Annotated in this window: 116 protein-coding genes and 5 tRNA genes (2 of these 121 running past the window's edge); 57 read left to right on the top strand and 64 right to left on the bottom strand. The window is 59.9% G+C overall.

What is annotated here, in order from left to right; all coding sequences use genetic code 11:
- From rpoC to ABD837_RS05360, 14 genes are all read right to left on the bottom strand, one after another.
- On the bottom strand, nucleotides 1–1,112 hold the start of the coding sequence (gene rpoC, locus ABD837_RS05425) for a DNA-directed RNA polymerase subunit beta' (RefSeq protein ID WP_345051238.1). Its footprint begins 3,241 nt before the window's first position; only the first 1,112 of its 4,353 coding nucleotides appear in the window; the start codon lies at nucleotides 1,110–1,112; its stop codon lies beyond the left edge, outside the window.
- 418 nt (nucleotides 1,113–1,530) lie between these two features.
- Nucleotides 1,531–5,400: a DNA-directed RNA polymerase subunit beta gene (rpoB, locus tag ABD837_RS05420; RefSeq protein ID WP_345051976.1), complete on the bottom strand. Its 3,870-nt coding sequence runs from the start codon at nucleotides 5,398–5,400 to the stop codon at nucleotides 1,531–1,533.
- 272 nt (nucleotides 5,401–5,672) lie between these two features.
- The gene (gene rplL / locus ABD837_RS05415) at nucleotides 5,673–6,053 is read right to left on the bottom strand and encodes a 50S ribosomal protein L7/L12 (protein ID WP_068191708.1); all 381 of its coding nucleotides are present in this window, start codon (nucleotides 6,051–6,053) and stop codon (nucleotides 5,673–5,675) included.
- Nucleotides 6,054–6,116: 63 nt separating this feature from the next.
- On the bottom strand, nucleotides 6,117–6,665 hold the full coding sequence (rplJ, locus tag ABD837_RS05410) for a 50S ribosomal protein L10 (RefSeq protein ID WP_345051230.1): 549 nt from the start codon (nucleotides 6,663–6,665) through the stop codon (nucleotides 6,117–6,119).
- A gap of 15 nt (nucleotides 6,666–6,680) precedes the next feature.
- Nucleotides 6,681–7,379 carry a 50S ribosomal protein L1 gene (gene rplA, locus ABD837_RS05405; protein WP_331060638.1) on the bottom strand — a complete coding sequence of 233 codons (699 nt, stop codon included), beginning with the start codon at nucleotides 7,377–7,379 and terminating at the stop codon, nucleotides 6,681–6,683.
- A 19-nt stretch (nucleotides 7,380–7,398) separates the two neighbouring features.
- Complete coding sequence (rplK, locus tag ABD837_RS05400) at nucleotides 7,399–7,842, bottom strand: 50S ribosomal protein L11 (protein WP_342297540.1); 444 nt, start codon at nucleotides 7,840–7,842, stop codon at nucleotides 7,399–7,401.
- 191 nt (nucleotides 7,843–8,033) lie between these two features.
- Nucleotides 8,034–8,600, bottom strand: a complete 567-nt coding sequence (nusG, locus tag ABD837_RS05395; RefSeq protein ID WP_342297541.1) for a transcription termination/antitermination protein NusG — start codon at nucleotides 8,598–8,600, stop codon at nucleotides 8,034–8,036.
- 12 nt (nucleotides 8,601–8,612) lie between these two features.
- Complete coding sequence (gene secE, locus ABD837_RS05390) at nucleotides 8,613–8,807, bottom strand: preprotein translocase subunit SecE (RefSeq protein WP_345051224.1); 195 nt, start codon at nucleotides 8,805–8,807, stop codon at nucleotides 8,613–8,615.
- A gap of 62 nt (nucleotides 8,808–8,869) precedes the next feature.
- Nucleotides 8,870–8,940, bottom strand: a tRNA-Trp gene (locus ABD837_RS05385).
- A gap of 149 nt (nucleotides 8,941–9,089) precedes the next feature.
- On the bottom strand, nucleotides 9,090–10,280 hold the full coding sequence (gene tuf, locus ABD837_RS05380; protein WP_345051221.1) for an elongation factor Tu: 1,191 nt from the start codon (nucleotides 10,278–10,280) through the stop codon (nucleotides 9,090–9,092).
- Between the two features lie 170 nt (nucleotides 10,281–10,450).
- A tRNA-Thr gene (locus ABD837_RS05375) sits at nucleotides 10,451–10,522 on the bottom strand.
- A 15-nt stretch (nucleotides 10,523–10,537) separates the two neighbouring features.
- Nucleotides 10,538–10,610: transfer RNA gene (locus tag ABD837_RS05370), tRNA-Gly, on the bottom strand.
- Between the two features lie 23 nt (nucleotides 10,611–10,633).
- A tRNA-Tyr gene (locus ABD837_RS05365) sits at nucleotides 10,634–10,713 on the bottom strand.
- A 171-nt stretch (nucleotides 10,714–10,884) separates the two neighbouring features.
- Nucleotides 10,885–13,464 (bottom strand): M1 family aminopeptidase, encoded by a 2,580-nt coding sequence (locus ABD837_RS05360; RefSeq protein ID WP_345051218.1) that lies wholly within the window; start codon nucleotides 13,462–13,464, stop codon nucleotides 10,885–10,887.
- 96 nt (nucleotides 13,465–13,560) lie between these two features.
- Here ABD837_RS05360 and ABD837_RS05355 point away from each other — a divergent pair, with 96 nt between their 5' ends.
- The 3 genes from ABD837_RS05355 (at nucleotide 13,561) to frr (ending at nucleotide 15,593) form a co-directional block, all read left to right on the top strand.
- Nucleotides 13,561–14,064: an acyl-CoA carboxylase biotin carboxyl carrier protein subunit gene (locus tag ABD837_RS05355; RefSeq protein WP_345051215.1), complete on the top strand. Its 504-nt coding sequence runs from the start codon at nucleotides 13,561–13,563 to the stop codon at nucleotides 14,062–14,064.
- Nucleotides 14,065–14,111: 47 nt separating this feature from the next.
- Nucleotides 14,112–14,915: a UMP kinase gene (pyrH, locus tag ABD837_RS05350; protein WP_345051213.1), complete on the top strand. Its 804-nt coding sequence runs from the start codon at nucleotides 14,112–14,114 to the stop codon at nucleotides 14,913–14,915.
- 114 nt (nucleotides 14,916–15,029) lie between these two features.
- A complete protein-coding gene (gene frr, locus ABD837_RS05345; protein ID WP_345051211.1) occupies nucleotides 15,030–15,593 on the top strand; it encodes a ribosome recycling factor in 564 nt (187 codons plus the stop codon).
- An 85-nt stretch (nucleotides 15,594–15,678) separates the two neighbouring features.
- Here frr and nadD read toward each other — a convergent pair whose 3' ends face one another.
- The 6 genes from nadD to ABD837_RS05315 form a co-directional block, all read right to left on the bottom strand.
- Nucleotides 15,679–16,245, bottom strand: coding sequence for a nicotinate (nicotinamide) nucleotide adenylyltransferase (nadD, locus tag ABD837_RS05340; protein ID WP_345051208.1), 567 nt, complete (start codon nucleotides 16,243–16,245; stop codon nucleotides 15,679–15,681).
- A gap of 12 nt (nucleotides 16,246–16,257) precedes the next feature.
- On the bottom strand, nucleotides 16,258–16,842 hold the full coding sequence (gene gmk, locus ABD837_RS05335) for a guanylate kinase (protein WP_345051206.1): 585 nt from the start codon (nucleotides 16,840–16,842) through the stop codon (nucleotides 16,258–16,260).
- Between the two features lie 29 nt (nucleotides 16,843–16,871).
- Nucleotides 16,872–17,174 (bottom strand): hypothetical protein, encoded by a 303-nt coding sequence (locus tag ABD837_RS05330; RefSeq protein WP_345051203.1) that lies wholly within the window; start codon nucleotides 17,172–17,174, stop codon nucleotides 16,872–16,874.
- 73 nt (nucleotides 17,175–17,247) lie between these two features.
- Complete coding sequence (locus ABD837_RS05325) at nucleotides 17,248–17,892, bottom strand: sigma-70 family RNA polymerase sigma factor (protein WP_345051200.1); 645 nt, start codon at nucleotides 17,890–17,892, stop codon at nucleotides 17,248–17,250.
- A 276-nt stretch (nucleotides 17,893–18,168) separates the two neighbouring features.
- Nucleotides 18,169–19,191, bottom strand: coding sequence for a glycosyltransferase family 9 protein (locus tag ABD837_RS05320; RefSeq protein WP_345051197.1), 1,023 nt, complete (start codon nucleotides 19,189–19,191; stop codon nucleotides 18,169–18,171).
- Between the two features lie 23 nt (nucleotides 19,192–19,214).
- Nucleotides 19,215–19,982 (bottom strand): glycosyltransferase family 2 protein, encoded by a 768-nt coding sequence (locus tag ABD837_RS05315; RefSeq protein WP_345051195.1) that lies wholly within the window; start codon nucleotides 19,980–19,982, stop codon nucleotides 19,215–19,217.
- A 72-nt stretch (nucleotides 19,983–20,054) separates the two neighbouring features.
- On the opposite strand from ABD837_RS05315, the gene ABD837_RS05310 reads away from it, so the two are divergent.
- The 3 genes from ABD837_RS05310 to ABD837_RS05300 all read left to right on the top strand — a co-directional run bounded on the left by ABD837_RS05310 (nucleotide 20,055) and on the right by ABD837_RS05300 (nucleotide 22,219).
- Entirely contained in the window at nucleotides 20,055–21,245 is a 1,191-nt protein-coding gene (locus ABD837_RS05310; protein WP_345051193.1) for a hypothetical protein, read from the top strand.
- Between the two features lie 101 nt (nucleotides 21,246–21,346).
- Entirely contained in the window at nucleotides 21,347–21,574 is a 228-nt protein-coding gene (locus ABD837_RS05305) for a hypothetical protein (RefSeq protein ID WP_345051191.1), read from the top strand.
- A 114-nt stretch (nucleotides 21,575–21,688) separates the two neighbouring features.
- A complete protein-coding gene (locus tag ABD837_RS05300; RefSeq protein ID WP_345051188.1) occupies nucleotides 21,689–22,219 on the top strand; it encodes a GNAT family N-acetyltransferase in 531 nt (176 codons plus the stop codon).
- Here ABD837_RS05300 and ABD837_RS05295 read toward each other — a convergent pair.
- The 4 genes from ABD837_RS05295 to ABD837_RS05280 form a co-directional block, all read right to left on the bottom strand.
- On the bottom strand, nucleotides 22,162–23,406 hold the full coding sequence (locus ABD837_RS05295) for a sterol desaturase family protein (protein WP_345051186.1): 1,245 nt from the start codon (nucleotides 23,404–23,406) through the stop codon (nucleotides 22,162–22,164). The genes ABD837_RS05300 and ABD837_RS05295 overlap by 58 nt on opposite strands.
- Nucleotides 23,407–23,526: 120 nt before the next feature.
- The gene (locus ABD837_RS05290) at nucleotides 23,527–25,626 is read right to left on the bottom strand and encodes a T9SS type A sorting domain-containing protein (RefSeq protein WP_345051182.1); all 2,100 of its coding nucleotides are present in this window, start codon (nucleotides 25,624–25,626) and stop codon (nucleotides 23,527–23,529) included.
- Nucleotides 25,627–25,779: 153 nt separating this feature from the next.
- On the bottom strand, nucleotides 25,780–26,760 hold the full coding sequence (locus tag ABD837_RS05285) for a glycoside hydrolase family 43 protein (protein WP_345051179.1): 981 nt from the start codon (nucleotides 26,758–26,760) through the stop codon (nucleotides 25,780–25,782).
- A gap of 232 nt (nucleotides 26,761–26,992) precedes the next feature.
- The gene (locus tag ABD837_RS05280; protein ID WP_345051176.1) at nucleotides 26,993–27,415 is read right to left on the bottom strand and encodes a hypothetical protein; all 423 of its coding nucleotides are present in this window, start codon (nucleotides 27,413–27,415) and stop codon (nucleotides 26,993–26,995) included.
- A 199-nt stretch (nucleotides 27,416–27,614) separates the two neighbouring features.
- Between ABD837_RS05280 and ABD837_RS05275 the strand changes: the two genes are divergently transcribed.
- The 5 genes from ABD837_RS05275 to ABD837_RS05255 all read left to right on the top strand — a co-directional run bounded on the left by ABD837_RS05275 (nucleotide 27,615) and on the right by ABD837_RS05255 (nucleotide 32,524).
- Entirely contained in the window at nucleotides 27,615–28,439 is an 825-nt protein-coding gene (locus ABD837_RS05275) for a S1/P1 nuclease (protein WP_345051174.1), read from the top strand.
- A gap of 108 nt (nucleotides 28,440–28,547) precedes the next feature.
- On the top strand, nucleotides 28,548–30,221 hold the full coding sequence (locus ABD837_RS05270) for a T9SS type A sorting domain-containing protein (protein ID WP_345051171.1): 1,674 nt from the start codon (nucleotides 28,548–28,550) through the stop codon (nucleotides 30,219–30,221).
- A 527-nt stretch (nucleotides 30,222–30,748) separates the two neighbouring features.
- Nucleotides 30,749–31,288, top strand: a complete 540-nt coding sequence (locus ABD837_RS05265; RefSeq protein WP_345051169.1) for an inorganic diphosphatase — start codon at nucleotides 30,749–30,751, stop codon at nucleotides 31,286–31,288.
- Nucleotides 31,289–31,350: 62 nt separating this feature from the next.
- A complete protein-coding gene (locus ABD837_RS05260; RefSeq protein ID WP_345051166.1) occupies nucleotides 31,351–31,791 on the top strand; it encodes a DUF421 domain-containing protein in 441 nt (146 codons plus the stop codon).
- 208 nt (nucleotides 31,792–31,999) lie between these two features.
- Nucleotides 32,000–32,524 (top strand): hypothetical protein, encoded by a 525-nt coding sequence (locus ABD837_RS05255; protein ID WP_345051163.1) that lies wholly within the window; start codon nucleotides 32,000–32,002, stop codon nucleotides 32,522–32,524.
- Between the two features lie 104 nt (nucleotides 32,525–32,628).
- On the opposite strand, the gene ABD837_RS05250 is transcribed toward ABD837_RS05255, so the two are convergent.
- Nucleotides 32,629–34,119 (bottom strand): amidase, encoded by a 1,491-nt coding sequence (locus tag ABD837_RS05250; RefSeq protein ID WP_345051161.1) that lies wholly within the window; start codon nucleotides 34,117–34,119, stop codon nucleotides 32,629–32,631.
- Nucleotides 34,120–34,791: 672 nt separating this feature from the next.
- Here ABD837_RS05250 and ABD837_RS05245 point away from each other — a divergent pair.
- The gene (locus tag ABD837_RS05245; protein WP_345051158.1) at nucleotides 34,792–34,995 is read left to right on the top strand and encodes a PID-CTERM protein-sorting domain-containing protein; all 204 of its coding nucleotides are present in this window, start codon (nucleotides 34,792–34,794) and stop codon (nucleotides 34,993–34,995) included.
- Between the two features lie 9 nt (nucleotides 34,996–35,004).
- Here the strand turns inward: ABD837_RS05245 and ABD837_RS05240 are convergent, their stop codons facing one another.
- From ABD837_RS05240 to ABD837_RS05225, 4 genes are all read right to left on the bottom strand, one after another.
- The gene (locus ABD837_RS05240; protein WP_345051156.1) at nucleotides 35,005–35,751 is read right to left on the bottom strand and encodes a LytR/AlgR family response regulator transcription factor; all 747 of its coding nucleotides are present in this window, start codon (nucleotides 35,749–35,751) and stop codon (nucleotides 35,005–35,007) included.
- Between the two features lie 137 nt (nucleotides 35,752–35,888).
- A complete protein-coding gene (locus ABD837_RS05235) occupies nucleotides 35,889–37,034 on the bottom strand; it encodes a sensor histidine kinase (protein WP_345051153.1) in 1,146 nt (381 codons plus the stop codon).
- A 45-nt stretch (nucleotides 37,035–37,079) separates the two neighbouring features.
- Nucleotides 37,080–37,661: a DUF7010 family protein gene (locus tag ABD837_RS05230; RefSeq protein WP_345051973.1), complete on the bottom strand. Its 582-nt coding sequence runs from the start codon at nucleotides 37,659–37,661 to the stop codon at nucleotides 37,080–37,082.
- A 94-nt stretch (nucleotides 37,662–37,755) separates the two neighbouring features.
- Nucleotides 37,756–38,697 (bottom strand): alpha/beta fold hydrolase, encoded by a 942-nt coding sequence (locus ABD837_RS05225; RefSeq protein WP_345051151.1) that lies wholly within the window; start codon nucleotides 38,695–38,697, stop codon nucleotides 37,756–37,758.
- A 276-nt stretch (nucleotides 38,698–38,973) separates the two neighbouring features.
- Here ABD837_RS05225 and ABD837_RS05220 point away from each other — a divergent pair, with 276 nt between their 5' ends.
- The 9 genes from ABD837_RS05220 to ABD837_RS05180 all read left to right on the top strand — a co-directional run bounded on the left by ABD837_RS05220 (nucleotide 38,974) and on the right by ABD837_RS05180 (nucleotide 45,605).
- Complete coding sequence (locus ABD837_RS05220; RefSeq protein WP_345051149.1) at nucleotides 38,974–39,441, top strand: carboxypeptidase-like regulatory domain-containing protein; 468 nt, start codon at nucleotides 38,974–38,976, stop codon at nucleotides 39,439–39,441.
- Between the two features lie 82 nt (nucleotides 39,442–39,523).
- Nucleotides 39,524–39,847 (top strand): ArsR/SmtB family transcription factor, encoded by a 324-nt coding sequence (locus tag ABD837_RS05215; protein WP_345051146.1) that lies wholly within the window; start codon nucleotides 39,524–39,526, stop codon nucleotides 39,845–39,847.
- A gap of 68 nt (nucleotides 39,848–39,915) precedes the next feature.
- A complete protein-coding gene (locus ABD837_RS05210; protein WP_345051144.1) occupies nucleotides 39,916–40,734 on the top strand; it encodes a sulfite exporter TauE/SafE family protein in 819 nt (272 codons plus the stop codon).
- A 58-nt stretch (nucleotides 40,735–40,792) separates the two neighbouring features.
- On the top strand, nucleotides 40,793–42,142 hold the full coding sequence (locus ABD837_RS05205) for an MBL fold metallo-hydrolase (RefSeq protein ID WP_345051142.1): 1,350 nt from the start codon (nucleotides 40,793–40,795) through the stop codon (nucleotides 42,140–42,142).
- Between the two features lie 22 nt (nucleotides 42,143–42,164).
- A complete protein-coding gene (locus ABD837_RS05200) occupies nucleotides 42,165–42,803 on the top strand; it encodes a class I SAM-dependent methyltransferase (protein WP_345051139.1) in 639 nt (212 codons plus the stop codon).
- A 74-nt stretch (nucleotides 42,804–42,877) separates the two neighbouring features.
- Nucleotides 42,878–43,438, top strand: coding sequence for a YeeE/YedE family protein (locus ABD837_RS05195; protein WP_345051137.1), 561 nt, complete (start codon nucleotides 42,878–42,880; stop codon nucleotides 43,436–43,438).
- Between the two features lie 15 nt (nucleotides 43,439–43,453).
- Nucleotides 43,454–43,864: a DUF6691 family protein gene (locus tag ABD837_RS05190; protein WP_345051134.1), complete on the top strand. Its 411-nt coding sequence runs from the start codon at nucleotides 43,454–43,456 to the stop codon at nucleotides 43,862–43,864.
- A 59-nt stretch (nucleotides 43,865–43,923) separates the two neighbouring features.
- Complete coding sequence (locus ABD837_RS05185; protein WP_345051133.1) at nucleotides 43,924–44,976, top strand: c-type cytochrome; 1,053 nt, start codon at nucleotides 43,924–43,926, stop codon at nucleotides 44,974–44,976.
- 83 nt (nucleotides 44,977–45,059) lie between these two features.
- Nucleotides 45,060–45,605, top strand: a complete 546-nt coding sequence (locus tag ABD837_RS05180) for a DsrE family protein (protein WP_345051130.1) — start codon at nucleotides 45,060–45,062, stop codon at nucleotides 45,603–45,605.
- Here the strand turns inward: ABD837_RS05180 and ABD837_RS05175 are convergent.
- The 6 genes from ABD837_RS05175 to ABD837_RS05150 all read right to left on the bottom strand — a co-directional run bounded on the left by ABD837_RS05175 (nucleotide 45,602) and on the right by ABD837_RS05150 (nucleotide 53,177).
- On the bottom strand, nucleotides 45,602–46,018 hold the full coding sequence (locus tag ABD837_RS05175) for a response regulator (RefSeq protein ID WP_345051127.1): 417 nt from the start codon (nucleotides 46,016–46,018) through the stop codon (nucleotides 45,602–45,604). The genes ABD837_RS05180 and ABD837_RS05175 overlap by 4 nt on opposite strands.
- Nucleotides 46,019–46,086: 68 nt before the next feature.
- Entirely contained in the window at nucleotides 46,087–49,791 is a 3,705-nt protein-coding gene (locus ABD837_RS05170; RefSeq protein WP_345051125.1) for a PAS domain S-box protein, read from the bottom strand.
- Between the two features lie 546 nt (nucleotides 49,792–50,337).
- The gene (locus ABD837_RS05165) at nucleotides 50,338–50,703 is read right to left on the bottom strand and encodes a CZB domain-containing protein (RefSeq protein WP_345051123.1); all 366 of its coding nucleotides are present in this window, start codon (nucleotides 50,701–50,703) and stop codon (nucleotides 50,338–50,340) included.
- 43 nt (nucleotides 50,704–50,746) lie between these two features.
- The gene (locus ABD837_RS05160) at nucleotides 50,747–52,042 is read right to left on the bottom strand and encodes a PAS domain-containing protein (RefSeq protein ID WP_345051120.1); all 1,296 of its coding nucleotides are present in this window, start codon (nucleotides 52,040–52,042) and stop codon (nucleotides 50,747–50,749) included.
- Nucleotides 52,043–52,085: 43 nt separating this feature from the next.
- Nucleotides 52,086–52,484, bottom strand: coding sequence for a hypothetical protein (locus tag ABD837_RS05155; protein ID WP_345051119.1), 399 nt, complete (start codon nucleotides 52,482–52,484; stop codon nucleotides 52,086–52,088).
- Nucleotides 52,485–52,760: 276 nt separating this feature from the next.
- Nucleotides 52,761–53,177, bottom strand: coding sequence for a hypothetical protein (locus ABD837_RS05150; RefSeq protein WP_345051117.1), 417 nt, complete (start codon nucleotides 53,175–53,177; stop codon nucleotides 52,761–52,763).
- Nucleotides 53,178–53,528: 351 nt separating this feature from the next.
- Here ABD837_RS05150 and ABD837_RS05145 point away from each other — a divergent pair, with 351 nt between their 5' ends.
- Nucleotides 53,529–53,846, top strand: coding sequence for a type IIL restriction-modification enzyme MmeI (locus tag ABD837_RS05145; RefSeq protein WP_345051115.1), 318 nt, complete (start codon nucleotides 53,529–53,531; stop codon nucleotides 53,844–53,846).
- Here ABD837_RS05145 and ABD837_RS05140 read toward each other — a convergent pair.
- Nucleotides 53,843–55,021, bottom strand: coding sequence for a S8 family serine peptidase (locus ABD837_RS05140; protein WP_345051111.1), 1,179 nt, complete (start codon nucleotides 55,019–55,021; stop codon nucleotides 53,843–53,845). The genes ABD837_RS05145 and ABD837_RS05140 overlap by 4 nt on opposite strands.
- Nucleotides 55,022–55,387: 366 nt before the next feature.
- Between ABD837_RS05140 and ABD837_RS05135 the strand changes: the two genes are divergently transcribed.
- The 3 genes from ABD837_RS05135 to ABD837_RS05125 all read left to right on the top strand — a co-directional run bounded on the left by ABD837_RS05135 (nucleotide 55,388) and on the right by ABD837_RS05125 (nucleotide 59,711).
- Nucleotides 55,388–55,924, top strand: a complete 537-nt coding sequence (locus tag ABD837_RS05135; RefSeq protein WP_345051109.1) for a hypothetical protein — start codon at nucleotides 55,388–55,390, stop codon at nucleotides 55,922–55,924.
- Between the two features lie 272 nt (nucleotides 55,925–56,196).
- On the top strand, nucleotides 56,197–57,273 hold the full coding sequence (locus tag ABD837_RS05130) for a chemotaxis protein CheB (protein ID WP_345051108.1): 1,077 nt from the start codon (nucleotides 56,197–56,199) through the stop codon (nucleotides 57,271–57,273).
- A gap of 128 nt (nucleotides 57,274–57,401) precedes the next feature.
- Nucleotides 57,402–59,711 (top strand): PAS domain-containing protein, encoded by a 2,310-nt coding sequence (locus ABD837_RS05125; protein ID WP_345051105.1) that lies wholly within the window; start codon nucleotides 57,402–57,404, stop codon nucleotides 59,709–59,711.
- A 101-nt stretch (nucleotides 59,712–59,812) separates the two neighbouring features.
- Here ABD837_RS05125 and ABD837_RS05120 read toward each other — a convergent pair whose 3' ends face one another.
- The 3 genes from ABD837_RS05120 to ABD837_RS05110 all read right to left on the bottom strand — a co-directional run bounded on the left by ABD837_RS05120 (nucleotide 59,813) and on the right by ABD837_RS05110 (nucleotide 61,518).
- Nucleotides 59,813–60,229: a hypothetical protein gene (locus ABD837_RS05120; RefSeq protein ID WP_345051103.1), complete on the bottom strand. Its 417-nt coding sequence runs from the start codon at nucleotides 60,227–60,229 to the stop codon at nucleotides 59,813–59,815.
- A 93-nt stretch (nucleotides 60,230–60,322) separates the two neighbouring features.
- Nucleotides 60,323–60,811, bottom strand: a complete 489-nt coding sequence (locus ABD837_RS05115; RefSeq protein WP_345051100.1) for a hypothetical protein — start codon at nucleotides 60,809–60,811, stop codon at nucleotides 60,323–60,325.
- Between the two features lie 263 nt (nucleotides 60,812–61,074).
- Nucleotides 61,075–61,518, bottom strand: a complete 444-nt coding sequence (locus ABD837_RS05110; RefSeq protein ID WP_345051098.1) for a hypothetical protein — start codon at nucleotides 61,516–61,518, stop codon at nucleotides 61,075–61,077.
- A gap of 191 nt (nucleotides 61,519–61,709) precedes the next feature.
- On the opposite strand from ABD837_RS05110, the gene ABD837_RS05105 reads away from it, so the two are divergent.
- The 3 genes from ABD837_RS05105 (at nucleotide 61,710) to ABD837_RS05095 (ending at nucleotide 64,753) form a co-directional block, all read left to right on the top strand.
- Nucleotides 61,710–62,600, top strand: a complete 891-nt coding sequence (locus tag ABD837_RS05105; RefSeq protein ID WP_345051095.1) for a pyridoxamine 5'-phosphate oxidase family protein — start codon at nucleotides 61,710–61,712, stop codon at nucleotides 62,598–62,600.
- Nucleotides 62,601–63,157: 557 nt separating this feature from the next.
- A complete protein-coding gene (locus ABD837_RS05100) occupies nucleotides 63,158–64,237 on the top strand; it encodes a DUF418 domain-containing protein (RefSeq protein WP_345051093.1) in 1,080 nt (359 codons plus the stop codon).
- Nucleotides 64,238–64,396: 159 nt separating this feature from the next.
- On the top strand, nucleotides 64,397–64,753 hold the full coding sequence (locus tag ABD837_RS05095) for a hypothetical protein (RefSeq protein WP_345051091.1): 357 nt from the start codon (nucleotides 64,397–64,399) through the stop codon (nucleotides 64,751–64,753).
- 370 nt (nucleotides 64,754–65,123) lie between these two features.
- On the opposite strand, the gene ABD837_RS05090 is transcribed toward ABD837_RS05095, so the two are convergent.
- The 6 genes from ABD837_RS05090 to ABD837_RS05065 all read right to left on the bottom strand — a co-directional run bounded on the left by ABD837_RS05090 (nucleotide 65,124) and on the right by ABD837_RS05065 (nucleotide 70,089).
- Nucleotides 65,124–67,118, bottom strand: a complete 1,995-nt coding sequence (locus ABD837_RS05090; protein WP_345051088.1) for a KUP/HAK/KT family potassium transporter — start codon at nucleotides 67,116–67,118, stop codon at nucleotides 65,124–65,126.
- A gap of 143 nt (nucleotides 67,119–67,261) precedes the next feature.
- On the bottom strand, nucleotides 67,262–67,408 hold the full coding sequence (locus tag ABD837_RS05085) for a hypothetical protein (RefSeq protein ID WP_345051086.1): 147 nt from the start codon (nucleotides 67,406–67,408) through the stop codon (nucleotides 67,262–67,264).
- Between the two features lie 355 nt (nucleotides 67,409–67,763).
- Nucleotides 67,764–68,717 (bottom strand): HipA domain-containing protein, encoded by a 954-nt coding sequence (locus ABD837_RS05080; protein ID WP_345051083.1) that lies wholly within the window; start codon nucleotides 68,715–68,717, stop codon nucleotides 67,764–67,766.
- Entirely contained in the window at nucleotides 68,714–69,046 is a 333-nt protein-coding gene (locus tag ABD837_RS05075) for a HipA N-terminal domain-containing protein (protein ID WP_345051081.1), read from the bottom strand. The genes ABD837_RS05080 and ABD837_RS05075 overlap by 4 nt, the downstream gene beginning before the upstream one ends.
- Before the next feature lie 3 nt (nucleotides 69,047–69,049).
- Complete coding sequence (locus ABD837_RS05070) at nucleotides 69,050–69,268, bottom strand: helix-turn-helix transcriptional regulator (RefSeq protein WP_345051078.1); 219 nt, start codon at nucleotides 69,266–69,268, stop codon at nucleotides 69,050–69,052.
- Between the two features lie 128 nt (nucleotides 69,269–69,396).
- The gene (locus ABD837_RS05065; protein WP_345051076.1) at nucleotides 69,397–70,089 is read right to left on the bottom strand and encodes an XRE family transcriptional regulator; all 693 of its coding nucleotides are present in this window, start codon (nucleotides 70,087–70,089) and stop codon (nucleotides 69,397–69,399) included.
- Nucleotides 70,090–70,220: 131 nt separating this feature from the next.
- On the opposite strand from ABD837_RS05065, the gene ABD837_RS05060 reads away from it, so the two are divergent.
- From ABD837_RS05060 to dnaB, 6 genes are all read left to right on the top strand, one after another.
- Nucleotides 70,221–70,445, top strand: a complete 225-nt coding sequence (locus tag ABD837_RS05060) for a hypothetical protein (protein ID WP_345051074.1) — start codon at nucleotides 70,221–70,223, stop codon at nucleotides 70,443–70,445.
- A gap of 28 nt (nucleotides 70,446–70,473) precedes the next feature.
- Nucleotides 70,474–70,866, top strand: coding sequence for a hypothetical protein (locus tag ABD837_RS05055; RefSeq protein ID WP_345051071.1), 393 nt, complete (start codon nucleotides 70,474–70,476; stop codon nucleotides 70,864–70,866).
- The gene (locus tag ABD837_RS05050; RefSeq protein ID WP_345051069.1) at nucleotides 70,863–71,255 is read left to right on the top strand and encodes a hypothetical protein; all 393 of its coding nucleotides are present in this window, start codon (nucleotides 70,863–70,865) and stop codon (nucleotides 71,253–71,255) included. The genes ABD837_RS05055 and ABD837_RS05050 overlap by 4 nt, the downstream gene beginning before the upstream one ends.
- Before the next feature lie 66 nt (nucleotides 71,256–71,321).
- Nucleotides 71,322–71,927, top strand: a complete 606-nt coding sequence (locus tag ABD837_RS05045; protein ID WP_345051066.1) for a hypothetical protein — start codon at nucleotides 71,322–71,324, stop codon at nucleotides 71,925–71,927.
- Nucleotides 71,924–72,745, top strand: a complete 822-nt coding sequence (locus ABD837_RS05040) for a hypothetical protein (RefSeq protein ID WP_345051064.1) — start codon at nucleotides 71,924–71,926, stop codon at nucleotides 72,743–72,745. Before ABD837_RS05045 ends, ABD837_RS05040 begins: the two co-directional genes overlap by 4 nt.
- Before the next feature lie 15 nt (nucleotides 72,746–72,760).
- Nucleotides 72,761–74,170, top strand: coding sequence for a replicative DNA helicase (gene dnaB, locus ABD837_RS05035; RefSeq protein WP_345051061.1), 1,410 nt, complete (start codon nucleotides 72,761–72,763; stop codon nucleotides 74,168–74,170).
- Between the two features lie 130 nt (nucleotides 74,171–74,300).
- Here dnaB and ABD837_RS05030 read toward each other — a convergent pair whose 3' ends face one another.
- From ABD837_RS05030 to ABD837_RS05005, 6 genes are all read right to left on the bottom strand, one after another.
- Nucleotides 74,301–77,897 (bottom strand): hypothetical protein, encoded by a 3,597-nt coding sequence (locus ABD837_RS05030; RefSeq protein WP_345051059.1) that lies wholly within the window; start codon nucleotides 77,895–77,897, stop codon nucleotides 74,301–74,303.
- Between the two features lie 41 nt (nucleotides 77,898–77,938).
- Entirely contained in the window at nucleotides 77,939–78,202 is a 264-nt protein-coding gene (locus ABD837_RS05025) for a hypothetical protein (protein ID WP_345051056.1), read from the bottom strand.
- Nucleotides 78,203–78,370: 168 nt separating this feature from the next.
- On the bottom strand, nucleotides 78,371–79,192 hold the full coding sequence (locus ABD837_RS05020; protein WP_345051054.1) for a hypothetical protein: 822 nt from the start codon (nucleotides 79,190–79,192) through the stop codon (nucleotides 78,371–78,373).
- Entirely contained in the window at nucleotides 79,193–80,407 is a 1,215-nt protein-coding gene (locus tag ABD837_RS05015; protein WP_345051051.1) for a hypothetical protein, read from the bottom strand. It abuts the gene before it with no gap.
- A 191-nt stretch (nucleotides 80,408–80,598) separates the two neighbouring features.
- The gene (locus ABD837_RS05010; RefSeq protein ID WP_345051049.1) at nucleotides 80,599–81,021 is read right to left on the bottom strand and encodes a M15 family metallopeptidase; all 423 of its coding nucleotides are present in this window, start codon (nucleotides 81,019–81,021) and stop codon (nucleotides 80,599–80,601) included.
- Nucleotides 81,005–81,262 carry a hypothetical protein gene (locus ABD837_RS05005; protein ID WP_345051047.1) on the bottom strand — a complete coding sequence of 86 codons (258 nt, stop codon included), beginning with the start codon at nucleotides 81,260–81,262 and terminating at the stop codon, nucleotides 81,005–81,007. Before ABD837_RS05005 ends, ABD837_RS05010 begins: the two co-directional genes overlap by 17 nt.
- 1,025 nt (nucleotides 81,263–82,287) lie before the next feature.
- Here ABD837_RS05005 and ABD837_RS05000 point away from each other — a divergent pair.
- The 13 genes from ABD837_RS05000 (at nucleotide 82,288) to ABD837_RS04940 (ending at nucleotide 92,699) form a co-directional block, all read left to right on the top strand.
- Nucleotides 82,288–82,611 carry a hypothetical protein gene (locus ABD837_RS05000; RefSeq protein WP_345051044.1) on the top strand — a complete coding sequence of 108 codons (324 nt, stop codon included), beginning with the start codon at nucleotides 82,288–82,290 and terminating at the stop codon, nucleotides 82,609–82,611.
- Complete coding sequence (locus tag ABD837_RS04995; RefSeq protein WP_345051042.1) at nucleotides 82,604–82,999, top strand: hypothetical protein; 396 nt, start codon at nucleotides 82,604–82,606, stop codon at nucleotides 82,997–82,999. The genes ABD837_RS05000 and ABD837_RS04995 overlap by 8 nt, the downstream gene beginning before the upstream one ends.
- 49 nt (nucleotides 83,000–83,048) lie before the next feature.
- Nucleotides 83,049–83,243: a hypothetical protein gene (locus ABD837_RS04990; RefSeq protein ID WP_345051039.1), complete on the top strand. Its 195-nt coding sequence runs from the start codon at nucleotides 83,049–83,051 to the stop codon at nucleotides 83,241–83,243.
- A gap of 68 nt (nucleotides 83,244–83,311) precedes the next feature.
- On the top strand, nucleotides 83,312–83,626 hold the full coding sequence (locus ABD837_RS04985) for a DUF3846 domain-containing protein (RefSeq protein WP_345051037.1): 315 nt from the start codon (nucleotides 83,312–83,314) through the stop codon (nucleotides 83,624–83,626).
- Nucleotides 83,627–83,701: 75 nt separating this feature from the next.
- Nucleotides 83,702–84,433, top strand: coding sequence for a hypothetical protein (locus ABD837_RS04980; RefSeq protein WP_345051034.1), 732 nt, complete (start codon nucleotides 83,702–83,704; stop codon nucleotides 84,431–84,433).
- Between the two features lie 72 nt (nucleotides 84,434–84,505).
- Nucleotides 84,506–85,144, top strand: a complete 639-nt coding sequence (locus ABD837_RS04975) for a PD-(D/E)XK nuclease-like domain-containing protein (RefSeq protein WP_345051032.1) — start codon at nucleotides 84,506–84,508, stop codon at nucleotides 85,142–85,144.
- Nucleotides 85,145–85,300: 156 nt separating this feature from the next.
- Nucleotides 85,301–85,711, top strand: a complete 411-nt coding sequence (locus ABD837_RS04970; protein WP_345051029.1) for a very short patch repair endonuclease — start codon at nucleotides 85,301–85,303, stop codon at nucleotides 85,709–85,711.
- Between the two features lie 8 nt (nucleotides 85,712–85,719).
- Nucleotides 85,720–87,099, top strand: a complete 1,380-nt coding sequence (locus ABD837_RS04965; RefSeq protein WP_345051027.1) for a DNA cytosine methyltransferase — start codon at nucleotides 85,720–85,722, stop codon at nucleotides 87,097–87,099.
- Nucleotides 87,100–87,112: 13 nt separating this feature from the next.
- Nucleotides 87,113–88,687 (top strand): ATP-binding protein, encoded by a 1,575-nt coding sequence (locus tag ABD837_RS04960; protein ID WP_345051024.1) that lies wholly within the window; start codon nucleotides 87,113–87,115, stop codon nucleotides 88,685–88,687.
- Between the two features lie 21 nt (nucleotides 88,688–88,708).
- Entirely contained in the window at nucleotides 88,709–90,910 is a 2,202-nt protein-coding gene (locus ABD837_RS04955) for a Z1 domain-containing protein (protein ID WP_345051022.1), read from the top strand.
- Nucleotides 90,911–91,059: 149 nt separating this feature from the next.
- Nucleotides 91,060–91,788, top strand: coding sequence for an HNH endonuclease (locus ABD837_RS04950; protein WP_345051020.1), 729 nt, complete (start codon nucleotides 91,060–91,062; stop codon nucleotides 91,786–91,788).
- Nucleotides 91,789–91,797: 9 nt separating this feature from the next.
- On the top strand, nucleotides 91,798–92,199 hold the full coding sequence (locus ABD837_RS04945) for a DUF3427 domain-containing protein (protein WP_345051018.1): 402 nt from the start codon (nucleotides 91,798–91,800) through the stop codon (nucleotides 92,197–92,199).
- 71 nt (nucleotides 92,200–92,270) lie between these two features.
- Nucleotides 92,271–92,699: a DUF3037 domain-containing protein gene (locus ABD837_RS04940; protein ID WP_345051015.1), complete on the top strand. Its 429-nt coding sequence runs from the start codon at nucleotides 92,271–92,273 to the stop codon at nucleotides 92,697–92,699.
- 407 nt (nucleotides 92,700–93,106) lie between these two features.
- On the opposite strand, the gene ABD837_RS04935 is transcribed toward ABD837_RS04940, so the two are convergent.
- From ABD837_RS04935 to ABD837_RS04925, 3 genes are all read right to left on the bottom strand, one after another.
- Nucleotides 93,107–93,559, bottom strand: coding sequence for a hypothetical protein (locus tag ABD837_RS04935; RefSeq protein ID WP_345051013.1), 453 nt, complete (start codon nucleotides 93,557–93,559; stop codon nucleotides 93,107–93,109).
- Nucleotides 93,560–93,634: 75 nt separating this feature from the next.
- Nucleotides 93,635–94,381, bottom strand: coding sequence for a hypothetical protein (locus tag ABD837_RS04930; protein ID WP_345051010.1), 747 nt, complete (start codon nucleotides 94,379–94,381; stop codon nucleotides 93,635–93,637).
- Nucleotides 94,382–94,446: 65 nt separating this feature from the next.
- On the bottom strand, nucleotides 94,447–95,031 hold the full coding sequence (locus ABD837_RS04925; RefSeq protein ID WP_345051008.1) for a thermonuclease family protein: 585 nt from the start codon (nucleotides 95,029–95,031) through the stop codon (nucleotides 94,447–94,449).
- 70 nt (nucleotides 95,032–95,101) lie between these two features.
- Between ABD837_RS04925 and ABD837_RS04920 the strand changes: the two genes are divergently transcribed.
- Nucleotides 95,102–95,296, top strand: a complete 195-nt coding sequence (locus ABD837_RS04920; RefSeq protein WP_345051005.1) for a hypothetical protein — start codon at nucleotides 95,102–95,104, stop codon at nucleotides 95,294–95,296.
- Nucleotides 95,297–95,511: 215 nt separating this feature from the next.
- Here ABD837_RS04920 and ABD837_RS04915 read toward each other — a convergent pair whose 3' ends face one another.
- The 10 genes from ABD837_RS04915 to ABD837_RS04870 all read right to left on the bottom strand — a co-directional run bounded on the left by ABD837_RS04915 (nucleotide 95,512) and on the right by ABD837_RS04870 (nucleotide 102,794).
- Nucleotides 95,512–96,846, bottom strand: a complete 1,335-nt coding sequence (locus tag ABD837_RS04915) for a phage integrase SAM-like domain-containing protein (RefSeq protein ID WP_345051003.1) — start codon at nucleotides 96,844–96,846, stop codon at nucleotides 95,512–95,514.
- Between the two features lie 186 nt (nucleotides 96,847–97,032).
- A tRNA-Asn gene (locus ABD837_RS04910) sits at nucleotides 97,033–97,106 on the bottom strand.
- A 110-nt stretch (nucleotides 97,107–97,216) separates the two neighbouring features.
- Nucleotides 97,217–97,651 carry a hypothetical protein gene (locus tag ABD837_RS04905; RefSeq protein WP_345051000.1) on the bottom strand — a complete coding sequence of 145 codons (435 nt, stop codon included), beginning with the start codon at nucleotides 97,649–97,651 and terminating at the stop codon, nucleotides 97,217–97,219.
- Between the two features lie 47 nt (nucleotides 97,652–97,698).
- On the bottom strand, nucleotides 97,699–98,547 hold the full coding sequence (locus ABD837_RS04900) for a 3-hydroxyacyl-CoA dehydrogenase NAD-binding domain-containing protein (protein WP_345050998.1): 849 nt from the start codon (nucleotides 98,545–98,547) through the stop codon (nucleotides 97,699–97,701).
- Nucleotides 98,548–98,625: 78 nt separating this feature from the next.
- Complete coding sequence (gene ftsY / locus ABD837_RS04895; protein ID WP_345050995.1) at nucleotides 98,626–99,597, bottom strand: signal recognition particle-docking protein FtsY; 972 nt, start codon at nucleotides 99,595–99,597, stop codon at nucleotides 98,626–98,628.
- Nucleotides 99,598–99,788: 191 nt separating this feature from the next.
- Complete coding sequence (locus ABD837_RS04890; RefSeq protein ID WP_210514038.1) at nucleotides 99,789–99,953, bottom strand: DUF4295 domain-containing protein; 165 nt, start codon at nucleotides 99,951–99,953, stop codon at nucleotides 99,789–99,791.
- Between the two features lie 8 nt (nucleotides 99,954–99,961).
- Nucleotides 99,962–100,144 carry a 50S ribosomal protein L33 gene (gene rpmG, locus ABD837_RS04885; protein WP_168674975.1) on the bottom strand — a complete coding sequence of 61 codons (183 nt, stop codon included), beginning with the start codon at nucleotides 100,142–100,144 and terminating at the stop codon, nucleotides 99,962–99,964.
- 252 nt (nucleotides 100,145–100,396) lie between these two features.
- The gene (locus ABD837_RS04880; protein ID WP_345050991.1) at nucleotides 100,397–101,962 is read right to left on the bottom strand and encodes an aminopeptidase P family protein; all 1,566 of its coding nucleotides are present in this window, start codon (nucleotides 101,960–101,962) and stop codon (nucleotides 100,397–100,399) included.
- Nucleotides 101,963–102,286: 324 nt separating this feature from the next.
- Nucleotides 102,287–102,526, bottom strand: a complete 240-nt coding sequence (gene rpmB, locus ABD837_RS04875) for a 50S ribosomal protein L28 (protein ID WP_088462723.1) — start codon at nucleotides 102,524–102,526, stop codon at nucleotides 102,287–102,289.
- A gap of 85 nt (nucleotides 102,527–102,611) precedes the next feature.
- Entirely contained in the window at nucleotides 102,612–102,794 is a 183-nt protein-coding gene (locus tag ABD837_RS04870; protein WP_345050985.1) for a C1orf53 family protein, read from the bottom strand.
- Nucleotides 102,795–102,871: 77 nt separating this feature from the next.
- Here ABD837_RS04870 and ABD837_RS04865 point away from each other — a divergent pair, with 77 nt between their 5' ends.
- From ABD837_RS04865 to ABD837_RS04825, 9 genes are all read left to right on the top strand, one after another.
- Nucleotides 102,872–103,381, top strand: a complete 510-nt coding sequence (locus ABD837_RS04865; RefSeq protein WP_345050981.1) for a hypothetical protein — start codon at nucleotides 102,872–102,874, stop codon at nucleotides 103,379–103,381.
- Between the two features lie 28 nt (nucleotides 103,382–103,409).
- The gene (locus ABD837_RS04860; RefSeq protein ID WP_345050976.1) at nucleotides 103,410–104,183 is read left to right on the top strand and encodes a DUF6597 domain-containing transcriptional factor; all 774 of its coding nucleotides are present in this window, start codon (nucleotides 103,410–103,412) and stop codon (nucleotides 104,181–104,183) included.
- Between the two features lie 91 nt (nucleotides 104,184–104,274).
- Nucleotides 104,275–104,826, top strand: a complete 552-nt coding sequence (locus ABD837_RS04855) for a hypothetical protein (protein WP_345050972.1) — start codon at nucleotides 104,275–104,277, stop codon at nucleotides 104,824–104,826.
- 55 nt (nucleotides 104,827–104,881) lie between these two features.
- Nucleotides 104,882–106,138, top strand: coding sequence for an ornithine--oxo-acid transaminase (rocD, locus tag ABD837_RS04850; RefSeq protein ID WP_345050970.1), 1,257 nt, complete (start codon nucleotides 104,882–104,884; stop codon nucleotides 106,136–106,138).
- 90 nt (nucleotides 106,139–106,228) lie between these two features.
- Nucleotides 106,229–107,368 (top strand): NAD(P)/FAD-dependent oxidoreductase, encoded by a 1,140-nt coding sequence (locus ABD837_RS04845; RefSeq protein ID WP_345050968.1) that lies wholly within the window; start codon nucleotides 106,229–106,231, stop codon nucleotides 107,366–107,368.
- An 83-nt stretch (nucleotides 107,369–107,451) separates the two neighbouring features.
- Nucleotides 107,452–108,021, top strand: a complete 570-nt coding sequence (locus ABD837_RS04840; protein ID WP_345050966.1) for a hypothetical protein — start codon at nucleotides 107,452–107,454, stop codon at nucleotides 108,019–108,021.
- Nucleotides 108,022–108,125: 104 nt separating this feature from the next.
- Complete coding sequence (hemB, locus tag ABD837_RS04835) at nucleotides 108,126–109,112, top strand: porphobilinogen synthase (protein WP_345050963.1); 987 nt, start codon at nucleotides 108,126–108,128, stop codon at nucleotides 109,110–109,112.
- Nucleotides 109,113–109,327: 215 nt separating this feature from the next.
- Nucleotides 109,328–109,642, top strand: a complete 315-nt coding sequence (locus ABD837_RS04830) for a hypothetical protein (protein WP_345050961.1) — start codon at nucleotides 109,328–109,330, stop codon at nucleotides 109,640–109,642.
- 11 nt (nucleotides 109,643–109,653) lie between these two features.
- On the top strand, nucleotides 109,654–109,662 hold the 5' portion of the coding sequence (locus tag ABD837_RS04825) for a DUF6745 domain-containing protein (RefSeq protein ID WP_345050959.1). 954 nt of this gene lie beyond the right edge of the window; the window shows 9 of its 963 coding nt (coding positions 1–9); the start codon lies at nucleotides 109,654–109,656; the stop codon falls past the right edge of the window.

Raw genomic sequence — 109,662 nt, 5'->3', positions numbered from 1 at the left:
ACGACGATTACCGAACGACCCGAGTAGTCGACACGCTTACCGAGCAGGTTCTGACGGAAGCGGCCCTGCTTGCCTTTCAGCATATCGGACAGCGACTTCAGGGCGCGGTTGCCTTCGGCGCGCACGGCGTTCACCTTACGTGAGTTATCGAACAGGGAGTCAACAGCTTCCTGTAGCATGCGCTTCTCGTTCCGCAGAATCACCTCGGGCGCTTTGATTTCAATCAGGCGCTTGAGGCGGTTGTTACGGATGATTACGCGACGGTACAGGTCGTTCAGGTCGGAAGTGGCGAAACGGCCACCGTCGAGCGGAACGAGCGGACGCAGTTCCGGGGGAATCACCGGCACCATGCGGATAACCATCCACTCGGGTCGGTTCTCCACGCGGGTAGCGGCGTCACGGAAAGCTTCCACCACGCGCAGACGCTTCAACGCTTCCGCCTTGCGCTGCTGCGAAGTCTCGTGGGCAGCGGAGTCCCGCAGCGAGTAGCTCAACTCGTCCAGGTTGATGCGCTCCAGCAGCATGTGCAGGGCATCGGCACCCATGCGGGCGATGAACTTATTAGGGTCCTCGTTGGGCAGCATCTGGTTCTCCCGGGGGAGCTTGTCGATGATGTCCAGGTACTCATCCTCGGTGAGGAAGTCGAGCACTTGCACGCCTTCTTCTGCCAGCGAACCGGGCTGAACCACGACGTACCGCTCGTAATAAATAATCTGGTCAAGCTTCTTGGTGGGCAGGCCCAGCAGGTAGCCGATTTTGTTGGGCAGCGACTTGAAGTACCAGATGTGGGCAACGGGCACCACCAGTTCGATGTGGCCCATGCGCTCACGACGCACCTTCTTCTCAGTCACCTCCACGCCGCAACGGTCGCAGATAATGCCCTTGTAGCGGATGCGCTTGTACTTGCCGCAGTGGCACTCCCAGTCCTTCACCGGCCCGAAAATCCGCTCGCAGAACAGGCCACCCATTTCGGGCTTGTAGGTGCGGTAGTTGATGGTTTCAGGCTTCACTACTTCGCCGGTGCTGCGCTCCAGAATTGCTTCGGGCGAGGCCAGCGAAATAGTGACTTTGGAGAAGTCCTGAACTATTTTCTTGTTTTTTGCGAAAGCCATTTGATTGGTTTTAAGCTGATAGCTGTTGGCTTTGAGCTGTTTGACGCCTCATTCTTCGCCAGAAGAATGCAAGAGTTCCAAACAGTTTGACTCTTAAAAAAGTGCCTTTGCGGAACAGATAGGTATGTCGAGCAAAGGCACTTTCAAAAGGTCGAATTATTAAACTGATGACAGGCTGAATGGCGGGAAGGCCTTCGATTAAGTTGCTTAGGGAGCTTGATGCTGCACTGACCATATCTCGGAACAGCTTCCCCAGCTTCTTTCATCGAAGCGTTTTCTCACCTTTCGTTACCAGAGTCGCTCAATCAGCGCCTCCTGTTGCCTGCCGGCAGTGTTTTAGTTGTCAGTTGCTTGTTGTCAGTTGTTAGTTTCGGTAAAGAGCCTAACAACTGACAACAAGTAACTGACAACTAGAAACCTATTCCATCGTGATTTCGAGTGCCAGACCACGCAATTCGTGGAGCAGCACGTTGAACGACTCGGGGATATTCGGCTTGGGCAGAATGTCACCTTTTACAATGGCTTCGTACGCCTTGGCGCGGCCCACCACGTCATCCGATTTGATGGTCAGGATTTCCTGCAGCACGTTGGAAGCACCGAAGGCTTCCAATGCCCACACCTCCATCTCGCCGAAGCGCTGGCCACCGAATTGCGCCTTACCACCCAGCGGCTGCTGCGTGATGAGCGAGTACGGCCCGATGGAACGGGCGTGCATCTTGTCGTCAACCAAGTGGCCCAGCTTGAGCATGTAAATCACGCCCACGGTTACCGGCTGGTCGAAACGGTCGCCCGTCAGACCATCGTGCAGGTAAGCACGGCCCCAATCCGGCAGGCCGGCTTCGGTCAGCTCGTGTGCTACTTCGTCTTCGGTCGCGCCGTCGAAAATTGGGGTAGCATAGGTGCGACCCATTTTCAGACCAGCCCAACCAAGTACGGTCTCGTAAATCTGACCGATGTTCATGCGGCTTGGTACACCGAGCGGGTTCAGCACGATGTCCATTGGCGTGCCGTCGGGCAGGAAGGGCATGTCCTCATCGCGCACGATGCGGGCAACCACACCCTTGTTACCGTGGCGGCCGGCCATTTTATCACCCACCTTCAGCTTGCGCTTCTTGGCGATGTAAACTTTAGCCAACTGCACGATGCCGGCGGGCAGCTCATCCCCTACTTCCAGGGTGAAGCGCTGACGCTTGAAGCGCGCGGTGATGGTGTTACGGCGCTTGGCGTAGTTACGCACCAGCTCCAGCACCAAGCCATTCACCCGGGCATCAGCCGTCCAGCCTTCCAGAATCAGGTCCTTAAACAGGTTCACTTCTTCCGGAACGGCGTAGTTGCTTTCGTCCTTGTAAGGGTTCTTCTCGGGGAACATCCCCTCGTTGATGTTCTTACGGTTAAACTTGACACCTTTAGAAATCATCTCCTCGCCGAAGCGGTGCTTGATGCCCTGGCTCGTCTTGCCTTCCAGCAATTGCACCAGCTTGTCAATCATGATGGCTTTCACGCCGCGCAGTTCCTGCGCGTAAGTGCCCTTCAGGTCTTCCACTTCCTTCTTTGACTTGGCCCGGAGGTTTTTGTCTTTTTTAGGACGCGAGAAGAGCTTCGTACCGATAACCACACCCTGCAAGGAGGGCGGCGCTTTAAGCGAAGCATCCTTCACATCGCCGGCCTTGTCGCCGAAGATAGCACGGAGTAGCTTCTCTTCCGGAGTAGGGTCCGTCTCGCCTTTCGGCGTGATTTTACCAATCAGAATGTCGCCTTCCTTCACCTCCGCGCCGAGGCGGATGATGCCGTTGTCGTCGAGGTTGCGCACGGCTTCTTCGCTCACGTTCGGAATCTCCGAGGTTAGCTCTTCTTCGCCGCGCTTGGTCTCGCGCACTTCCAGCTCAAACTCCTCAATGTGAATTGAGGTAAAAATGTCGTCGCGAACTACCCGCTCCGAGATGACGATGGCATCCTCGAAGTTGTAGCCCTGCCACGGCATAAATGCCACCTGCATGTTGCGGCCCAGAGCGAGTTCGCCTTGGTTAGTGCCGTAGCCTTCGCAGAGCGCCTGGCCTTTGGTTACCCGCTCACCGCGCTTCACGAGCGGCGTCAGGTTGAGGCAAGTATCCTGGTTGGTACGACGGAACTTGATGAGGTCGTAAGTAATACGCTCAGCGTCGAAGCTCACCATGATGTCGTCCTCCGTGAGGTCGTACTTCACCACGATTTTGTTGGCGTCCACGTAATCAATCACGCCTTCACCTTCCGACATAATCAGGGTACGCGAGTCGCTGGCAATACGCGCTTCCAGACCCGTGCCCACAATCGGAGCCTCAGGACGGAGCAGTGGCACAGCCTGGCGCTGCATGTTCGAGCCCATCAGTGCACGGTTGGCGTCATCGTGTTCCAGGAACGGAATCAGCGAAGCAGCTACCGATACAATCTGGTTCGGGGCCACGTCCATGTAGGAGTACTCCGAAGGATTAACAACGGGGAAGTCACCTTCAAAACGGCCTTTCACCAACTCCTGAGTCAGGTTGCCACCCTCATCAAGCAGGGAGTTGGCCTGCGCGATGTGGTGGGTGTCCTCTTCCTCAGCAGTCAGGAATTTCACGTTGGGGCTCATGTCCACCTTACCGGCTTTCACGTCGCGGTAGGGAGTTTCGATGAAGCCCATGGCATTCACGCGAGCGTGCACGCACAGCGACGAAATCAGACCAATGTTTGGTCCTTCCGGCGTTTCAATCGTGCAGAGACGACCGTAGTGCGTGTAGTGAACGTCACGTACTTCGAAACCAGCGCGCTCACGCGACAGACCTCCCGGCCCAAGAGCCGATACGCGACGCTTGTGAGTCACCTCAGCCAGCGGGTTGGTCTGGTCCATGAACTGCGACAGCTGGTTCGTACCAAAGAACGAGTTGATAACGCTAGACAGCGTCCGGGCGTTAATCAAATCTACTGGCTTGAAATCCTCGTTGTCGCGCACGTTCATGCGCTCCTTGATGGTACGCGCCATACGGGCCAGACCTACGCCAAACTGGGCGTAAAGCTGCTCACCCACGGTGCGCACACGACGGTTGCTCAAGTGGTCAATGTCATCGACAATGGCCTTCGAGTTGCTCAAGCCAATCAGGTACTTCACAATCAGAACAATATCCTGGTTGGTCAGTACCCGCGACTCTTGGTCCATGCCAATCTGGAGCTTCTTGTTAATCCGGTAGCGGCCAACCTCGCCGAGGTCGTAGCGCTTATCCGAGAAAAACAGCTTCTGGATGATGTCACGAGCGGTTTCTTCGTCAGGAGCTTCCGTGTTCCGGAGCTGGCGGTAAATCTGCTCAACAGCTTCCTTCTCCGAGTTGGAGTTATCCTTCTGCAGCGTGTTGTAAATGATTGCGAAATCCGCAATGTTCACGTTTTCACGGTGCAGGATTACCGACTTAGCGCCGGCCTCCAAAATCACGTCGATGTCAGCTTCCTCAATCGTCGCATCACGCTCCAGCAACACCTCGTTGCGGTCAATCGATACTACTTCGCCGGTGTCTTCGTCCACAAAGTCTTCCGTCCAAGTGCGGAGCACCCGGGCAGCCAGCTTGCGACCAACGGCTTTCTTGAGGTTTTTCTTATCGGACTTCACTTCTTCCGACAGCCCGAACAGGTCGAGAATGTCTTTGTCGGTGCCGTAGCCGATGGCGCGAAGCAGCGTCGTCACCGGGAATTTCTTCTTCCGGTCGATGTACGCGTACATCACGTTGTTCACGTCCGTGGCGAATTCAATCCACGAACCTTTGAACGGAATAATCCGAGCCGAATACAGCTTGGTACCGTTCGTGTGCTTGCTTTGGGCGAAGAACACACCCGGCGAGCGGTGCAACTGCGATACGATAACGCGCTCAGCGCCGTTGATAACGAACGAGCCCTTCACGGTCATGTAAGGGATGTTTCCGAGGAACACCTCCTGCTCAATCGTCTCGAAGTCCTCGTTGTCCTTATCATTGCAAATCAAGCGCAGCTTGGCTTTCAGCGGAACTGAGTAAGTCAAACCACGGTCGATGCACTCGTCAACCGAATATTTCGGCGGGTCGACGTGGTAATCGATAAAGTTGAGCACGAAGTTTTCGCGCGAGTCCGAAATCGGAAAGTTCTCGGCGAACACTTTGAACAATCCTTCGTTAGAACGACGCTCAGCAGCGGTTTCCAACTGAAAGAATTCCTGGAACGAGCGCACTTGCACGTCCAAGAAGTCCGGGTACTCGATAACCTTTTTAATCTTGGCGAAATTGATTCGCTCAGCGGCCGTTTTCTTCAGGGCAGCCGTCTTTGCTTTCGGTGTAGCCAATGCGATGGGGATTAAAAGATGGACACAGAAGCGTAAAAAGGAGGCCAGGGTGGCGGCCCGTCAACAACACGGGCTAGGCCCGCACTCCTTAACAAACTGATAACAGTATAGTTAGCTGACGCAAAGAAGCGCGAACTGGTTGGCTCGCGCTTTTGACACGCTACAAACAGGAAAAGACCTGGCTAAGTTGCCAGGTCTAATCCTTATTCGAAGCGGGTCCAGAGATGATTCAGGAGCAGAAATTACTTAACTTCTACTTCAGCACCGGCTTCCTCGAGCTGCTTTTTCAGCGACTCAGCCTCATCTTTGGTTACACCTTCTTTCAAAGGCTTAGGAGCACCATCAACCAGCTCTTTGGCTTCCTTCAGGCCGAGGCCGGTCAGGTCCTTCACCAGCTTAACTACAGCCAGCTTGGCGCCGCCAGCAGCCTTCAGGATAACGTCGAACGACGTCTTCTCCTCGGGAGCCTCGTCAGCAGCAGCAGCGCCACCACCGGCCATCATTACGGGAGCAGCAGCAGCGGGCTCGATGCCGTACTCGTCCTTCAGGATGGTTGCCAATTCGTTTACTTCTTTCACCGTCAGGTTTACGAGCTGCTCAGCGAATGCTTTCAAATCTGCCATTTCTGTAGATTGTTAAAAAAAAGTGTTGTTAAAAATTTGATTGGAGGGCGAAAAAGCAGCGGACTACGCAGCCTCTTTTTCGCTGAGGGTTTTGAGGATGCCGGCCAGTTTGTTGCCACCGCTCTGAAGAGCCGAGATAACATTTTTGGCAGGCGACTGGAGCAGGCCGATGAGTTCACCGAGCAGTTCCTGCTTGCCTTTGAGGGTTGTGAGACCTTCGAGCTGGTCGGAACCGATGTAGATGCTGGCATCCACATAAGCGCCTTTCAGCACCGGCTTCGGCGTTACGTTGCGGCCGTAAGCCTGCGATTTGTAGAAGTCGCGCAGCATTTTGGCAGGAGCCGAGCCGCTCTCCGTAGAGAACAGAACGCCCGACTGGCCTTTCAGCGCGGCATCCATTTCCGACGTGTCGTGGCCGAGGGTGTCCAGTGCTTTCCGGATAAAGGTGTTTTTGTACACCTTGTATTCCAGGCCGCGGTTGAACGCCAGGCGACGGAAGTCGTTGATTTTCGCTACCGACATTACCGAAGCATCGACAATGTAGAACGAGTTGTGCGATTGCATCTTTCCGCTCAACTCATCCACGAGGGCTTGTTTTTCTTCCCGGGTCATGTTTGGTTGGTTTAATTAGCTAGCGGAATTTACTTGGCTGTCCACCGGAACGGCGGGCGACATCGTGCTCGAGAGCGTGATGCTCTTGATGTAGGTACCTTTCGAAGACGACGGCTTCAGGCGACCCAACGTCTGGATTACCTCCAGGGCGTTTTCGGCCAGCATGCTCGGCTCGAACGATACTTTACCTACCGAGCAGTGAATGATACCGGTTTTGTCGACTTTGAAGTCGATTTTACCAGCTTTCACTTCCTGCACAGCCTTGGCTACGTCGGTCGTTACGGTGCCCGACTTCGGGTTCGGCATCAGACCACGGGGACCGAGCACACGGCCCAGGCGACCTACCTTAGCCATTACGGCGGGCATGGTGATGATGACATCGATGTCAGTCCAGCCTTTCTCGATTTTCGAGATATAGTCGTCCAGACCCACGAAGTCGGCGCCGGCGGCCAGAGCTTCGGCCTCCTTGTCGGGAGTCACGAGCGCCAGAACGCGAACGGTTTTGCCGGTGCCGTGGGGCAGGGTGGCCACGCCACGAACCATCTGGTCCGCTTTGCGAGGGTCCACGCCGAGGCGAACGTCAATATCTACCGAGGCATCGAATTTGGTGTAGGTAATGTCCTTCACCACGATTGCGGCTTCCACGAGGCTGCGCATTTGCGTCAGGTCGTGTTTGGCAAGGGCTTCCTTGCGCTTTTTGCTTACTTGTGCCATCTGTTCGTTCTCCGTTTAATTATTCAGCAAAAGGAGAATCGCCCTTGATGGTAATGCCCATGCTGCGAGCCGTACCGGCTACCTGCTTCATGGCGGCTTCCACTTGGAAAGCGTTCAAGTCGGGCATTTTCGTTTCGGCAATGGTGCGTACCTGGTCCCATGTCACGGAGCCTACTTTGTTACGGTTCGGCTCTTTCGAACCGCTCGTCAACTTAGCAGCTTCCATGAGCAACACCGGAGCCGGTGCCGTCTTCACCACGAAGTCGAACGACTTGTCGGTGTACATGGTGATGAGTACAGGACAAACTTGGCCGGCTTTATCTTGGGTGCGAGCATTGAACTGCTTGCAAAACTCCATGATGTTCAAGCCTTTGCTACCAAGTGCAGGTCCTACCGGCGGCGATGGGTTCGCTGAGCCTCCCTTTATCTGCAGACGCAGATAACCTCTGATTTCTTTGGCCATTTGATTGTTTTGGCTGTGGCTCCTGCGTCGTAACTCGCGCTCGCCTCAGTTTAGTAAACTCCTGTTTGGAAGCCCCGCCGACCCGGAGCAATTAGCCGGCGTGGTGTTTATTTAGTTGTTAGTTGATTGTTGTCAGTTGTTAGTATTCAGAAGCATTTCCTGACAACTAGCAACTAACAACGGACAACTAACTATACTTCTTTTTCTACTTGGGTGTAGCTGAGTTCTACCGGCTGTGAACGGCCGAAGATTTTCACCACTACATTGAGTTTCTTACGCTCTTCAAATACCTCGTCCACATTACCGGAGAAGCCATTGAACGGGCCGTCCACCACTTTCACGAGTTCGCCTACTACGTAAGGCTTGTCGAGGGTAGCGTCGGCTTGCTGCTCGGCTTCATCCACGATGCCGAGGATGCGGTTGACTTCCGAAATGTGCAGCGGAACAGGTTTGTTGTTCGATGCGTCCTTCTTGTCTTTGTCGCCGAGAAAACCAATCACGCCAGGCGTGCTGGTGATGATGTGGTCAACTTCACCGTGGCCGAGGTCGGCGTGGATGATGATGTAGCCGGGGTAGAGATTTCGCTCGCGGACACGCTTCTTGCCGTTGCGCATCTCGAACACCTTCTCTACCGGAATCAGTACCTGCGGCACAAGCTCGGTCAGGTTATGCCGGCCGAGTTCGGTTTCGAGGTAGTTCTTGGCTTTTTTCTCCTGGCCGCTCACGGAGCGCACCACGTACCATTTCAATTCGCCCATCTTACTTGCTGATTAGCGAAACGAGTTGTAAAACGCTTTAAGCACCGACTCAAAGCTGACATCCATGACGCCCACCACCACGGCGAACACGAGCGAACCAATCAGCACCAGGCCGGCGCTTTTTTGCAGCTCGGTCGTAGAAGGCCACGTGACGTTGTAGCGCATCTCCTCGATGGTGGTGCGGAAATAATTGCTCAGTTTGTCCATTGTGATGAGAAAAACAGCGTTGCCGCTGAAATAACATGGAGCGGACCAACTGGCCCAGATTGCACGAGTGGAGAGATTCGAACTCCCGTCAAAGGTTTTGGAGACCCGTATGCTACCGCTGCACCACACTCGTTTATTAACATTCCCGCAAAGCGCATTTCGCTAAAGGGAGTGCAAAGGTAAGAGAAACAGCAGAGAAAACAAATATTCGCTTCTGTTTCAGCGTAAAAAAGCCGCCCCCGAAGTTTCGAGAGCGGCTTTTATTACTGATTAAGCCGGAGCTTAGTCGAGAACTTCGGTTACCTGACCAGCACCTACCGTACGGCCACCCTCACGGATAGCGAAACGCAGGCCTTTCTCCATTGCCACTTTGCTGATGAGCTCCACGGTGATGGTGATGTTGTCGCCGGGCATTACCATTTCAACACCTTCTGGGAGGGTGATGATACCGGTAACGTCGGTGGTACGCAGGTAGAACTGCGGACGGTAGTTGTTGAAGAACGGCGTGTGACGGCCACCTTCCTCTTTCGAGAGAACGTACACCTCAGCCTTAAACTTCTGGTGAGGAGTTACCGAACCGGGCTTGCAGATAACCATGCCGCGACGGATGGCTTCTTTTTCAATACCGCGGAGCAGCAGACCTACGTTGTCACCAGCTTCGCCACGGTCGAGGATTTTGCGGAACATTTCCACACCCGTAACCGTCGACTTCAGACCAGCAGCAGCGCCCATGCCTAGGATGTCAACTTGCTCACCCGAGTTGATGATGCCGCGCTCGATACGACCAGTAGCAACAGTGCCACGGCCCGTAATCGAGAACACGTCCTCAACAGGCATCAGGAAGGGCAGGTCGGTCAGACGAGCAGGAATCGGAATGAACGAGTCAACCGCGTCCATCAATTCTTCGATTTTAGGAACCCAGTTGGCGTCGCCGTTCAGGCCGCCGAGGGCCGAACCCTGGATAACCGGAATGTTGTCGCCGTCGAAGTCGTAGAACGAGAGGAGTTCGCGGATTTCCATTTCCACCAGCTCGAGGAGCTCGGGGTCATCCACCATATCCACCTTGTTCATGAACACCACCAGCTGAGGAACACCTACCTGACGAGCGAGCAGGATGTGCTCACGGGTCTGGGGCATTGGGCCGTCGGTAGCAGCTACCACGAGGATAGCACCGTCCATCTGGGCAGCACCCGTTACCATGTTCTTCACATAGTCGGCGTGACCGGGGCAGTCAACGTGAGCGTAGTGACGGAGAACCGTCGAGTACTCTACGTGCGAGGTGTTGATGGTGATACCACGCTCTTTCTCTTCGGGGGCGTTGTCAATCGAACCGAAATCGCGCTTTTCGGCCAGGCCTTTGTTGGCCAGCACCTGCGTGATAGCAGCAGTCAGGGTGGTCTTGCCGTGGTCGACGTGACCGATGGTGCCGATGTTTACGTGCGGCTTGGACCGGTCGAAATTTTCTTTAGCCATTGTAAAGAGTAAAAAAGAGGTGGTGAAGTGAATTTGAGGTAAAAATCGGAAGCTACACGAAGAAAGCGAGACTCAGCCCCTACTGTAATAGAAAACTGTGCGTCGCTTGCCTGAGAGAACCGAGCCAACAGCCAGAATAATTCTGACCAATGGGCTTGTGTAATAATCTGAGCCATTTATGGGATTTGAACCCATGACCTCTTCCTTACCAAGGAAGTGCTCTACCACTGAGCTAAAACGGCTTATGCTGAAAAATGAGCGGGAGACGAGGTTCGAACCCGCGACCTGCAGCTTGGAAGGCTGCCGCTCTACCAACTGAGCTACTCCCGCAGATGGCATCTTACCTAAAAATGTGGGGGTAACAGGACTCGAACCTATGAACCCGAAGGAGGTGAGTTACAGTCACCCGCAATTGCCACTATGCGATACCCCCATTTTTGGTGCTTCCCGGCCGTTTGCTGAGAGGCGTTTGCCCTTCCGTTTGGCTGCTACCGAAGTAGTAGTGTTTCGTAAGGAGTCGCAAAATTAGAGGTTTTTCGACACAAGGCAAGGGATGGAGCAAAAAAAGGTTGTTCTTTTTTTGCTCCATTATCGGAACTAGCTTCTACATAAGGTTATAAAGTGCCTTAAGTTTATCGTCCGTTTCTTTCTCGCGAATGCTCTGGAGCGTGGCTTTGATGCTGGGGGTACTAGGCAAGAGCAACGCGAGACCGTGGTAGGCACCAAGTCGCACCTCATAACGGGGGTAAGTACGGGCGTAATCCTCGAGGATTTTCAGGCCTTTGTCGCGCTCAACGGGCGGAATGTTGGCCATGAGGGCCCCGAAGGCCTGGAAGTAACCGTAGAGGTCGGCTTCGGCCACATCGGGCAGGCGACGCAGAAACCAGGGATACTGGTCGAGGCGGCCATTGAGGGCATAGAACTTGGCGATAGCCAGAACGAGGGTGCTGCTACGGGTGTTTTCGATAGAGGCAACCTGCTGCTTGGAATTGATTTCCGGTCGCTTGGCCAGAATTTCAATAGCAGCAGCTGAAACGAGGATGGAGCTGTCGGCTACGGCAGCGCCGTATATGTCGCCGTAGCTGCCGTCGGGAAAGGCCGACAGCGTTTTAAGGGCCTGCACGCGGACACGCGGGGTGGGGTCGGTGCTGGCGAGGCGCGCAATGTCTTTGCGCATGCCGGTGGGTTCGGGACCACGGTACCCCCGTAAATGCTCAAGAGCAAGGCGTCGCACATTCCAGAACTTGTCGTTGAGGGCGTTGCGCATGAGGCTGCTCACGCTCAGCTGGTCGGTCTTGTTCTGCAGCAGGTTCATTACCTCGGCTTTCTGCTGGTAGCTGCGGGCGTGGTAGAACTGGAATATCAACTCGTCCTGGGTGCGCTCCTCGTCGATTTGGGCCAGCAACTGAGTTTCGTTGTCAAACTTCACGAACACGGGCTTCTGGCTGGCGGGCAGCTGGAAAGTCTGGTCGGCTTTGGTGACGGTGATGCGGTGCTCGGTGGGCTGATTACTGCCGGTCCAGACGGCAACCGTCACGGGGAGGCGGTATACGGGCTGGAAAACCGTGTCCTGTACTTGGTGCACGCGCAGACTTACCTGGCCATTGGCATAGGTGTGGGAAATGCGCAACTCGGGATGCCCGCGGCGCATGAACCATTGGTCGAAAAACCAGTTTAGGTCCTCGCCGGTAGTTTCTTCAAAGGCCTCGCGTAGCTTGGAGATTTCGACGGCCGAGAGCTTATTTTGGGTGAGGTAGCGGTTCAGGGCAGCATAAAAGGCGTCGTCGCCCACGTATTTGCGCAACATGTGCAGTACCCGCCCGCCCTTGTCGTAGGAATGTCGGTCGAGCATGTCTTCGCGGTTGACGTAGCGGTAGCGGATGAGCGGCTCGCGTTTGTTTACCGCCTCTTCGAGGTAATTGTTGATTTTTAACTCCTGAATCAGGCTGGCTTCGTCGTCGCCGTACTTGCGCTCGGCCCACAGATACTCGGAGTAGTCGGCGAAGGACTCGTTCAGGGGCAGGTTGGACCAGCTCTCGCAGGTAACGTAATCGCCAAACCACTGGTGAAAAAGCTCGTGCACCACCACAAACTCGCTGGTCTGGTAGTTGGCATCGAGCAGTTCGCGCTTACTGGCCTGCACAAAGCTGCCGAAGGTGGAAGCGGAGGTATTCTCCATGGCCCCGCTGATGTAGTCGCGAACGGCTACCTGAGCATATTTGGGCCACGGGAATTCCACGCCCAACTTCTTGGAAAAGAAGTCGAGCATTTCCGGTGTGCGGCCGAACACGGCGCGGGCGGTACCGGCGTACTGAGGCTCGACGTAGTAATCGATGGGCTTGCCGTGCCAGGAGTCACTCACAACGGCGAAATCGCCGACGACCATGGTGGCCAGGTAAGGCGCGTGCGGCTCGCTTAGCTTCCAGGTATCGGTGCGGGTGCCGTCGGAGTTGGCGTGGGAGGATGTGAGCAGGCCGTTGGAGAGGGTTTTGAACTGACTTTCCACCGTCATGCTGATTTCCTGCGTCATCCGCTGGTTGGGCTTGTCGATGGTCGGGAACCAGCAGGAACTGGACTCGGTCTCGCCCTGCGTCCAGATTTGGCGGGGCTTGCTTTTTTCCAAACCCAGCGGGTTGATGAAGTACAGCCCCTTGTCGTTGGTAATGGCCGCTGAACCGCCCTGAGGCAGCTCATTGGGCTTGGCTACGTACACGATGCGCACCTGGTAGGGCGTGTTGCGCGGATAAGGGTGGTCGAGCGCAATAACCAGCTTGCGACGGTTGTAATTGTAGTTCAGGTTCTTATTCTTCTTCTCCCCTACCAGCTCTACTTTCTGAATATCAAAGCCCTTGGCATCTAGCACCAGCTCAGATTGAGGGTAGAAGTGTGAGTTCAGGGTGAGAATGGCCGTGCCCAGAAGGTGCTGCTTTTTGTAGTCGAAGCGCACATCGAGCTTGGTATCGACCACATCGGTGAGGATGGTGGCAGCGGGATGCAGCGGCGCGTCGGCCGGCAGCCACGAGGGCACTGTAAAGCTGGTAGCGGCTGGAACCGGGGCTGCGGCCTCCGCTGGCTTTTTATGCACGGGTGGCCGGGCCCCGCCTTTGCCAGCCGATTGCGCATCGACAAGCAAGGTATTACATAATATAAACAGGCCCGCAAGGCCTGGAATCAGATACTTCATGCCAATAAGTACAGGCTAAAAACGCCTCAATTTCCGAATTAATTTGAGATATGGCCTACCTTTAACCCCGCTTTACTCCTACCCCAACTCTTCTCAATGTTCCAAATCAGTACCGGCGCCGCCCAGCAGTGGGAAGTCGATTATCGTAGTTCAGATGCGGTGACGCTTAACAGCGAACCATTTGCCTGGGACATTGCGGACCTGGGAGGTGGGCGGTTTCACATTCTTTACGAAGGTCGCTCCTTTAACGCAGAGGTGGTAGAAGTCGATTACACTACCAAAAACATTATCCTCAAACTAAACGGTCAGCGGGTGGAGTTGCAAGCCAAGGACCGGTTCGACCTGCTACTCGAACGCCTGGGCATGGCGAACGCTGCCACTACCAAGGTGAACGAACTGAAAGCACCCATGCCGGGCCTCATCGTCGACATCCGCGTGCAACCCGGCCAGATGGTGCAGAAAGGTGACCCGCTCCTGGTGCTGGAAGCCATGAAAATGGAAAATATCCTGAAAGCCCCCGCCGATGGTACTGTGAGCGGCCTGAAAGTGGTGTTGCGCGACAACGTGCAGAAAGGCCAGGTGCTGGTGCAGTTTGCTTAGCACCGCCCGCCTTGTTCATTAATTCGATTTAATAATTCCCCTACGCCTTGAAATACAATCGCATCCTTCTCAAACTCAGCGGCGAAGCGCTGATGGGTCAGCAACAGTACGGCATCGACGCCGAGCGGCTGATGCAGTACGCCTCCGAGATTAAGTCCGTAGCCGCTACGGGCGTGCAGGTAGCCGTCGTGATTGGTGGTGGCAACATCTACCGTGGCGTAGAGGCCGAAGCATTTGGGCTCGACCGCGTGCAGGGCGACTACATGGGCATGCTGGCCACCGTTATCAACTCGATGGCCCTGCAAAGCGCCCTGGAAAAGCTAGAGGTAAGCACACGCTTGTTGTCGGGCCTCACCATTCAGCGGGTGTGTGAGCCTTACATCCGGCGGCGCGCGGTGCGGCACCTGGAAAAGGGTCGGGTGGTGATTTTCGGGGCCGGTATTGGTTCGCCTTATTTCACGACGGACTCGGCGGCTTCGCTACGGGCCATTGAAATTGAGGCGGATGTGGTGCTGAAAGGCACCCGCGTGGATGGCATCTACACGGCCGACCCCGAGAAGGACCCGACGGCCACGCGCTATGCTGAAATCACGTTTGACGAGGTGCTGAGCAAGAACCTGAACGTGATGGACATGACGGCCTTCACCCTCTGCAAGGAAAATAACCTGCCGATTATCGTGTTTGATATGAACACGCCCGGCAACCTGGAGCGCCTGTTGAACGGTGAATCAATGGGTACGCTGGTAAGCGCTGGCGGTACCGGCCCCGGCCGCGATGGCCGCAAGGCACTCCTCGCCCCCGCACAAACCCTGCTGCGCCCCTTGGTGGGTAATCAGCCCGAACAAGCGTAAAGCTGATGAGTAATTATCACGGAACAATGAGCAATTTTGCGGCGGCAAAGACGCCCCGGCTCCGTTCAGGTAATTGCTCGTTGCTAATTGTTAATTATTAATTGCTTTCAAAAGATGGACGAAGAAATTCAGTTTTACCTTGACGAACTGGCCGAGTCGATGAGCAAAGCCCTGGCGCACGTAAATGTGGAAATGAGCCGTATCCGAGCCGGCAAAGCTTCGCCTGCCATGCTCGATGGCATACGCGTGGATTACTACGGTACGCCCACTCCCATTGCCCAGATTGCCAATATTACGGCGCCTGATGCCCGCTCGCTGCTCATCAAGCCCTGGGAGAAGAATATGATTAGCGAGGTGGCCAAGGCCATCAAAAACAGCGACCTGGGCCTGAACCCGGTATCGGATGCAGAAGGCGTACGCCTGAATATTCCGGCCATGACCGAGGAGCGTCGCCGCGACCTAGTAAAGCAGGCCAAGAATGAATCGGAAGCTGGCAAAGTGCGCGTGCGTGGCATCCGCAAGGATGTGAACGAGAGCCTGCGCAAGCTGCTGAAAGAAGGTGCTTCGGAAGATGCAGTGAAAAGCGCCGAAGAGAAAGTGCAGAAAACCACCGATACCTACATTGCGGAAGTTGACAAAACCCTCAGCAAGAAGGAATCGGAGATTATGACCATCTGAGGCGGTCTTCCTGAAAATGAAGAAGCCCGGCGAATTTCGTCGGGCTTTTCTATTGCATGAGCTACGCAAACGAAGCTGCAACCACCTATTTCAGCAATTCAGCTTCAACGGCAGCAGGCACGAGGTAGCGGATGCTGTGGCCCTGGCGCAGGCTTTCGCGAATGTAGGTAGCCGAAATATCCAGTTGCGGAGCAGCCATAACTCTGACGCGGGGGAAAGAGACCAAGTCGGGCAGCAGAGTGCCCGGACGTGGATACACGTACAAGTCAATTTCGGCTAGCAGGCGGTCAGCGTCCTGCCAGCGTGGTAGACCGGGCAGGTTGTCGGCGCCCATCAACAGCACGAAATCGGCGGTGGGGTGGCGCTGCCGCAGGGCATCAAGTGTGGCGATGGTGTAGCTGGGGCGCGGCAGGCCAAACTCAATGTCTTCGGCGCGCAGGCGGGGGTTGCCGGCGATGGCCAACTGCACGAGGTGCAGGCGCTCGGCATCGGGCCGCAAGTCGGCGGCTTGCTTGAAAGGGCTGTGGGGCGACACTACCAGCCAGACTTCCGCTAAATCGGTGCGGGTGGCGAAGTGCTCGGCCAGAATGAGGTGGCCGTTGTGCACGGGGTTGAATGACCCGAACAGCAGACCAATGCGGGCGCGGCTCATACCAAACGCTTTTTAGACAATGGAGGGCTCGCCGCTGATGAAATTGCGCACGAGGCGCTCGGCGTGGTCGCAGGCCTCGTCGAGGTCGTCATTGACCACGGTAACATCAAACCGGTCTTCGAAGGCGAGTTCGAAGTTGGCTTTGTATATCCGCGATGAGATGCTGGACTTTGAATCGGTGGCCCGGGCGTTGAGACGCTGCTCGAGCACTTCGATGGAAGGCGGGCGCACAAAGATGGCCAGTGCGCGGTCCTTGTAAAACTCCTTGATGCTGAGGCCACCTTTCACGTCGACATCGAGGATGGCGTGCTTGCCGCCAGCCCAGATGCGCTCGATTTCGGATTTAAGGGTACCATAAAAGGCCCCCTCGTACACCTCTTCCCACTCAACAAATTCGTTGTGGCGAATCTTATCCTGGAAGTCCTGTACGGAGATGAAATGATAGTCTTTGCCATTGACTTCGGCGCGCCCGCGGCGGTCGCGGGTGCAGGCCGAAATGGAAAAGCTCAGCTCGGGCAACCGGTCCATGAGGCGGTGCACGATGGTGGTTTTACCGGCTCCTGAGGGAGCCGAAAACACAATGATTTTGCCTTGCATCAGGCAAAGCTAGCCAGAAGCTGCCGGAATTAGGCCATTTCGGCGCCAACACGAGCCATAATCGACTGATGCAAGCTGGCTGGAATGGGCCGACGCGACACGCGCTGGTTCAGGAAGCCGATGAATACCCGCTGCTTCTTAATATCGTCGAAGCAAGGCGAGCAGTCGGTGGCATGGTCGTAGAGGTAATCCTCGTCGGCCTCAGTCACGGCGTGGCCCTCGATGAGTTGGTCTAGTACAGTATTCACTCGTTCGCAGTCGGGGCCATTGTCCGATGGAACCGGAGCAACAGGGGCCGACATGTTGGTTTGTGTAGTAGCGGGTTGTGCCATAATTGAAAATTGCGAGGGAAAGGAGTGAATAACAACGACCTGCAGGGCAGCCTGTGCATCCTTGCTGCTGACGTTAATTATTCTCAGCCTCGGTTAGTTCCGTGTCGTCGTCTATTGCTTCATTGCCATATCCCATTGATTGGGCATACTTCTCAAGCTTATCCTTGAGAAAGTTGCGGGCCCGGTGCAGGCGCGAACGCACCGTACCAATCGGAATATCAAGCACTTTGGCCATTTCCTCATAGGTAAATCCTTCGAGGTCACAGAGGATGATGACCGTACGAAAATCGACAGGCAAAGAATTTAAGGCGCTGGCTACTTCGTCGCCGATGAGGTCGCGGGTCGACTGCTGGCGCATATCGGACGACGATGCACCAATCTCGCCTTCAGCCTCGACATCGTCGGGGTTATAATAACCTTCAATCTCGCTATAGTCGACTTTTGCGGGCTGTTTGCTTTTCTTGCGGAAGTCGTTGATGAACGAATTCTTAAGAATGCGGAATAGCCAAGCCTTGGCGTTGGTGCCAGGCTCGAAATATTCGAAAAAACGGTACGCCTTGAGGTAAGTTTCCTGCACCAAGTCGTTGGCATCATCCTCGTCGAGGGTGAGGCGATAGGCAAAGTTGTAGAGCGGGTCGAGCACAGGCATCAGCTCGGCCTGAAAGCGCCGGTCTTTTTCCTCTTTGCTCAATTTAACCCGTTCGGGAGAGTCGCTCATGCTGGGGCGGGGGTAATTGCAGGCCGAAACCTACGAAGGAATAAAGAATTAGGGCAACTTACTTAGTGAGCAACTGCAACTCGCTAGTGAAGCGTAGGTGCGTAACCTGATGTGCCGGGACTGCTGCTTGCGGCCCAATCGAGCCGAAAACAACTAGCCCAGCACATAGCCTAGTGTCCGATGTACGGATTGCAGCGCTGCCTAGGTTGCATAAAAGCCGGCAAGCAGCAAACTAACTAGATGAATACGGCTTTGTTTCACGTCGAGAAGTGGTACTTACCCGACCGAGAAGGGGTGCCAAGCCAACACCTGGGCCGCCACCGTCGGCGGCCCAATGGCCCGGATGCAGGTGCAGGCGGAGGGCTGGGTGCGGCAGTCCTGGCAATCGGGCTTGTCGAAAACCAGGTATTCGGCATGGGAGCCGAGCGGAGCCCAGCGGCCAGGGTGCATGGGCCGAATGGGCGGGTACAGGCCCAACGCGTGGCGGCCCAACGCGGCGGCCAAGTGCAGTGGGCCCGTACTGCCGGCCACAAGCCCGTCGGCAGCAGCGATGAAGGCAATGAACTGCGGCAGGCTCAGCTGGCCAGTGAGGTCGGCGGCCAGGCAAGCGGCGTGTTCGCGGAGCCAGTCGGCCAGCTCCTCCCCTTCGGCTGCCGTGCCAGTGATGAGAACGCGGTGGCCAGCTACATGCAGCAGCTGGGCCAAGTGAGCGAAATTAGCCAAGCCCCACTCGCGGGCACTGCCCCGGCTGCGTGGGTGCAGGATGACGTTGAGCTGACCGGGAAGGCGCTGGGCCAGCAGGTGCTGCCACTTTTCGGCCAGTGGCTCGGCGGCTTTGAGACGCACCAGTGGTGCTACAGTGGACAGCGGCGTTTCGAGTGCGCCACTTAGAGGCTGTAGCAGTTGCAGGTTCAGTTGGGCTTCGTGCAGGGGCGAATGGCGGCGGCTGAGGGCTACCAACCGGTTGCAGGTGAGCCAGTGTTGCCAGCGGTTGCGCGTGCCAATGCGCACGGGGATGCGGGCCTTGCGAGCGAGGCGGGCCAGCAGCTTATTCGGGAAAACGTGCACGATGGCAGCGGCCCCGAACTGGCGCAGGGCCGCCACTTGCTGCGGCTCGGGCAGTTGTTGCACCTCATCGAGGTTTAGAAAGTCATCGACCCAGGGGCAAGCGGCAACGACGGCAGCGGTGTAGCTGCGGCCGATGAGCACGACGCGACAGCCACTGTGAAGCTCTTTCAGGCGGGCGCACACTGGCAGGGTGAGGACGACGTCGCCAATGGCATCGGTGCGTGAGACCAAAAAGGTAGGGCGGGGTTCCGGGCTCATGCTTCGGCGCGTTGGGTGCGGGTTTTCAGCTTGGCGAACTTCAGGAATACGCCCCAGGCCGAAATGCCGGCGATGCAAAGGCCGGCGAAACCATCGAGGAAGCCCAGGCGGAAAATGTAGCCGTGCACGAATTTCCAGAGCGGCTTGAGCAGCAGGTGGAACAGGCCAACGCTAGTTTTGCCGCGCAGGGCCAGCTCCTGCGCCGTGATGCTGGTGAACTTGTTGAGTTGCGTGACGTGCTGCGCCACCGAGCGGTAGCTGAAGTGCAGGGCGTGGCCGGCCAGTGGGGCAGTGGTCTGGCCGGGGGTCACTTCAAACTTTTCATGCAGCAGCAGGCCCGTCCAGCGGCCTAGGCGGCGGTCGTAGAGACGCAGCTTGCGGTCAGGGTACCAGCCGCCGTGGCGTACCCAGTGCCCGCAGTAATTAGTGAGACGGGCCATGGAGTAGGCGGCATGCTGCCAGTTATGCTTGGCTTCGCGGATGGCCTGGCGCAGCTCGTCGGTAAGGACTTCGTCGGCATCGAGCTGCAGCACGTGGTCGAATTGCGCCTGGCTGGTGGCGTAGTTTTTTTGCTCGACGTATCCGGCGAAAGCGTGCTGAATGACGCGCGCACCGTGCTGGCGGCAGATTGCCACGGTGTTATCGGAGGAAAAGGAGTCGACCACGAGCACGTCGTCAGCTACATCGCCCAACGCTTCGAGGCAGCGGGCAATGTTGGCCTCTTCGTTGAAGGTGATGATGACGACGGAAAGTGGAACGGGCATGGACGGGCAAAGGTAAGCGGGCAGCAAATGCAGGCGGCTTCCATCTTTGTCCTTCTCGCACGCTGCCGTTTCATGCCTACGCCACTGCTCGAATTCCGCAAATACCGCCTGGCCAGCGGATGGCTCATTTTCATGTACGTAGTAGCACCGCTACTGATAGCGCTTTTCGCGGGCATGCCGTTGCTTTGGTGGCTGGAAAAGCCGATGCCCCTGCTCACCGCGCTCTATTGTCTGCTGCCACTGGGCTTTGCGCTCCTATTGGCATACGGATTGGCCGAAGCCATCTGGGGCAATATTACCATTAGCCAAACAGGAATTGTGGAAGTGAGCATGCTGGGCCGTCGCCAACTAGCGTGGAATGAGATTAAAGGCTACCGAATCAGCAAGAACTACCTACGTCTGCTGCCCACTGATACACGTAAGCAGCCCGTGAAAATCGGCCTGATGACAGAAGACATCGAACGCATTACCGCTTGGGTTGTCAGCTACTACCCCAATCTGACTCCGCCCGAAGCTCCCGAAAGTGAAGCGCCGACCAAGCCCTTTGCTTCACCGGCCGAGCAAACTTCCCAGGTGCGGCAGCGTACCGAAGCTCAGCAAACCGCCCGCCTGCTGAACCAGGCCAGTTGCCTGGTTACTGCTTGGCTGATTTTTTATCCCATGCCCTACACGCTGGCGGTGATGGCGGGCATCCTCCTGCCGCTCGGCGCGGCGGTGGCACAATGGCTGTACCCGGGCCAGCTGCGGCCCGACGAGCCCGACGATGCGCCATCGCCATCGTTGGGCGTGAGTTTACTGCTGCCCAGCGTCGGACTTTTTGTTCGCATCCTGCTAATTGATGAGGCAGAACTGGTAAGTGTAGCGGCTATTCAGCCATGGGCTTATCCGGTGGGCGGGGGATTTGCGCTACTGCTGGTAGCCGGCAGCTGGCGGCATCTGGTTGGCAAGAACCGCGATTCCGGGCAGCTCATTATTATCCTCACGGCGGCGCTCCTATTTGGGTTCAGCGCTCCAGTGGCTTATAATGTGGCATTCGACACTAGTTCACCCATCTACTACAAGACCCGGCTAATTCGCAAGTACATCAACAACGATGAGTTTGCTGGTTTTACGGCAGTAGTAGAGCCGTGGGGGTCATTGCGCGACTCGATGTTAGTACACGTCAGCCGCGTGCACTACCAACAGTTGCATCCCGGTGACTCCGTGCGGGTGCGCCTAATGCCGGGCGCGCTCGGCGTTGCGTGGTTCCAGGACGTGGAATAAAATCGAACCAACAGCTGGCCCCTAGCGGCTCTAACCCGTAACATTCCGCATCGCAAGCCGCCGGGCGTGCGTAACTTGCGGCACTATTTGCAACTTCACCCATGAAAAAAACGCTCCTCCCCGGCCTGCTGGCCGCTGCCCTGCTGTCGCTCACGCTGCCTTCGTGCGGCCCCTCGGTTGATTCTGAGGAGGACATCGTCACCACCAAGCTACCCGAGCTGCCCGCCGCCCCCGATACCACCAAAGGGGCCGCGCAGCCCGAGCAATACCGCGAGCTGAACGCGGTGAATGCCACCGAGGACATCAAAAAGATGCAGCCGCAGATGTAATTTCGCTCGATGAGCACATCCCAATGAGCAATGAGCAATGCCCCGACGGCGTTTTTCATTGCTCATTTTTGTTGCCATCAGGTTCAACTCCCACCTCTAACTATTCGCCAGACATTGACAACTGCTGATTATACCCTGCGCCGCGGCGTGGAGGCCGACCTGCCCCAGGTGCTGGGCCTGATTAAAGAGCTGGCTGAATACGAAAAGGCGCCGGAAGCCGTGACCAATACCCTGACCGCCATGCAGCGCGACGGCTTCGGACCGCAGCCCATTTTCGGCTTTTTTGTGCTGGAAAAGCCGGGTACCGAAATCATTGGGCTGGCGCTCTACTACACCGCATATTCAACCTGGAAGGGCCGCATGCTTTACCTCGAAGACCTGGTAGTTACCGAAGCCGCCCGACGCGGTGGCCTGGGCCGGCTGCTGTTTGATGCGGTGGTGGCTGAGGCCCGCGTGACGGGAGCTGTGCGCATGAAATGGCAGGTACTGGATTGGAACGAACCCGCCATCGGCTTCTACAAAAGGCTGGGGGCTAACATTGAGAGTGAGTGGCTCAATGGCAACCTCGACGAAGCGCAGCTGGGCCGCTACGAGATAGCGCCGGCCGCACTGGCTGCCGCCACGCCCACCGAACGCAGCCTGTAGAACCAGACCAGCGAAACTAGCACGAACAGCGTACCCGTTACTGCTGCACCGGCGAGCCAGGTCGTACCCCACAGGAAGGCCACTAATAGCCCCAGCGAGGCGAGCAGGCGGGGTACTTCGAGCGCCCAGGCCCAGGCGCGGTTTTCGAGCAGACCGCCGCCGGCAACTACTCCCGCCGCGACCCACACGGCCAACAGGTAGCGTGCGGCGGTAGGCAGGGTGGCTTGCTGAAACAGGAATAGGGCAGCCCCGCCAATCAGGACCACGTACTGGGCCAGCACGTAGCCGGGCACGCCGCGCACCGGGCTGGGCTGGTATTTCTGGTACGTGGCTTCGTCCACGGCCGGGATTTCCATCTGGCCTCCTTGCTCTGTGGGGCGCCAGCCGGGCCGACCGAAGATGACCCGGAGGCGGTTGCCCAGGCCGGGCGTGGCCATCACCTGTGCCCAGAGCGCCGGGTAGTGGCTGATATTGGCCCAGAGGGGGTTCCAGGACCGCAGCGGCGTGGTGATGCCGTAGACGGGCCGCTCGGTTTCGGGCTCGAAAGTGCCGAAGAGGCGGTCCCACACGATGAAAGCCCCGGCGTAGTTCTTGTCGATGTAGCGGGGGTTGCGGCCGTGGTGCACGCGGTGGTGCGAAGGCGTGTTAAGCACCCACTCCAGCGGCCCTAGCTGCCCGATGAACTCGGTGTGAATCCAGAACTGGTAGAGGGTGACGAAGGCTGAGATGTAGACAAAGAATACCGGCTCGAAGCCAATAACCGCCAGCGGCAGGTACACGAAAAACGTGAACACACTCTGCAACGAGCTTTGGCGCAAGGCCACGCTCAGGTTGTAGTCTTCGCTTTGGTGGTGTACCACGTGGCCGCCCCAGAACAAGTTGATTTCGTGGCTGAGGCGGTGGGCCCAGTAATAGCCGAAATCGACCAGCACAAAGAGCAGCAGCCCCACCGCCCAGCTCTGGCGGATGTGGAGCAGGGCCCAATGCTCGTATATGAAAGCGTAAGCCCCCACGCCCACAATGCGCATGAAAGCGGCCGTAACCTGCGAGGTTACCCCACAGCTAATGTTGGTGAGGGCATCGGCCAGGTGGTAGCGCTGGGTCTGGTGCCAGCGCTCGGCCAGCAACTCTACTCCTATCAGGATGAAGTAGATGGGAATGCTGAGGACAATGGGATTGAGCGACACAGGGGTGGGATTTGGGAAAGGAAAATAGAACAGCAAGATGATGCATCCTACAAACAGAATGCATAGCAATATCTGGATTTCCCAAAAATAATCAATAAGCACCCCAACCCGTGCTACGCCCTACTCCCGCATAAATTTCTGGCTGCCGGTGCCGCCTTGGCTATCCTGCCACCGCAGCAGGTAGAGCCCTGGGCGCACGCCAATTACGTCGAAGCTACGCAGGCTCAGGCCCGCCGACACGTTGAGGTTGACGGCTCGCACGAGGCGGCCCAGCTCGTCGTAGACCCGAAACGTGACTATGCCCGCTGCTACGGCCGGGTACTGAAACTGCAGAAAATCGCCCGTTACGGGGTTAGGAAAAATGCTTGCTATGGCGCCCTCAGAGCTCAACAGCACGGGGGCAGCATTATCGAGCGAGCCATCGGGCCGCACCAGGCGCAGGCGGTAGTAGTGCAGGCCAGCCGGGGGCTGCGCATCGGTGAAGCTGTATTGAGCGGCGGGCGGGCGGGCCACTACGGTGCCCACGCGCTGCCAGCCGGTGGTATCGAGGCCGGCGCTGCGCTCTACAACAAAGCTGCTCAGGAAGCATTCGTCGCGGGTAGTCCAGGTAAGGGTGGCGGCACCAGCTACGACGGATGCTGCCAGCGCCGTGAGCGGAGCCGGCAATAGGGCCGGGCCGCCGCAGCCCAGGTTGCGGAAGCTGCGCACGCGCAGTACCTGCCGGCCGCCGGCAATGTCGCTGGCGGCGCTCAAGGTGCGGGCATTCTGGCCCCGGGCTACGGCGTAGTGCATCACCGCGCCGGGCAGAATGAGGTGGCCCAGCTGATGGGCATGGCCCAGCTCGTGCACGGCCACGGTTTCAAAATCAATCTGCGGGTTGATGGCATTGCCCGGGCCGAACTGGAAATTGGCGGCATCGTCGAATTGCATGTCGAGTTCCTTCACCCAAAACACCACCGTGCCATCGGGAGCATAACAGCCGCGGTAGTAGCTGGTGGTGCGGCCCAGCACCAGGGTGGGCAGTTGAGCGCCCTGGTCGAAGGCCACCACGTTCACCCCGTCGTCGGCGATGGCGTTGCTGGGGCCGGCGGCGCCGTCCCAGTTCATGCCCGTGTTGCAGCGCCAGGAAACCAGCGCACGCTGCCAGGCCGCCGTAGGGGCCGCTCCGAAGTTGGGGCCAAGCTGGAAGCTGATGCCGCCGCTGGCGTTCTGGGCCACGTGGTTGGGGCGCTGCAGAATGGTGCCGTCGGTGCTCTCCACATTGGTGAGGGCGTAAATGACCGTGAGCGGGACGAGGCTTTCGGCCTGCAGCTGCCCATCGGTGGTGACGCGCACTTGGCCCGAACCGGCCGGGTGGCCGCCGCTGGCCGCCGAGGGCACCCGCACCTGAATGCGGGTATCGGTCCAGACCAGGTAGTCGGTATCGCGGGCTTTCACGCGGGTGCTGCCGCCATCGTCGGCATTGCGAAACTCGACGAAGCCCGTGCCCCGGCTGCTGCCAAAGCCACTGCCATTGATGGTGAGCACCGCTCCTACCCCGGCGGGCAGGCTAAGGGGGCTGAGGCCCGTGACCAACGGCGCCAGCGTGCCGGCTGGTTTGGCCGCGCTGCGCAACACGGGCAACGGTTGTAGCAGCTGCCGCGGTTGCCCCGTGAGACCGGCAAGGCGCTGGTAAAAAGCCGCGTCAAGGGCCGGGTAGGTGCGGAAAGGTTCGGCGGCCGTGCCGTCGGTGGGGTTTACTTCGATGAAGCCCTGCTGGCTGCCCACCGCCGTGAGCAGGTGGCCGGCACCAGGCAGGCCAGGCCAGGCAGCCGGTGCGAGAAACAACACGCCGCGCTGGCCGGGCACCAGCTGCAAGGTGTTGGTCAAAATTTGCTGGTCGAGCCCCAGGCGGCCACCTTCGGTAAGCAGTACGAGGCCAGTGGTATCGGCAGCCTGGCCTTTGAGTACCGAGAATACTTGCAGCCGGTGCCGGGTAAAAAGGCGGTGGTGGCCGGCGTCCCAGAAGCTTTGGGCATCGCGCACCTCGGCTTCTATCACCAGGCTGGAAAGCTGCACGCGCAGCTCAGGAGCCAAGGGCAGCATCAGGCAGCGGGCTTCGGCCACTGCCGGGGCCTGGGCATAGGCCGGAGCTGATATGCAGGCACCAGATAAGACGGTTGCTAATAGCCACGCGCGGCATTTAGGCAAAATACCAGAAAGCAATAACACTAATGCCATAAGCCAGCAGAAATAACGGGTTACCCAAGATACGGACGGCGTAGCGGTATTGGGTTTACTACTGCCAAAGGTGCCGATACCTGCATACGACTCCGGCAGCTGTAAGTGGCAGCCGCGCCGAAATACTCCGCACCTACGGCCAGCCCTATCCAGCTAAAGCCCCTCTCCCACTGGCGCAGGGCGCGGCTGCCACGACGGCGAACCTCCCGCTACCTCTGGCCATCCTGCAGCCGAGTAGGTGAGTCGGTCCACCAGCAGCACCCGGCGCGAGTAGCCCTCCGAGTCGTCGATGGCGTCGAAGGTGGGCTGGCGTGGGTCGATGGCATGGTAGGCCAGCCAGTCGTGGCCAGTAGCATCGGTCACCAGGCAATTGTGCCCCGGCGCACGCCACTGGTCGTTGGCTGCCAGCACGGGAGCAATCTGCACTTCGAAAGGGCCGGTAGCGTGGCGGGCTCGGGCCACCAGCACCGCGTAGTGGGCGTGCGCGCCGCAGCAGTTATCGCCCGAAAAAAACAGGTAGTACCAGCCCGAGTCGGCCCGGTAATGCACCCAGGCGGCCTCAATCAGGCGGTGGTAATCGGCTACGTCATCCGAGCCACTGGGCTGCACTACGGCGTGGGCTACGCTGCCGGGTGCAAAACCGAGGCGGTCTTCGGCCAGCTCTTGTACCCAGATGGGGCCAAAGCCCGAGCCCCAGTATAGCAGGCGGCGGCCGGTGGCAGGGTCGTCGAAAGCCATGGGGTCGATGCAGGTGAAGCCGGGGCCTTCGAGCAGCGGCCGGCCGCAGTCCACGAACGGGCCAGCGGGCGCCTCGGCCACCGCCACGGCCAGGCTGAGGGAATCGGCTTCATCTCGCCGGGCCGAGTAGTAGAGGTAGTAGCGTCCGGCGTGCTGGCTTACGTGCGGAGCCCATATTTTCTGGCTCTGCTGCGCCCAGCCCGGCTTTTCGGGCAAGCCCTCGCCTAAGTCTTCCCACTGCACCAAATTGCGCGAGCGGGCTACCTGCAGGTTGATGATGCGGCCGGCGCGCTTGGTCTGGGTGCCGTAGGCGTAGTACCAGCCATCGGGCGCGTGCAGGATGGTGGGGTCGGGAAAGTTGTCGTCGAAGACGGGGTTGGTGTAGGTTGAAGGCATGAGCGGAGCGGATGAAAGCACAGCGACGAGCCGAAGAACGTCATCCTCTGCTATTCGTTATTCCTTGCCCAACGTCTGCCAACTCTAGAGCCGTTTCGGAGTCAGTGGATGTAGGGGCGGGGCTTGCCCCCGCCCGGACGTTGATGCCCGTTGACCGGTTCCGTTCAACGACGGGCGGGGGCAAGCCCCGCCCCTACATCGTTTAGCCTGTACACTGGCCTCGAAAACCGCGCTAATTGCTCGACATCGCCACGGTGGGTAGCACCTGCTGGCTCAGCCACGAATAGGCCGAGGCCACATCCTGAAACGCCACTACGCGGGGCGCATCGATGGCCTGCACCAACTCTTCGGTTACCTGGCGGGCCATGGGGTCGTTGGGCATTACCCAGGCTATGCAGCGCAGGCCGGCGTCCTGCATATCGGCCAGCCACTGCTCGCCCCACTGCGTGAGCTGCACGGTGCTGCGCGTCATGCTCGAATAGTCGTTCAGCAGCTTGGCGCAGGGGCGCTGGCGCTGCACGGCCAGCAGCATGCGGCAGGTGGAGCGCGACATTTCCTGGTTGTAGTCGCCGCGCCAGTCGGCGTACAGGCAATGGTTTACGGCATCGTGGCCAATGAAAACGGCCGGGGAATCAACGAGCGGGTGCAGCTCCATGCAGAGGTGAATAGCGCCTCCGTAAAAAATCGGTGGGCAAAGGTGAAGAGGTAAAGCTACCGCTTCTGTTTGAATATTCATAATTTATGATTCTACGGCAATACCGGTTTTAGTGTAGCTTTGTGGTTTGGTGGGCATTACGCCAATTTCATCCGGGTAAAATCTGGTTTCTTCTCCCTTCTTTTATTTCAACTTTCGCATGCTTCGTTTTCTAGGTGCTCGGTCGCTGGTTTTATTCACGCTGTTGCTGCTTGCCGCACCGCACGCCGGCCGGGCCTGGGGCGTACTGGGCCACCGGGCCGTGGCCCGCATTGCCGAAAACCACCTCACGCCCGCAGCCCGGCAGCAGGTTGGCCAGCTGCTGGGTTGGGAAACCATGCCGTTGGTGAGCACCTGGGCCGACGAGCTGCGCAGCGACCCCCAGTTCCGCGAAACCGCTCCCTGGCACTACCTCAACGTGGCCAGCGGCCTTGACTTGGCGGCCTTCGTGGCGCAGCTGAACGACCCCGCCCTGGCTGCCCCGGCCGCCCCTACCAACGCCTATACTGCCTTGCTGCAAGCCCGCCGCGACCTGAAAGACCCCAAGAAAACGGCCGACGAGAAGCGCGTGGCACTCAAATTTCTCATTCACTTGGTGGGCGATGTGCACCAGCCCCTGCACGTGGGCCACGCCGAAGACAAAGGCGGCAACGGCATTGTCGTAAACTGGCGGGCCAAGGAGGATTCCAACCTGCACAGCGTGTGGGATACGGCCATTATGGACTTCCCTGGCTATACCTACACCGAGATGACGGCGGCCTACGACCACGCTTCGGCGGCCGAAATTAAGCAGTGGCAGAAAGACGACATGACAACCTGGCTGTTCGAGTCGTACCAGCTGTGCACTCCGATTTACGCTGCCGCCGCGGCCAACCCCAAGTTCGACTGGCACTTCTACCCCACCTTCGGCCCCGTGGCCCAGCAGCAGGTTTTGAAGGCCGGCATCCGCTTGGCCGGCGTGCTAAACGACATTTTCGCCAAGTAAGTCGCAGGCCCAAAATATATGCCCGTCAACGCCCCCACTGCCTTAACAGTGGGGGCGTTTTGTTGCTAAATTTGGCCGGTCACTGACTCCCCTTTCCACTTCTTACCAATGAACTATACCTTTTACGCCCGGCTTCTGTGCAGCGGCGTGGCACTGCTCGTGGCCCTGGGCGTCAGGGCCCAGGTTCCCGCTTTTGCGTGGGCCGTTGGCGCTGAAGCGCCCACAACCTACGACCAGCAGGCGCAGAACCGTGCCATAGCTACTGATGCCGCGGGCAACACCTATGTTACCGGCATCTTCCGCAAGACCATGACCCTGGGCAACATCACGCTCACGGCCGAGAACGACTACGACCTGTTCGTGGCCAGCCTGGACCCGGCGGGCCACTACCGCTGGGCGGTGCGCGCGGGTGGCAACGACTGGGACATCAGCAACGGGCTGGCGCTCGATGCAGCCGGCAACGTCTACATCACCGGGTATTTTGAAAGCAGCACCGCCCGCTTCGGAACCATTACCCTGAACCAACCCGGTGTAGGGGCCAATCTGTTTGTGGCCAAGCTCAGCCCGACCGGCGTGTGGCTGCAGGCCACGGCCCCTACCCTATCGGCTGGCCAGTCCAGCAATTCATTCCTGTACCTAATAGGCACGGCCCTAACTGTAGATGTCGGCGGCAACGTGTACGTGACCGGCGGCTTCAACGGGGGCCCGCAGTTTGGCAGCACTACGCTGAGTTGCTACGGGGGCTATAAAGGGTTTGTGGCCAAACTAACCCCGGCCGGCACCTGGGAGTGGGCCGTGGCGGGTGGGGGCTGCGGTTACGATTTTGGCCAGAGCATTGCCGTCGATGCGGCCGGCAGCGCCTATGTCACGGGCTCATTCGAGGGGTATACGGCTACATTTGGAACCACGGTACTCACACGGGCAGGCTTTTCGAAAGATTTATTCGTAGCCCGGCTCGACCCGGCCGGCCGCTGGCAGTGGGCCACGCACGCCACGGCGGCCACGGCAGCCTACGGGCGCGGCATCGTGCTCGACCCAGCCGGCAATGCCTACGTCACGGGGGCGGTAGCCGGCCAGCAGGTGCGGCTCGGCAGCCTCGCGCTGAACAGCACCGACAATAGCTACGACTTGTTTGTGGCCAAGCTGACCCCGGCCGGCGCCTGGCAATGGGCCGTGCGGGGCGGCAGCCCCCAAGCCGATGCCGGCGCCGGCCTCGTGCGCGACGCCAGCGGTGAGCTGACGGTGGCGGGCAGCTTCTCCCAAACGGCCTCCTTCGGCCAGTTGCCAGCCCTTACCGCTGTGGGTAAAGCCGATTTGGTGGTGACCCGGCTGGGTTCCGACGGCAGCTGGCATTGGGCCCTAGGGGGCGGTAGCACCGGCGATGACCATGTGGCCGGCGTGGCCCTGGGCTCGGACGGCACAGCCTGCATTGCCGGCTCGTTCGAAAGCCCCAGCCTAGTACTGGGCCCCAGCACCGTGCCCGGCGGCACCAAGTACTACGACTACTACGCCGACCGCGGCTTTGTGTCGAGCGTCGCCGATATAGCCCGCCGCTCGCCCGTGGGCGTGTTCAACCTCTGGCCCAACCCGAGTACTGGAACCGTGTGGGCTACCGGCATGGCCGAGGGCCAACCGGTAGAAGTATTCGACTGCCTGGGCCGCCGGGTAGCAGTCGATGCTCGACCAGTTTTTGAAGCCAGCGGCCTGATACTGCCCCCGCTGGCTCCGGGCGTGTACGTGGTGCGCAGCGGCAGTCAGACGCAGCGGCTGGTGCGCCAGTAGCACAACGTACCAGCCATCGCCGGGCAGGCACCAGTTTCGGAAACTCTTGCTTCGAGCCGGAGGCCAGCTCGCCGGCCACGGCGGAGCCGACGATGAGAGAGTTAGCGGTGCGAATGTTGTCGTCGAGGGCGGCACGTCTGGGTTCTGCTCGCGCAAGTGAGCCTGCAAATCGAGGCGGGCCCGCTTGTACTCGCCATGAAACTTCTGGCTGGTGCGGCGCTCCTGCTTCTGGCACCCCCGGCCTGCTTTTTTTCAGGGACCCAGCCAAGACGGCGGCCGGGGTGGCGGGGTTGTTGGCATTAGCCGTAAACAAAAAAAGGGCTAGGTAGAAGCGCCACGACATTGCCGGGCCTATGGTCGAGCATCTGCTTAGCGCAGAAGTGCTCACCGGCTGGCAAAATGCGGATAATTCCGCATTGTAGCGCAGGCCGTTGGGGCCGGCCAAGCAGCACACTAGCAACATCTGCTTCCCATTGGTCGTCCTAAACGATAAGCGCAGGCACATTCCGCGCTTCGTGCTTCCCAACATGGCCCCCTCCCTGCACCAGCTCCCGGCCCACGTTCCGCAGTCGCGCCAGCGCGTGCACGTGGTGGTCGAAACGCCCAAAGGCGGGCGCAACAAGTTCGCCTTCGACCCCGAAATTCAGGCCTTCAAGCTTATGGGCGTGCTGCCCGAAGGCCACAGCTTCCCCTTCGACTTTGGCTTTGTGCCCTCCACCCTGGCCGAAGACGGCGACCCGCTCGACGTGCTGCTCCTGCTGGCAGCGCCCGCGTTTCCGGGCTGCGTGGTGGAGGCCCGGGTACTGGGCGCGCTGGAAGTGGAGCAGGAAGAAAAAGACGGCCGCGTGGTGCGCAACGACCGGCTGCTGGCCGTGGCGGCCAACTCGCGCGAGCACAAAGGCCTCCGGGAAATCACCGACTTACCGGCCGAGATGCTGCACGAGATTGAGCATTTTTTTACATCCTACAACGCCGTAAAAGGGCAGCAAATCAAGATTCTGCGTCGCGTGGGCGCAGCCCGGGCGGTGGCGTCGCTTAAGCAAGCCGCAGCGGCTTTCCGGGCCTGAAAGACCTGCTCAACCTGCTAATTGGCTTCAACGCCGACTCGCGCACCATCACGACGCTGCAGATGATGGTGCGCGCCGCGCTGGTTCTCTTCGCCGGACTGGTATTGCTGCGCATATCCGGCAAACGCAGCTTCGGCACCAGTGCGGCGTTCGATGTGGTTGTTAAAATTATGCTCGGGGCCGTACTGAGCCGGGCAGCAACAGCGGCCTCACCGTTTTGGGGTACGCTGCTGGCTGGCTTTATACTGATGGGCCTGCACCGGCTGCTGGCCTGGGCCTCGTTCCGCAGCCACTTTGTGAGCCAACTGGTGAAGGGCGAAGGTGCTGTATTGGCCGAGCACGGCCAGGTGAATGCAGAAATGCTGCGCCGCCACAACATCACCCACCAAGACCAGCTTGAAGGCCTGCGCGAAGGAGGCAACATTGCCGCCGCCGAAGAAGCCCAGGCCGTGCGCCTGGAACGCAACAGCAGCATCAGTGTAGTAAAGAAACAGTCCGAGTAATAGGTCAGAAATTGGCAGCGAAGCTCTGTTTAGCTTTGCCAGCCACCGCGCTGCGCATAGGCGCGCGCGCCTATTTCACCGACGCTATATCATGCTGTTTTTTTCTGGGAGCCGTGCTTCAACCATTGCTTTAGTTCCGCTACCCGGCGTGGGTTGTGCGAACTGCCATGTGTCGAATACACTCACCTGCACCGTATTTTCCCGATACATGCATTTGCTCTGGATTCCGGCCTTCCCTATCGGCAAAACCAGCATCACTACCTGTCAGCACTGCAAACAGGTTCTCTACTTCCGCGAAATGCCGGCCACCTATCAGTGGCTCGTACAAGAGGCTCAACACCATGCGCGCACACCGCGCACGCAATTTTCGTTGTTGCTACTCTTCGGAGCCTATGCAACCATTAGCCTGACCATTAATTGGGTCGAGAAACGCAAGGAGGCCGACCAGCCCTCGGTGGTACAAGAGCCCTCAATAACAGAAGCCGCAGGGCAGCGCTACAAAGTGAACGTAACCGACGATGGCCGGCAATATGGCTTGATTGAAGTAACTGCCGTAACGGCTGACAGCGTCGAATACCGCATGACTAATATTCTTATCAATACCCCGACCCCAGCCAGCGTGACGCAAGCCCTGCACGACTCGGTGTCGCCAACCAATGCACACCAACGTGCCACGCTTGAGCAGTGGGAGTATTCCGCCAAACAGGGGTTCCTCAAGCCGCTACGCTACTGAAGCCGTTTATTCATTAGCGTGGCGGCCAACATTAACCCAACCTGCGGGCCGGCATTAGCCTGAGGTAGCTCATAACAACAAGTGCCAATAGCCCCTCCTGTAGCCTACAGTGCCGGCCGCTTATCGAACCACGGCCGAGCCTGCTCCAACTGCCCAGCCAGCCGGAAGAGCACGTCTTCAGCCCCTAGCCTCCCGATAAACTGTACGCCGCAGGGCAGGCCCTCGGCCGTCCAATGCAGGGGCACCGACATGGCGGGCTGGCCCGTGAGGTTGGCTACCTGGGTGTAGGGCGTTTTTTCGAGGCTCTGCTCGGCCAGCTTCTCCACAATGCCCGAGCGGCGAATGAGGCCGCCGAGGCCGAAGGTGTTCACCAGCTTCAGGAGCCGTTGCTCCAGGGGCTTAGGCTGCAGCTCGCCGATGCGCACCGGCGGCGTGGCCAGCGTGGGCGTCAGCAGCAGGTCGTAGGTGTGGTGGAAGCGGCCGAAGGCCCGGGCGTGGTCGTTCCAGGACTGGCGAGCCACGGCGAAGTAGGCCGCGGTGTAGGTGCGGCCGAGCAGGCCCAGCAGCCAGGTAGTGGGCTCTACATCGGCGGGCCGAGCGGGGCGGCCCAGGTGCTTGCTAAGGGCGGCAATGCTGGCCCCGGTTTCACCGAAATACAGCATCAGAAATGCCGAGGCCACGGCGCGGCCATCGAAGGGTAGTGGCACTTCCTCCACGTCGTGCCCCAGGCTTTCGAGCAGTTTCGCCGCGTCGCGCACGGCCGTGGCGCACTCCGGGTGCAGGGCGCTGCCCAGCGGGTGGCCCAGGCTAAAGGCAATGCGCAACCGGCCGGGCGACCGGGTTACTTCTTCCAGATAAGGCCGGGCGGGGTTCGGCAGGAAGTACGGCGCCCCCACATCGGGCCCCTGCGTGGCATCGAGCAGAGCCGCGCTGTCGCGCACCGAGCGACTGAGCACGTGCTCCACCGCGGCGCCCTGCCACTTTTCGCCCTGCTCGGGGCCGGTGGGCACACGGCCCCGGCTGGGTTTCAGCCCGAACAGGCCGCAGCAGGCCGCCGGAATCCGAATGGAGCCGCCCCCGTCGCCGGCGCCGGCCACCGGCACGATGCCCGCCGCCACGGCCGCCGCCGCCCCGCCGCTGCTGCCGCCGGGGGTATGGTCGAGGTTCCAGGGGTTGCGGGCGGGGCCGTGCAGCAGGGGTTCGGTCACGCCCATCAGGGCAAACTCGGGGGTATTGGTTTTGCCCAGGATGTTGAGGCCGGCGGCTTGCCAGCGCCGCACCAGCTCGGCGTCCTCGGTGGGCACAAAGCCCCGCAGAGCGCGGCTGCCCGAGGTGTGCGGCGCACCGGCATACTGCGCCCCAAAGTCCTTCAGCAGAAACGGTACGCCGCCGAACGGGCCCGCCGGGAGCCCGGCAGCGGCGCGCTGGCGCGCCGGCTCATACAGCGGATGTACGACGGCATTGAGCTGCGGATTCACCGCCTCGGCCCGCGCTACGGCGGCGGCGCAGAGCTCGGCGGCGGAGAGCTGGCCGGTGCGCACGAGCTGGGCCTGGGCCAGGGCATCGAGGCGGTCGTATTCGGGGAAAGAGAGCATGGGCTAAAAGTAGCGGACCGGAGCCAGCAACCCACTAGAGCCGTTTCGGAGTCAGTGGATGTAGGGGCGGGGCTTGCCCCCGCCCGGACGTTGAGGCCCCTTGACCGGTTCCGTTCAACGACGGGCGGGGGCAAGCCCCGCCCCTACCTCGTTCAGCCTCTACACTGACCACGAAACCGCTCTAACGTCGGGCCCTTGTAAGTCGCCAGCACCGGAATCGGACAGCATACAAGGGCAACCATAAAGCGTTATATTTTCATTAGCGCGGTTTCGTGGTCAGTGGATTTGTTCCCCAATAAGAAAAAACAACAAAAGAACGTCATGCTGAGCGCAGTCGAAGCATCTCTACCGCGTAAGCAATCCAATCGGTGCAACGAAGCGGTAGAGATGCTTCGACTGCGCTCAGCATGACCGCCAATTTGGTGCTTTTCAGTATTTGGGAACAAGTCTAGTGGATGTAGGGGCACCGCCCCTACATCCACTGACTCCGAAACGGCTCTAAGAAACGGGTGAATGCAACTGGTCTGGATAAGGCCAACGGCACCGGCATCCGTGGCAGCACGGACAACCGGGCCCGTAAAAATACCCGCTGGCCCGGATGGTGCGCCGGGTGCGCGAGCCCGACCTTCGTCCATCGGTTTTGCCGATGCCCGCCTTTGCCCTCCCACGCCCATGAAACCACTCTTACAACGCCTAATGCTTGCGGTTGCCCTGGCCGCACTAGCCAGCCCGGCTGCCCTGGCCCAAGCGCCTGCCGACGGCGGCCCCGTCCCCGCGGCCCCAACCGATACCCCCCTCGACGGAGGAGCTTCGCTGCTGCTGGCAGGTGGGGTGGCCTACGCACTCCGCCGCCTGCGCCGCCCGACAGCTCGCTAACCGGCGCCGCTACAGGCTCAGCAGCTCGCGAAAGCGCACCGACTGCTGCCGCGACACCTCTACCTCGGGGCCGTCGCGCAGCCGCAGCTTCAGGGTATTGCTGAACCAGGGCTCGATGCCGGCAATCCACTTCAGGTTGATGATTTGCTGGCGGTTGGCGCGGAAAAACACTTTGGGGTCGAGACGCGCCTCGAGCTGCTGCAAAGTGCGGGGAATGAGCGGCCGGTGGTTTTCGAAGTGAATGCGGGTGTAGCTGCCATTGATTTCGAAGAGCTTGATATCGGCCAGCTTCACAAACCAGCACCGCTCGCCGTCCTTCACAAACACCTGGTCCTGGGCCGTAAGGGGAGCCAACGCGGCCTCTTCTGCTGGGATGTTCGGGCCGGTTTCGACTAGCACCGGGGCACTGACGCGGGCCCGGGCTTTGGCCAACGCAGCGGCTAACCGGGTTTCCTCCACCGGTTTCAGCAGGTAGTCGAGCGCATTTACGGCGAAGGCCTGCAGGGCATATTCGTCGTAGGCGGTGGTGAAGATGACGTGCGGGGCCGCCTCCAGTGAAGCCAGCAGCTCGAAGCCGGTCTGGCCGGGCATCTGCACATCGAGCAGCAGTAAATCGGGCCGCAGGGCCTGAATCTGGGCGCGGGCCTCGTCGGCATGGCGCGCCTCCCCCACCACGGTCACGTCGGAAAAGGCCTGAAGCAGGTGGCGCAATTCAGTGCGCGCCAGGCGCGAGTCGTCGACGAGAAGCACGTTCATAATAGGTGAAGATGGGTTAGAGGGTTAGAGGGTTAGAGGGTTAGAGGGTTAGAGGGTTAGTAGATAGTAAAAAAGAACGTCATGCTGAGCCTGTCGAAGCATCTCTACCGCGCAACGCAATCCAATCGAATGGTTTGCTATTGCGGCAGAGATGCTTCGGCAAGCTCAGCATGCCCATTTTGCCCAGCCTGACGTCCTTCTCTACCCATCGCACCCAGCGGCAGGCGCAGCTCGGCCGTAACGGTGTCGGGCAGGTGCGCGTCGTTGCCCACGCGCAGGCTGGCGCTGGGCCCGAACAGCAGCTGCAGCCGCTCATGGGCATTGGGCAGGCCGATGCCGGTGTGGTCGGGCGCGGTAGGGTCGGGCTGATAGCGGCCCGGGTTGCGCACGGTAATGAGCACCTGCCCGTGCCCTTCGAGCTGGGCCGAAACGTGCACGGCTCCCCCGCCCGGCCGCGGCGTGATGCCGTGCTTGATGGCGTTTTCGACGAGCAGCTGCAGCGTCATGGGCGGCAGCTGCGTGGCCAAGGTGGCGGGGTCCACGTCGAAGGTGTAGTGCAGGCGCTCTTCCAGCTGCAGGCTTTCGAGGGTGAGGTAATGCGTCACGGTTTCGAGCTCGCGGGCCAGCGGCACCTGCTCGCGGGTGTTCAGCTGCAGCGAGTAGCGCAGCAGGTCCGAGAGGTGCGTCATCATCTCGCGGGCGCGGGCCGGGTTTTCCAGTACCAGCGCGCGGATGTTGTTGAGGCCATTGAACAGAAAATGCGGGTTAATCTGGGCCTTGAGCGTGCGCATCTCGGCATCGCGCACGGCAGCGGTCAGCTTCCACTTGTCAACTTCGGCCTGCCGCAGGTTGTCGAAGTAGTGCAGGCTGAAATACGCCGCCGACCACAGCCACATGATAAAAAACGAATTCGCGGCATAGCCCACGTATTGCAGCCACGGAAAGCCTTTGCCGTATTCTGGCGAATGCAGGGCGGCTAATAGCCCCGACACCAGCAGCCCAATCACTGCCTGACTGCCCACGGCCACCAGCAGGTTGGCCATAAACAGGCGCGGCAACAGCGACAGCAGCGGCAGGCGCGTCCAGCCGTGGCGGCGCACGTACAGCCGCAGGAGGTGGCTGCCCAGCAGCAGCACCCCGCCCACGATGGCTTCGATGGGCACAACAATGGGCGCAAACTTTCCGAAGATGGCCGCCTGGGCCCCGCCAAATACGGCGAACGTAGTCCAGCCGCCAATTTGGAGCGTCCAGTACAGGCGGGGGCGGGCCGAGAAGCGGGGCATGGCGCAGGAACAGATAAGCCGTGAAAAATCAGCTGAGTGCCCATGCTACCGGGGGGCCTCGGCCAGTCGGTAGCTCGGCACGCGCTGGCGATACAGGGCAAACAGCAGCCCCGCCAGTACCAGCAGGCATGCCAGCACAAACACCGGCACCCAGTAAGGAGCCGTCGTGGCGGTGCGCAGGCCAATGAGCAGGCTGCCCAGCGAAATTACCCCGGCCATGGCAGCATACGGCGGCGCTTTGTAGAACCAGGCATAGGGAAAGAAGTGTGCTCCCGTAATGATGCCGTAGGTCATGATGAAATACGCGGGGTGGTAGCTGAAAATAAAAATCAGAAACGGAAAGTAGAACAGCTGGGCCATGTTCAGCCACAGCCCCAAGGGCTGCAGCGGGTTGTTGGGCAGCTTCCAGACCGTGCCAAATACTTTAGACAGCCCCCAGGCCAGGGGCAGTGTGAGCGCGCCTACGAAGAAGGTAATAAACCCGCGGTGCGTGGCCGAGCCCGGCAGCGTCCAGATGAAAGCAATGGCCGCCCACACCACGCTGGCCGCCACAATAAAATCAAGCCCGTTTTTGGCTTTTACCGACAGCTCCAGGTGGAGCATTTCAAAATCCTGTTCCCGTTGCATTCGAGCCAAGCAGAAAAAAGTGGAATGAGCATGAAAAAGAAGCGCAAGAAAGCTCCCGGGCCTGAATTGTGGCCCGGAAGCTACCGGCCAGCAACTACTTTTTCGCCACCGCCGGCTGCTTCAGGAAGGCATCGGCCTGCGCCAGAAACCAGGCGGTGTCGTCGTACATGAGGAAGTGGCGCCCGGCTTCCGACATTTCGATGCGGGCCTGCGGCAGCTTGGCGTACTGCTGCGTGAAGATGGCGCGGGTGCTCTCCTTGGTCGAGCCGTACTGCGCGTAGGCCGCCCAAGCCCCCAGCACCAGCACCGGCTGCTGAATGCGGCTGATGTCGTTGCGCAGGTCAATGGTGTACATGTCGTACATGGCCTGGGCCGTGGTGGCGGGGTCGGAAACCATGCCCCAGCGGGCTATCAGGGTTTGGCGGGCGGTGTCGGTGGCCATGCCGGCCACCATCTGGCGCTGGGCCGCGGCGGGCATGTGGCCCTGCTTCATCTGCTGGCGCATTTTTTCGGCCATGGGCTTCACGGTTTCCACGGTGGCGGCCGGGTTCTGGACAGCGGCCATGAAAGGCAGCGAGTCGACAATCACGAGCGGGCCAATGGCTTCGGGTTGGGCCGCGCTCAGGGCCAGCGCCATGAAACCGCCCAGGCTGTGGCCCACCACCACGGGCTTGCTCAGCTTCTGGGTTTTGATGTAGGCCAGCAGCTGGTCGCGCACGGCGGGCAGCAGCGGGTCGGTTACGGCGACCGGGGCGGTGCCCCCGAAGCCGGCCAGCGAAATAATGTGGCACTGGTAGCGCTGCTGGTAGTGGGCCACGGCCTCGTCCCATACTGCCCCCGTGCAGTTCAGTCCCGGAATCAGCAGCATGGGCTGGCCCTTGCCCACCACCCGCACCGTGAAGGTGGGGTGCAACGCCGGTTTATCGGCGGCAATTTTGACGGTTGCGGCGGCTGGGCCAGTGGCGAAAGCCGGCGCCGCGGCGCTCAGCAGCAACAGCGAAAAAGACAGGCGGCGGGCGAATGCAGAAGTTTTCATGGGCAGTGAAGTGGGTGATTGGTGATTGAATGACCCAAACTTACCGGGCTGCTTCGGCGAGCGAAACCACTTTCTCGCGAACGGTAATTTGCCCGGCTGAATGGCGTAGCGAGCGGCTGAATGGCACCGGCCCGCCGGGCTCGCCGGGCCCGGGTGGAAACTTTTCGTCGGCCGGCGCATGTAACAGAATCTGGCAGCAGCCGTTGAGTAGCAGGGAGTCGCTCCGGTGGCATGACCACGCTGCTGGTTTCTTCCTGCCCTTCTCCATTCGTTGCTATGCGTATTCTACTCGCTTCCCTTGTTGTACTGGCCTGCGCTGCCCGGCCCGCTGCGGCCCAAAGCACCCGTGCCACCGCTTCGGCTAACTCCCAGAACCGGCTGGCCCTGTCGGAAGGCCGGCCCGTGGCCAGCCCACGCCGCATGCGCTTAGCTTGTGCGCCGCTCACCGGCCAGGTGTTCGAAGCCAATGGCCGCCCGCTGCTGGGAGCTACGCTGCTCATAAAAGGCACCCACCAGGTGTACGTTACCGATTCAGAAGGCAAGTTTCAGATTTCCGACGTGGTGTACCAGGGCCAGCAGTTCACCATTGGTGCCGCCGGCTACATCACCCAGGATGTTGCGCTCGAAGACTGCGCACTACCCCGCCTGGTGTTGGCCAAAGACCCCACCGCGCACATTCGCCGCAACGGCAAGCGCGCCGGTCAGCTCATCCGGCTCGACGGCAAAAGCGTCGACATGAAGTAATAGCTGGAAACAAATTCCTTAGGGCTACCGTTGAGCCGACAACCCAACATATGAAGTTTTATTCATACATTTGCTACCCAGTATGAGCGCCGCTACTTCCGCGCCGCTGGTTGATATGGGCCTCTCCATCGAGAAGATGGAAAAGGTGGCTTTTATTCTCAAAACCACGGCCCACCCCACCCGCATTGCCATTGTGCAGCTGCTGGCTGCCCACGACAGTCTATCGGTTACCGACATCAGCGAGCGGCTGAGCGTCGAGCAAAGCCTGCTCTCGCACCACCTCGCCGGCATGAAGCTCAAGGGCATTCTCAGCAGCACCCGCGACGGCAAGAACATATATTACGCCCTGAAGATGCGCGAAGTCATCGACGTAATCCAGTGCCTGGCCGCGTGCACCTTCCTATAATTGGCCGGGCTTTTTTTGCTTAAATACATGAACAATCGTTCATAAATCAATTCACTCCTCCTTCCCTCATGTTGCACTATCTGGGTTATTTCGCCGCCATATTCATTGGGCTTTCGCTGGGCATTATGGGCGGGGGCGGGTCCATCCTCACCGTGCCCGTGCTGGTGTATTTGATGGGCGTGAGTCCGGTGCTGAGTACGGCCTACTCGCTGTTTGTGGTGGGCAGCACGTCGCTGGTGGGCGCGTCGGGCTACTTCCGCAAGGGGCTGGTGTCGCTGCGCACGGCCATTGTGTTTTTAATTCCCTCGCTGCTGGCCGTATTTCTGGTGCGCAAGGTGCTGATGCCGGCCATTCCGCACGAACTGTTTACGGTGGGTGCTATCGTTTTCACCAAAGATTTGCTGGTGCTGGTGGCCTTCGCGGTGCTGATGGTAGCGGCCGCCACGTCGATGATTCGCAGCCGGCAGGCCGAAGTAGTCTTGGATGACGAGCTGCACCACCAGCACCCGTTCAATTACCCGCTCATTCTGGCCATTGGGCTGGTGGTGGGCACGCTCACGGGCTTTGTGGGGGCGGGGGGCGGCTTCCTCATTATTCCGGCGCTGGTGCTGGGCGCGCGCCTGCCCATGAAACTGGCCGTGGGCACCTCGCTGGCCATCATCGCGCTGAACTCGCTCATCGGCTTTTCGGGAGACCTCAGCGCGGGCACGCCCATTGCGTGGTCGTTTCTACTGGGTTTTCTGGCTTTTGCGCTGGGCGGCATTGTGCTGGGCACTTACCTGACGCGCTTCATCCCCGGAGCTAAGCTGAAGCCCGCGTTTGGCTGGTTTACGCTGGCTATGGGCACGTTTATCCTCGTCAAAGAGCTGCTGTTTCACCACGCCTAGCCGGTTGGCTTTGCTCGCTCAATTCCGTTTCACCCATCCGTTTTCTTGTTGATTTCCCATGAAAATCGAGCAGTTTGAAGACAAGGGCCTGGCCCATTTCTCCTACGCCATCCTCAGCGAGTGTGCCCGCGAAATCGTGCTCATCGACCCCGCCCGCAACCCACAGCCCTACTACGACTACGCGCAGGCCCACGACGCCCGAATCGTGGCCATCATCGAAACCCATCCGCACGCCGACTTCGTCTCATCGCACCTCGAAATTGCGCAGGCCACCGGCGCTGTTATCCGCGTGAGCCGGCTGCTCGGGGCCGACTACCCCCACCAGGCGTTTGACGAGGGCGACACCTTCAGCGTAGGCAAACTCAGGTTTCTGGCCCTGAACACGCCGGGCCACTCCCCCGATTCCATCAGCATTGTGCTGGAGCGTGAAGAACACGACGTGGCCGTATTTACCGGCGACACGCTTTTCATTGGCGATGTGGGCCGGCCCGACCTGCGCGAAAAGGCCGGCAACATGACCGCCAAACGCGAGGAACTGGCCCGCCAGCTGTACCACTCGCTGCGCGATAAGCTCCTGCCGCTGGCCGATGCTGTGCTGGTGTACCCGGCCCACGGCGCGGGCAGCCTCTGCGGCAAAGCCCTGAGCGGGGCCAACAGCAGCACCATTGGGGCCGAGCGCATCGGCAACCCCATGCTGCGGCCCATGAGCGAGGCCGCCTTCATCGCCGAGCTGCTCGCCGACCAGCCCTTCATCCCCAAGTATTTCGCCCACGACGTGGCCCTGAACAAGGCCGGAGCCCCGCCCTACGCGCCGGCGGTGCAGCAGGTGCCGCGCCTGGCCGCCGGCGTGGCGCTACAACCGGGCGTGCTGCTGGTAGATGCCCGCCCCGAAGCCGCATTCAAGCAAGGCCACGCGCCGGGGGCGCTCAACATCCAGCAGGGTGGCAAGTTCGAAACCTGGCTGGGCTCGGTGGTGGGGCCGGGGGAGCCGTTCTACCTGCTGGCGGCCGACGCGGCGACATTGGAAGACCTGATTCAGAAAACCGCCAAAATCGGCTACGAGCCGTTGATTAAAGGAGCCTTGGTGGGTGCAACGGTTACCGAAGCCACCCTGTCAGCCCTGAACGTGGAGCAGTTCCGCCAGCACCCGCAGGCTTACACCATCCTCGATATCCGCAACCCGGTGGAGCACCGCGACGAGCCCCTTTTCGCGGGTTCTCTCAATATTCCGCTGCCCGAGCTGCGCGAGCGGGCACACGAGATTCCGGCGGGCCGGCCGGTGGTGGTGCACTGCGCCGGCGGCTACCGCTCGGCGGCGGGCAGCAGCATTGTGGCGGCAGTATTGCCCGGTACCGAAGTCTTCGATTTGGGGGAAGCAGTGAAGTCGTTTCAACTAGCCGCCCATTAAACTCATCTGTTCGCCAAACCTTATGATGTCAGCCCCCGACCCCAAACGGCATTGGGAAACCATTTATGCCGCCAAACAGCCCCACGAAGTCAGTTGGACGCAGGCGGTGCCCGCTACTTCGCTGGAATTTATTCACGCTTTCGCGCTGCCGAAATCGGCTCCCATTATCGACGTGGGCGGGGGCGACAGCCGTCTGGTCGACTACCTGCTGGACGAGGGCTACGAGAACGTAACGGTGCTGGATATTTCGGGGGCGGCGCTGGCGCGGGCGCAACAGCGGCTGGGTGCCCGCCAGCATCGGGTGCAGTGGCTGGAGGCCGATGTTCGGGAGTTTCGGCCAGCCAGCCAATACGCGCTGTGGCACGACCGGGCCGCGTTTCACTTCCTCACCACTGCGCCCGAAGTGGTGCACTACCTGCGCCTGGCGCGCACGGCCATTGTGCCGGGCGGCTTTCTCACCATGGGTACGTTTTCGGTGGCGGGCCCCACCCAGTGCAGCGGCCTGCCCATCCGGCAGTACAGCGAGGCCACGCTTGGCAGGCAATTGCGCACGGGCTTCCAGAAGCTGCGCTGCCGCACCGAGGACCACGAAACACCCTTTCAGACCAAGCAGAATTTTCTATTCTGCTCCTTTCAGCGCAAAGTGAATGAGATTGTCTGACCCATCCGAAAGCAAAACTTCTGACGAGTTTACCCCATACGTTCTCCTCGTATTCTTTCAAATATCCTTTAGCAATGCTTGAATTTCTGCGCCAGCCCTGGCCTTGGTACGTAGCGGGGCCGCTTATCGGCCTCACGGTGCCGGCCCTGCTGCTTATCGGCAACAAGGCCCTGGGCATCAGCAGCTCGCTGCGCCATGTGTGCGCCGCCTGCCTACCGGCCAACATTCCGTTTCTGACTTACAACTGGCGGGCCGAAAGCTGGAACCTGTTTTTCGTGCTCGGCATCACCATCGGCGGCTTCATTGGCTACCGGCTGCTGGGCCACCCTGATGCGGTGGCCATTTCGGCCGCCACCGTGCGCGACCTGAAAACGCAGCTGCACCTCACCGACTTTTCGGGCCTGCTGCCGCGCGAGCTGTTTGCGCTCGACAACCTTGCCAGCTGGAAAGGCTGGGTTTTCCTGGTGCTGGGTGGGTTTCTGGTGGGCTTTGGCACACGCTACGCGGGCGGCTGCACGTCGGGGCACGCCATTTCGGGCTTGTCCAATCTGCAATGGGTGTCGTTGGTAGCCGTGGTGGGCTTTTTTGTGGGTGGGCTGGCCATGACCTGGCTGGTGTATCCACTCCTGTTTTAACCCGGTTTTGGCCTCATGAAAAACCTCAAATACCTGGCGTTGGGCGTGCTGTTCGGCATTATTCTGACCAAAAGCGAAGTCATCAGCTGGTTCCGGATTCAAGAGATGTTTCGCTTCCAGAGCTTCCACATGTACGGCATCATCGGCTCGGCCATTGTGGTGGGGCTGGTTTCGGTTCAGCTCATCAAGCGCAACCAGCTCACAACCATCAACGGCGAGCCCATTGTCATTCCCGACAAAAAATTCAACCACGGAGTCTGGCTTGGCGGACTTATTTTCGGCTTCGGCTGGGCCATCACCGGGGCCTGCCCGGGCCCCATGTTTGCGCAGCTGGGCAGCGGCAGCGGCGCGGCGGCCGTGCTGATTGTGGCTGCCCTGGCTGGCACCTGGACCTACAGTGCCCTGCGCGAAAAGCTGCCGCATTAAATTCGACCGGCCGCACCAATAGCTTGCCTGGATTTTAACGCTCACCACCGAAACGCGCCATGAACACCACGGAAGACCGGGCGCAGGAGTTGCCGCAGCTCGTGCGTCTCCTCACGCTGCTGGCGGCGGCCGTGGCGCTGCTGGCCGTGGTGGTGCTGGCGCAGCTACTTGGGCCGGCTGGCCCAGCCCAGGTAGTGGCGGTGACGGACGAGGCTACCGAAGGCCCGCCGCCACCCGGCAGCTACCACCGCCCGGCCACCCCAGCCCCCGACACGGCTTTGATTCCGCTCACAGCTGCCGGCCGCGAAATCCGCTATGGGCGGGCGCTGGTGGCCCGCACTGCCGCCTACCTGGGCCCGCGGGGTACTGTGGGCTCCTATACCAACGGCATGAACTGCCAGAACTGCCACCTGCAGGCCGGCACCCAGGGCTTTGCCAATAACTACCTGGCCGTAGCTGCCACCTACCCCAAGCTGCGCGCCCGCTCGGGCACAGCGGAGGGCATCGAGAAGCGCGTGGCCGACTGCATGAAGCGCAGCCTCAACGGGCGCGCTGTACCCGTGGGCAGCCGCGAGATGCGCGCCATTGTGGCCTACATTCAGTGGCTGGGCACGGGTATTCCCAAAGGGAAGGAGGTGTATGGCACCGGCTTCGTGCCGCTGCCCTACCTCAACCGGGCGGCCGACCCACAGATTGGCAAAGCCGTGTTTGCAGCCAAGTGCCAGAGCTGCCACGGAGCTGCCGGACAAGGCCAGCTCCTGGCCCACGGGCGCGGCTACCAGTACCCGCCGCTGTGGGGCCCGGGCAGCTACAACGACGGTGCCGGCCTGTTTCGGGTCTCGCGTTTTGCGCGCTTCGTGAAGGCGGCCATGCCCTTCGGCGCGAGCTTCGACCACCCGCAGCTGACCGATGCTCAGGCCTGGGACGTGGCCGCGTTTGTAAACTCGCAGCCCCGCCCGCACCTGCCCACCCCGCACGACTGGCCCAACATTGCCCAGAAGCCCATCGATTACCCGTTCGGACCTTATGCGGACAGCTTCTCGGCGACGCAGCACAAGTTTGGGCCTTTTCAACCCATTGAGGCAGCGCAGCTATCAATAAAACAACCCTGATTCCTGCACGCCCTGGCAGGTTTTCACAGACTGGTTGCCGGGCCGCATCTCTTACGCTCACCTTCACTCTTTTTCCTTCTCCAATGCCCCTGTTCCGTCCCCTCCTAGCCGCGCTGTTCATTGGCGCAGCTTTCGCCGCCAACGCCCAAACTACCCCCACCCCTGCCCCTGCCGCGTCTACGTCGCCCTCAGCCCCTGCCCCGCCAGCCATCCCGCTCACCCCACCCAATGCAGCCTACGCAGCCAAAGCGGCAGCTTTCCAGGGCGCACCAGCAACCAAAAGCCACTACCGCGCCGTGTATCAGCTCGATAGCGACGACCCGAGGCTCATCAGCCAGACGCTGCACAACATGAAAAATGCGTTGGAGGACCCGCGCCTGAAAGGCAAGCTCGAATTGGAGTTGGTGGTGTTCAGTCGGGGCACAACCGTGTTTAAGAAAGACCAGCCGTACGAAGCCGATGTGCTGGTCCTGCAACAGGCTGGCGTCATCCTGACGCAGTGCGCAAACTCGATGAAGGCCTATAAGCTAACCAAGGACGATATGCTGCCCTATATTTCCATTGTGCCCACCGGCAACGGCGAACTGATTCTGCGCCAAACCGAGGGCTGGGCCATTGTTCATCCCTAGTCCGCCTCTGCTTTGAAATGCTCCTGCACCAAGGCCAGTATTTTCTCTTTCGTCAGGGGCTTGTTCAACACGCCGGCCACGGGGAGCTGCTTTACCCGCTCAAGGTCGGCCCGCAGCATGGTGGTGGTGAGCATGATGATGACGGTGTGCTGCTGTTTTTGAATCGGTAACAGCGCGTACGCTTCCAGAAACTCGATGCCGTTCATGATGGGCATTTTCATGTCCAGCAAAATAAGGTCGGGGCAGCTGGCACTTAGCGGCAGGCAGGTTTGGTGCAGGTTCTGCAGCGCCTGGGCGCCGTTTTCGGCCACGTGCAGGTGCTTTACCAAGCCGAGGCGCTTGATGAGGGACTCGTTGAGAAAATTGGTGGTCGAGTCGTCGTCCACCAGCAGGATGCTGGACAGTTGCGGCATGCAGGGTAGGCTCCCGACACAGCAGGCGCACGCGTGTTACGAGCAAGAGCATCGGGGGTTGCCAGCCCTCAGGCCGGAAACGCAGCCGTGAACGTCGTGCCTTCGCCCTCACGGCTGTCCACCGAGATGGTGCCGCCCGCATTTTCCACCATTTTCTTCACCATGTACAGCCCCACACCCGTGCCCTCCACGTGGGTGTGCAGGCGCTCGAACAGCTGAAACAGCTTGGTTTGCTGCCACTCGGCCAACCCCAGGCCATTGTCCTGCACGCGGAGGACGTGCCGGTCGCCTTCTGCCCGGCAGCTCACGCGCACCACCGGCGGCCGGTCCGGGTGATGGTACTTCAGGGCGTTGCTGACCAGGTTATACAGAATGCTGCGCAGGTTCTTTTCCGACATCATCATCGTGGGGCACCCCTCAGCATCAACACGTATTTGCCCGCCTGTTTCGGTGAGCAGGGGCCGCAAGTCCTGGCGCACGTCCTCGAGCAACGGCAGCAGCGGCGTGGCCGTGGGCGGGTGCGCAAACTCCATCTGCAGCTTGCTTACCTCCGTGAGGTGGGCAATGGTGCGGGTGAAGCGCTCCACCGAATCCTGCATGCGCGTGAGCACGGGCAGCAGGGTCTCGTTGGTGCGCAGCTCGGCGGGCAGCAGGTCGCCCAATAGCAGCAGCAAGCCTTCGATGTTGCTGATGGGCGCTTTGAGGTCGTGCGAGGCCGTGTAAATGAAGTTATCCAAGTCGCGGTTGGTGCGCACCAGCTGCTCGTTGGTTTCCTTCAGGTCGGTGATGTCGATGGCCGAGCCCACGTAGCCGTACAGCTCGCCACTGGCATAATAGCTGGGTGCGCCCTGGGCCAATAGCCAGCGAAACTGCCCATCATGGCGCAGCATGCGGTGTTCCAGCTTGTAGCGAGAACCGGCGCGAATGGTTTCGGCGAGGGTGTCCTGGGCCTGTTGCAGCTCGTCGGGGTGCATGTACGGGCCCCAGCCAGTGGCCTCATACTCCTGCTGGGTCACGCCCACAAAGTCGGTAAAAGCCCGGTTGATGTAGCGAATGGTGCCATCTGGGTTTACGGCCCACACCATGTTGGGAGCCGCGTCAGCCAGAATGCGGAAGCGCTGCTCGCTTTCGTGCAGGGCCTCGGTGTAGGTTTTCTGCTCGGTGGTGTCCTGGGCCACGCCCACCACGGTAGCCGGCGCACCCGCCGCATCGCGCGACACCCGGCCCCGGATTCTCACCCACCGCACTTGTTGGGTAATCGCATGGATAAACCGGACTTCGTACTCAAATGCCCCGGTTTTCACGCCCAGCTCCAGGGCCTGGGCCCGTTGCGCCAGGTCATCGGGGTGGAACACCGAGAGGTACCGCTGACGGCTCTGGGGCCCGTCGAAGCCAAAAATCTCGTTGAAGCGCTGGTCGGCCACGATTTCAAACGTGGTAAACTCCGTTTCAAACACGCCCAGGCCGCCTACCTCAATCGCCAGCTGGGCCCGTGCTTTTTCGGCTTCTATTTTTCGCCGGGCCCGCACCTGTTCCGTTACATCAATGGCCACGTGAATAAGGCCCGTTACCTGCCCGCCTTCGATGAGCGGGGTGTAGGAGACATTGTAGTAGCGCTGCTCCAGGTCGCCGGTATCGCCGGGCATTATCACGGGCATTTCGCTGCCCCGGAAAGCTTCCCCGGAGGCCGTCACCTCCTTGGCTATTTGCAAAACAGCCTCCGACTGCAGCTGGGGCAGCACGTCCACCATGGCTCTGCCCACCACTTCCTCGGCTGTTTGGAAACCCATGAGGTGCAGCATGGGCGCATTAATGCTTTCGATGACCAAGTCGAGGCCGCGGGTAAGCGCCGTGGGCACGGGCGACTGCTCCACCAGCGCCCGAAAGCGGGCTTCGCTTTCTTCGATTTGCTGCAACGCCTGCATTTCCGTGTTCACGTCCATCGCCGTGTTGTGAATGCCGTAGACCTGGCCTTGCTCGTCGCGCAGGGGTTTGAAGGTGAACGTGAAATACGACGTCCGGGGTTGGCCATCGATGAGCACGGTGGCTTCCTGCCGGACACCGGTATAGGGCTGGCCCGTGGCGTACACCTGTTCCAACCGAGAAGAAAAAGGCTGGTCGTCCAATTCCGGCAAGGCTTCCCGAAACGACTTCCCTACTACGGAAGCGTCTTTGCCCCAATACATCAGCATAAGCGCGTTGGCGTGCTGAATTCGCAGGTCGGGGCCCACATACAAGGCCATTGCAATCGGCGATTCCTCAATGAGCGTGCGGTAGCGCTGCTCGCTGGCTACCAGTTGCTGCTTGGCCGCCACCTGCTGGGTGATGTCGCGGGCAACGGCGAACAAATGGGGCTGCCCGCTGAGGGTGATAGGCCCTAAACTCACTTCTACCGGGAAGCGGCTGCCATCCCGGCGTTGGTGTATCGTTTCGAAGGGCGGCAGGGAACCTTGCTGCTGCACACGGGCAAACAGGGCCTGGAATTCGGCGGCCTGGTACAGAGGGTCCACGTCGGGCACCCGCAAGGTCTGCGCCTCCTCGGCCGTGTAGCCCCAGCGCTGGCAGGCCAGTTCGTTGAGGTAGGCAAAAGAGCCGTCTTCGCGCATGAGGATAAAGGCATCGAATGCATTATCGCTCAATACCTTAAACTTCTTCAGCTCTTCGTTGGCCACCCGCAGCCGGGCGAGCCCTTCCACGTTTATTTCCTCGCCAGCGCGGTTCAGCTCGGTCAGGGCATCGGCCCGCTTTCGTTCGTCTTCCAGGGTGCGCGCCCTGGTCATGGCTGTGCTCACGGCCGCCACCAAAATGTCGTAGAAATGCGTGTATTCGGCATCCAATGCCCGGCGGGCACTCACGCCCAGCACCACGAAATAAGCGGGCTGCGCGGCGTCGGCCCGATAAAGGGGGTACACCAGTGCCGTGTGCGGGGCCTCGGGGTACGGGCCGCTGGCAAAAGCGCCGAACGCGGCCGCCAGCGCTTCCACCCGCTGGGCCTGGCCGGTAAGCGCCGCTGCGGCCAGCGGCCAGGCAGCAGCGGCATCCTGGGCCAGGCCAACCGTAGCCGGCGCCAGCGCCCCCGCGCCTTCCAGCCCAACCTGGCCCTCCAACCGGGCCACCAGTTGGCCGTCGGGGGATGTGGAATACAGGGCCACGAAAGGCAGGTCCAACGCGAATTCCCGCAAGGTGTCCAGCAGCAAGCCGGCCGCTTCCTGCTCGGTTTGCGCGCCGCTGGTGCGCTCGGGCACGGCACGGAGAATGTTCAGGCGGCGCTCGGCCAGAGTTTGCTGCGTGAGTTCGGTAACGGGGTGAAACAAGCCGCCCACGCCACCCGACTCGTCGAGGATGGGGCTGAAGGAAAACGTAAAAAAAGTTTCTTCCAGGTACCCATACCGGTCCAGAAACATGCGCTGGTTTTCCAGAAAGCGTGTTTGTCCGGCCGCGGCCTGCTCAAACGCCTCGCCAATTACCTCCCAGGCCGAGGCCCAGCACTCCTTGAAATCCTGGCCCAGCGAAGTGGGGTGTTTGTCGGCGCACAGCGGCAAATAGCCGTCGTTGTAAATCTGAATTCGTTGCGGCCCCCAGGCAATGTTAATGGGGAAATTGGAGGCCAGGCACAGGCTCACCGTTGTGCGCAGGCTTTGCGGCCACCCTTCAATGGCCCCGAGCGGCGTGGTCGACCAGTCTTTGGCATAAACCAGGTCGGCCATGGGGCCGCGACCGGTCAGAGAACCCGACGAGGGCATGGGAGTGGCCGACGAGGAAGCGTGTGGCATAAGAACAGCAGGCGGGATTAGTAGCGAAGGGGGGCACTTGATATAACGATACGAATATTTGGCCCATTACTCAGCCGCTGCTAAACTTACTCATAATATCCCAGGCGCGTTTGCCTGCAATGTGCCTCTACACCCATCGCCTGCCGTTTGCAACCGCCATTCTGCCGGCTCCTGCGCTTATCATTGCTTCTCTCCAGTTCTGCCCTTTTATGCAGTTGTTGCCGCATACCAGCATCGGCCAGCACAATACCGTGCCTGCATAAGGACCCACAGCGGTAGGCCATCCCGGAGTCGTTTCAAGAGGGCCGTCCTTGCGGCTTTGCAAGAAGCAGTTTGGGTTAATCGACGAACGATGTAGAGACGCATAGTTGCGTCTCGTCGTTGAACTAGCGTGGTTTCGTGGTCAGTGTACAAACTGAACGACCCCGCCCCTACATCCATTGACCCCAAAACCGCTCTAATATTGTCTTTATCGTTCAACGACGAGACGCAACCATGCGTCTCTACATCGTTTTATTGGCCTTTCGCCATCATTCAAACAGCTTATTAGGCGGCCAGCGGCGTGGGGGGCACCCCGAGCAGCTGCAGCACGCCGACCAATTGCTCGCCGACTTGGTCGATGCGGGTGAGGCCCTGGCGGGCTTCTTCAATTTGCCCGCGGCGGTACTGGGTGGCCAACTCGCGGCCGGTGTTGAGCAGCTGCTGGAGCAGGCGCTCGGCTTCGCGCAATTCGGGTCGGCCGGCGTAGCGGGGCTTCACCTCCGTGCTCAGCCACTGGCCCAAGGCGCTGCTTTGCGGCGAGAACAGGGCCTCGTCGGCCTCGCGCACGCCGTAGAGCACCGAGCGCAGCTGCGACTTAAACAGAATCTGCTTAATACGGGCTTGTTGTAAATCGAGGGTAAGGAAGTCCATGCGTAAGCGAGTGGGCAAGGTCAGAAAAAGCACACTTTCTTACTCAGGAAGTAGCCGGGGGGCGCGCCGTGAGGGCTTCCAGCTTCTTCCGGGCCTGCACCATTTCCGTCACTTCGAAGGCGAATACGAAAATGCCCGCGATTGTTCCATCTTCCCGGAAGGCCTGATAGGTAAAATCGAAGTACCGGTCCTCGGGGGGGGCCGTGGGGTAGCGCTGCAGCCGCGCCAGCACTTCTTTGCCGAAAAACGTCTCGCCGGATTGGTACACGTGGTCGAGCAAGGGCAGGAAGCCTTGCTCCGCCACTTCGGGGATTACCTCCACGATGGGGTGGCCCAGGAACTCGCGGCCGGGTAGCAGCTGCTCGTACAGCGGGTTGGCCAGCTCGAACACGTACTGCGGGCCCCGCAGGATGGCGATGAGGGCCGGGGCCTCCATGAACAGGGTGTGGAAAGTTTCGCGCTGGGACTGGGCCAGCTGGTAGGCCCGGTAGGCTTGGTCGGAGAGAGTAGCCTGCTCTTCGCTGGCCTGCAGCAGCTCCTGCACCATGAGTTTCTGGTCGTGGATGTCGGTGCAGCAGCCCACCCACATAGTGAGTTCGCCGGCGGCGCTGTGGCGCGGAATGCCCAAGGCCAGCACCCACCGGTAGCCGCCATCGGCGCAGCGGAGGCGGTATTCGGTCTGGTAGGACCGGCCCGACTCGTAGGCGCCGCGCCAGGCGGCGGCGGCCCCGGCGCGGTCGTCGGGGTGCACGCCGTCGAGCCAGCCAAACTCGATTTCCGCTGCCAGGGGCTTGCCCGTAAAGGTGAGCCAGCGCTGGTTGAAGTAGTCAGCCGAGCCGTCGGCGCGGGTAGTCCAGACCATCACCGGCAGGGATTCGAGGATGAATTGGGACCGTTCCTGGCTTTCGAGCAGGTCGTGCTGCGTGGCGGCGGCGTGGTGCGGCGCGGTCACGTCTTCGGTTTTGACCAGGATGGCCTGCACCTGGCCCTGCGCGTCGAGCTGGGGGTAGTTGGTGGTTAGCCAGTGCCGCTCTTCCAGCCCGCCGCCCTGCTCGTCGGACCGCGCAATGTCGTAGCGGATGCGGAGCATGGTGTGGGGCGTGGCGTGCTGGCGCACGTGCTCGAAGGAGTCGGCAAACACCCGCCAGTCGTTCTGCTCGGCGCGGGGAAACACGTCGAACACGTTGCGCCCCACAATGGCCCCGCGCTGCCGGCCGGTGGTGGCCAGGTACCGGTCGCTGGCGTCGAGAATGGTGTAGTCGGGCGCCAGCAGCAAATAATCTTCGGGCAGCTGCCACAAGTAATAAAACGTGCCGGGGGCGGAGAGCGAAGGAATCATGGTGCAAATAAAAGAATGCGGGCTGCGGAAACCAATGGACTTGTTACATGCTGCGGAGCCACTCGGCGGCCGGATTCAGGTCTCGGAACGTCATGATAATGATGCCGGCGGCAGTTTGCTCCACGGCCAGCTCGGCCGAGAGCTGGCTGTAGCGTTCGGGCGAGTACACCCACGAGAAATAGCGACAGCCGGCGTCATAGAGCATCGGAAAAAACACGTCGCTGCCCCACTTAGCCGCGTCGGCCCACAGGCCGGTGATGCGCGTATTGTCGTTGAGTACCTTGGTGCAGCGCTCCTGCTGCAACAGCTCCAGCACCTTGAGGGCCCCGGCCATCACGGTGTCGTCGTCGAGGCTGCCGTGCCAGTCGAGGTACAGCCACTCGTCGGTGTAGTCGTAGGAGATGGTGAGGGTGGGAACGTCGTAGAGGATGCGTTGGGCCATAACAGGGTTGAGCTTGACGGAAGTGTACGGCCCCGGCGAAAGCGGGGTTGGGGTAGGCCCGCTATCCCCGGTTGAGCGCGCAAAGCTGCTGGCAGAAGTCGTCCGTGGTTGGCCGCCGGGCGCGTAAGAAGCTGTTCAAGTTAATTGACGAACGATGTAGAGACGCATAATTGCGTCTCGTCGTCGAACGAATACCGCTTTTTTCGTTCAACAACGAGACGCAATTATGCGTCTCTACATTGTTTTATGGCCTTTTACCAGCATTCAAACACCCTCTTAGGGTTTTTGCCGCAGCCATTCCTGGGCCGCTGCTTCCGAGTCGAATAGGCGGTAGACGAGGGCGGCGGCCTTGATTTCGGCCAGGGCCTCGCTCTCGGAAAGGTGGGCAAAGACCTCCTCGGGCACCAGCACGGCCCCGTAGATGACCGCGGAGCCGCGCTGCTCGGCCGTGAGCCAGTAGTCGACTATCCACTGTCGCTCCTCGGGGGTGTAGGGCGCCAACTGGCGCTGGTCGCCGAGGAGCTTGTGCCAGCCCCGCAAGGCCAGGAGCTGGCCCGTGTGGGTGAGGAAGGCCTGCAGGTGATGCAGCTTGCGGGGGCCGGGCTCGTAGATGACGTACGCGTAGCCATCGGGGTGTTCCAGAACGCGGCCGACGGGGTTGTTGAAGTAAATGCGTAAGGCGGGCTCAGGCATAGCAAACAGGTAACGGGAGAACAGAAATGGAGAGGGCCGTAGAAGCATCCAGCGCGCCCATGCTTAAGTAGTCGTTCAAAATCAAACGGGTTGCCAGTTGCTCGTTGTCAGCCAACAAATTATCAAGCAACTAACAACCGATTATTACTACCTGACAACTCACAATGCAGCAGTGGCGGTTCATCGATTGTGCCGAAACGTCGTGCTGCAGGGCGTGTACGCCAGACAAGCCCAAAAGGCTGGCTGTTTTCGAATTGCTAAACAGCGGCAACGAAAGCTACCTTCGCACGGCTGCCCACCCGCTGGTTTTTCGAGGCAGCCAGCCCACTCCGCAACCACAACTTCTACTACGTGCACTACCCCGACTTTGAAACCCGCTGGCTGAAATCGGGCGGCGCGGAGCGGGCCAACTATGGCCTGTTTCTGACCGACCTCTGCGACTTGCTGGGCGTGGCCCGGCCCGATGCCACCACCGACGACCCCGCGCACGATGCCTACGTGCTGGAGCAGGCCGTGACGTTTGGCAACAGCGGCGGCAAGGCCAGCACCGGCCGCATCGACTTGTACAAGCGCGGCTGCTTCGTGGTCCCTAAAAAACGAAACCCCGGCTGCGCAGGCAGCCAGGGTTTCAGAGAAGCAGAGGCGCCAGCACCTCCGGCCGTGGCCTAGCGGCGGCCGATGCGGTCGGGAATGCCGTCGCGGTCGCCGGTCACGTTGCCGTCGGCGGTGACCGAGCCGCCGCGCATCAGCAGGATGCCGGCCAGGTGCGGGGCGGCCATCGACGTGCCGCTCAGGGTTTGATAGGCGCCGTTCATGAAGGTTGACTTGACGTCCACGCCCGGCTCGCACCAGTCAACGGGCGGGTTGCCGAAATTGGAGAACGAGGCAAAGGCGTTGTTGCGGTCCATGGCCGTCACCGTGTACAGGTTTAACCCGTTGGCGCGCGCCGGCGACGAGCCGGTCGCGGAAGCACTGGCATTGCCGGCAGCCACCGCCACGAACACGCCGCGGGCGGCCAGGTTCACCACGGCATCGTCGAGGGCCTGGTAAATGCTGCCCGACAAGCTCAGGTTGGCCGCATCGCCGGGGCGGGCGGTGGCTGCCACGTAGTCCACGCCCTGAATCACTTGGCTGATGGAGCCGCTGCCCTGCGCGTTGAGCACTTTCACCGCCACGAGCGTGCAGCCGGCGGCCACGCCCACCACCCCGATGGTGTTGTTGCGGGCGCCGATGGTGCCGGCCACGTGCGAGCCGTGCCCGTTGTCGTCGTCGGCCGAGCCAAACCCGGGCACGAACGAGCGCGAGCGCGGCTGGTCCACCAGCAGGTCGGGGTGGTCGAGGTCGATGCCAGTGTCAATTACCCAAGCCGTTTTGCCGGTGCCGTCGCCCGCGCCCCCCACCCGCGTGATGCCGTAGGGAATTTCCTGCGCCGGCTGCGAAGGCGGCGGCGGCGAAGACAACAAGGGGCTGAACAAGAACAGGCCGTCTTGGTGCACGTACTTCACGCGGGGGTCGTTTTGCAACAGCAGCAGCTGCGCCGCCGACACGTTCTTCACTACGAAGCCCGTCAGGGCATCGGAGAAAGTCGCCACTACCGGCAGCGTGCCGAGCCCGAGCCCCCCCAGCAGCCCGGTAGCCACTGTATTCACGGCCGCCAAGCGCAGCTCGAAAGTGGCCCCGGCTACGGGCGTGTTCAGCACCACGATGTACTGCCCGGCAATGGGCACGTCGGGGTTGGAGCCCACCATGCCCGAAGCCAGGCCCCCGCCCGAAGCAGCGGGGTCCGGGTCGGTGTTTTTACTACAGGAAACCAGGCACATGCCCCCCACGAGGGCCACGGCCATTGTCCGTAAGGAACTGGAATAAAACGACTGCATAAAAGATACTTGGGATTGAAATGAAACGTCAGCATTTGCTGTCAGGCCTCTACGCATTTAACCTCGGCAGTGGTTTTTACCCTGCAAAAAGAAATCACTGTTTTGGCTCGTAGGGGCGGGGGCTTTTCACCTTAACACAAAAGCTGTTCAGGAAGTCGTGAGACGGTCGTGCTCATCTGGCGTCCGCTTGCCGAAGCGTCTCTACCGCTTCGTTGAACGGCCGCCACCGAAGCCCAACAAGCGGAAATCCAGAAGCTGGCCGAACAACTCGACGGCCACCGCAAGCGCCAGCAGGCGCAACACCCCACGCTCACCCTCACCGACCTCTACAACGTGGTGGAGAAGCTGCGCGCCGGGCTGCCGCTGACGGCCAAGGAGCAAGCAACCCACGAAAACGGGCTGGCGGCCGTGGTGCTGGAGCTGCACAAGCAGCTCGATGCGGCCGTGGCGGCGGCCTACGGCTGGGCCCCCGACCTAACCGACGCAGAGCTGCTGACGCGGCTGGTGCAGCTCAACCAGCAGCGGGCAGCGGAAGAAGCCGCCGGCACGGTGCGCTACCTGCGGCCGGCCTACCAGGCGCCGGCGGGTGCGGGCAACGAGCAGCTGTCGATGCGCGAGGGGCTGGCGACGGAAGCCGTGAGCAGCGAGGCGGCCGTAGCCCGGCGCGAGTGGCCGGCGGGGCTGGCGCAGCAGATGCGGGCCGTGCGCGACGTGGTGGAAGGCAGCACCGGAGGGACGCTGACGGCCGCGGGCGTGGCGGGCGCATTTGCCGGCAAGGTGCGGGCCGGGCAGGTGCAGCCGCTGCTCGAGTCGCTGGCCGAGCTGGCGCTGCTGCGGGTGGACGCGGAAGCGCAGACCTACGCCGCGTAACTATTCGGGCCTGGGGCGAGCCAGGCAAATGCAGCGGCGCATGTCGGCAAACGCCGGCATGCCGGTGGGGTGGCATTGGCTGATGACGGCGCTGCTGGCGCTATCTGGCATGGTGGCTAAGGGGCCGGTGAGCGGCTTTGGCGAACCTGGGGTGGCGTAAGGCGACGTTTTTACGGTCCAGCCGGTTGCGTGGGCCTGGTCGATGGCCCAAGCGGCCGGCCGCTTTGCGCATTTGGCCCGTACTTGGGCAATATCAACTGGAACCACCCGACATGACAGCAGCTACCCGCAGCCAGACCCACAAACACCACCGCGACATCGTGGTTATTGGCGCCTCGGCCGGAGGCGTTTCGGCCCTACTGGAACTGGTGAAGGCCCTGCCGGCTGACTTTCCGGCCCCCATTTTCATCGTGCAGCACGTAGCGGCCGACTCGCCGAGCATTCTGCCGCAGCTGCTCAATTCCGTATCGGCCCTGCAGGTGCGGCACCCGCAAAACGGGGAAACCATAGAGCCCGGGGTGATTTACGTGGCCCGGCCCGACCACCACCTGCTGCTGGAGGGCGACCAGGTACTGGTGGCGCGGGGCCCGAAAGAAAACCGGTTTCGGCCGTCCATCGACGCGCTGTTCCGTTCGGTGGCGTACACCTTCGGCCCCCGCGTGATTGGCGTGGTGCTCACGGGGTACCTGGACGACGGCACCTCCGGGCTGTGGAGCATGCAGCGCATGGGCGGGGTGGCCGTGGTGCAGGACCCGCGCGACGCCGAGCAGCCGTCGATGCCCACCAACGCGCTCGAATTCGTGGACGCCGACCACCTCGTGCCCCTGGCCGAACTCGGCGCCCTGCTGGTGCGCCTGACCGCCGAGCCGGCCCCCGCCCGGCCGAAGCTGCCCGCCGACCAGCTCGACCTGCTCAAAATTGAGCTCACCATCGCCAAGCAGGGCGGCGGCTTCGAACTGGGCATCATCGACAAGGGCAAGCTCACGCCCTTCACCTGCCCGGACTGCCACGGCGCGCTCACGCAGCTCATTGAGGGCAAGCTGATTCGTTACCGCTGCCACACGGGCCACGCCTACACCGTCAGCGCCCTGCTGAGCGAAGTCACGGCCTCGGTCGAAAGCCTGCTGTACCAGGGCATGCGCGGGCTGGAAGAAACGAAAATGCTGCTGCACAACATCGGGACGCACTTCGCCGAAACGCAGCAGACGGAGGTGGCGGCGCTGTTCTTCCGCAAAGCCGATGATGCCGGCGAGCAGGCCCGGGTTATGCTCCAATCCATCCACAAACAGGAAGCCTTGAGCGGGGACTTGCAATTCGAGGAAAACAAGCTCCCGTTTTCGGCCGGCTGAACGGCGGGGAATCTTCTGCTACCCGGGTAGCTTCCGTTTGTCCGGCTGGAATCGAAAGAGGAGTTTCTATGGTCTAATCCGTATATTCCCTTGCTTTCTCCTTTCCCACTCTACAAAAGCCCGATAACGTGCCGATTTCAGACCCTGTCCCCGCTCTGTTCCGGCCGCCGACGGCCAACTCCGACGACGCGACCGCGCACCGCCGACGGCTCGACGCGTTGGTGCAGGACGCGCCGGCTTGTCTGGCGAGCTTGTCGGGGCCTGACCTTGTGGTGACGGTGGCAAATCAGCTGTTTCGGCAGCTCTTTGGCAAGCGGACCCTGGCCGGATTGCCCCTGCGCGAGGCGCTGCCCGAACTGCCGGACGAGTCCTTTTTCGCGTTGCTCGGCCAGACGTACGCCACGGGCGCCATTTGCCACAGCCCGGGGGCCGTGCTTTTTCAGGACGCCACTGGCTTGGACCCGCGCGGGCCGGTGCACTTCACGTTCATTGCCCAGGCCGTGCGTGAAATGCCGGATGGGGCCGTTGCGGGCCTGCTGCTGTTTGTGTACGATGTGACCACCCACGTGAATCGCCGGGCGCGAGCCGAAGCACCCGACTCGCCGCCGCTCGTTACGCCCGAGCAGTGGGCTGTGGCCAACGCGCAGCTGGCTACGGCCAATGCGGAATTATCGGCTCTCAACGAAGAATTCTCGGTTACCAATGCGGAGTTGGACGCTACCAACGACGAGCTCCAAGAAAGCAACCGGCAGCTGGCCCGAACCAACGCGACCCTGACGGCCACCAACGCCGACATCCGGGCCCATGCCGACGAGCTGCACCTGAGCCACAAGACCCTGCGCAAGCTCAACCTGCAGCTGGAGGCCCGCGTGGCGGAGCGCACCACCCAGCTGCAAGCAGCCCTGCGCAGCTCGGAGCAGCAGCGCGCCACCATTGCCGCCGTGTTCGACCAGACGCCGGCCGCCGTGGGCTTGCTGCGCGGCCCCGAGCACCGCTTCGACTACGTGAACAACAGCCTTCAGCACCTGTACGCCGACCGGAAACTGCAGGGCTTGCCGGTGGCAGAGGTGCTGCCCGAAGCCGGGCCGCAGGGCTTCCTCGCCCTGCTCGACCGGGTGTACGCCACGGGCGAATCGTATCATGGCCAGGAAGTACCCCTGCTCGAGATGGGACCGCTCGGCCCGCGGAAGCGGTTCTTTGATTTTACCTACCAGGCCTTCCGCGAAGACGGGGCGGTGGTGGGCGTAGCGGTGTGCGCCTTCGACGTGACGGAGCAGGTACGGGTGCGCGAGCAGGTGGCCGTGGCCGTCCTCCGGGGCCCGCGCTACGTCATCGAGCTGGCTAACCCGGCCGTGTGCACCATCTGGGGCCGCACGGCCGAGCAGGTGTTGGGCAAGCCGCTGTTTGAGGCGCTGCCCGAAGCGGCGGGCCAGGGCTTCGAAGAATTGCTGGACGGCGTGCTGGCCACCGGCGAGGCCCACGTGGCCCGCGAGCTGCCGTCCACCCTCCTGCGCAACGGGCAGCTGGACACGGTGTACTGGAACTTCGTGTACCACCCCCTGCGCGATGCGCAGGGGCAGACCACCGGCATCACGGTGGTGGCCACCGACGTAAGCGAGCAGGTGCGGGCCCGGCGCCAGCTCGAACAACTCGGCAAGGAGCTGTCGGTGGCCTACTCCACGCTGCAGGTGGCCCACGTAGACACGGAGCTGGCCAACGCGGAGTTGTGCGAAAGCAACCGCCACCTGGCGGCCGCCAACGCCGACCTCGACAGCTTCGTGTACGCGGCCAGCTCCGCCCTGAAGCTGCCTCTGCTCAACCTGAGCAGCCTGATTGAAGAGCTGCGCCGGGGCGTGACCTTCGCGGACCCTGCCGAAGAAGGCGTGCTGGTGCCCCTGATTGCCAAAACCCTGCGCGAGCTGACCACGACCCTTGACGACGTGGCCGCCTTGGGGCAGGTGCAGCAAGCGGCCCTGGCCCCGGTGGAGCCTCTGGCGCTGGAGGAGATGCTGGAGGACGTGCTGCAGGTGCTGGAGCCGCAGTTACGCGCCGCCCGCGCCCGCGTCACGGTGGACTTTGCGGCCCGCCCCGTGCTGTCCTATCCGCGCGCCACCTTGCGCACCGTCGTGCTCAACCTGCTCAGCAACGCGCTGAAGTATGCCGACCCCGCCCGGCCGTGCCGGGTGCACGTGTCGCTGTGGCTCGATGATGGCGAGCCGGTGCTGTGGGTGAAAGACAACGGCCTCGGCTTCGATGCCGCCGCGCACGGCCCGGAGTTGGGCCAGCTGTTCCGCCGCTTTCACGACCACACGGAAGGCACGGGGGTTGGCCTGTACCTGGTCAACCGCCTGGTGCAGGCCCGGGGCGGCCACCTGGAGGCGGACAGCCGGGTGGGCGAAGGCGCTACGTTTCGCGTGTACTTGGGCGAGAGCCTTTAGGGAGAACGGACTGCTTTGTGGGCAGGGCGCGGGCCGGTTTGGTACAGCTCCCGACCACGCCCTGCCCAGCGGCGACCTTGCTTTTCGACTGCACAAAAACGCTACCGCACCTGCGCGAGCCAGGCCGTGGCTTCGGGCTCGGTTTCGAAGCGGCGGAAATGCATGGTAGCCCCGTTGGTGTCCTGCACAATCTGGCCCATAACGAGGCGGGTGAAAACGTTGTGAGACATGACGACGGCGCCGTACAGCCCCTCGGGGTGCTCGGCGGCGGTGGCACGCCAGTAGTCTACTATCCAGGCAACTTCCTCGGGCGTGTAGGGGTCCAGCAGGCGTTGGTCGGTGAGGAGGCGGTGCCAGCGGTTGAGCTCGAGCAGCCGGCGCGCCTGGTTGAACAGGCTCTGCAGCTCCGGCAGTTTGCGCGGGCCGGCATTGAACTGGAAAATGGCGTAGCCGTCGGGGTGCCCGTAGAGGCGGCCGATGGGGTTTTCGAAGTACAGCCGGGGCGAAGCAGAAGACATGAACGAGAAGAAGGAAAGCCCGGAGCAGGGGCTGCCGGGCCGAAGATAGTGCGGCGCCCGGCCTTGGGAGGGCCGGGGCGTTGCCCGACGGGCTTAGCGCTTGCCGTCGGGGTGCAGCTGCCAGTACAGGAGCTGCGCGGCCGCGGCCAGCAGGGGCTGGTCGGAGGTGCGTTCCTGGCAGCGCTGCACGTCGTAGTGGCACAGCGTGCCAAAGGCCCTGCCCTCCCCGTCGCGGATGAGCACGCCGCAGTAGGAGATAACCGGTGTGTCGATGCCCAGCGCCTGGGGGTCCAGGGCAGCATCCAGAATCTCGACGGGGGCTTCGTGCCGGCCCACCAGCGAGCAGTAGGTTGCGGCCATTGGCGCGTCGGCCCCCTGGCGCACGGCGGGCATGTTTCGGTCAAAGAGCACCTCGCTGCGCAGCATGTCGCCGTCGAAGCGGTAGATGCCCGTGTAGCGGTGCGGGGTGCGCTGGTTGAGGTAGCCCAAGGCCTCGTGCACGCCTTGCTGCTGCAGCAGCGCGGCAAACTCGGCTATCTCCTTGCGCATGGGCTGCTCAGCAGTACGGTTGTCTATGGTCATGGTTAGCGCGGTTTCGTGGCCAGTGCACAGGCGGAACTATGTAGGGGCGGGGCTCGCCCCCGCCCGTCGTTGAAAGGAATCGGTCAACGACGGGCGGGGGCAAGCCCCGCCCCTACATCCACTAGCCCCTAATCCCCCACTAAGGCAATATTAATTGACGGGCGGGAGGTCAGTTCGCAAAGATAAAACCTCCCGCTCTGTCGTACAAGGACACCACGTTTGAGGTCGTCCGGCCGCCACAACGGGCATGCTGCGGCGCTGGCCTACTGGGCCAGCAGCCAGGTAAGGGCCGGGTGTAGCGCGGCGAAACACTGTACTACCAGAGCCGTCTTACCGGCCTCTTCCACCAGCTGCTGGGTGGTTTGGCGGTTGGCCGCCTCGTGCGCCTGCACCACGGCGCAGTGGGAGTAGCCGGCTTCGGCAATGGCGCGGGGCACCCACTCGCGCAACAGCCAGTCGCGGTCTTCGGGCGTGTACGGGGGCATCAGGCGGTGGTCGCTGAGCACCCTGCGCAGCCCACTGCGCTTGAGCAGGTGCAGCGTGTGCTCGTACACGGCCCGCAGGTCCTGGTGGGTAACGGGCGCGGTTTGCCAGTCGATGCGCACGTAGTCGGGGGAGTAGTCGTACACCCGGCCCAACGCGTTGTTGAAATACAGGGTAGGAGAAGTCGGAGCCAAACGAATGAAAGCGGCTAGGGTAAAAGGCAAAATAACTGCCTTAATACGGGGAACAGCCCTTGTCGGCCAGCCGGTAAACGCACTTTCTTTTCTCTTATCGCCCAAAGCGTGGGTTGAGCCAAGCGCCCTGTGCCGGCAGCGCGTACCAGTCCAAGCTGCCGTGCTCACTCGTTCGGGCTCGTGCCATAACCCTGGGGCAGAGGTTGCGGTTGTAGCACCAGATGACGACCTCCCCTTACCACGCGGGCGAACGGCAGGTGCAGCGCCACCTCGGCGAGGAGCAGGTGGCCGACCGCCACGCCCCGGCCATTCGCCCCACCATTCCGGCCAGCGTGGCCGAGCTGCTCCGCCAGCAGCCGCTGGCCATCGCCAGCTCCCTGGATGCCGGCGGGCGGGTGTGGACGTCGGCGGTGCAGGGCACGCCCGGCTTTGCCCGTTGCTCCGTGCCCACGCAGCTGGCCTTGGACCTGGCCCTGCTCGTGCAGGCCCCGGAGGACGTACTGTGGGCTAACCTGGCCCGGCAGCCGGCGGTGAGCCTGCTCTTCATCGACTTTCCCACCAAGTGGCGGTTTCGGGTGAATGGCCGCGCCCGCGCCGCCGCGCCGGGGTGGGTGGTCGACATCGACCAGGCCTTCCTTAATTGTCCCAAGTACCTGCCGGAATACCCCGCCGCCATGCCCGGCGCGGGCGGGCGGTCGGGGGCGCCGCGCACCGCGGGCCCAGGCGCCCCGCCAGACCTGGCCGCGTGGCTGCGCCGCGCCGATTCGTTTTTCGTGGGCAGCAGCGACGGCGCCTTGGCCCTGGATACGGCTTATCGCGGTGGCCCGGCGGGCTTTGTGCAGCTCGAAGCCGCCGGCACCCTGCTGGTGCCCGACTACGCGGGCAACAGCATGTACAACTCGTTGGGCAACTTTGCTTTGTGCGACGCCGCCGGGCTGCTGTTTCTCGACCCGGCCACGGGCCGCGCCCTGCAGCTCACCGGCCGCGCCGAGGTGCTCTGGTCCGAAGGGCTGGGGCCGGCGACGCCCACCGGCGGCCCGGGCCGGCAGTGGCGGTTCACGCCCGGGGCGTGGGTAGAGGCCCCGCTGCCGGTGCTGCTGCCGTTCGGCTAGCCCCGCGCCAAAGGAAACAAACGTGCGAACCAGCCACTTTACCAGGGCCTGCTGCTATAGCCCGCGCAGCTCGAACTCCAGCACTTCACCCGGCAACGAGCAGCCCCAGGCCTCGGCCCGCCGCGCCCGCTACGAGCTCAACGAGCAGTGGGCCACGTCCGCACCGAATACTACTACGCCAACCACAGCGTCATCCGTACCTCCGGTAATTAGCCTATGTCCGTGGCTTTCTCGTTTTAGAGCGGTTTTCAGGCTGCCATACGGGTGTAGAAACGCAACATTCTGCGTCTCGTCGTTGAACGAAATCACCGGACGGTGCTCCTGCGAGCCGTGCAACGACAAGACGCAAAACAGTGCGTCTCTACTCGTTCCAACAACCAGCCATCAACCTGGAACCTGCGCTAAGCTACCCTGCGGCGCCTTGCGTGACGCTGTCGCTTTGACTGCGCCCTGCTAGTGGCCACGCTTTTCTGTAATGGTCACCCAAGGCCGACGATACATTAGCTGGCGCCGTCCTAATGCAACCTAACCCCAGCGGTTCCCGAGCACCCGACCACATGCAGCAACGAATTATTGGGTTCGACCTGGCCCGGGCATATGCTATTTTCGGCATGTTCGTCGTGAATTTCAATTTCAGTTTTGGCTCCCTGGCGGCTCCCACCGGCCCCATGGGCCACTTCCTGAACGTATTCACCGGCAACTCCACGGCCATTTTCATCCTCTGCGCCGGCATGGGCGTGTCGCTGATGACCAACCGCCCGGCCTACCGCCCCGACGAGCAGGCCGCGCTAAAAGCCAAGGTGCTCAAACGCTCCTGGTTTCTCTTTGCCGTGGGCTTGCTGCTGTACCCGTGGTGGTCCGGCGACATTCTGCACTTCTACGGCGGCTACCTGCACGTTGCGGCCTTCCTCTTATTTGTGCCCAAGCGGTATTACCTGTGGGGCGCGTTGCTCGCCGTCGCAGTGTTCCACCTGCTGCTGTTGCTCATCCCCATCGGCACGGGGTGGGACCTGACGACCTACCGGTATGTGGACTTCTGGACACCCCTCGGGTTTTTGCGCAATACGTTGTACAACGGCTGGAACTCCCTATTTCCCTGGCTTTCCTACTTGCTGGTCGGCATGTGGCTCGGGCGCCTGAACTGGCAGCAGGCGGGCACACGGCGCAAGGTGTTTGGGGTCGGCCTGCTCGGGTTTTTCCTCATTCAAGGCCTGCGCCTGCTGGTGCGGCAGGGCCTGTTTTCCGCATTCTGGAGCAACTACCTCATGGCGGAGTACACGCCCGCCTACCTCCCCTTTGTGCTGGTTACCATTGCCTTTGCCCTGATGGTCATCCCCGCTTGCATGACCATCGCAGACCGGTTTCCGACCCATTGGCTGGTGGTTGCCCTGCAGAAAACCGGGCAGCTGACGTTATCCAACTACGTCATTCACCTCACGCTCGGCAACCTGCTGCTGGCCGCTCTCACGGGCAAGCACTACACCGGGCTGCTCGAGGACGAAACGCCAACGGCTCCCGCCTACATTCTGGCGTACGCGGCCGCTTTCTACGCGGCCAGTGTCCTCTTCAGCTATTGGTGGCGCCGCCGGTTTAGCCACGGCCCCCTGGAAGCGTTGATGCGCAAAATCTCCGGTTAAGGGCCGGCGATACCGCTACTCTCCGGCTTGCCGGTACTGCGGCGCCCGGGCTATCCTGAGCAATGAGGGGCCCGGTCCGTGTCGTTGCACTTATCTTTCCATGCCGGCCACCCGTACCCGTTGCCTGGCAAGCTCCTAACCAATCAATTCCCTATTCTAATGAAATACGCTAACTCCTTGTTCCCCGTTCTATTCATCAGCCTGTTCGCTCTGGCCACCACCAGCTGCAAGAAGTGTAAAGACGAAGACCCCCGCGCCCGCATTGCCAACAACGGCACCCAACCGGCCAGCGTGCAGGTCAAGACCTCCGGTGGCAACACCGTCAACATCAACAACGTGGCCGCCGGCGCCACCTCCGACTTTGCCAACTACGCGGCCGGTCAAACCACCTTCACGCTCAAGGTCAACAACGTCGACTACGTCAAGACCACCGATGTCAGCAAGTGCCACGAGTACACCGTGGCCATCGACCGCAACAACGTCATCACCGTCACCGACACTGACCGCAACGACTAGAGCGGTTTCGTGGTCAGTGCACCGGCGGAACGATGTAGGGGCGGGGGCAAGCCCTACCGGGTACGACCCCGTCCCTACATCCACTAACTCCGAAACTGCTCTAAGAAGCTATTTGAGTTAATCGACTAACGATGTAGAGATGCAACTATGCGTCTCTACATCGTTTTTATGGCCTTTCACCATCATTCAAACAGCTTCTAAAGCCGCGTCTCTACTTGTGCCAACGGTACTCGGCGGGTCGAATCCCCCGGCGCCGTGCTCACCGGCGTACCAAAGGGCCCCACGCACCGCCTAACACGAGCAGCTACGCCAGCGGCCACCTGCGGCGCCCAGGGCCAGGCGGCCTTCGTGGCCGCCAGCCGGTGCCGGGCTAGCGGATGCGCGTGAGCGTGACATTCTGCGGCGCGGAAATGATTAGAGGCACTTTTTCCACTTTCACCGAGCTGGTGTCCAGCCCGAAATACTGCACCTCTGAGGCAATAAACTGCCGGATGTAGAAGTAGGCCTGCATCACCACCTTCTCCATAAAGGGCAGCTCGTTTTCCACGCTCAGAAACTTCTCCAGCACCACAAACCGGAAGTCCCCCGTTACGTTCTGCTTGCTTAGCGACTCGTAACGCGAGGTAATGTCCACCTCCTTGTTGCGTACCAGTTCCTCAATCACTCGGCGGAAGTATAAATTCAGGCGCTGCTCCACCCGGAAGCCCAGCCGGAAGGTGATTCGCAGCACGTCGTTGGGCGCAATCTCCGTCACCTTGTACTCCATGGTGTACGGCTGGTCGGTGTTTTCCACGTGCACAAACCAGTAGATGTCGGCCCGCTTCGGCCGCTTCTGAAAGATGGAGTAAACGATTTTCTGCTCTATCTCGGAGGCCCGCTCGGCCCCGCTCAAAAACACTAGGTGGGTGGCGTACTTTGGAATGGTCCCGTCGTTGCTTAGCTCAATCAACTTGTTGGCGTAGGGCTCCAGCTTCACAAAGTCGGTCAGGCGCCGCTTGATGAAGTGGGCCCGCAGCCACACGTACATCACCGCCATCAGCGTGCCGCCAATGGCCAGCGACACCCAGCCCCCGTGCGGGAACTTGGCCATATTGGCCACCAGAAACGCCCCCTCAATAATGCCGTAGAGCACCGCAAACCCGACCACCAGGGGCTTGGCCACCCGTTTGGCCAGCAGCCACGCCGTGAGCAGGATAGTGGTCATGAGCATGGTCAGCGTGATGGCCAGCCCGTAGGCTGCCTCCATGTTCACCGACTCCCGGAAGTACAGCACCACCGCGATGCAGCCCAGCAGCAGCAGGCGGTTCATGCTCGGCACAAACAGCTGCCCCTTCACGTCGGTGGGGTAGTTGAGCTTCACCTTGGGCCACATGTTGAGCCGGATGGCTTCCGCCACCAGCGTAAACGAGCCCGTTATCAACGCCTGCGAGGCAATAATGGCCGCAATGGTCGCAATGCCGATGCCGATGAGCAGAAACCACGACGGCATCAGGGCATAGAACGGGTTGCGGCCGTCGAGCTGCTGCCCCTGGTGCTGCAGCAGCCACGCGCCCTGCCCCAGGTAGTTGAGCAGCAGCGCCGATTTCACGAAGGTCCAGCTAATGCGGATGTTGCCCTTGCCGCAGTGGCCCAGGTCCGAATACAGCGCCTCGGCCCCCGTGGTGCACAGAAACACCGAGCCCAGCAGCCAGAACCCGCTCGGGTACTTCACCAGCAGCTCGTAGGCGTAGTAGGGGTTGAAGGCCTTGAGAATCGCGGGGTTCTGCACTATCCACATCCCGCCCAAAATGGCCAGCATGCTGAACCACACCAGCATAATCGGCCCAAACGCCTTGCCCACGATTTGCGTGCCGAAGCTCTGCACCACAAACAGCCCCGCGATGATGGCAATGACAATGGGCACCGTGGGAATGTCCGGGTACACGGCCCGCAGCCCTTCCACCGCCGACGACACCGAAATCGGCGGCGTAATCACGCCGTCGGCCAGCAGCGACGCCCCGCCCACAATGGCCACCGCCGCCAGCCACTTGCCCCGACGCCGCACCAAGGAGTAGAGCGAGAAAATGCCGCCCTCGCCGTTGTTGTCCGCGTTCAGCGTCAGCAGCACGTACTTCACGGTGGTTTGCAGCGTCAGCGTCCAAATCACGCACGAAATGCCGCCGAGCACCAGGCTGGCTTCCACCAAATCCGGCACCCGCCCGTTCTTCAGAATCGAGGCCATCACGTACAGCGGCGAGGTCCCAATGTCGCCGTAGATAATGCCGAGGGCAATGAGCAGGCCGCCGGCTGAAATGGCGGTATGCGGATGCTTGTTCGCCGTCAGCGTATGCGGTTCGTCGGTCAGCGGGTGTCGTTTTTCAGCCATAAGGGAGCGAGGTACTATAAAATCAGAAGGGGTAATCGGTACAAGCCGGTTTGCATTACAGCTGACTCACCAGCAAACCTACATTACCCTTGCTGATACGCACCCCACGCCATGTAGGTAGCGCCCCGCAGCACAAGCACGCCCTAGCTTTTCAGAGCAGTTGGCTGCAATTCCTCGCCGTGCCACCGCAGTGTCATGCGAACCGGGCAGTATCCGCGCCGGTTACCAGCGGCCAGCCGCAGATAAAACTGCACGCTGATGGTGCGCTTGTAGAAGGTCGGAGCTAGCATCGTTTTGGCCTTTATACCAGGTTTTGTCCCGGTTTATGTCCCGGTCTGAGCCATAGTTAATCGGAGATACCCGCAGATGCAAACTACAAATGTGCCCTGAAAGGCCTGAAAACGAAGAATGCCCGCCCTAACCGGCGGGCATTCTTCGTAATGGCGCTCCCTCCTGGGTGCTAAAAAGAGTTGAATACGCTCTAAAAATGCATTAAATGGCTATTCCGCCCTGGTTTTCGCCCTGGCAAAGTAGAGGGCCTCTGATGCGGTCTGAGGCTCCCTGCAGGGACCGAAGCTTATTCCACCCGGCCCCGGATACTATCTGTTATCTTCCATAGGCCGCGAAAAGCCTCTCCCGCTACGGTCAGGCTACCAGCCCAAGTTGCGCAAATCTAAGCTGCAGCAGTGCCAAGTAGCCCGCCTTTAGCTCCGACGGCAGGAAACTTTCCGCTAACAGCTTTTCCCATGCCGGCCGGGCCCGGACAAACTTCGAAAACAGCCCCGTCATTACTTTCTCATCCACGCCGGCCCGCTGGCCCGCCATGCGAAAGTCCTCCTGCCGCAGCTTCTTCTTTTTGCCGTTCAGCGTCAGAGCCAGTTCTTCTGTGTCGGCCGGATTCACCAGCGCCGTGGCCACCAGGTCGTAGGCAGGGGCCAGCCCGTAGCCCAGGCCCGGCGTGTGCAGCAGGGAGAAGTTCTTCAGGTGCATGTCGGCGTTGCCCGTCAGGAAGCTGAATAACACCAGCTCGTAGAAATTCACCACGTCCAAGCCGGGGTTAGCGGAGAAGGTGCGCAGGGCTTTGGCTATCTGCTCGTGCGAGCCGTCGTACTTATTCTCGGTCAGGCGTTCGGTCAACTGGCACATGTCCTCCATGTGCAGCTTCTTCCCTTTTCGGCGGTCAATGCGCCGCGTCACGTAGGCCAGGGCTCCATCCTGCAGCCGCAGCAGCCCGTGCGGCACGGTGGAGATGCGGGCCAGCGCGGCCAGGTGCATGGTAGCGTCCTCCACTTCAGGCAGGTGCGGGTAACGCGAGGTTGGCGGCTTCAGAATGTACTCCCCGCCCAAGGCTCCCACGATAGTCAGCCGCGCGGGGCCATCAGTAGCGCTGCCCGGCACCAGGGACAGGGAAAGCTTGGGCTGCACGCCCGTCACCGTCATGTGCTGACGTACGATTGTCTCGGCTAGGCCCAGCATCTGCGTTTCCGTATAGGGAAAGGCTGGCGGCGTAGCCCTCCCGAACAGCTTGCGGCTGCAGGCCGGGTGATAGTCCAGCTGGCCATCTGCCAGCTGCTTGTAGCAGTACAGACAGCGGCTCATACGTCGTCGGGGCTAGGTAGTGGGTGGATGCTCACGGCACCGATGCAGTCCCGGCAGCAGGCCAGCAGCAGCCCCATCCGGTCGCGCACGTTGAGCTTCCAGTTCCGCTCGGCTACGTCCAGTAGCCACCCCTCGGGAATAAGCCCGTCGAAGAACGAAAACAGCACCCGTTCCACGTAGGGCTGCTCCCGCAGCGGCAGCGTCAGGCTCACCGGCTCCGCAGCAGCCCACGCGAGGTAGTCAGGCGTGTAGGCAAAGGTGTAGCCCTGCTCATCCTGCTTCAGATGGCCCGCTACCTGGTCGTGTATGTGTACTTCCGCCTGGCGCATGGCTTATTCCGATTCGGGTAAAGGCAGCACCGGCACCGGCCCCACTTCGTGGCCAAACAGCTGCAGCACGGCGTTGACCTTGTCCAGCCGCAGCGTGCCTTTGCCCTGTTCCAGGTCGCGCACAAAACGCAGACCCACTCCCGCCTTAGCCGCTAGGTCAGGCTGCGAAAGCTGCAGCTGACGGCGGCGCTGCTTTACAAAAGAAGCCAGTGGGTCAAGCATAACGAATACCCGAACGGGTATAATTAGCAGGCAAGAAGAGTATACTATACCTCAACGGGTATAAATATAGCACATATGCGAGCAATTATACCCAATAGGGTATAATATTCCTCACACCATGCACCCTCTTAGATAACGTCGGCATAGAAAATCCGCACCACCTTCCACATAAAGCGAATGTCCTCACCGGCCACCGGCAGGCTGCCGGCGTTAGGGTTGTCGGCGTGCAGCACCAGAATACCCCGCTCCAGAATGTCGTTGCTCTTCACCCGCTTAATGGTAAGCTGGCTGCCAAAGGCCACCACGTAGACCCCACTGGTGACATATTTCACATCGGACAGCGGCACCCGCACGCCCACCACCTTCATGCCGGAGCGCAGCTGCGGCTCCATCGAGTCGCCGTCAATCTCAAAGCCCTTCGTGCCCGGCTTGCGCATCTCCGGCGTCGGGTCATAGATGCGCACGATGTCCAGACTTTCAAACTGGCCCACTTCCCCGCCATCGTCCATCAGGTCCAGGAAGCTGCCGCGCACCTTGCAGCTTACGAACTCGATGTCCAGATAGTCGCCCTCTTCCAGGCCGGCCAGCATCTTCACGTTACCGCCCACCGGACTGTATTCTTCCATCGGCCCGCTGCCAAACCACAGCCAGTTGCGGCTGATATCCAGCTTGGAAATGATGGCTTCAAGTACCTCCGTGCTCGGCTGATGCCGTCCCCCCTCCAACTGGGCCACGGTGGGACGGGCAATTTCCAGTAAGTCAGCCATTTCCTGCTGCGTCAGTTCCCGCGCTCTGCGTACGAATTTCAACCGTTCCGCCATGGTCAGCGAAGGTACTGGTTGAATTGAGCTAATTTTTTTGCCTTCAACTGTGCTCATTTTGCAACATTTGGTAAGTATTACCTACATTTGGGTCATTCAACAGCACCCAAAGGTAACGCTATTCATCCAAAATGCAACCACTTGAAACCACAGCCCCCGCGGCTGACTTGCGGGCCCTGCTGCCCCACGGCGCAATATCCAGTATTGCCCGCTCCCTGAACATGTCCCACGCCGCCGTTTCCAAGGCCCTGCACAAGGCCCGACCGGCTCATCCCGCGGTCGCGGAAGCCGTGCGCCTCATCAAAGAGGCCGGCAGCCAGGCCGTGCGCCAGGACCTCGACCGCCTCACTCAATAAGCTCACTCATACCTAAACCCCCTAACCCATGATGCTTCTCATCAAAGCCGACCAGGAACACAAATACATCCACCGCCCCTTACCGCCAACTCCCTACCTGCTCGAAGAGCCCCGCGCCGCCACGGCGGCCCTGGAAGCCGCCATCCGGGCCTGCCCAAAGAAGGACTTCTCCGCCAAAGCCTCCCGCCCGACATACGCCCAGGGCTACGATTTGGGCGAGGCCATCGACAGCCCCTACCTCACCCACCGCGAAGCCGTGTGGGTGGAGCTGTGGCGCTACGAGTTCGACGCCAACACCGCCACCCAGGTGCTCACGCAGCTGCAGCGCATCATTGCCCACCGCCAGGCCTCCGGCATCGCCCCCGTGTACCACAAGGGCAAGTGCTTCTTCCCTGAGCGCCCTACGCCCCCCCAGCCATGACCGAGCTAACCACCACAACCGCCGACGGCATGCACATCACCGTGCGGATGCCCGACAACCACGAGTGGGTACGCGAGTCGCTTGAGCGCGCCTGTGCCGCCGAGGCCCGCCGCCAAATCGACACCACGCCCGCTCCTGACCCGGCCTACGCTGTACCCCGCGCCGCCGGGCTGCTCGACCTGCACCCCGAAACGCTGCGCGACTACATGCGCCTGCCCGACTACCACCCGCGCCGCCTGCACTACATGCCCGGCGAGTCCAGCCGCGGCGACCGGATTCTCCTCTCGCAAATCCACGACTGGCAGCGCCGCAACCGCACCGACGCCGAGCCGGTAGCCGCCCCCGGTGCCCGCGTCAAGCGCGGTCGCCCCTCCCGCTTCCAGCAGTAGCCCTTCCTGCAATTCCATCACCAGCAACCAGCAGCCAAATTCGGCCGCCTAAATCCCTGTTCCCTTATGTCGCAGCTACTCCCAATCGTCGGCCCTGCCGGAGCCAACCCCTACAGCCCGGAAGCCACTACTTCCGTCATCACGATTCTGAGGGTCAGAGTCAAAGACCAGCAGCTGACCTGCGAATTCACTGAGCAGCGCAATGCCGAGGCCCCACCTCGCGCCTTCGCTCTCACCTGCGCCGAGCAGGTTCACCCCGACCTGACCCACGCCCTGAGCCGCCTGGTGCCCCACCTGTGCCTGCTGGCCGAGCAGCTGATTGAGACGCCCGACTTCTGGCCCGACGAATCCGAAGAGCTACCCGCACTATTCGAGCCCTTCACCGTCACCGGATTTTCCATGGGCCGCCACCAAAGCGGTGTCACCCTCATTGGCCAGCGTGAGCTAACCGCCGGCCGGGTGCTCAACCTGACCACCCCCTACCAGTCATTCGATGACGAGCAGGGCAGCTACCCCTACACCGGCCTGTTGGAAACCACCCTGGCCACGGCCTTAAACGAAGTTGAAGCAGCCCTACGCGGCAAATGCACCGACTACCGCCAACTCAACCTCTTTGGCCAGCCCACTGAGACCGTCCCCATCCAATATGTGCCCACCCTGACGCGCGCATGAAACTTCCGGCTATCCAATTCTACCCCGGCGACTGGCACAAGGACCAGGGCGTCCAGGCCCTCGACCTCGCGCAGCGCGGGGCCTGGTTCGAGCTGCTGTTGATGATGCACGACAGCGACGAGCGCGGCGTGCTGCTCGTCAACGGCGCCCCCATGCCCGATGCCGTCATTGCCCGCCGCCTCGGTTTGGATAACCAAAGTGCCAACCAAATTCTAACCACCCTGCTGGACTTCGGCGTCGCCAGCCGCCGCGAGTCCGACGGCGCGCTGTTCTGCCGCCGCATGGTCAAGGATGAAATCCTGCGTCGGGTGCGTACTGCCGCGGGCAAAAAGGGCGGAAATCCGCTTTTGCTTAACCAAACTCCCAACCAAACGCCAACCACCGGGGATAAGCAAATTCCAACCCCTTCATTTTCATCTTCAATTACAACTTCAAAAGAAAAGAGAGAGGCGGCTGACGCCGCCCCGCCCGCTCCCAAGATTGAAAGTTTAGCTGAGGAGGTAAAGAGCAAACCTGCCGATAACCGCAGAAAGGCCGTCGTGCCCACGCTGGCCGAGGTGCAGGCCTTCGCTGCCGTTCTGCATCCCAACAGCCCCGACGCCCAAGCAGAGGCCGCCGCCTTCTGCGACCACTACGCCAGCAACGGCTGGCGCGTGAGCGGCAAAACCCCCATGGCCGACTGGCGCGCCTCGTTCCGGGGCTGGATGCGCCGCCGACCCCAGTTCCAGGCCGCCGGCCTGTCCGGCACCGGCCAGGCCGCGCCCCCGGCCCGCGCCCGCACCGCCCCCAAACCCGCCGACCCCGCCCGGTGGAGCTAACTCACCATGCCGTCCATGCAACCGTCCAAGTTCAGTGCATCCGTTCGTCCCACTGTTTCCGCGCCCACTGGTGGGCATCTGCCGCCCCAGGCCCTGGAACTGGAAGCCGCCGTACTCGGCGCGGCCCTGCTCGAAGCCCATGCCCAGCGCACCCTGCTGGTCACACTCACCACCGAGGAAGTATTCTACTCCGCCGCCCACCAGCAGGTGTACCTGGCCATCCGTGACCTCGTGCAGCAAGGCAGCCACGCCGACTTGCTTACCGTAGCCCAGCACCTGCGCGTGCGCGGCACCCTCAAACGCACCGGCGGCGCCATCTTCCTGGCTCAGCTCACCCAGCGCATCAACTCCGCTGCCCACCTCGATACGCACTGCCGCATCCTGCAGGAGCAGCACGCCCGCCGCGTCATCATCCGCGCCGGCACCGAGCTAACGGCCCACGCCTACGACGACAGTCGCGACCCGCTGGCCCTGCTCACCGACGCCCAAACCCACCTCACCACGCTTCACCGCGCCCTCGAAACCCGCCCCGGCCAGACGGCCGCCGCCGCTTTCCCGGCCACCTTCGACCACCTTGCCCACGCCGTGCAACAGCAAGGCCTTACCGGCATCCCCACCGGCCTCACCCAACTCGATGGCCTCACCGGCGGCTGGCAGCCCGGCGACCTCATCATCCTCGCCGCCCGGCCCGGGATGGGCAAAACCGCCGCTTTGCTCCACTTCGCCCGCACCGCCGCCCTCGACCACGGCCACCATACCGCCGTCTTCAGCCTCGAAATGCCCACCCTGCAACTCATGCAGCGCCTGGTAGCCAGCGAAGTCCCCGGCTACAGCAATTCCGACCTGCGCCGCGGCAACCTCCCCGGTGGCCTCGAACAGGTAGCCCACGTCCGCCAGCAGGCCCAACGCCTCCAGTCCCACGGCCACCAGCTTTACATCGACGATACCCCCGGCCTCACCATTCAGCAGCTGCGCGCCAAGTGCGCCCGCCTCCACGCCCAGCAGCCCCTGCACCTGGTCCTGGTCGACTACATTCAACTCATGCGCGGTGACACCAAAGGCAACCGTGAGCAGGAAGTAGGCAGCATCAGCCGCAGCCTGAAAGAGTTGGCTAAAGAGCTAAATGCCCCCGTCATCGCCCTCTCCCAGCTCTCCCGCGACGTGGAAAAACGTGGCGGAGAGAAGCGCCCCATGCTTTCCGACCTACGCGAGTCCGGCAGCCTAGAGCAGGATGCCGACTGCATCATCTTCCTCTGGCGCGGCGAATACTACAAAATCGCCGAGTACGAAGACGGCACCCCCACAGCTGACACCATCCTGTTCGACATTGCCAAGCACCGAAACGGCGCCACCGACGAACTCATTGCCGCCTGCAACCTGCGTCGCGGCGTATTTAGCGATTTACTATCCGCTAATCTCAATTAAGCTGTTCCCTGGCACCTGCTACGAATTGCTGTGACTGTAGCAAAATCATTCAATGGTTTTGTGAGCCTTTGCTCCTGCAATTCCGGCAACTACTTAAGCAGTGGAAGCATATAGCGCCATTTTAGTTGGTTCAAGCGTCTTCCTCAGTCAGGCTCTTTCGTCTGGCAACTTCAATATGCACCACGTCTCGCCCGTATTCAACCTTACAGTCAGAACAAGTGTAATTGGCCTGCTGGTGCCGTTGCTGCATGGGCTTTGTGCATTTATAGCAAAAGACGCGCATTCGTTCCCAATGGTAAAGCCTCTTGGCTAAATTTTCGGCAATCAAATGGTATTGCGCGTGAGTGGTTAGCATCTCGGGCGGGTATACTTTTTCCAGGTTTTCTTTTCGACGGACCAGTGCTTGCTTTGAGCAGCAACCTCCGCAGTTCGCGCAGACGTACATACCCTCTTTGTCCGGACTACCCTCAGTTCTGTATGAACACCTACTAGAATCCCTGCTGTCTATTACGCTCATGCAATAGCCGTTCAGACAGTGACTTAAGTAGACCTCTATCCCCTTAATCTCACATTCTCGGTTCGTGCATCTGAAACGATTAGCCCGGTAAAAATTGAAGTCCGATTGACCAACAGGACGCAAAATGTGGTTGCAGCACCGACACTGCAAACGTGTCAGCAGCCTGTTAACTCGATTTATCAAGCCTACGAAGCTGTAGTATGCATGGGCATCAAATGGCAATTTCAAAATATTTATAAAGTCCACTAACGTGAACTGTTGCCAGTCTTCTGTTGCTCTTCCATCTTGATTAGGCTTGAAGCATGGACGATTGCAACACCACCAAATGGGTAATTGTGAGTCAGTATCCGGCTTGTAAGCTAACCGGCCCTCACAAAGGCTGATGGCAGCTGGCTTAAGGTCAATGTTGTTATCGCCCGGGGAGTAATCATATCCAAACTTAACATTCCAGCTGACAGGCCAAGCATCCCCGAACAACTCAACCTTGTTGTCAACAACGCTGAGTGCGACGCCATCTACGAAGACCGTCTTTTTATCGGTTGATGCCGGGTACTCAATTTCCCCTATCCGGCCTTTCACGACATCTTTGCTCGGCGCACGTTTTTTTTCTACTTCGGAACGCCCTAAGCACGGAGCAAATAGAGCCTTTCCTATAAGGGTCAAGGAAGTCGTGTCTTCCCTGATGTAGCGACAGACAACCTCAACTATATCCTTCTCGGTTGGCAACGCTCCATCTTTGGCCAATAAATTAAGTACTGTCAGGGCCAAATCAAGCGAATAGTCCAAGGCTGGCCCCCCGCCTAATTCGCTACGACTGTATCTGACGATACCATTCAACTGATTTGCCGTCAACTGCAAATCCTCAGCAGCTAGCAATTTGAATGTCTTGCGCAGAAAAAGTATTTGGTCAGCTGGTGGGAGCGTAAATACCAAAAGCCGGTAGGCCTCGAAGTCGTAGTGCTCCACAACATCGGCCAGCCATAGCTTCAACATGGCGGGCGTAGTCAGCGCGGTTAACAAGCGGTTCCAAGTCTCCTGCTTCTCCTGAGTATCTGGCAGATTTGTAAGCCAGCTATGTAGAAGCTTGTCGTTCCAGCCTGACACCTGCTTAATGTGGCCTTTATTAAGCATCCAGTCCAGAAACGCCAGTCGGCCTGTTTCATTTAGCGACTTTATCAACTCATGGCCGGGTATCCAAGCAGCTTCATCACTACTTCTATCGAATCCATCGGCGCAGCGGTTAATCTCATCATAAATGTGGCCGTATGCAGGCGTTTCAATAGCCCCTGCCCGCCACAGATAGTGTTGCAATTGAGTATCACCTCCATCCAAGATACTTTTCACTAAAGCAGCGAAAGACGCTTGATTTAGCGGCGCTTTTTGCCACTTCCACCCGTTAGGATTCCAGACGACACGTATGTTAACAGGGTACTTCCCGCTTAGTTGATTTAGAAAATTAAGTACATAACTGTAAGCAGTGGTCGAATCCAGTAATTCCAGATTTATTACGCGGTGCGCCGCCGCCAACCTCAAAATGTCTTTGTTGTTGCCGTCAAACGCTACTATTCGAGCGGATTCTATCTCTAGACAGCCTGTAATCTCTTGCCAATCTAAATCGGGAAGAAATCCTGCGTTCCATAGGTTCAAGCGGTATACCGATGAGCAAGCTTTATCTACCGCCACCATCACTGACTTCATCCATTCAGGGTTGTCCGTCTGTAGAGGCTTGATTCTGTTGAGCCACTCACGCAGGCTCTCGTATTTAACCTCTGTATCTACGTTCCCCAACCGTCGCAATGCCACACCCAGTGCCAAGTAGCCTACTTCTCCACCGTCCCGGACTAACTCCAATAACACACTTTTAGGAAGCTGGTCTGCTTTCTCCTGAACCAGCTCAGGAACAGGCAGCAGCATGCCATTTGCTTCATATATCGAGGCCCCAAGCTTAACGCCCCCCACCAGTGCGAAATGTGCGCGTAGCGCGTTAGATAGCACTCGCCAGCGTTCCATACAGGAAGTACGTCCAGAAGGTGTTAGGTCGCAAACCGAAAGAAACTCATACCATTCGCGCAGCCACTTGAAGAGTGAGATACACGCCTCAACTCGCTCTGCCTCTGCCATTCCCTCAATTTTGTGGGTTGGCCACCATGCCTGTACTACTGCTTCAGCATTAGCCTGTTGTCTGCCAAGGTCAAGCAAGCCCAACATTTCCTCGCGAGGCATTTCAGCCGCCTGTTGATTCAGCGTCCTTTGATAAGCATCATCTAGCGTCGCTATGAAAAATGGTGCGTCTGCCGCATTTCCGAATCGTCCCCACAATCGCAATTTGCCTATACCCTCTAAATCTACAATCAGCCGCTCGTAGGCATAGCTTAGGTTTTGAGGTAAAAACCTCTGGACTTTTTCCAACAGTCCTTCTCCATTTGGCACATGCGCTTCTGCCTTCGCTGTCAAAATCCGCTCGATGCGGAAGGCCAAGACTTCTTCGGCGAGTTCTTGTTCCCCTAGTTGAAATAATTCATCCAACGCGGCCACACTAAATGTAGTGTAGCTCCTTCGTAGCCAAGGTAAAGCTTGTGCGGGCTTTCGCGCCCACGAAACTCGGCCGTCTGCTCCTACCGCGAATACTAGCCAATCGTTGAGATTGGGCTCGAACTTTAAAGTCTTGACATGTGCAAAAAATTCAGCCTTGCCTTTCCCTTGCTCTTTAACAAAGCCAAAACCCCGGTCAAACTCATGCCTCACTAACTGTCCGAATCGTAGCTGGTCGTCAGGTGGACCCAGTGGTTTAGCCTCAGTTTTCTTTACACTTATGCTATTTGTCGACCAACTGGCTAAAGCTTTGATTTGTGCAATGGAAACCAGAATTTCACCTCCTTCTTCATGTAGCGACGGGAATTTGTTTTCTATTCTAGCCCTAATAAGTTGCGGTGTAAGTCGGTAGATGGAAGCAATAGTGTCTAAAGAAATCAACGGCTCGGCAGAGTCATAAGAAGTAACACTTTCCCGCACAGAGGAAGCAGCTGCGAACTCTTTGCCCTCTTGAGTTGCGCCCTCCTTGAAATCTACTACTGCTCCCAATACAGGCTGTGTAGCCCCTTTGACCATTCGTTGCTCATTCACAAAAAACGGCCGCTTTAGAGCAGGGCAATAGATATAGCCAACCCACCGTGCGAGTGGCCCATCTAACTGTTTAAGGAAAAAGACCACTCCACTCAGCATAAAAAAGCATTTTAGTAGCTGCTCACTTTTTAATAGATGTCTTCTTTGTGTCCACTCACTACAAGCACTGCCCCACGTAACACAGCGTCTTCATCCTCAGCTTTAAACGCCACCCCCGTAACTGCCGCCACGGCCGCCATTGCGGCTTGGTTGGTTTCACCCTCGCAGTCGAACACGGAGTATGCCACGTACTCCGGCCCGCAGGCCAGCACGTCCACCAACTCCGGCCTGCAGCCCAGCAGCGCCGGCACTTGTTCCGTTACCCGCGCAAAGCCCGTTTTTGGGTCGGGCATACAAAGTCCGTCAGTCGGCACGACCCGCGGTGGCTGTTGAGGGAGGTAGAGGATGGCCGTCATTAGAGTAGCATAAGTTAGCATGTCCCTAATATCAAGACAAGTTGACGTTGTATGGTTTTGGCTGCTTGGCACTGGCAACCCTATTCAACACTCTACCGCTATGGATTAGAGTTGTTCTTTACACCAGCGAACAATGCTTTGTCGGAGCTTAATATCGTGGCTATTAGACGTCTCAGTTAACCAAAGTAACCGGGGTCTGTCCAATATCAAATCAAATTCGTCAGTCATTTTAGACCAATCGCCTTCACTAACGGTTTTTGGCAGCGACATACCTGGAATTGTACGATTTCCCCATAATACGAAACGACTCCAATGGTCTTGCCTAATGGGTTTTTTCGTGGCCGCATGCTTACCTGCTGCGCATTGAAGCAAAACAAAAACTTGTGAGCTGCGGCCGTCCTGTAGTGGCTTCCAGCCAACTACATCAACTCCACGGTCCTTATCATACGTCCGTGGAGGTAAGCCTATTTCCTCGAAGCACTCAGTCGCTAAGCTTGTGAGTTGCTGCTTAAGGCTCATGCTCGCTGGGTGCCCTAATATTCTAACTACACCACCTAAGTAAGTCTGTAGCGCGGCAGCAGACAGGCGCTCAAATAGCTTAGTGCCACCATCGTTCGTCTTCACTACTCCGAGGGCGGAGTAGATAAGGCACATTACATATTCAGGATGATTTCGCCACTTAACAGTTCTACTCAAGCTTACGACAGTGCCGTTGACAGCATAGAAAGAGTATGCGCCGTAAAGCCTAGCTCTTCTCTCGAGTTCGCTTAATGCAGAGTCAACTGCCGCTTCATCATTGGCATTATGCTGAGCTAGTATTTTCGAGAGGAGTTTGGACTTAGAGATTGATTTCCCCTCCACAATCACATAGAGTTCAATCCAATCAGCAATAATAGCCGAAGAGGTATAAGTTGGAATCCGTAGCATTTAACGTATTGAGTTTTTTAGTGCCTCAATAGCTTCACTGCATTCTTTTATCGCTAGTGCAATGTCTTTATCGTTTTTGTACTTGTAAGCGTAGCTTATCGACACCGAAATACTTTTCGCCGCCCCCTCTAGTTTTCTTGTGACATAGGCTTTTTCGCCATCGCTCATCTCATAGGCTGTATCTAGAGCTGACTCTGAATCAGAGTTTTTAACTAAAAATCTAGTTGCTTCCTCGCTAGCCAACACTGGAGCAAGTCGGCTACTGATTTTTCGAGAATCAGTAAGTAAGGGGCTTTTATCCCTGCCATTTCCAAAAATCCAAAGAAACAGCCTTACCAGATTTTCTACTTTATCAGTAGGAACAGTGGGCTTGCTTAAGTCCACCAGCCTCAATGCGGGCAACCCAATATATTCTCTAATTGCTGGAGAGCCAAGTGCAACTCCAACTAGAGAAAATTTACTTTTTACCGGCTTAGCATTAATCTCAGGTTCTTCCTGTGCCTGTTCCAGCAACTTGTAGCTGATGTACTGGTCGCGTATGACATCACTTCTGTCGCCAATCTGCTCTTGTATATTTTTAATTCTTTGCTTGAGCGGGATTTTTGCAAATATTGGATTCTCAATGTATTTGGCAATGTATTTAGCTATTGCATAGGCCTGCCACCGCTTGGTCCCAATAATATGCCTAACTCCTAGATAAGGTGATACTTCATCCCTATTCATGTAGAGGATGGCGGGTATTATACTTAGGTCTCCTGCGATTTTTGTCGTAGCCGGAGAAGGAAAGTCGTCGTCGACACCAACCGTATTTCTAAGTTTCCCATCAAGCAGAAGCTTAGCAGTGGCCGTTCGCCTATTGCCCTCAACTACGACAAAGCTTAGTTCCTCATCCTTGATTAGCCTTTCAAATTCAATTTGTTGGGCCTCGATTGTAGGAAATTTATTAACAGAAAAGCCTTTGGGCAGCTTTTTGGGCACAACAACAATAGGCTCCTCATCAAAATAGCCATTCGCTGCCATAGAGTAAGCAACTTCTTCCAAGTCGAACTCTTCGTAGAGTACCTTCAGGATGTCTATCTGTGTCCCGCCCTTAATATCATCACTAATGCGTGGATTCAAAGGGTCCACTTCAAGCCTACTAATCGGTATGTTGAGTTGCGGACGTTTACGTCCTGCCCCTGCAGGGGATTTTACCTCGGAAGCCAGCTTTGCCATAGAACTAAGTTGCATTAATAGAAGTGTGGAAGGCAATACACAAGTGTAAGCCACCCCCGACTATCACTAACACGAAGGTAGCATAATAGCAACGGCCCCATCATGAACTTTGGCAGTAGCATTTAGTAGACATGAAAATGCGCAAAGCAAATGGAAGCTCATGCTCAACATCAGGTCTGCTTAATAAGCAGCTACACCTCAAAGTGCGGCCGGTCCTTGAACTTCGGCCAGTCTCCGCCCCAGCCTACCCGCGCATCGGCCGCCTTCATCAGTTGCGCAAACTTCGTCAGCAGTTTAGCCGACCAACTCACCTGCCCGTTGCTCAGCAGAAAGGCCACATCCAGGGCCCGCGCCGGCACCGCATTGTGCTTGCTCTCGCCACCCCGCTTGTACGTCACCACGTTCCCCGGCTTCGTGCGCCCTTGCTCGTATAGCGCGTCCTGCGCAGCTGGGCTGCGGTACCCCTCCGTCACAATCGGACGCCCCAGCCGCGCCAGCTCCGGCCGCGCCGCCCAGGCCAGCAGCGCCCGCGCAAACGCCGCCCGCAGCTCCACGCGCACACCCGCCAGTCGGAGCGCTTGCCGGCCCGCCTGCTCCTTATTCAGCCCGACCATCGTCCACAGGCAAAGGGGGTAACACCACCGCCGGCCCTTTCACCACCGTTTCCGGCTTCTGCAGCGCCTTGCGTATCGTAGCCCAGATGGTCACGATGCCCACCAGCACTTGGATGATAAGGTGCCCGTAGCTCTCAATCTTGTCCGGGTCGGGCGGCACCAGCTCGTTTCCCGCGACTTGCCCCAACAGCGCCGTGCTGAGTATCTGGGCCATGTGGCCGACCTTCGTGCTGCCAAACATAATGCGAAGTTTTAGTGAGCGTAAAAATGCTTTTCGCAAATTTACGTTACAATTTGCAACATTGTTTGACTGCTGTACTTCACACCTGATTGTACTTATTTGGGCGCTCCCTCCGGGCCAGGCTGTCCGCCACTGCGCTTCGCTCCGGCCCTGCAGGCAGTTCCCTCTGGTCGCTTGGCTACCATCCTTAGCGCGACACTTCCGCCACCAGCGGCCCCGCTGATTCTCTCGGCTCAATCGTCCCACGCTCCGGCCCGCCTCTCTCCGCTTCCTTCGCCTACGCGGCGCTACGGCCGTCTCTCCTGACGTCGTTCCTCCCTCCGCTTGCTCCGGGCTCCGGGCGCTTCGTGCGGCCAGCCTCCGCTACCGCCAACCCACCGCACCGCCCGGCTCAACTCTTCTCCGTGGGCTCTGCGATGCTGCGCCCACTGCGCTACGTTCGCCCGGCTTGCCCCGCCACCGTGCCGCGCAGGGCCAGAAAAAGGCCCCACGCCGCCCGCTGGCTCCCCTAAAACCGGTGCAGGCCGCAGGCTGAAAAATGCCCGCCGCCTGCGGGCAAAGTTTGCGTTCAGGCCACGCAGGCAGAAGCAAGGCCCGCTCCGCGGAGTGTCTCATTGGGGAGTGCCCCAAGCCCCCGCATCTATGCCCCGGCTGAACAAAGCCCGGTCATCTTCCTCGGCCTCCGCAGCCTCCCGCTGGTCGGCCACTACCCCCTCACAAGGCCGGCTCCGCCGGGTATCCATTGGGGTCTGCCGTCCCCAAACCCGAGCTTAAAGGCATTTAGGTTTGCCTGGTCGGCCGCGCCCATATTTCCGGCACCTACCCTGTCCCACTGGTTGTAAAATATGATTTTATCAGCACGTCGGCGCTTAAAAAAACAGTAAATTATTCTACACATTGGTTGCGTATTGTTTTGTTTACAAACATTTAGTTTGTATCTTTAGTATGTAGTCCGGGAGAGGCCCGGACGCTCGCCCTACCCGGAGGCCTACGGCACGGGGCACCCACGGCTAACACATACAGCCATGCAACCCAACCAACTTTTGCAGCTCGCTGCTGCCGCCTGGAAAGGCCCCGCCCTCTGCCCATTCGCCGGCATTTGGGTCTCACAGTCCTCCGCCACTTACGACCAGGGCGGCACCTCCTGGTATATCAGCCTCAAGCTGGCCCAGCAGCCCGCCGAAGGGCAGCCCCGCCCGGATTTTAAAGGCACCGGCAAGTGCCCGTTTCACGCCCTGCGCGAGGCGTTCCGCTCCATGCGCGCTGCCCACCCCGGCTATGCCTTCGGGGCCGTGTGGGAGGTGATGAAAGCCGAGGATGAGTTTGCCGGCGTCCCCGCTCATGCCTAGCGTCGCCATTGCCCCAGCCGCGCCCGTCGTGGGTGCGGCTGCCGGCAAGCTGGCGGCCCTTCACGCCACCCTTGCCCGGCTAGCCGCCAAGTATCCACCCCGGCCACCCGCCACCCCCAGGCCAGCACCAGCGCCCGTTTCGCCGGCTGCCGTAGCTGCCACCGCCGCGCTGGCCCGCGCCCATTCGGCCATGTTCGATGCCCGCGCCGCCAAGTATGCGCTGCGCGACGACTACCGTTCCCAGGCTGGCCGCTTCGCCCGGCTGCGCGCCGCCATCATCCGCTACCGCGAGGCCCGCGCCGCCTATGCCGCCGCCGCCGCGGCCTACCACGCCAGCCCCGCCGGCGCTGCCTTACAGGCTGCCCGCGCCCGCTATCCACTTTTCTAGCCACCAGGCCCGCGCCCGCACCGGCGCGGGCCACTAACTCCCACACGTCATGCAATACGAACCAACCGAGGCCGAGCTGAACGGCCTAAGCGGCGACGAAATGGCCGCTGATGAGGCCCAGGCCACCTATTACGAGCAGCAAGAGGAATGGGAGCGCCAGGCCCACTACTACCACGAGCAGGAGCAGCAAGGGTGGGAAGATGGCGAGTACGAGCAGATGATTTTCGAGGTCGAAGGCTACTAGCCGCCCGCCTCATCCATTTTTTCACCAGGGCCGCCCGGTTCAGGCGGCCCCTTAAAACAGCCTCCATCATGTCCAAATCTGCTACTTCCTACCAGCCTCATTTGCTCGACCCGCACAGCGCCCAGCCGCAGCCGGTCAGCCCCGCCAACGGCCGCAGCTTCAAGCTGGCCGAATTGTACACGCTGCTGGATTGCCGCCTGGTCGATGTCATCCGCCTCACCCCCGAGTTGATTTTGATAATCGACGACGAGGGCAAGTTCCGCCACCCGGCCTACCTCAATCTGCTGGCGACCTACCTGTGGTACCAGCACCAGCCCGCGGCCCGCGGCCATGATTCCATCGTGGGCCGTGCCGTCCTCTGCCACGACAAGCAATTCAGATAGCACACACACGGCGACGGGGCCGGCCGCCAACAGGCCCCACCTTTTTCATTTCCAACCCCCCAACCATTTCCCATCATGTCCACCAAAGTAAAAGCTCAGCGCACCGCCACCACCGAAGCAGGTGCCGCACCCACCACCGCCCCCGAGGCTCCCGTGTTCACGCTTAGCGGCCCCGCTACTGCCGTGCCCGCCTACCTCACCGAGAAGCTGAACGAGGCCACCGGCGAGCTGGCCCAGGTCTCGCGCTTTCGCTACCTGCCCGGCCACCCGCGCCAAGTGCGCTTCGATGCCAAGGCTGGCCAGTTCAACATCGGCGGAATCACGCCGCTCGGCAGCTCGCTTTCCTTTATTCCGGTGGCCTGGCGCGTGTTCCAGGATGATATCCTGAACATGGGCCGCAAGCTGTGGGCCGAGCTGTTTTTTGCTGACGACAAAGGCGCCATCTGCGCCGTGCTCTTCCACGGCTACAGCGTCGAAAACCTGTACCGCCTCATTGAGCCGCTGTTTTACGACGACCTGACCCTGGCCGACGTGACGGTAAAGGTCACGGCCGAGAAGAAGCAGACCACCAAGGACGGCAAGACGGCCACCTACTACATCGCCCAGTTCAGCTACGAGACTGCCGACGCGGCCGAGGTAGCCGCCCGCCGCGACTTCGCCCGCGACTTTGCCATCTGGCGCGCCGAAACCTACACCGGGGCTGCTGATATGCGCATCCAGCACGGCTATATCGTGCCCACCGAGGACGACCCGCAAAGCCCGGAGCCAGCCGCTGCCGAAACAGTACCCCTTGCGCAGGCCGCCTGATGCCCCGGCCCCCACGGCGCCCGCCGTGGGGGCCACTTGGCTACCCATTCATCCAATATTTTCAGCATTGCCATGTTTCACGACCTCACGTCATACCCCGGCCTGACCCAGGAGCAGCACCGCGCCCTGCCTCACGTCTCCAATACCGACCTCTCCGAATTGAAGGCCCGGATATTAGGCCAGCTGCGCAAGCCCAACCCCCAGGCTCTGGCCTTTGGCTCCCATTTCCACAGCGCCACGCTCGAACCCGCTACTTACGCCCGCACCCAAGAGAAATGCCCCTGGCAGCAGCTGGAGCAGCTGGCCCGTCAGGTGCGCCGCCACCGCTACTGCCGCGACGTTCTGTACCGCGGCACCGCCGAGCTGACCCACACGGCCACGCACACCGCTACCGGCGTGCAGGTCAAGATTCGCCCCGACCTGGTAGTGGTTAGCCCCGCCGGCCGCCGTACCACGCTCATCGACTTCAAAACCACCAGCTGCCCCGACCTCCCGCACTTCCTGGCCAGCGCCGAGCAGTACGACTACGACCGCCAAGCCGCCCTATACCTCGATGCCCTGAGTGCCACCCGCTTTCTCATCATCGGCGTTCAGAAGAAGGCCCCTCACGCTGTTTGGCTCTTCGACGCCACCGCTACGCCCGGATTCATTGAGCAGGGCCGCAAGAAGTACACGGCGCTGTTGCGCCGCTATGCTTGCCCGAGCCGCTGATTTAATAATCTTGTAAGCTTGCACCAATCAGGCTAGCTTTGTAACTAGAGTAGCTATGCTAAAATCAATAGCGTCTGGCTAAACAATCAGATGTAGCTTCAAAGGAGAAAGAATTAAGTGGCCATCAAATTTAGAGTCCCCGAGAGTGGCTACCCAATGCCCAAGTCCCAGGCCGTCACCAAGACGATGCAGGGGAATAAAGCCAAGGACTCTAAACCTGAGCTACTGCTCCGCAAGGCACTTTGGCAAGCCGGCGCGAGAGGCTACCGGCTTCATCGCAAGGACTTGCCGGGTAAGCCCGACTTAGTGTTCACTGCTCAGCGGCTAATCGTATTTGTCCACGGCTGCTACTGGCATAGCTGCCCCATCTGCGCCATTGCGCGCCCACGCCACAACGCTACATACTGGAGCGAGAAGCTAGCCGGAAATAGTCGGCGCGACGCTACGAACGCCGACAAGCTCACTGAGCTAGGCTGGCGGGTTCACACGGTTTGGGAGTGTCAAGTTAAATCCTCGCTCAGCGAGGCTGTTCAACAAATAAAAGCTCTGCTAGCTGTTCAAGACTAGCTAATAAAATGCTGAAATTCATTGATTTATTTGCCGGTTTAGGCGGATTTCACGTCGGGCTAGAGCGGCTTGGCATGAAGTGCGTCTTCGCTTCCGAATTGAATAAAGACCTTCGGGCGCTTTATCAAGAAAATTACGGCTTGGAAGAAAAGTATGTGCGCGGGGATATTAATCATGTCAGTAATGAGGAGATTCCTAGCCATGACTTTCTCTGTGCCGGCTTTCCTTGTCAGCCATTCTCCAAAGCTGGCTCCCAGGAGGGGCTAAACGACAAAGTGCGCGGAAACCTATTCTATGAGATTCTGCGCATCGTCAAGCATCACAAGCCTACTTATCTACTTCTCGAGAACGTCGCCAACCTACTCAAGCACGATAGCCAGAATACCTGGCGCGTCATCAAGGCCGAGCTAAAGGCTGCTGGATACGAAGTCGACCACAAGATTCTCTCGCCGCATCAGTTTGGGGTGCCACAGCTTAGGCAGCGAATGTTTATTGTTGCGGTACGGGAGGACAAATGGGGGCTCAGTTGCTTTAATTGGCCACAGCCCGAGAGCCACGAAAACATGTCGGTGCGAACCGTTCTGGACGAGGGTCCTCGCCAAGCCAATTGGCGTGACTTTACGGACCGTGAGGCTGAAGCAGTAGCTGTATGGCAAGAGTTTCTGGATTGCCTGCCGCCAGATGCTCCCTTGCCTTCATTTCCAATTTGGGCCACCGAGTACAAGGCGAATTACCCTTACGTCGAAAAGGTGCCGAAGATGCTCACCAAGAAGCAGCTAGCTGAGTACCGGGGCTCCTTCGGCAAGCGTCTAAAGAAGCTAAAAGGCTCGAAGCGGCTGAAGCGCATTCCTACTTACGCCCAGCCAGATGAGCTATTTCCGCCCTGGAAGCAGCAGTTTATCCGTGATAACCGCGCATTCTTTAAGAAGTATGAGAAGGAGCTAAAGCCGGTGATGAAGAAGATACGCAAGCTCCCTTTTAGCTGGCAGAAGTTTGAGTGGAACTGCAAGGGCTCCGTGCGCCAGCTCGACCAGCTAATCCTGCAGTTTCGCCCCTCTGGCATTCGCGTCAAGCGGCCAAATTACTTTCCCGCCCTTGTCTCTTCTACTCGAACTCAGGTGCCCGTAATTGGCTGGCTGGGCCGCTACATTACCGCCTCCGAGGGAGCACGGCTGCAGTCCCTGGGCAGTATCAAGCTACCTGAGAATAATACCGCTGCTTTCCGAGCGCTAGGCAATGCTGTAAATGCCGAGGTAGTGAAGCGCATTGCTGAGCGCCTAATCGACCACTCATCGCCAACTCAAATAGCAGAGCCTGCCCCAAAACCAAAGCGCAAAAAGCTATACCCTGCCTTAGTTCAGGGTAGCTTAGCGCTAGCTACCCTATAGAGAATTCCCCTACATGAGTGAGAAGATTAATATCCGCCCTGACGTGGGCGTATTGGCCGTACTGCGTCACCTCAACTACAGCCCTTGGTATGCGTTGGCGGAGTACGTAGATAACTCTATCGACAGCTATATAAAAAACAAGGCTGCGCTAATTGCGGCAGACGGGCCGGCGTACAAGTTGCGCGTCGATATCACGATTGACTCTGCGCAGAAAATTATTACCATTCTCGACAACGCCGCCGGCATCAGCGCAGGTGACCTGAACCGGGCGCTGCAGGTCGCTGCACCTCCTCCCGACCGCAAAGGATTATCGGAGTTTGGTATGGGCATGAAGGCTGCGAGCTGCTGGTTTTCTCCTATGTGGGGCATCAAGACCAAAGCATTAGGTGAGACGGTCAGTCGCCTTATCAAGTTCGACGTGGATAGCATAGTCAGCAACCACATCCAAGAGCTTGATGTCACCCTGATTCCAGACACGCCATCCAGCGAGCACTTCACCGGTATTAAGCTAGCGCAGGTGTTCGACCCGCCCTACAAAAGGACAACAGGCAAGATTAAAAGCCACCTAGCCAGCATCTATCGTGCTTTTATCCAGGCTGGCGAGTTGGTACTCACCGTCAACGGCGAGCAGCTAGGCTACGCAGTTCCCGATGTGCTGGAGGCTGCCATCTACAGCGACCCTAGCGGCCCTTCTATTCGCTGGCTGCAAGAAGTCTCGTTTGAGTGCGCTGGCGGCCGCACAGTCCGCGGCTTCGCTGCCATACGCGAAACAGGTTCCACCGCTGAAGCCGGCTTTTCGCTATTTCGGCGCGGACGGGTCATTGTGGGCAGCTACGAAGAGGTGTACCGGCCCGAGGCATTGTTTGGCCGCGGCAATAGCTACCGCTCACAGCGTCTGTTTGGGGAGTTCCATCTAGAAGGCTTCGGAGTGAGCCACACCAAAGACGGGTTTCAGTGGGAGGGCTGTGAGGAGGAGTTTTTATCGCTGCTTGAAAAAGCGCTGTCAAATCCTGCTAAGCCATTACTTAGGCAAGCCGAGAATTACCGCAAGAACCCACCTAAAACCAATGGTAGCAGCAAGCCTGAGCCTCCGAGCATCGTCTCCCCTGGTGGCAGCCCTACCGCTGGCCTAGGAGCAGGCATCAATGGTAATGGGACAGTTCCGCCTGCGAAACCCCAGCCAGCCGCTGGGCTTGGCACAGGCAATCTTGGTGCTAAAGCTGCTACAGGCTCCTTGTTTCCGACTCTAGCGCCTGTTAAGCAGCATAGACTAAAGCACAACGGCACCCATTGGCAGGTACATGTAGAGCTAAGCTCCAGCTATGCGCACAGCGAGTGGCTAGAGATGGGTGACCACCTCATCCCCAAAGCGGCAAAGTCTATTCCTGGCGAGCGCAATCTTGGTGTTCGCATTGCTTTGACGCACCCATTTTTCAAAAAGCTGGCTGCTCATACCACGGAAGAGATGCTGGTAGAGCTAGCTGCTGGCCTTGCCATTGCTCGCACCATTGCTGCCGAGGGCGGCGCTACCAAAACCGGGCTGCTCCTCGACTTCTTGGGTGAAGTATTAGCTCAGCCTAGTTTATAAACCATTCCACACCATTCAAATATGGAGCCCACTCCTACCGTATCTACCCCACCCACCTGGCTCGTTAAGCATGGCCAGCAGACTGCCCGCCTAAAAAGCCACCTACGCCTGCCTGCCGAGGCCGCCGATAAGCTCATTGCGGAGACAAGCCAGATAATGGGCCTTTGCGGCAACCCTGCCGACGATGCTAGCGCAGAGACTGGCCTTGCTCTTGGCTTTGTGCAGAGCGGCAAAACCATGTCTTTCACGTCGCTGATAGCCCTCGCGCGTGACAATGACTATCAGCTTGTCATCGTGGTGGCCGGGACTACGAGTGTACTGGTGGCGCAATCTATAAAGCGCCTGACCCAAGACTTACAGTTAGCCGGAGCCAACTCAAGGGAGTGGCGCATCATCCCCAACCCTACTGTCTCTAATGGGCTAGACGGCATTCGGGCCACGCTCAACGACTATCGAAATACGAAGCTTCCGCGTGCGATGCAGCGAACCGCTATTATCGTAGTCATGAAGAACAAGAAGCGGCTCGAAAGCCTGACGCAGGTAATGGGTCAGCTAGCCGCTGAGTTGCGCGGAGTTCCGACCCTTATAGTTGACGACGAAGCCGACCAGGCCGGCATGAATACCGAGGCCCGACCCAACCGCCGCCGCGTCGCCAATGGGCAGGCCAAAAAGCAAAGCCCTGTGTACGCACAGTTGCTGAAGCTCAAAGACTCGCTACCTCATCACACGTTTGTGCAGTACACAGCTACACCACAAGCGCCCTTGTTCATCGAGCGGCAGGATGACCTGTCACCTAATTTCATCAAGCTGCTCACTCCCGGCACCGGCTATACCGGCGGTGAGCGCTTCTTCGCTTCAGATATCACTGACAAGCTGGTCCGGCCAATTCCTACTGGCGAAGTGTATGGCAACGACCACCAGTTTTCCGAGCCTCCGGCCTCGCTGCTGGAGGCCATGCGTATATTCTTCTTGGGCGTAGCCGAGCGATATGCAACAAACTCTAGCGAAGATAACCGCTCGATGATGCTGCATCCCTCGCAACTCACTGGCATTCATCAGGTGTACTACAACTGGGTTATAAACATTAAAGCCTCCTGGGAAAGGCTGCTTAACAAGCCTGAAACCGACCCCGACCGACTAGAGTTGGAAGAGGATTTCCGCGCCGCGCATAGCCAGCTTACCAACGTAGCGCCCTTCGATGAGCACCTGGATATGCTGCAATATGCTATCCAGTCCACCCAAGTTCGCTTGCTAAATGCCGCTCCCGGCTCCGCTCCGCAGATTGATTGGGTCAACCACTACTCCTTTATCCTCGTGGGGGGCCAGGCTATGGACCGAGGCTTTACCGTCGAAGGCTTGACTGTAACTTATATGCCCCGCGGCCTCGGCACCGGCACCGCCGATACCATTCAGCAGCGCGCCCGCTTCTTCGGTTACAAAGAAAAGTTCTTGAACCTTTGCCGAGTCTACCTAACCCGCGACGTTCGCGGGGCTTTTGCCGACTATGTGCAGCACGAGATTGACCTGCGTAACCGCCTTGGTCCCTTCGACGCTGGGCACCCGCTCAACGACTTTCAGCGCTGTGTTGTGCTGCCTTCGTCGCTCACCCAGCTCACGCGCCCAGCCGTACTCAGCGACGACACCGAGCGCTACCACTTCGGTGGCGGCTGGATTACTACCCGAGCCGTCGTCGGCAATGACACTGAATATCAATCCAACAAATCTGCTATCAAGCAGTTGACCGGCAACAAAGCATTTACTTGGCAGACTGATGAGGGTAGTGCAGAGCGCACGCCGGAGCAGATACATTCGGTAGCTGAGGTTCCGCTTGCAGCCATCGTTGAGTTGCTACGCAGCTACAGCTACCTCTCCACCGACGATGCCAGCGCATTCGCAATGCTCGCCAATAGCCTCGAGACATTCAGCATAACCAACCAAGGAGCTACTGGGATGGTCTACCGGATGTCACCGAGTCGTGAGCGCACGCGTAGCGCAGTTAACGGCAAGGTTCGGCAGCTTTTCCAGGGCCGCAACCCGAAAAAGGGGGCTGGTAAGCTCACTTATCCCGGCGACGCCGAGATTAAGAGCGAGGAGCATTTCAGCCTACAGATTCACACGCTGAAGGTAAAAGTCGAAGGCGCTGCTGACCAGCACTCTTTTGCCCTAGGCGTATGGGTGCCCGCCAGCGCTGGCGTAGAGATGGTACGTCTAGCAAGCGAGTAGGGAAGATGCCTACTTCATTCTCTCAATTCGCTTCCGAGCAGCTAGCGCAAGAGCAGCCCTATACCCGGGCTGAGCTACGGCAACTGTTAGGAATACGCGACACCACAATTGACACCGGTATTTGTCGCCCCAGCGGCTACAGTTCTGTATTGCTGTTTGTCACCGCCCAGCAGCCGGGCGGTGGCAAGCCCGCAACTCAGCTGCTCGATGATGATACGCTGCAATGGGTCGGCCAGGCCGCCGGCCGTACCGACCAGCTAGTCATCACGCACGAGCTGCGCGGGCTGGAGCTACTGGTTTTCTACCGCGAGAATGCCACTCAATACCCTGGCGCAGGATTTCGCTATTTAGGTCGCTTCGAGTATCAGCAGCACAGCGGCTCTCACCCTGCGCTATTCTTGCTCACTCGCAGCGGCAGCATGCCCAGCTTGGACCAGATACAGGCCGAGCAAGACAAGCGCGCGGCTTTCAATCCAGACACCGTGCGCGACGGGCGCGAATGGGTGCTAGCCAGCATTGTGCGCCGCCGCGGCCAAGCCGCCTTTCGAAATAGCCTCATCCAGGCCTATGGCGGTACGTGCCCAGTGACTGGCTGCCAAGTAGAGCCAATCTTGGAGGCGGCCCATATCATTCCCTACCTGGGCCCTACCACCCACCACGTCCAAAACGGCTTGCTGCTGCGCGCTGACATTCATACGCTCTTCGATTTACAGCTGCTGGCAGTTGACCCAGAAAGCTTAGCCGTGGTCATTTCGCCAACGCTGACCGCATCAGAGTACGCCCCGCTCGCTGGCCGCGCCCTAGCATTGCCTGCCGACCCAAAGCAGCACCCCAGCCGCGATGCACTGCGGGCCCACCGCATTCGTTGTCCGTTCTAGCCCCGCTTCATGTACACATCCCTCGACCTCATTCCCCAGCAGGTCTACACCCGTCAAGACCTGCGTGAGAAGTTCAACATCATCGACAAAACGATGGACACAGGGGTCTTCAAGCCCCGCGGCACTCGCTCTGTTTGGCTCTTTGTGACGGAAGAGAAAGGCCAAGACCAAACGCAGTACAAGGACCGCCTAGATGGTGACACGCTTCACTGGCAAGGCCAGATGAGCGGCCGCACGGATAAGCTTATTTTAACCCACCAGGATGAAGGAAATGAGCTAATAGTGTTTTACCGCCTCAACAAGGCAGAACATCCTGGTGCCGGATTCCGCTATCTAGGCCGCTTTCTATACCAAAGCCACCACGCTAGCCACCCAACCTCGTTTGTGCTGGCAGCGGAGAAAGAGGTGTGATATTCTTGCAGTTCCATCCCACCTGCTAAAAAGCTCTGTTGGCCATTCGCAGTCAGGCTTACTTAGTGCTTATGATTTATTTTAATCTACTTAAGTATGTGCATTCACCATTCCTGGGGGAGCAAGTGAATGTGGGTATTCTGCTTTGCTTCCCTGAACAGGGGCGGCTGGAATTTCGATACCCGGCAAACTTCAGTCGCCTGCGCTACTTGTATCAGTCGTTTTCCGAACACCAGCTACTCAGTTACCTCACCAGCTTCAGCCAGCGTGTAGCCGGCGCCAATACCGAGCTTGTTGCTCCCCTCACGCCTGAACAGTATACTTTCTTCATTACTCGGGAACTAGTGCCTGTCGATGCCACAGTACTGCGATTCGGAGACCTTACCAAAGCCATATCAGCAGCCGACAACGACCCGCAATCAGTAGCCGACGAGTACTATGAAATTTACTTTGCCGAAACCCAGCCTGCGCCTCGTCCTCGAATGCTTCGGAACAGCTAGAACTGTGTGTTGCTGAATTTTGCAACAAGCTGTTGCAAAATCATTGATACCACCATTTGTAAGGCACTGGGCCGCCCGTACGGATGGAGGACTGGTAGAAATTTAGCATCCCTTGTGGCAAGTTTAAACCGCTATCCAAACACAAGCTATGGTTGCCGGCCAGATTGAAAGCCCCTTCGCCGACGGGTATGCGCTTCTTCACCAGGAACCAGCAACCGAGGAGTACCGTGGCAAGGAATACTCCTTCACTTACCACCACTACGTTTGCCAAATCACCAGCCAGAGCTTCACAACCGACGAAGCAGATGACATAAACGTCAGTCAGTTATACGGTCAGCACCTACACTGAGAAAAGGCCGGCCCCTCACAAGGAGGAGCCGGCCTTGCCAGTCATTATAGAGCAGATGCTAACCCAGGGATTCCGGTGCTTGCGTATCCACAGGCGCGGCATCCTTCTCCGGAGCGATAATCTTCGCAGTCTGCGCCGGCGCCAAAATCGGCGTACCTGCCACCAGTTCCCCGAACAGCGGGTTAGCTGGCAGTTCCTGCCCACCGTTGCCGTCTGGTATTTGATTGAAGATAACCAATTCCTCGCCCGGTGTACTCTGCGCTAGGTGGTCTACCAGCACTTCCTGCCCGCTGTTGGCATGCAGCGCTTGAGTCAGCAGCGTGTAGGTGCTCACGTCCACGTTGTAGAGTTGGTTGAGTTCGTTCATTTGCGTGGCTGCGTCTTCGGCCGCCCCGATGGCGTCGGCCAGGAGCTGCGTGTAGCGCCGCGCCTTTTGGTCGGCCTTGGCACGTAAACGAATAGCGCGCTTCATGCGCCGCTTGAATTGGGTTTGATAGGCCGTAAGTGCCATAATGTGTTGAATGAAGAAGTGAAAGAAAAATGGCCAGCCGCTACCGACCGGCCATCTTTTCGGGTTTGCTTAGGCCTAGGCCACGTACTCAATGGCCAGCGGGTTCGTGCTGTTGTTATTGAGGGCATAGAACTTGCCGTTAATCTGCTGGTAGAAGTTGATGCCAACCACACCCACCACCAGATTAGCCGCAGACGGAGCCGCCGGGAAAGTGGCCACCACCGACTGGTTGACCAAGGCCGCGCTGTTGATGGGCAGAATGCCCAGCGGAGCCGCTACCACGGCGTTGGTGAAGGTCAGCGTCTCCATGTCCAGGTCCGAAGCGGCAAACACTACCTCGAAGTGCGTAGCGCCCTGCGGCGCGGCAATGTCCGAGGCCGGATTCAGCGCCGGAATGCTCATGGTCACATCAGCACCCGCACCCGTCACCTCGTAAGGGAAGTACATGGTCTGGCCGATGCCAGCTCCCGCGTTGAAGTTGAAGCCCAGCAGCGGAGCCGAGTTGCTGGCATCGAACACCCGCAGGCCGCGGTCATTCGTGTCGTCGAGCCCAATGACCTCGCGCATCACCTTCGTCAGGCGCGAGGCCAACAGGCTGTCACTGGCCGAAGCAATGGCCACGCGCAGCGAGTCACGGAGTAGCTTGCTGTATTTAGCGGCCAGGCCAAATTCAGCCGCGTTTTCGCGGGTACGTGCCCGGCTCGGAGCGTTGGCGAAGGCCGCTTTGTCGCCTTGCGGCTTTTGGGAGATGTTCCCGTTTTTGCTGAACACCAGGCCCCCTACGGTGCCCTGGATGCCAATAATGCCCGTTTGACGTGCCATAGTGGTAAGTTGTTAGAAGTTGAAAATTCGTTTGTGTCGTAGCTGCTTGCGCTTATGCGACGTTGCTACCAGGTGCAGCCCACCTCGTAGCGCCGCTTGTTTTTGTAATTGAGCTTGCGCCATTGGCGCGGCATGAGCACGCCCACCGCCCCGCACTTCCAGAGCCCGCGCCGGGCGGCCACCGCCGAGACCTGCTGCGCGGCCCGGCCCGCTACCCGCCGCTTTGGGTCGAAGGCCCACGCCCAGCCGCGCACCACCAGCAGCGAGTCCAGTGCCAGGGCAGGCTTGCCTGCCACCGGCAGCCGCATCGTGGCCAGAGCCCTTCCGTAGAGGTCCACGCCCCGCCGGGTCACCAGCACGGGCCGCTTAGGTCCGAGAAGCAGCGCCACCGAGTCCGCCGCCTGGTGCCCATAGGGCTGGTCTGGCTCCGGCGCATCCACCCCCAGCAGCCGCACCCGGTACGTCACGCCACCGGCCAGCACGTCGTACGTATCGGCGTCCACCACCCGCACCACCCGACCCGCTTCTTCCGTCGGAGCGGCGCTGGCATGACCAACTGGGGCAAAGCTTTTCACGGCTGCTTCGCCCAGTCCGAAACCTGTCGCAACCACTAGCAACCACCCACTGAAATACAGCGCTTTATCTTTCATGGCACGAACCTACAAGCGGCTTTTGACCGTTGTATATTCGTCCGTCCCAATTGCCCCAAGCTGCCCTAAGATGCCCCAGGTTTGCCTTTACCCCAAAGACGTTGCCCAGCTCACCGGCACCGGCTATGACGCCGGCAAGCGCCTGCTGCAGCGCATCCGCACCAAGCTGCGCAAGCCCGCCCGCGCCTACGTTTCCGTCGCCGAGTTCTGCGCCTACACCAGCCTCCCCGAGGCCGAAGTAGCCGCCGCCCTCCACCGGGGCTGAAGGCAGGACGGAGGCAGTCTGAAGGCACCTTGCAGCCACAGTTGCAATACAGCGTCGGTGCTACTTGTAAGTCTACTCATAAGCAGCATTTACAAGTAGACTTACAAGTACAAGTAGTCAATGCCCGTTACCGCACCGTGCGGTTCCGTGTCACCTGGTCCCTTTCTGCATACAACTTGTTCTCGCAGAACAGCACAAAGGGTTTGGCCCCGGTGCTACTGCGTCGGCTCCTTGTCGTACCACTCGCCCAGAATGGCCTGCCAGGCCTCAAGTATGGCCGGCGCCAGCAGCCGGGCTTTGTCCTTGGCGTAGCGGTCCGTTACGTCTTCCTCGGCATGCCCGAGCACCAACTTGGACAGCGCCTTATTGCCGCCGCTGACTTGTTTGAGCAGCGTACCAGCCGTATGCCGCGCCGTGTGCGTGCCGATGACCTGATGAATCGGCCGCCAGTTGTGTATCACTTTCCCGCCCGAAATCAGCCGGTCATCCCATTCCCGCGTCAGTCCCGCCTGTTGTGCCACTTCCTTAATGCACTCACCGCGCTGCTGCCAGGTGCGGGCCGGAAACTGCCAGTTCCACCGTTCGCCAATCTTTACAGCTATAGGCGGCAGCGGCACGGCCGCGTCATTGCCCGTCTTGCCCTGCGCATGCAACAGCGCCGGCACTGAACTGCCATCGGCCAGAGGCAGGGATATCCGCTCACGCTTGTCGAACTTCTCCAGGTCCTCGTACCGCCGCCCGCTGAACAGCTGAAACAGCCACCGGTCCCGCTCTTCCGCCAGATGCTCTTCCGTAGGCCGCCACCGGATAAGCCGCCGCACCTCCTCAATCTCTAGGTCCAGCTGCGGCGCGTTCTTGGCCGAATACTGGAGCCAGGGCATATCCGCCTTCAGGTTCATCTGCTCAAAGCACTTGCGCAGGCCCGTGAAATGCACCTTGATGGTCGCGTCCGATTTCTGCAAATCCAGCAAGTGCTGCTGGTACTCCTTGGCCACCTTCTGCGTCACCTGGTCCGGGCGCAGGTCGGGCTGCCAGCTTTCCATCATCGTAGCCAGTTGGTCGTACTTGCGTAGCGAGTCTTTGCCCAGATTACGGTTCTGCTCCTTCCATTCCTCCAGTACCTGCCGGAATGTGCGGCTATCCTCCGGCTTCTGCGACACCGGCACCGGTGCCACCGTCTTAACCCTGGCTTTCGGAAACAGCTCGGCCAGCAGCGCCGCCTTTTCTACTTTCTGAAATGGGGCAGCGTCGAACAGCCGGGTGAAAGCTCCCAGTATGTCCCGCTCCCAGTCACTCAGTCGGCCATTTATGGCCACGAAGTCGTCGTGGCCGCGTAACACCCGGCCCAGGTCAGCACTCCACAGCACTTCGGCCTGTCCATTTTTGTCCAGCCGCTGCGGTAGCACCCGCTCTCCGGTATACTCCTGGATTTCCTGCCCGTGCCAGCGCGCCGTGAGCCGTAGCGGGCAGTATCCCCGCTTGTCTGCCTCCGCCAAGCGTGGGTGCAGGCGTACACTGATTTTCCGTTTGAATAGCTGCGACTGGCTCATTGGGCTAGGAGAATAACAGGCGTCGCCCTGGCTTTCGCCTCAGTTTCCGCCCTGGTTTGCTCCCGAAGATAGCCGGATACGACCGGACATCCAAAAGTATTCTTCCCAAAAAGCTGCCCTGAATGCCTCAAAAAGGCATAAACGCAAAAATGCCCGCCGGTTATCGGCGGGCATTTTAGGCTTTAGCGCTCCCTCCTGGGCTCGAACCAGGGACCCTCTGATTAACAGTCAGATGCTCTAACCGGCTGAGCTAAGGAAGCTTTTTTCTAGCCGAAACACCGGTTGTTGTTGTTTCGGAGTGCAAATCTACAACGAGCGTTTGAAGTTACACAAACTTGGCGCGTGTTTTTTTCAAAAAATCTGTCCGATTTCAGTTCGTAATGCTGAGCAGATTGCCTTGTACGCTGACACTGTATTGCTTAAGTGGCAGCGGCGCTGGACCGCCCGTCACCTGACCTTTGAGGTCAAATTGCGAGGTGCAACACGAATCGCGCATAAACAACCTGGAATTGCGGTCGAGCGACACCGTCGCGCAGGCATCGTAGGGCTGATAAGGGCAATTGCGCTCGAAGGCCAGGAAGATGCCCGCGCTCTGGCGCACCACAATCACCCCCTTTACGCCGCCGTTGCCAGCTGGGCCTCTGGCCGGTATGCTAACAGCTCCGTTATCGAACCGTAGCGGTGCGTATTCCTGCGCGGCTGTACTGATGCTAATGTTGACTGGCGCGTAGGGAATCTGGGGCTGAGCGTCGCTTTTGCTGCCGCAGGCAACCAGCAGGCCACTCAATGCCAGTCCTACTCCCATCCGCCAAACCCACGAACTGACACACGATGAATGCATGGCTCAACTGCTTAGTAAGTGTAAAAGCCCCGGCCGGTTTTGCGGCCGTAATGGCCGGCATCGACTTTCTGCTGCTGAATGCGGCTGGGCCGAAACTTGCCCTCCTGATGAAATGAGGCAAACATGGCGCTGGTCACCGAGAAGTTGGTATCCACGCCAATCAGGTCCATTAACCGGAAGGGCCCCATTTTAAATCCGCTGGCCTCCAGCAATTCGTCCACTACTTCAAATGTGGCCACGTTTTCCTCCACCACTTTCAGGCTTTCCACGTAGTAGTGCCGGGCCACGCGGTTCACAATGAAGCCCGGTGCATCGGCGGCGCGCACCGGGGTTTTGCCGAGGCGACTAGCCAGTGCCTCCACAGCATCGGCCACTTCCGGAGCCGTCGCTACGCCGCTAATCACTTCTACCAAGGGCATAAGCGGCGCGGGGTTAAAGAAGTGCATGCCCACCACCCGTTCGGGGTTCGGCACGGGCGCCGCCAACTGCGTGATAGGTAGCGACGAAGTATTGGAAGCCAGAATCGTACCTGGGCCGTTTATATCGGCCAGGTCCTGAAAAAGCTTATGTTTCACGTCGAGCCGCTCTACCACGGCCTCGATGATGCAGTCGGCGCGCACAGCAGCCAGCTCGGTGGTGAGGGTAAGACGGGCCAGCGCGGCTTCACGGGCCTCGGCCGTCAGCTTGTTTTTCTCTACCAGTTTGCCCAGGCCGGCGGCAATGGCAGCCTGGGCTTTCTCGAGTGCCGTCGAGCTCAGGTCGAACAGGACCGTGGGCAGGCCGTGCTGCACGCCGAGTTGGGCAATGCCCAAGCCCATTGTGCCGGCTCCAACAACGGCTAAGGTTTTAATCTCATTCATGGCACGAAGGTAAACGGCCCGCTCCGGCCGGTAGTATCCGGAAGAAGCGGGCCGTTAGCATGGGCGTGTTATCGCCGCTTATTTCTTGAACAACGAATTAACGAACGTGTGACGGTCGAAGAGCTGCAAGTCGGTCATCTTCTCCCCTACCCCAATGTAGCGCACCGGAATGCTGAACTGGTCCGAAATGCCAATCACCACGCCGCCGCGAGCCGTGCCGTCGAGCTTGGTGATGGCCAAGGCTGTGACTTCGGTGGCTTTGGTGAACTCCTTGGCTTGCAGGAAGGCATTCTGGCCGGTACTGCCATCGAGCACCAGCAACACCTCGTGCGGCGCGTCGGGAATCATCTTCTGCATCACGCGCTTGATTTTGCTCAGCTCGTTCATCAGGTTCACTTTGTTGTGCAGGCGGCCAGCGGTGTCGATGATGATGACGTCAGCACCCATTTCCACGCCTTTTTGCACGGCATCGAAGGCCACGGCAGCCGGGTCGGTGTTCATGCCGTGGCTGACCACGGGCACGCCCACGCGCTGCCCCCAGATGATGAGCTGGTCGACGGCCGCCGCCCGGAAGGTATCGGCCGCACCCAGCACCACCTTTTTGCCAGCCGAGTGGAAGCGGTGCGCCAGCTTGCCAATGGTGGTGGTTTTGCCCACGCCGTTCACGCCCACTACCATGATAACGAAAGGCTGGCCGCTGCTGCCCGCGTTGTCGAGCACGGCGGTGGAGCCGGATTTATTGTCCTCCAGCAGGCCCACGATTTCCTCGCGCAGGATGCGGTCGAGCTCGCCGGTGCTCACGTACTTGTCGCGCGCCACGCGGGCTTCAATCCGGTCGATGACCTTCACCGTGGTTTCAATGCCCACGTCGGCGTGCACCAGCATGGTTTCCAGGTCGTCGAGCACCGATTCGTCCACGGTGCTTTTGCCCACCACGGCCTTGCTTAGCTGCTCGAAGAAGTTGGTTTTGGTCTTTTCCAGGCCGGCATCAAGCGAAGCTTGCTGGGCAGGAGTTTCCTTGTCCTTTTTAAAAAAATCGAAGAGGCCCATTGGGGATTTTCTGTCATGCTGAGCTTGCGAAGCATCTTATCACGTTCGCAGGACTCGGATTAAAAGGGGGCGCTGACGAAAGCGGCCGTGATAAGGTGCTTCCTTCGTCAGCATGACAGGTGGTATTACACGCAAAAAGTCCCACGAAGGTGGGACTTTTTAAACTTTTACGAAGCCGAAGCGGCCAGCAACTATTTGTTGCCGGTAGCCAGGTACTCCTGAACCTTGTCGAGCAGCACCATTTCCTCGCGGAAGGTGTAAGCACCGGTTTTCTCCGATTTAACGGCACGAATTACTTTCGCCCAGTTCTTGGCGTTCTCAACGGTTTTCAGCGTTGCTACTACTTTCTTAGCCATTGTTCAGGTTATTTAATTTCCTTGTGAACAGTCATTTTCCGCATAATCGGGTTGAACTTCTTCAACTCGATGCGCTCAGGGGTGTTCTTGCGGTTTTTGGTAGTGATGTAGCGCGAGGTGCCCGGCAGGCCCGAGGTTTTATGCTCGGTGCACTCCATGATAACCTGCACCCGGTTTCCTTTCTTGGCCATCTCGACGGGGGTGTATGTGTTTTAAAATTTAGGACTGCAAAGGTACGGGGATTTTTGGAAACGACCAAGCAACCTTACGCAACTTTCAGTCGGCGAAGCAGAACGGGGGTAAACGTGTGCCAAACAACGTCATGCAGCGCGCAGCGAAGCATCTTGCCCGCCACAAATCAATCGAATGAATTACTTACTGCAGGCAAGATGCTTCCCTGCGCGCTACACGACATTCAGTAAAATACTGCATCCGGCCGCCAGTTACTTCAACTCCGGCAGCTTAAAACCTTCCAGCGCGCTGGGTTCGGCCATTATCTTTTCAATATCGGCCACCGTGCGCGGGGCTTCAGCCGATAGATTCTCGTAGCCGGTGGCAGTAATCAGCGCATCATCCTCAATGCGCACGCCGATGTTCCACCACTTGGGGTCGCAGGGCGAGCCGGCGGGGATGTAGATGCCGGGCTCGACGGTGATGACGTTGCCGGCTTGCAGCGGGCCGTAGTTACCGCGGTCGTGCACATCGAGGCCCAGGTAGTGGCTGGCGCCGTGCGGGTAGTACTTGCGGAAATCGTCCTTCTTTTTGATGATGCCCAGCTTTTGCAGGCCGGCGGCGACTACTTGCTGAGTGGCTTTGTTGGGGGCATCGAAAGGTGCGCCGGGGCGGCAGGCGGCAAAACCAGCTTCCTGGGCGGCCAGCACCAACTCGTAAATCTGGCGCTGGGCGGGGCTGAAAGTGCCGGACGGCGGTGCAGTACGCGTCACGTCGGCGGAGTAGCCGTGGTATTCGGCTCCGCAATCCATCAGCACGAGGTCGTTGTCGAGGCGCTGGCGGTCGTTGGTTTCGTAGTGCAGGATGCAGCCGTTGGCCCCGCCGCCCACGATGCTGGGGTAGCCCTGGAACTCGGCGCCGTAGCGGCGGTACACGTACTCGTGCAGGCCCTGCACCTCCATTTCGCCCATATCGGGGCGCATCAGCTTCATCACCTCGCGCTGGCCCTGGGCGCTGATGCGAACAGCCCGGCGCAGCAACGCCAGCTCATCAGGGGTTTTGATGGCGCGCAGGTCGCCGAGCTTTTCGCCTAACGTAGCGTCATCGAAGCGGCCGGGCGGGTTGGTGGTGATGGCAGCTTGCCGGGCCGCGTCGGTGGGGGCCGCTAAATAAGCGGCGATTAAAGGCGACTTAGCGAGACTTGGATTTTCCTTGACCTGGCCATTGATGTATTCGGTCATTCGCTTGGCATCCCGGCTGCCATAACGACGGATAATGCTTTCAACTTCGGAATGCGTGGGGTCATATCCGGAGAGCAAGTTGGTTTGCTGCCGAAACGCAGCCACCAAGTTGTGCAGGTCGGCCGGGTTGCGGGAGTCGTCGCGGGTGTCGGTGGGCAGGTTGTCGAACAGAATTTTGTCGAAATCGGCCCACTTAATGCCCGAGGTGGCAAAGTCGGTATCGTCGGCGGTGTATTGCAGGGCCAGTTGAGTCTTGGCGCCCACGGCTCCCAGGCGGCGGCCAGTCCATTGCTCGCGGGCAGGGTTGCGGGGCTGGGTAAACAACGTTTCCGTCATGCCCGGCTGACCACCCACGGTACGCGGCTCCGCAAAGAGCAGCAGCACGGCATCGGGCTCCTCGTAGCCGGTGAGGTAATAAAAATCGGGGTTCTGGTGGTAAACGAAGTCGACGTCGTTGGCGCGGTTGCGCACCGGCGCGGCAAACACCACGGCTACGCTGTGCGGCGGCAGTTTCGCCCGCAGCAGCTCACGGCGCTGCTTGTGGAAGGCAGGGGAGAGGAAATCGGCAGGCCGGGCCGGAGCGGGATAGTCCACCATAGGCTCCGGTATGGAAGTAGTTGCCTGGGCTGCGGCAGGCAGGGCGGCCAGACTTAGGCAGCTGCCCAGTAGCAAATGTACCGCCTGCCGCGCTGGCAGGCCCAAAACCGAACGGGCGAATAGTGACAACCGCATACCAAACAACTCACAGAATGACTACCTCAAAGCAAGATAGCCGCCAACAGACAAAGCCAGCGCCGCGCCGGTTGCCTGAGAGACAACCGGCGCGGCGCTGGCTTTCGAGTAAACGAGCAGTGAGTGTTCAGCAGTCAGAAAGCTTGCGCAATTCTTAACACCTGTTACTCAGCACTCAATACTGAAAATCTAGTAAACGATAAAGCCCTGCTCCTTGGCCTTCTTCAGGACGGCCATAATGCCGTTCTTGTTGATGGTGCGGATGGTGGAGGTAGCGACTTTCAGGGTCACCCAAGCGTCCTGCTCGGGGATGTAAAAGCGCTTTTTCTGCAGGTTCGGATAGAACTTGCGCTTGGTCTTGTTGTTAGCGTGCGAAACGTTGTTACCAACGCGGGTACGCTTGCCGGTCAAATCACAAACACGGGCCATGATATCGGAGGGTTAAATTTTATACAAAGCAGGGAAACGGGCCGCAAATATCGGCAAAAGTCTGGCATTCACCAAACACCCCGCGCTATTTCCGGTCAGATGCGCCCCCAGCGGCTGATTTGGGCCGAAATTTCCAGGGGCAGTGGCGGCAACCGCTCTGACAGCAGCTGCCCCGGCGAAGGTGGTACTGCTCGGTGAAGACGAGATAGCCCTCGGGCGTGTAGTAGAAGTCGCCGGGCTGAAGCGGTTGCGGTTTGGGCAGAGGCATGGGGAATCAAAGGTAAGCCCGCGGGTGTTAAACCAGGTCCAGGCCGTATATTGCTCCTGAAACATCCTATCTATTCTATGAAAACGCCAAGCCTCTTCGTATTGCCCCTACTGGTCTTCCTGCTCATGGGGAACGTGAAACCGGCCGCCGCACAGGTTGTTGCACCCGTGGTCATCACGGCGGCGACGGCCCCAGCGGGCGTGCGGCCAGCCCTGGCCCGCGACGCAACTGCCTTGGCCGACCCAATGCGAGAGGCGCTCCGCACACTTCCCTTGGCAAAAAAGAGGTTTCTGGCCGGTTTGCCCGACGGCGACCAATTTTTACTGTCGGTACGGGTGGCAGCTTCGGATACCAGCTTCCGGCATGCTTCGGTGCGGGTGCTGGGCTGGCGTGGCAACACGGTGCAGGCGCTACTACTCCCCGAAGCGGCGAATCCGGCTATACTCGCCGAACCCATGCCGGTGAGTTTTCCCGAAACTGCCGTGGTGGACTGGACGCTGCTGCGGGCCAGTGGCCGCGAAGAAGGCAATTACGTGGGTCGCTACACCGATACAGCCCGGCAGGTAGAAGGCATGCGGCTGCGATAATACTGGCTGGTGCGGGTTATTTTGCGCCATGCACTACCAGGAATTTGTGCCGTCGCCGGCATTGGCCGACATTGTTTTGCGCTATTGGCGCTTCGAGGTGAGTGCTGCGATTACCGAACCGGTACCGCACACGGCACTGCCCGACGGATGCGTCTCATTGATTGTCTTCCGCCCTAATCCACTGGCGCCCGTTATGGCTTTGTGGGCGGGGCCGCGCACCACCCACTTTCGGCAGATAATGGCCCCGGGCAGTGCGTTTGCGGGCATCCGGTTTGTGCCGGGCGCGGCGCGGGCACTTTTTGGCCTGGGTATGACTGGATTGAAGAATGCGGCGCGGCCAGCCCAGCCCGAGCTGGAACGGTACCCGTTGCTGGCGGAAATCGTTCAGCAGCTGGCACTGGTTCCGCTCAATTCGGCGGTTATTGATTCGCTTTTAGAATCAGCTGGGCCGGGCGTGCCGGACGAGTTGGTTCAGCCCTTGGTGCAACGCATTCTCGACAGGCAGGGCCAGGTGGATATTGGAGAACTGACGCGACAGGCCAGCCGGAGCGAGCGGCAGATACAAAAGCGTTTTAAGCAAGCTACTGGGCTTACGATGAAAGAACTGGCGCGTAGCCGCCGCCTACGCGCGACCGTGGTGCAGTTGCTGCTAGCTGACGGCGACTACTTCGGTACGCTGGAAGCGGCTGGCTATTTCGACCAGGCTCACTTTGGCCACGAGTTTGGCGATAGTGCCGGCACATCGATGCGCGAATTCCGCAACTACGTGCAGCGCATCCAGCATACCGATGTGAAAGCTTGAGGTGTTGAATGCAAAACGACGGATTTTTACAAGTGGCAAGCATAGCTAGCAGGTAATATTGCGGTCGAATTTTACCCTTTATTCTGCACGCATGCCTACGCTTCGTTTTTGTTTGTTGATGAGTTTTGGGCTGCTGGCCCGCACGGCTAACGCCCAGCCGGCCACCCCCGCGGCCACGCCGAAAGTGCAGCCGTTTCTGTTTTTGGAAGGCGACTGGCAGGGCGCCGGCTGGATACAGCTAGGGCCGAACCAGCGCAGCGAGTTCAACCAGACCGAAACCGTGCGGCGCAAGCTTGGTGGCAACCTGCTCACCATTGAAGGGCTCGGGCTGGACAAGGCCAACGCGCAGCGCACCATCCACAACGCCTTTGCCACGGTGGCTTTTGATGCGGCCAGCAACACGTTCCGTATGCGCGCCTACCGGGCCGACGGGGCCTATACCGACGCGCTGGCTACGCCGGGAACCGACGGCCACAGCTTCGTGTGGGGCTTCGACTATCCGGGGATGGGCAAGGTGCGCTTCACCATTGGCCTCGATGCCCAAGGCCAGTGGCACGAGGTGGGCGAGTTCTCGCGCGACGGCACGCAGTGGATGAAGAATTTCGAGATGACCCTGCACCGCGTAGGCGCGGCCAAGCCCTAAGCGGGAGCCGGGCCGGGGCTTTTGCGTAATTTCGGGCCTCACCAATTCCTGCCCCATGTCCGCCACCGCTTCCTCCCCCACCGCCACGTCTGCCCGCGCCGCCGAGCTCATGCAGCTCGAAGACCAGTACGGCGCCCACAACTACCACCCGCTGCCCGTGGTGCTGAACCGCGGCGAAGGCGTGCACCTGTGGGACGTGGATGGCAAGCAGTATTTCGACTTTCTGTCGGCCTACTCAGCCGTGAACCAGGGGCACTGCCACCCGCGCATTATTGAGGCCCTCACGAAGCAGGCGCAGCAGCTCACGCTCACGTCGCGGGCGTTTTTCAACGACCAGTTGGGCGCGGCCGAGAAGCAGCTCTGCGAGCTGTTCGGCTACGACAAAGCCCTGATGATGAATTCCGGGGCCGAGGCCGTAGAAACGGCTCTGAAACTGGCCCGCAAGTGGGGCTACCAGGAGAAGGGCATTGCCCCGAACATGGCCCAGATTGTGGTGGCTGAGCACAATTTCCACGGGCGCACCACGGGCATCATTTCCTTTAGCACCGACGGCGACAGCACGGGTGGCTTCGGGCCCTACATGCCCGGCTACCGGGTGGTGCCCTACAACGACATCGAGGCACTGGAGGAAGCCCTGCGCGACCCGCACGTGTGCGGCTTCATGGTCGAGCCCATCCAGGGCGAGGCGGGCGTGATGGTGCCCGCCGTGGGCTACCTGGCGCAGGCTGCCGCGGTGTGCAAGCAGCACAACGTCTTGTTCATCACCGATGAAATTCAGACCGGGCTGGGCCGCACCGGCAAGCTGCTGGCCTGCGACCACGAAGCCACCCGCGGCGACATCCTCATTCTGGGCAAAGCCCTGAGCGGGGGCGTGCTGCCGGTATCGGCGGTGCTGGCCGATGACGAAATCATGCTCACCATTCAGCCCGGGCAGCACGGCTCCACGTTTGGCGGCAACCCGCTGGCCTGCGCCGTGATGCGCGCCGCGCTGGACGTACTCATCGACGAAAAGCTGGCGGAGAACGCCGCCCGGTTGGGTGAGATTTTCCGCGAGCGGATGCGTCAGGTGCAGGCCCAGCGCCCCGAAGTAGTGGAGCTGGTGCGTGGCAAAGGCCTGCTGAATGCCGTGGTGATTGTGCCCGCTGCCGACGGCCGCACCGCCTGGGACGTGTGCGTGACCCTAATGGAGCGCGGCGTACTGGCCAAGCCCACGCACGGCGACATCATCCGCTTTGCCCCGCCGCTGGTGATTACCGAGGAGCAGCTGCACGCGGCCTGCGATATAATTGCGGAGGTAATTCTGGCCTTCTAAGCGCAGAGTTTCGCAAAGTTTTCGAAATTTAAGTTTCGCTATGTTTTATTCGTTGGGCAACTGCCTTTGCGAGACTTAATTTTTAAAACTTTGCGAAACTCTGCGCTATCGTACTGGGAACATCAGTCCTTCTTCGGCCCGACCGAAGTGGCCATTATTGGCGCCGGACTGGTGGGACTGACGGCAGCGTTGTACCTGAAGCAGCTACGGCCCACCTGGCGCGTGGTAGTGCTGGAGCGCGGCGCACTGCCCAGTGGGGCCAGCACCAAGAATGCTGGCTTTGCCTGCTTCGGCTCGATTTCGGAACTGATTGAGCAGGAGAAACGCGGCGACTTACTCGCGGTGGTAGCGGCGCGTTGGGCCGGGCTGGCCCGCCTGCGCGAGCTGGTAGGCGATGCCACGCTGGATTATCAACCGGTGGGCGGCTACGAGCTGTTTCGGCACGAAGAAGCAACGCTGGCGGCCGAGTGCCGCGATAAAATCGACTACTTCAATGCGCTGCTGGCACCAGTGATAAGCCAGGTTCGCACCTTCCGAGACGTAAGCAGTGAGGCCGGGCGCTACGGTTTCGGCGGAGTGGGCACGCTGCTCCAAAATGAGCACGAAGGCAGCCTAGATACCGGCCGCATGATGCGCGCTCTGCTGGCCCGCGCCTGGGCCGCCGACGTGCCCGTGCTCACCAACTGCGCTGTGGAATCTATCGAAACCTCAGCCAATGGCCACCGGCTGCGGCTAGCTAATGGCGCAGTCGTAGAAGCGGGGCAGGTACTGCTGGCCACCAACGCCTTCGCCACCGAGCTGCTGCCGGAGCTGGCCGTAACGCCCGGCCGCGGCCAGGTGCTGGTGACGGAACCGCTGCCCGAGGTGCATCTGACTGGCACCTTTCATTACGACCACGGCTACGCCTATTTCCGGCAGCTGCCCGACCACCGTATTCTGCTCGGCGGCGGCCGCAACCTAGATTTTGGAGCAGAAGAAACAACGGAAGCAGGCCTAACCGCGCCGGTGCAGGCATACCTTGAAACGCTGTTGCGGGAGGTAGTTGTGCCCGGCCATCAGCCGCGCATCGACTACCGCTGGAGTGGGGTGATGGGCTTTGGGCCGGCACTGGCTCCGATTATCGACTGGGTGCGGCCGGGTGTGCTGGCCGCCGTGCGCTGCAATGGCATGGGCGTGGCGCTGGGGGCCGGCACCGGCTGGCAGGCGGCCATGAAACTGGCAGTTGGGTAGCGGAAACCAGTCAATCTTCGTACAGCCCAACGCCGACCTTATTTCCGCGCTTCTTCCTTATGCCTTCTATTACACGTCTTCGTTTGCTCCACTTCCGTTTGCTGGCGGTGCTGATGGTTTTTGCCGGCTTGGCCAGTGGCTGCCAGAGCAGCCGGCCCAGTTTCTCGTTCCAGCCAATAGTGCTGCGGGCCACTGCGCCAGCCTCCCCGACGATGGCAGGCCGGGCTGCAACAGTCGAAATGCCGGCTGCTCCACTGGCCGCTACAACAACGTTGGCACCTGCGGCGCCGGTTGCCGAAGTTGTTGGTATGCCGCTTCCTGCCGGACCAGCCGCAAAATCGCAGGTTCCGGCTGCAGCGCGGCAGCAGTTCGCGCAACCGCAACTCCTTGCGGCGGCGACGGCTCAAACAGCTACCACTCCTCCTGCCAAAGTCCGCGCCTCGTTATTCCGCCAGCGGCCTTTACTGCACCGGGCGCACGCACCAGCTAGCCAAGGGTTGGGGCTGACGGTGCTGGGGATACTGGGCATGGTGGTGCTGGTGGTAGCCTTGGTAGGATTGGCCATTAGCGGCGGCGGTGTGGGCTGGATTATCACGGCGGCCATTGCGGCGGGCGTGGTGCTGCTGGCCTACCTCGACCCGGGCGGACATTAATTGACTGGCCCGGCCGAACTTTGCGGCGCTTAGCTGCTTATTTCAGCGGCCCATTCATTTTCTACTTCGTGCCGGCTGGGTCAGAGCCGGTTTTCTTGCCCCTTATGCTCCCAACTCACCGCCCCCGCCGCAACCGCAAGTCCGCCGTCATCCGTGACATGGTGCAGGAAACCCGCCTCACCGCCCACGATTTTATTTACCCGCTGTTCATCACCGAAGGCCAGAACAAGACCGAGGAAATCAAGTCGATGCCCGGTATCGTGCGTTTCACGGCCGACCGCGTGATTGACGAAATCGGGCAGTGCGTGGAGCTGGGTGTGAAAGCGTTCGCGCCCTTCCCCAACATCAACGAAGTGCTGAAGGACCCGATGGCCCGCGAAAGCACCAACCTCGAAGGCCTGTATTTGAAGGTCGTGGCCGACATCAAGCGGCAATTTCCGGAGGTCGTCATCATGACCGATGTGGCGATGGACCCATACAGCTCCGACGGCCACGACGGCGTGGTGGACCCCGACTCGGGCGAAATCCTCAATGACGCCAGCCTGGAAGTGCTGGGCCAAATGGCCCTCGCGCAAGCCCGTGCCGGAGCCGACATCATCGGGCCCAGCGACATGATGGACGGCCGCGTGGCCTGGATTCGGCGGGTACTGGACGAGAACGACTTCAGCCACGTCAGCATCATGAGCTACACGGCTAAGTACGCGTCGGCCTTCTATGGCCCGTTCCGCGATGCGCTGTCGTCGGCCCCCAAGAAAGGCGACAAGAAAAGCTACCAGATGAACCCCGCCAACCGCCTCGAAGCCCTGCGCGAGCTGGCCCTCGACGAAGCCGAAGGTGCGGACATGGTGATGATTAAGCCCGCGTTGAGCTACCTCGACATCATTCGGGAGGTGAAAAACAATACCAACCTGCCCGTGACGGCCTATAACGTGAGCGGCGAGTACGCCATGATAAAGGCCGCCGCTCAGAACGGTTGGGTTGATGGCGAGCGCACCATGATGGAGGTACTCACCAGCATCAAGCGCGCCGGGGCCGATGCTATCCTGACCTATTTTGCCAAGGAAGCGGCCGCCGTGCTACGGCGCGGGTAAGCTGCATTCTATTCCTCTCATTCGCGAAAGCCGCCCTGCCAGTCAGAGCGGCTTTTTTGGTAGTAGTCAAATCTTGATTGCTAATTATTTTGGTAATAATTACCAGTACTTGTAGCTAATTTAATTAGTCTTCCGTATTATTGCATGAACAACGGCAGCGCCGCTCAGGCAATGATTTTAGCTCTTTTATCTGGCAAACCATTTTAGCAAACAATATGACTCAGCCCCGCTTTCTGTATCGCCACGGCGATGTACTTATTGCCGCCGTAGCGGCGCTTCCCGCTGGCTCAGTGCCGCACCGGGGCCTGGTGCTGGCGCACGGCGAGCACACCGGGCACAGCCACCGCATCCAGGAGTTTGGGGCGGCCAGCCTGTACGTGTACGGCCAGGATTTATACCTGCTGGTTTCGGCCCCCACGGCCACGCTGGTGCACGAGGAACACCGCGCCATTGAGCTGCCGGTGGGCGTGTACCGCGTCTGGCAGCAGCGCGAGTACACGCCCACGGCTATTCGCACCGTTATCGACTAACTGCCGCGCTTATGTTCAGC

The organism is Hymenobacter glaciei (assembly GCF_039539585.1).
Taxonomy (GTDB): Bacteria; Bacteroidota; Bacteroidia; order Cytophagales; family Hymenobacteraceae; genus Hymenobacter; species Hymenobacter glaciei.
This window is presented reverse-complemented; position numbering and strand designations above follow the sequence as displayed.

What these genes read in the sequence shown, in the direction of transcription:
- ABD837_RS05285 (WP_345051179.1), bottom strand. Translation starts at nt 26,760, where the DNA reads ATGCCTTCAACCTACACCAACCCCGTCTTCGACGACAACTTTCCCGAC.
- ABD837_RS05315 (WP_345051195.1), bottom strand. Translation starts at nt 19,982, where the DNA reads ATGCCCGTTCCACTTTCCGTCGTCATCATCACCTTCAACGAAGAGGCC.
- ABD837_RS05305 (WP_345051191.1), top strand. Translation starts at nt 21,347, where the DNA reads ATGAAAAAAACGCTCCTCCCCGGCCTGCTGGCCGCTGCCCTGCTGTCG.
- ABD837_RS05100 (WP_345051093.1), top strand. Translation starts at nt 63,158, where the DNA reads ATGCAGCAACGAATTATTGGGTTCGACCTGGCCCGGGCATATGCTATT.
- ABD837_RS05250 (WP_345051161.1), bottom strand. Translation starts at nt 34,119, where the DNA reads ATGCTCTCTTTCCCCGAATACGACCGCCTCGATGCCCTGGCCCAGGCC.
- ABD837_RS05020 (WP_345051054.1), bottom strand. Translation starts at nt 79,192, where the DNA reads ATGCTACGGATTCCAACTTATACCTCTTCGGCTATTATTGCTGATTGG.
- ABD837_RS05290 (WP_345051182.1), bottom strand. Translation starts at nt 25,626, where the DNA reads ATGGCATTAGTGTTATTGCTTTCTGGTATTTTGCCTAAATGCCGCGCG.
- ABD837_RS05065 (WP_345051076.1), bottom strand. Translation starts at nt 70,089, where the DNA reads ATGGCGGAACGGTTGAAATTCGTACGCAGAGCGCGGGAACTGACGCAG.
- ABD837_RS05255 (WP_345051163.1), top strand. Translation starts at nt 32,000, where the DNA reads ATGCATTTGCTCTGGATTCCGGCCTTCCCTATCGGCAAAACCAGCATC.
- rocD (WP_345050970.1), top strand. Translation starts at nt 104,882, where the DNA reads ATGTCCGCCACCGCTTCCTCCCCCACCGCCACGTCTGCCCGCGCCGCC.
- ABD837_RS05075 (WP_345051081.1), bottom strand. Translation starts at nt 69,046, where the DNA reads ATGCGCCAGGCGGAAGTACACATACACGACCAGGTAGCGGGCCATCTG.
- ABD837_RS04915 (WP_345051003.1), bottom strand. Translation starts at nt 96,846, where the DNA reads ATGAGCCAGTCGCAGCTATTCAAACGGAAAATCAGTGTACGCCTGCAC.
- ABD837_RS05310 (WP_345051193.1), top strand. Translation starts at nt 20,055, where the DNA reads ATGCCTACGCCACTGCTCGAATTCCGCAAATACCGCCTGGCCAGCGGA.
- ABD837_RS04945 (WP_345051018.1), top strand. Translation starts at nt 91,798, where the DNA reads ATGTACACATCCCTCGACCTCATTCCCCAGCAGGTCTACACCCGTCAA.
- ABD837_RS05195 (WP_345051137.1), top strand. Translation starts at nt 42,878, where the DNA reads ATGCTTGAATTTCTGCGCCAGCCCTGGCCTTGGTACGTAGCGGGGCCG.
- ABD837_RS05205 (WP_345051142.1), top strand. Translation starts at nt 40,793, where the DNA reads ATGAAAATCGAGCAGTTTGAAGACAAGGGCCTGGCCCATTTCTCCTAC.
- rplK (WP_342297540.1), bottom strand. Translation starts at nt 7,842, where the DNA reads ATGGCCAAAGAAATCAGAGGTTATCTGCGTCTGCAGATAAAGGGAGGC.
- ABD837_RS05130 (WP_345051108.1), top strand. Translation starts at nt 56,197, where the DNA reads ATGACAGCAGCTACCCGCAGCCAGACCCACAAACACCACCGCGACATC.
- ABD837_RS05105 (WP_345051095.1), top strand. Translation starts at nt 61,710, where the DNA reads ATGACGACCTCCCCTTACCACGCGGGCGAACGGCAGGTGCAGCGCCAC.
- ABD837_RS05325 (WP_345051200.1), bottom strand. Translation starts at nt 17,892, where the DNA reads ATGAGCGACTCTCCCGAACGGGTTAAATTGAGCAAAGAGGAAAAAGAC.
- ABD837_RS04985 (WP_345051037.1), top strand. Translation starts at nt 83,312, where the DNA reads ATGTCCAAATCTGCTACTTCCTACCAGCCTCATTTGCTCGACCCGCAC.
- ABD837_RS04975 (WP_345051032.1), top strand. Translation starts at nt 84,506, where the DNA reads ATGTTTCACGACCTCACGTCATACCCCGGCCTGACCCAGGAGCAGCAC.
- ftsY (WP_345050995.1), bottom strand. Translation starts at nt 99,597, where the DNA reads ATGGGCCTCTTCGATTTTTTTAAAAAGGACAAGGAAACTCCTGCCCAG.
- ABD837_RS04920 (WP_345051005.1), top strand. Translation starts at nt 95,102, where the DNA reads ATGCCCCAGGTTTGCCTTTACCCCAAAGACGTTGCCCAGCTCACCGGC.
- ABD837_RS05040 (WP_345051064.1), top strand. Translation starts at nt 71,924, where the DNA reads ATGAAACTTCCGGCTATCCAATTCTACCCCGGCGACTGGCACAAGGAC.
- ABD837_RS04860 (WP_345050976.1), top strand. Translation starts at nt 103,410, where the DNA reads ATGCACTACCAGGAATTTGTGCCGTCGCCGGCATTGGCCGACATTGTT.
- gmk (WP_345051206.1), bottom strand. Translation starts at nt 16,842, where the DNA reads ATGCAAGGCAAAATCATTGTGTTTTCGGCTCCCTCAGGAGCCGGTAAA.
- ABD837_RS04970 (WP_345051029.1), top strand. Translation starts at nt 85,301, where the DNA reads ATGCCCAAGTCCCAGGCCGTCACCAAGACGATGCAGGGGAATAAAGCC.
- ABD837_RS04905 (WP_345051000.1), bottom strand. Translation starts at nt 97,651, where the DNA reads ATGGGAGTAGGACTGGCATTGAGTGGCCTGCTGGTTGCCTGCGGCAGC.
- ABD837_RS04940 (WP_345051015.1), top strand. Translation starts at nt 92,271, where the DNA reads ATGATTTATTTTAATCTACTTAAGTATGTGCATTCACCATTCCTGGGG.
- ABD837_RS04900 (WP_345050998.1), bottom strand. Translation starts at nt 98,547, where the DNA reads ATGAATGAGATTAAAACCTTAGCCGTTGTTGGAGCCGGCACAATGGGC.
- ABD837_RS05005 (WP_345051047.1), bottom strand. Translation starts at nt 81,262, where the DNA reads ATGTTTGGCAGCACGAAGGTCGGCCACATGGCCCAGATACTCAGCACG.
- ABD837_RS05000 (WP_345051044.1), top strand. Translation starts at nt 82,288, where the DNA reads ATGCAACCCAACCAACTTTTGCAGCTCGCTGCTGCCGCCTGGAAAGGC.
- ABD837_RS04880 (WP_345050991.1), bottom strand. Translation starts at nt 101,962, where the DNA reads ATGGTGGACTATCCCGCTCCGGCCCGGCCTGCCGATTTCCTCTCCCCT.
- rplA (WP_331060638.1), bottom strand. Translation starts at nt 7,379, where the DNA reads ATGGCACAAGTAAGCAAAAAGCGCAAGGAAGCCCTTGCCAAACACGAC.
- ABD837_RS05355 (WP_345051215.1), top strand. Translation starts at nt 13,561, where the DNA reads ATGTTCCAAATCAGTACCGGCGCCGCCCAGCAGTGGGAAGTCGATTAT.
- nusG (WP_342297541.1), bottom strand. Translation starts at nt 8,600, where the DNA reads ATGGGCGAATTGAAATGGTACGTGGTGCGCTCCGTGAGCGGCCAGGAG.
- ABD837_RS04965 (WP_345051027.1), top strand. Translation starts at nt 85,720, where the DNA reads ATGCTGAAATTCATTGATTTATTTGCCGGTTTAGGCGGATTTCACGTC.
- ABD837_RS05185 (WP_345051133.1), top strand. Translation starts at nt 43,924, where the DNA reads ATGAACACCACGGAAGACCGGGCGCAGGAGTTGCCGCAGCTCGTGCGT.
- ABD837_RS05015 (WP_345051051.1), bottom strand. Translation starts at nt 80,407, where the DNA reads ATGGCAAAGCTGGCTTCCGAGGTAAAATCCCCTGCAGGGGCAGGACGT.
- ABD837_RS05180 (WP_345051130.1), top strand. Translation starts at nt 45,060, where the DNA reads ATGCCCCTGTTCCGTCCCCTCCTAGCCGCGCTGTTCATTGGCGCAGCT.
- ABD837_RS05155 (WP_345051119.1), bottom strand. Translation starts at nt 52,484, where the DNA reads ATGGCCCAACGCATCCTCTACGACGTTCCCACCCTCACCATCTCCTAC.
- ABD837_RS05260 (WP_345051166.1), top strand. Translation starts at nt 31,351, where the DNA reads ATGATGGTGCGCGCCGCGCTGGTTCTCTTCGCCGGACTGGTATTGCTG.
- ABD837_RS05210 (WP_345051144.1), top strand. Translation starts at nt 39,916, where the DNA reads ATGTTGCACTATCTGGGTTATTTCGCCGCCATATTCATTGGGCTTTCG.
- ABD837_RS05220 (WP_345051149.1), top strand. Translation starts at nt 38,974, where the DNA reads ATGCGTATTCTACTCGCTTCCCTTGTTGTACTGGCCTGCGCTGCCCGG.
- rplJ (WP_345051230.1), bottom strand. Translation starts at nt 6,665, where the DNA reads ATGACCCGGGAAGAAAAACAAGCCCTCGTGGATGAGTTGAGCGGAAAG.
- ABD837_RS05115 (WP_345051100.1), bottom strand. Translation starts at nt 60,811, where the DNA reads ATGACCATAGACAACCGTACTGCTGAGCAGCCCATGCGCAAGGAGATA.
- ABD837_RS05270 (WP_345051171.1), top strand. Translation starts at nt 28,548, where the DNA reads ATGAACTATACCTTTTACGCCCGGCTTCTGTGCAGCGGCGTGGCACTG.
- ABD837_RS05165 (WP_345051123.1), bottom strand. Translation starts at nt 50,703, where the DNA reads ATGGACTTCCTTACCCTCGATTTACAACAAGCCCGTATTAAGCAGATT.
- ABD837_RS04995 (WP_345051042.1), top strand. Translation starts at nt 82,604, where the DNA reads ATGCCTAGCGTCGCCATTGCCCCAGCCGCGCCCGTCGTGGGTGCGGCT.
- secE (WP_345051224.1), bottom strand. Translation starts at nt 8,807, where the DNA reads ATGGACAAACTGAGCAATTATTTCCGCACCACCATCGAGGAGATGCGC.
- ABD837_RS05025 (WP_345051056.1), bottom strand. Translation starts at nt 78,202, where the DNA reads ATGCCCGACCCAAAAACGGGCTTTGCGCGGGTAACGGAACAAGTGCCG.
- ABD837_RS04890 (WP_210514038.1), bottom strand. Translation starts at nt 99,953, where the DNA reads ATGGCTAAGAAAGTAGTAGCAACGCTGAAAACCGTTGAGAACGCCAAG.
- ABD837_RS05160 (WP_345051120.1), bottom strand. Translation starts at nt 52,042, where the DNA reads ATGATTCCTTCGCTCTCCGCCCCCGGCACGTTTTATTACTTGTGGCAG.
- tuf (WP_345051221.1), bottom strand. Translation starts at nt 10,280, where the DNA reads ATGGCTAAAGAAAATTTCGACCGGTCCAAGCCGCACGTAAACATCGGC.
- ABD837_RS05215 (WP_345051146.1), top strand. Translation starts at nt 39,524, where the DNA reads ATGAGCGCCGCTACTTCCGCGCCGCTGGTTGATATGGGCCTCTCCATC.
- ABD837_RS04980 (WP_345051034.1), top strand. Translation starts at nt 83,702, where the DNA reads ATGTCCACCAAAGTAAAAGCTCAGCGCACCGCCACCACCGAAGCAGGT.
- ABD837_RS05140 (WP_345051111.1), bottom strand. Translation starts at nt 55,021, where the DNA reads ATGGCCGTGGCCCTCGTGGGGGGCATGTGCCTGGTTTCCTGTAGTAAA.
- ABD837_RS05235 (WP_345051153.1), bottom strand. Translation starts at nt 37,034, where the DNA reads ATGCCCCGCTTCTCGGCCCGCCCCCGCCTGTACTGGACGCTCCAAATT.
- dnaB (WP_345051061.1), top strand. Translation starts at nt 72,761, where the DNA reads ATGCAACCGTCCAAGTTCAGTGCATCCGTTCGTCCCACTGTTTCCGCG.
- ABD837_RS04865 (WP_345050981.1), top strand. Translation starts at nt 102,872, where the DNA reads ATGAAAACGCCAAGCCTCTTCGTATTGCCCCTACTGGTCTTCCTGCTC.
- ABD837_RS05050 (WP_345051069.1), top strand. Translation starts at nt 70,863, where the DNA reads ATGACCGAGCTAACCACCACAACCGCCGACGGCATGCACATCACCGTG.
- ABD837_RS04990 (WP_345051039.1), top strand. Translation starts at nt 83,049, where the DNA reads ATGCAATACGAACCAACCGAGGCCGAGCTGAACGGCCTAAGCGGCGAC.
- ABD837_RS05060 (WP_345051074.1), top strand. Translation starts at nt 70,221, where the DNA reads ATGCAACCACTTGAAACCACAGCCCCCGCGGCTGACTTGCGGGCCCTG.
- ABD837_RS05080 (WP_345051083.1), bottom strand. Translation starts at nt 68,717, where the DNA reads ATGAGCCGCTGTCTGTACTGCTACAAGCAGCTGGCAGATGGCCAGCTG.
- hemB (WP_345050963.1), top strand. Translation starts at nt 108,126, where the DNA reads ATGCTCCCAACTCACCGCCCCCGCCGCAACCGCAAGTCCGCCGTCATC.
- ABD837_RS05230 (WP_345051973.1), bottom strand. Translation starts at nt 37,661, where the DNA reads ATGCAACGGGAACAGGATTTTGAAATGCTCCACCTGGAGCTGTCGGTA.
- ABD837_RS05170 (WP_345051125.1), bottom strand. Translation starts at nt 49,791, where the DNA reads ATGCCACACGCTTCCTCGTCGGCCACTCCCATGCCCTCGTCGGGTTCT.
- ABD837_RS04930 (WP_345051010.1), bottom strand. Translation starts at nt 94,381, where the DNA reads ATGGCACGTCAAACGGGCATTATTGGCATCCAGGGCACCGTAGGGGGC.
- ABD837_RS05280 (WP_345051176.1), bottom strand. Translation starts at nt 27,415, where the DNA reads ATGGAGCTGCACCCGCTCGTTGATTCCCCGGCCGTTTTCATTGGCCAC.
- ABD837_RS05275 (WP_345051174.1), top strand. Translation starts at nt 27,615, where the DNA reads ATGCTTCGTTTTCTAGGTGCTCGGTCGCTGGTTTTATTCACGCTGTTG.
- ABD837_RS04935 (WP_345051013.1), bottom strand. Translation starts at nt 93,559, where the DNA reads ATGGCACTTACGGCCTATCAAACCCAATTCAAGCGGCGCATGAAGCGC.
- rpmG (WP_168674975.1), bottom strand. Translation starts at nt 100,144, where the DNA reads ATGGCCAAGAAAGGAAACCGGGTGCAGGTTATCATGGAGTGCACCGAG.
- frr (WP_345051211.1), top strand. Translation starts at nt 15,030, where the DNA reads ATGGACGAAGAAATTCAGTTTTACCTTGACGAACTGGCCGAGTCGATG.
- ABD837_RS05045 (WP_345051066.1), top strand. Translation starts at nt 71,322, where the DNA reads ATGTCGCAGCTACTCCCAATCGTCGGCCCTGCCGGAGCCAACCCCTAC.
- ABD837_RS05200 (WP_345051139.1), top strand. Translation starts at nt 42,165, where the DNA reads ATGATGTCAGCCCCCGACCCCAAACGGCATTGGGAAACCATTTATGCC.
- ABD837_RS05225 (WP_345051151.1), bottom strand. Translation starts at nt 38,697, where the DNA reads ATGAAAACTTCTGCATTCGCCCGCCGCCTGTCTTTTTCGCTGTTGCTG.
- ABD837_RS05245 (WP_345051158.1), top strand. Translation starts at nt 34,792, where the DNA reads ATGAAACCACTCTTACAACGCCTAATGCTTGCGGTTGCCCTGGCCGCA.
- ABD837_RS05120 (WP_345051103.1), bottom strand. Translation starts at nt 60,229, where the DNA reads ATGTCTTCTGCTTCGCCCCGGCTGTACTTCGAAAACCCCATCGGCCGC.
- rplL (WP_068191708.1), bottom strand. Translation starts at nt 6,053, where the DNA reads ATGGCAGATTTGAAAGCATTCGCTGAGCAGCTCGTAAACCTGACGGTG.
- ABD837_RS04960 (WP_345051024.1), top strand. Translation starts at nt 87,113, where the DNA reads ATGAGTGAGAAGATTAATATCCGCCCTGACGTGGGCGTATTGGCCGTA.
- ABD837_RS05360 (WP_345051218.1), bottom strand. Translation starts at nt 13,464, where the DNA reads ATGAAGTATCTGATTCCAGGCCTTGCGGGCCTGTTTATATTATGTAAT.
- ABD837_RS05175 (WP_345051127.1), bottom strand. Translation starts at nt 46,018, where the DNA reads ATGCCGCAACTGTCCAGCATCCTGCTGGTGGACGACGACTCGACCACC.
- ABD837_RS05010 (WP_345051049.1), bottom strand. Translation starts at nt 81,021, where the DNA reads ATGGTCGGGCTGAATAAGGAGCAGGCGGGCCGGCAAGCGCTCCGACTG.
- ABD837_RS05090 (WP_345051088.1), bottom strand. Translation starts at nt 67,118, where the DNA reads ATGGCTGAAAAACGACACCCGCTGACCGACGAACCGCATACGCTGACG.
- ABD837_RS05265 (WP_345051169.1), top strand. Translation starts at nt 30,749, where the DNA reads ATGGCCCCCTCCCTGCACCAGCTCCCGGCCCACGTTCCGCAGTCGCGC.
- nadD (WP_345051208.1), bottom strand. Translation starts at nt 16,245, where the DNA reads ATGAGCCGCGCCCGCATTGGTCTGCTGTTCGGGTCATTCAACCCCGTG.
- rpmB (WP_088462723.1), bottom strand. Translation starts at nt 102,526, where the DNA reads ATGGCCCGTGTTTGTGATTTGACCGGCAAGCGTACCCGCGTTGGTAAC.
- ABD837_RS05330 (WP_345051203.1), bottom strand. Translation starts at nt 17,174, where the DNA reads ATGGCACAACCCGCTACTACACAAACCAACATGTCGGCCCCTGTTGCT.
- ABD837_RS04855 (WP_345050972.1), top strand. Translation starts at nt 104,275, where the DNA reads ATGCCTACGCTTCGTTTTTGTTTGTTGATGAGTTTTGGGCTGCTGGCC.
- ABD837_RS05055 (WP_345051071.1), top strand. Translation starts at nt 70,474, where the DNA reads ATGATGCTTCTCATCAAAGCCGACCAGGAACACAAATACATCCACCGC.
- ABD837_RS05240 (WP_345051156.1), bottom strand. Translation starts at nt 35,751, where the DNA reads ATGAACGTGCTTCTCGTCGACGACTCGCGCCTGGCGCGCACTGAATTG.
- ABD837_RS05190 (WP_345051134.1), top strand. Translation starts at nt 43,454, where the DNA reads ATGAAAAACCTCAAATACCTGGCGTTGGGCGTGCTGTTCGGCATTATT.
- ABD837_RS05095 (WP_345051091.1), top strand. Translation starts at nt 64,397, where the DNA reads ATGAAATACGCTAACTCCTTGTTCCCCGTTCTATTCATCAGCCTGTTC.
- ABD837_RS04870 (WP_345050985.1), bottom strand. Translation starts at nt 102,794, where the DNA reads ATGCCTCTGCCCAAACCGCAACCGCTTCAGCCCGGCGACTTCTACTAC.
- ABD837_RS04830 (WP_345050961.1), top strand. Translation starts at nt 109,328, where the DNA reads ATGACTCAGCCCCGCTTTCTGTATCGCCACGGCGATGTACTTATTGCC.
- ABD837_RS05085 (WP_345051086.1), bottom strand. Translation starts at nt 67,408, where the DNA reads ATGCTAGCTCCGACCTTCTACAAGCGCACCATCAGCGTGCAGTTTTAT.
- ABD837_RS05150 (WP_345051117.1), bottom strand. Translation starts at nt 53,177, where the DNA reads ATGCCTGAGCCCGCCTTACGCATTTACTTCAACAACCCCGTCGGCCGC.
- ABD837_RS04925 (WP_345051008.1), bottom strand. Translation starts at nt 95,031, where the DNA reads ATGAAAGATAAAGCGCTGTATTTCAGTGGGTGGTTGCTAGTGGTTGCG.
- ABD837_RS05070 (WP_345051078.1), bottom strand. Translation starts at nt 69,268, where the DNA reads ATGCTTGACCCACTGGCTTCTTTTGTAAAGCAGCGCCGCCGTCAGCTG.
- ABD837_RS04955 (WP_345051022.1), top strand. Translation starts at nt 88,709, where the DNA reads ATGGAGCCCACTCCTACCGTATCTACCCCACCCACCTGGCTCGTTAAG.